This is a genomic window from Streptococcus equinus (assembly GCF_900104225.1).
GTDB classification, from domain to species: domain Bacteria; phylum Bacillota; class Bacilli; order Lactobacillales; family Streptococcaceae; genus Streptococcus; species Streptococcus equinus_D.
On sequence record NZ_FNJK01000004.1, the window covers coordinates 1 to 115343 of the forward strand.

The following is a 115343-nucleotide window of genomic DNA, read 5'->3' on the forward strand; positions in this document are numbered from 1 at the left end:
TGATAAACTTGTTTTGTTTTATCGTAATCAATGCGGGTCTCCCATTCATGAGGATTCCCTGCCTCAAAAATAGAATAGCGCAAAGTTTGATAATTACGTTTCTTGATTTCTTCCAGTATCTCTTGTTTTTCTATTTGTAAATTTGGCATAGCTCAATCATCATAAATAATTTCAAATTCAATTTTTAATAGAAGTGCATAAAAGCTTAAATCATTTTATTGCCTGTGCAACAGCGGCTAGTACGTTACTCAATAATGCTTTTAGAAATTGCTCTTCTTTTGTGTTGCCAGACAGCTCTTTAAAGAAGATGCCTTTGCTAGTTTTTAAATAGGCCCGAATATTTTTTGAAGGATAATACTTAGGTGTTTCTGTTTTTGTCATGACATCGAGCACCTGATGTGAACTTATTAGAAGCGACTGCATAGCATGCATAACATTAGGATTCTTTTCTAAATCAGTTAAAACAGCACCATCTCCAAAATATAAATGAGTGTTTATACCAAAAACTAACGCTAATGTTTGGCTTTCTCTGTTCAAAATAATACTTTCTACAGGAATATCAAAAACAGCAATGTACACTTGCTTGTCATTTTCAAGTGTAAGATTCATATCCTTATTTGTGTAATCCAAAACTTGTTGTCGTAATTTAATATAATTTTCACTTACCATAAAGTTCCTCTATCATGTTTTTGACTCTAAAAACCCCTTGTGGTGTTTTTTTATAATACTTTCCATCTTTTGAAAAATATAGGGTGAAGTTATTTTCTTCCAAGACATTAAATAATAAATTTAATGAATAAGTTATATTTTTTAAATCATCCAAGTTATTATTATGATTATGAATTCTAAAAAGAGAAATTTTTGCTTCCTCTCTATCACTTATGAAAATATTAAATAATCTAATCTCATTTTCGATACTAATAGTATAATTGCAATTATTTTTTGAGTACTTATAGTTAAGTTGAAAGTAACCACGCTGTTTAAAATTATTTTTTTCGTTTTCTAAAACGATAGTTTCTCCAAAAATTCGTGACATTTCTTGCTTTATAAATGCCACTCTAGTTATGTAATAATCATCATCGTATCGCATGCCATAAATTTCCTTCCTGAACAAAATGATATCCATTATCTACTAAATATTTAAGTTCTTTAGCATAGAATGAACGTCCCCAGTCACCCTCTGGATTATGTGATAAATATATCTCTCTTCCAGAACTTGTTTGAATATCTAAAAACTTCTCATTTATTTTCCAAATCTCATCTTCCGAATATTTAGATGATAGTTCTGTCCAATTATCTAATTCAAAATATTGTGAACCTATTTCTCGTGCAATAGTTGAATAGGCAGTTGGACCGCCACCATCAAATTTTCCTAAAACAACAGTTTCAGAGCGTTTTGACCCCTTTATTGCATTAAAGGCTATTTCTTCTGCTTCGTCGTAAGATAATATGTTAGATGTTTTTACTACATCACTAACCTTATCAACTACCTTCACCCCATCTTCCACCTTACCAACGGTTGAGGCGACGTCACCGGCTTCAGCTAGTTTGGCAAGGTTGCCTGCCTCATCAACATACTTGAGTTTGCCAACAGCAGCAGGGCCGACCAGTGTGGCAACGTCAAAGACATAACCACCGATTTCAAAGTTGTTTCCTGTTGCGATATTATGAAAGACATCGCTAGCAGAATCTTCAATGCCTTTATAGACAACCTTCCAAGCATCGATATCGCCATATTTAAGACGGTTGATGAAGACACCTGCGGTAAGTGCAGTCATTCCAGCACTTGTCACATCATCTTTAATCCATTGGGCTGTCTTTTTACCGGCTAAAGCATTGCTTCCCCATTCGATACCTTCAACAGCTAAATGACCAAGTTGAGTAACACCGATTGCTAAGTCCCCAACAGTTTCACAGGCTTTTGAGACGAAACCAAGGCGTAGGGAAATTTGGTCTTTGACATAATTAGCCCCAGGAATATTCAAATCAAAATCTTGAACTTCTTGGTTAGCCCATTTGAATAATTTTGTGGTTTCGTCAGTGGTGTTTTGCAACCATGCTTCAATCGGATGCTGTTTGGCCCATTGTTTTTTGGCTTCTTTTTCAGCTTCCTCTTTAGCCAGTTTTTCTTGTTCTTTGATTTGTTTATCGACTGTATTGATGCCTTTGGCAAAGTCGGCGTCATTGACAAAACTTAAGTACTGGCTGTCACTGTACGGCAAATCAACGACTTGGCTGACTTGGTTCACCTTGCTATCAATAGCTGTTAACATGCTTTCAGAACTGAGTTCACTGCCAGCACTATCAAAGCTAGTGACTTTATCAATGGTGTTGGTCAAGAGCTGACTAGCCGTATCGCTATCCGCATCATAGGTACTTGTAGGACCAGAAAGGGAAATTAAATCACTGATACTAGAATAAATCCCTGAGATATTTGTTTCTTGCTCACCGTGCTGATTTTTGAAATTGTTCAGATTATCTTTGAGTTGATTGAGGTAATCCTCATCCAAAACAGCCGTAGCAGAGCTTTCCCCAATACTAGATTGAAACTCTGAAATCAAGCTGTACAGGTCACTCGCTAGCAATTTTGTCGTATCTTCTAACCCGACGATAATGGCGGCATCGACGTTGTTAAGCTGGTGATAAATAGCTTGTCCAGTCTTTCCGGTCAGAGCTTCAGAAGTGATAATTTTATTGACACTGTTTTTTGCGGTGTCCAGTTGTGATTCTAGCTTTCCAGCTTCCTGCTCTAACTTATCAGCTGCTTTGTTTAACTCATCAAGAGAAACATGAAAGCCCATTTAGTCACCTCCTTTTGAAAAGAAAATATTCAAAAGGAGGATATTTTCTACGATAATTCCTAAATTTAACATAAAAAATCTCCCTAAATTTTTTCATCATTATAGCATAAAAAATCTGAACTTTCAGAAGTTAACATAAAAAGCCCTGAAAATCAGAGCTTTATGTATTTATTTTTTCAAATGATATGAATAAGTTGCAATGATAATATCTTCATACCAACGCAAGCGAGCACGGATACGTAGACTCATTTGGTTGTGAAGCATGTTTTGCCAACTGTGTTTTGGAATGAATTTTGGAATAATAACCGTCATGGTGTGGTTATTTTTCTTAGCTTCATGATTCATTTTTTGAACAAACATCATGGTTGGTTTCACGATATCACGGTAATTTGATTCAATATTGACGAATGTGACATCTGGGAAATAGTGTTTAAATTCTTGTTCAACTTCCAAATCTTTTTCGCGTGTTTCCAAAGTTGACACGTGCATGGCAACAACTGTTTGTCCGATACTTTTAGCATAGTTAATAGCACGGATACTTGCTTGCGTCATATTTCCGACCAAAATCAAAACCGTATTGCCATCATAATGAATGTTCTTCACATCATCCGTTAAACGTAATTGCATGGCAACATTCCTGTAGTGATTTCTAATAGAATAAAAGAGAAACATTAATACAAGAATGATTGGGAAGAATGGCCAAATCTCACCAATTCTAAAAATCAAAAGGATAAGAATAATGAGATAACAAATCACTGCCCCTAAGATATTAGCAATCGAATGTTTTAAATAATTCTTGCCAAATTGTCGTTTCCAGTGAATAACCATTCCTGTTTGCGAAAGAGCAAATGGAATGAAAACACCAATGGTATAAAGCGGAATAAGGCGCTCTGTTGACCCATTAAAGATGCAAAGTAAAGCAATTGCTCCTACCGCTAAGGTAATAATCCCATTTGAGTAGCCAAGACGTGCCCCTTTTTCCATGAAAAGGTGAGGCATGTATTTGTTTTTAGCCATGTTAAATGACAACATTGGAAAGGCAGAAAAACCAGTATTAGCAGCTACAGCCAAGATTAAGGCTGTTGACAATTGGAAAACGTAGAAGAGCGCATTTCCGATTGCTGAGTCACCAAAAATACGTTGTGCAATCTGAGCCAAAATAGTTACATGGGCAGATGGCGTAATCCCTAACCAATAGTTTAGGAAGGTAATACCTGCAAACATAATTCCAAGAATCAATGACATGATAGCCAGTGTACCAGCTGCATTTTTCTCTTTAGGTTTCTTGAAAAATGGTACCGCATTTGAGATAGCTTCAACACCAGTAAGTGATGCCGAACCACTTGTAAAGGCTCTAAGTAGAAGGATTAAAGATACTCCCGGAACGACTTTACCAACGTGCGCTGTTGCAGTGTAAGCTAAATGTCCTGTAAGGATTTGGAAGGCACCGTAAGCAATCAAGAATAAAATACTTACAATGAACAAATATACCGGAATCATTAGTGATTTTGCCGATTCACGCAATCCGCGCAAATTCATAAACATCAAAATCAAAACCAAGACAATTGAAATTTCTAAATTAAATTCCTTAATGGCTGGGAAAGCTGATGTAATGGCATCAGCACCAGATGATACCGAAACAGCAACCGTCAACATATAATCTACCAACAAACTTCCACCAGCAATCAATCCCATACTTGGTGATAGATTTTCAGTAGATACCATGTAGGCACCACCACCTTTAGGATAAGCGTGGATAACTTGTTGATAAGAAATCGTTAGGCTTGCTAACAATACCAAAACTAAAAGTCCGATTGGTAATGACCACCAAATTGCTGCTGCAGAAATGGTTGTTAAAACCAAAATAACTTGTTCTGGACCATAAGCAATTGAGGAAAGGGCATCGCTGGATAGCATAGCCAAGGCTTGTGATTTGGATAATAGATGATCCTCATTAGTCTCGCCAGCTGATTCCAGGGGATTACCAATAAAAACATTTCGTAACTTTTCAAGCATTGAAATTTCTCCCTAAAATTAGATAACGACTCATTATAGTTCTCTCAGTAATATTTCGCAAGCGTTTTGATGATTTGTAACCTAATTTTAACAATCAGTGTTAGCTTTGATAAATCAAGCTTAATCCCTTATAAACAGTTGGAATGGCTAGTATTTTTAAGAAAAATAGAGTAATATAGATACGATATATTTCGGAGGTTAAAATGAAAATAATTGTTGTCGGCGGAGGTAAGGTTGGTACCGCACTTTGTCGCTCACTTGTTGAAGAAAAACACAATGTTGTCTTAATTGAAGAAAAAGAAGCAGTTTTAAAAAACATTACCAAACGCCATGATATCATGGGAATTGTTGGTAATGGAGCTAACTTTAAAATCCTTGAACAAGCAGATGTTGCTAACTGTGATATCTTCATTGCTCTTACTGATAAAGACGAAGTTAATATGATTTCAGCCGTTCTTGCTAAACAAATGGGAGCTAAAGAAACGGTTGTCCGTGTTCGTAACCCAGAATACTCTAACGCTTATTTCAAAGATAAAAATTTCCTAGGCTTTTCTTTGGTTGTCAATCCTGAATTGCTTACAGCGCGTTATATTGCCAATACAGTTGACTTTCCAAACGCCCTTTCTGTAGAACACTTTGTTAACGGTCGTGTCATGTTGATGGAATTTGTAATTTCAGATGGCAGTAAACTTTGTCATATGAGCTTAAGTCAATTCCGTAAAAAGTTCGGTAACTTGGTTATCTGTGCTATTGAGCGTCGTGGAAAATTGATTATTCCTGACGGTGATGCCACACTCCAAACAGCAGACAAGATTTTTGTCACTGGAAATCGTATTGACATGATTCTTTTCCACAATTCTGTTAAAACCAAATCTATCAAAAATATGATGATTATTGGTGCCGGACGAATTGCCTACTACTTACTCAACATCCTTAAGAACACTAAGATGAATCTTAAGGTCATTGAAAACAATCCTGAGCAAGCTCAGATGTTCAGCCAAGAATTTCCAAACGTCCACGTGGTACAAGGCGATGGTACTGCTAAGAGCGTTCTTTTGGAAGAATGTGTGGAAAACTTTGATGCTGTAGCAACACTAACAGGGGTGGATGAAGAAAACATCATCACTTCAATGTTTCTTGAAACACTTGGCGTTCGAAAAAACATCACCAAAGTTAACCGTACAAGCTTGCTTGAAATTATTGACACTAGCCAATTTTCAAGTATTGTCACACCAAAAAGTATTGCCGTGGATTCAATGATGCACTTTATCCGTGGTCGTGTAAATGCTCAAGACTCAAACCTCGATGCCATGCACCACGTTGCCAACGGTCGTATCGAAACCTTGCAATTTGAAATCCGTGAAAATAATAAAATGGCAGGCAAGAGCCTTTCATCACTTAAATTCAAGGAAAACATTCTGATTGCCGCGATCATCCGCAATGGTAAAACCATTTACCCAACAGGTGAGGATGTCTTTGAAGTGGGTGATAAGATTGTCGTTGTTACTTTCTTGAAAAACATCACGCGCATCTATGATTTGTTAGCGAGGTAAGTTATGAATAAAAGTATGGTTCGTTACCTCCTAGCAAAACTCCTCTTAATTGAAGCCTCTTTGATGCTGGTTCCTGTGATTGTGGCTTTTATCTACCATGAAGACATGCGCGTGATTAATAGCCTTGCCATTACGATTGGTATTCTCGTTATCATAGGAATTCTTGGAGTGGCTTTCAAGCCAAAAAATTACCATGTCTACACTAAAGAGGGACTTTTGATTGTTGCTCTGTGTTGGATACTTTGGTCTTTCTTTGGAGCACTACCATTTGTACTTTCAGGACAAATTCCAAGTATCATCGATGCTTTCTTTGAAATGGTTTCTGGCTTTACCACGACCGGTGCAACTATTTTGCCTGATGTAGCTGTATTATCACACTCTCTACTCTTTTGGCGAAGCTTCGCTCACCTTATCGGTGGAATGGGAGTATTGGTGTTTGCACTAGCTATCATGGAAAATAGTAAAAATAGTCACTTAGAAGTCATGCGTGCCGAGGTTCCAGGTCCTGTATTTGGTAAAGTTGTTTCAAAACTAAAAGAAACAGCACAAATCCTTTATATTATCTACCTAAGCATGTTTGCTGTTTTGACGGTTATTTTAATGACAGCTGGTATGCCTGCTTTTGATAGTATCATTACAGCTATGGGCTGTGCTGGTACCGGTGGATTTGGTGTTTACAATGATTCCATTGCACACTATAATAGCTCGCTAATCACTAACATCGTCTCAATTGCGGTACTGCTTTTCGGGATTAACTTCAACCTCTACTACTTCTTACTTCTTCGAAAATTTAAAGCCTTCTTTAAAGATGAAGAGTTAAGAACTTATATTGGTATTGTCGTGATTGCGACAGCCTTAATCTGGTTGAATGTAAGTGGACTTTACCCAAGTGCGGGCAAAGCCCTAGAAAATTCTCTATTTGAAGTAGCCAATGTGATGACAACAACAGGATTTGGCGTAACTGATCTGACGGTTTGGCCATTATTCGCTCAGGTCATTTTGCTCTTTCTCATGTTTATTGGTGGTTCAGCAGGATCAACCGCTGGTGGTATTAAGGTCATGCGTGCACTTATCTTAACCAAAATTGCTAAGAATCAAGTACTTTCTACGCTTTATCCAAATCGTATCATGACTATCCATATCAATGAACAACCACTTGATAAGGAAATTCAACACGGTGTTCTTAAGTATTTAACATTATATGTTTTCTTACTTTTAGGATTAACCTTAATGTTATCACTAGATAATAATAATTTTATGGTTGTAGTCAGCGCAGCTACTTCAACCTTTAACAATATCGGACCAATGCTTGGAACAAGTCAAACCTTTGCAATCTTTAGTCCGTTTTCAAAACTACTCATGTCATTTGCTATGATTGCAGGACGTTTGGAAATCTACCCAATGTTACTACTCTTCATTCCAAAAACATGGTCAAAATATTAAAACTCAAAAAGAGGAGAGCCTTAGCTTTCCTCTTTCTTTTTACGATAATCTTTATTGCGTCGAAGCGTAAAATAATCAGGCACTGGATCATCCCCACCTTCTACAAAGGGATGGCAACGCAAAATCCTTGCCACTCCCATAATGACACCCTTTAGCCCATGCTTTTCAATCGCCACAATCATGTAATTCGAACAGCTTGGTCGATAGCGACATGATGGAGGGGTCATGGGGGAAATCCGTTTTTGATACCATTTAACAAGCGCAATAAGCAATTTTTTTATCATTTTTGTTTGTTAACAGCTAAATTATGTAACTGGCTGATTTCTTTTTTGCTCAAACGACGTGATTCACCTGGGCGAAGACCTGATAGATCCAAAGTCCCAAAGTTCGTACGAGACAATTTATCTACCAAAAGTCCAACTGATTCGAACATTTTCTTAACTTGGTGGTTACGTCCTTCATGGATAGTCAATTCAACCACTGAACGATTTTTTTCAGGATCTACTTTGATGATGTTGTAACGAGCTGGTTTTGTCTTTTTACCATCGATAACAACACCACGTGTCAATGGACGAAGATTTTCTTTTGTCGCAAGTCCTTTAACACGAGCTAAATAGACTTTGTCGATTTCGTTACGTGGGTGAATCATTTCATCTGTGAAATCACCATCATTTGTCAAAATCAAAAGTCCAGTAGTATCCCAGTCCAAACGTCCAACAGGATAAATACGTTCTGTAACATTTGGTAGCAAGTCAACAACCGTTTTACGGCCTTTGTCATCTGATACACTTGAAATCACACCACGAGGTTTATTAAGAAGGTAATAAACTTTTTCTTCGTTATAGATTGGTGTCCCTTCAACTTCAACAACATCACCAGCTTTAACCGTTGTAGCTAGTTCTGTAACAACTTTACCGTTGATGGTTACCAAACCTCTTTTAATCAAATCTTCAGCTTTACGACGGCTGGCAATTCCCGCATGGGCAATGTATTTATTAATTCTCATATTCTTTCCTTTAACTGCTTTTTAGCTATTTTACATCATTTCGTCAGTTTTAGCGAGTTCTGTTTCTTCTTGGGCTAATTCTGGCTCTTCAAAAAGGGTCATTTCTTCATCGACCACTTCGATATTTGACACGTCAATCAGCTCACTTAGGTCATTAATTCCCATAAAATCTAGGAAATAATCTGTTGTCGCATAAATATTTGGTCGACCAATTACTTCTTTTTTACCAGCTTCGCAAATTAAACCTAGAGCCATTAATTTACTGATAGCACTGCTAGAATTAACACCACGAATATCATCAACTTCAATACGTGTTATCGGTTGTTTGTAAGCAATAATGGATAAAACTTCCAAACTGGCACGTGATAAACTTTGATTGACTGGAGCTTTTGCAAAATCACGAAGCAAATCAGCAAAAATCTCTTTAGTCACAATTTTATAACAACCTGCTGTCTCAATCAAACAAAGACTTGATGACTCGTCAGCTCTGTATTTCTGTGCTAATTTTTCCAGTTGTTGTTGGAGCGCCGTTGGTGTTAAATTAACCATACTAGCCAAATGACGTAAGCTCAAGCCTTCTTCACCTGCTACAAAAAGAAGGGCCTCAATCTGAGCTAAATAGTTCATATAACTTCCTTTCTTAAGTTTGTTTACCAAGGGTTATCGTTTTTTCACTCAACTAACACTTCGTAAAACAATATCTCCAAAGTTTTCCTCTTGTTCTACTTCCACCTCATGGACTTTAATCAATTCTAAAGTCGCCAAAAATAAGGTAATCATCTCTGGAATAGATTGACATTCTTTGAAAACCTTGTTCAAAACAAGTTTTTTAGACTGACTGAGACGTTCTGAAATAACCGTCATCATGTCTTCAATACGATAATCATCACGCTCAACAACCGTATGACTATTTTTCAATTCTCTTTGCTTTTCAGCCATAACATGTGAAAATGACAAGAAAAGATCCATAATCGTCTTGTCATGAGCTAAAACCGCATCTTCAAAAATTAATTCTTGTTTTGGTTTTGAGTAAAATTTAGCACGTTCATCGTGCTGGGCTGACATTTCCTCACTAATCGCCTTGAAGCGACGATATTCTTCGATTTGTGTCAACAATTCTTGTTCAGGGTCATCTTCTTCTGGCTCTGCTTCAACAATTTTTGGAAGTAGCTTACGGCTTTTAATCAGCATGAGCTGACTGGCCATAACCATATATTCACCAGCCACTTCTAATTTCATGGCTTGTAAGGTTGAGATATAAGCCAAATACTGCTCGATAACTTCCACGATTGGAACGTCGTAAATATCCATCTGATATTTAGAGACCAAGTGCAAAAGCAAATCCAGAGGCCCTTCAAAATCTTTTAATTTAATATCCATTAGTTATAAAATTTCTCTAAAGTCACTGGACTCTTAAGCCCTAAATTGCGACTAACTTCTAATAAAGATTTTCCTGCTGCTTTTTGATGTAAAACATATTGACGACGCATATCCTGCGCTGATAAGTCTTCCAGACCTAAAGAAGCCAAAAATGCTTTTAATTGATTGAAGAACCATTGTCTTGAATAAGATTTACCTTGATTATCAAAAAGATAAATCTGTTCTTCAGACAAATTGGCAGTCATGTAATCAAGCAATTTTGCAGGAACTTCTAGCACTCTGACCAAGCCAGCTTTTTGCACGCGCAAAACAGCAAAAGTCCTATCCAAATCAGCAACTTTTAAGCCTTGAAGGTCACTAGACGACAGGCCCAGTTCAATCATCAAAAGCGCAATCAACTGACCAGCTTGATAAGAACTTTCTTGATAAAAAGCCGAATAATCCAGCAACTCCTTACTAACCGGTTTCGTGGCCAATTTTTCTTTATTGCTTAATTTATAAAAACGATCTAAGCGCTCAGTATCATACAAAAAATACAAAAACTGATTTACCGCTGAAATCTTACGCTTTTTGGCTGAGGTTTTTAAAGGTGCCAATGAATGCTCATAAAGCGCCAGCTTTTCTTTGCTGACTTTACCATCAACAGCCTCAACAAACTGCTGCAAATCATAAAAATAAGCATTTCTAGAATTCTCTGAGAGAGACTTACTGTCAATAAATTCTTGGATAAAATCAATCATCTTTCGGGGTAATCGTATAATAATCAGTGAAATCGTGTAAGAGACTATTAACAGCCTTTAGAATCGATTTACGTGTAATAATGCCTAGGAAGTGGTTATTTTTATCTAAGACTGGCAAGAAAGGATAGTCCACTAACAAATGCATAATATCCGTTAAGCTTGAAGTATCACTAATGGTTTGTAATTTGGTATTAACCATCTTACCAATATCAGTCTGAGCCAATTCCCAATCGGTCAATTGATTTTTAGCTTGATAAGACATAATGTCAGCAATGCTGATAGTTCCAACGTATTCTTTATCTTTGGTGATAACAGGAACACGTGAATAACCATTATTAGCTAAAAGCAACATAGCGTGGTCTGAATTATGCGTATCAATAAAAATCGCCAAATCTTCTGCCGGAATCAAGTAATGATCCAAATGGCTAAGAAGAAATTCTTCAAATTCTTTTGCTATCATCTGTCAAATTCCTTTGAAAGTGCCGGATAGAGTTTGTGGTCACGTGTGTAAAAATCAACCTTAATCTTGTCTTTAGTGATAATTACTTTGGCATAAAGCTTTTCTTTGACATCACCACGAGGTTGAAGAACACTACCTGGATTGATAAAAACAGTTTTACCATTACGCCAAGCTGCTGCTCGGTGCAAGTGCCCATAAAGGCAGATATCTGCATCTTCTTCTTGAGCAAATAAATCCAATCTATCCCATGTAAAATTAATGTTATAAAGGTGTCCGTGAGTCTGTGCTATGACAATATCGTCAAGATAAGTTGTCAATCTTTCAGGATAACCATTATCGTAATCACAATTACCACGAACCACTTTGATACCATCCCAAATGGGATCTGAACTTGGCAGCTCAGAATCTCCATTATGGAAAATGGCATCAACTTCACCTTGATAACGTTGTTTAATATTGCTAATAATCTCACGATCACCGTGAGAATCACTCATTACAATTATTGTTCTGCTTTCCATACTGGGAATGCCTCCATTAATTTCTTAACAGCCAACCCGCGATGTGAGATTTCATTTTTTTCATCTGCTGTCAATTCAGCAGCGTGACGTCCAGTTTCACCAACTAAGAATAGTGGGTCATAACCAAAGCCGTTGTCGCCTTTTGCTTCCATAGCAATGTAGCCAGGCCAATCTGCTTCAACAACCAAACTTTCTTTATCTGGTGCAGCAACCACAAGTGTTGTGTGGAATTGCGCTGAACGGTCTTTCATATCAAATACCATTGCTAATTCATGAAGCAATTTAGCGTTATTTGATTCGTCTGTAGCATCTGGGCCAGAGAAACGAGCTGACCATACACCAGGAAGACCACCAAGGACATCAACTTTCAAGCCAGAATCATCAGCCAGAACCATTTTTCCAGTTAATTTTGAAATCGTTTCTGCTTTCAAGCGTGCATTTTCTTCAAAGGTCATTCCAGTTTCTTCCACTTCAGGCAATTCTGGGTGGTTATTTAGGTTTTCAACTTTGATGCCTAGTTGATCAAACATTTTACGAAATTCTTTGGTTTTACCTTCATTGCGTGTAGCAATCAAGATGGTATCACCAAAGGCATTTTCAGATGATTTTCCAAAAAAGGCTGACGCAGCAACACCGTCTTCTGGTAGATGCACAAATAACAATTGGTCATCCTCAGTAACCACAACCGCACCCGCACGTTGTTGCACTTCTAAATGACGATTAGTTTCTTCGTTAATCATGCCAACAACAAAGCGAATCAATTGAAAATCAGATGATTTTTTAACAACAGTGACGTTGTAGCCATTAAATTCGTCTTTATGGCAGCCGCCTTCACCGTGTCCGTGACATTTGCCACAGCATTTACTTGCAACAAGTTTTGCGACTTGTTGGCTCAATTCATAAAGATCATCACCACAGACATTTCCAAGACCTGAAATGGCATTGAAGCCACCCCACTCGCCAAGGAACCAATTTTCTTTATCTTTATACTCATAAATTTTATCAGCCATTTATTACCATCTCATTTCTATTTGTTCAACTTTTCCAAATCAACATGTTGCACATCAATGTCAGTTCCTAGCCAGTTCACCGCAATTTCTTTAAAACGCTGACTACTTGCTGTTGTGTAGAAATGGTGATCAACAGCATTTTCCGTGCGACTATGATTAATTTCAAAGTAATTCAATAACACTGACACATCTCGAATACATTCAGCACCACTATCGATTAATTTAACATTAGGTCCCATCACATTTTGAATGATTGGACGAAGTAGTGGGTAATGCGTACATCCAAGAACCAATGTGTCAACTTTACCAACAAGCGGCGCTAAACTTTCGTAAACCACTTTTTTAGCAACACTTGACCCCATTTCATTTGACTCAACGATTGGAACAAACTTGGGACAAGCTAAACCGCTAACTTCCATTTTTGGGGATAATGATTTTATCTTTTCAGGATAAACTTCTGAATTAATGGTCATCGGAGTTCCGATAATCCCAATTTTACCGTTACGTGTCGATTTTATCGCGGCACTAGAACCTGGTAAAATAACACCAAGAACAGGAATATCAAGTTTTTCTTTAACTTCTTTCCAAGCAACTGCTGTCGCTGTATTACAAGCAAAGACAATCATCTTAACATTTTTAGTTAACAAGAAATTAACCAATTCCCAAGTGTATTCTCTAATTTGTTCAGCAGGTCTAGGACCGTAAGGAGCTCTTGCTGAGTCTCCAATATATACAATTTCTTCATGTGGTAGTTGACGCATTAATTCACGCACAACGGTTAAACCACCAACTCCAGAATCTAAAAAACCAATTGGTCTATTATCCATAGAATCTTCTTTCTAATAAGGGAATTAGACTTAGAAAAAACCCAGTTGGTGAGCCAACTGAGTCATTCATTTCTGAGCTCTGTGCTCGAAAACGTTTGTTAAAGACTGACTTGTATGTAAGGTCAAAAACTATCAAACAATAAGTCATCCGCCTTTAGCATTTTTCAAACCAAAGCGTAATTATTTTTTAGCTTTTGCTGCAGCTGCTTTTGATTGTTTGATAATGTTACGGTACGTTTGTTGAATTTTAGCTTCACTAGGTTTTTGACCCATTTGGCTCATCATTTCACGGATCGCATCAGGCGTCAAGCGTGGGTGTTCACCGATTTCCTTTTCAAACTGTTTACGAGCGATAAAAACGCCACCAACAAGGCCACCAAACAAAGCAACCAAAACTAACAAAATCCAAAGAAATGTTGTCATGAATATTTTCTCCTAAGTTTTTTACATAAATTATTATAGCAGAAATAGAAAGAGTTTACAAATTCTTGAAAGCTTTTTCTTAAGCATAAAAACAATAAAATTGGGAGACCATTTCAATTATTTGTATTTCCTTTTTTAAAATTATTCTCAGACAGCCACTTTTTATACAGCTCAACAAATCTCATTTCTTCATCGTCACTGTAGCCGTTAAAAACAACTCGGTCGATATCTTCCTGATTAAAATAAAAAATTTGTTCAGGATTTAATCCCATTGGATAAATCGCTGATGAATAATCAAATAGAACATCTTCTCCATTTTGCTTAATTGTTACACCACGATTTAAAATCATCAATTTCTGACTACCATCTTTTAAATACACAATACTCCCAATTGGTAATATATTTAACATAAAACTCCCCCATTTATTAAATTTCTTCGATTTTTTCAAAATCAAGATGATTTAAATTGTAATTTACTCCGATTGGCAAAATTCGATACGAAAAAGTAAATATAGCAAATGAAAACAAACCACTTAGAATTAGAAGTGTTATTTCATCATAAAAAAGATAAAATCCCAAGCAAAAGAGCGTAAGCATTACAAATATCGGACCTAAGCCATAAACACGTTGATTATCTGTTTTTAGCACCAATTTCATGCATTTCCTGTTTACTAATTTCTTTTTCACTCTTTTGTCCTCATACTTAAAAACACCTAGGTAAATGAAATATCCAATAGTTAATGATAAAATGAACAACAATACTTTTTGAAAGAGATTATCTACAATTCCAGTTGCCTTCAAATTATTTTCTAAAAAGTTATACAATATTTTTAAAAACGGCTGTACCATCAAAACAACCGCCGTTGTTCCCAATTGTGATTTTTTAAGATTAAACAAATTGTCTTTATCATCACTTTCAAATAAAATTGCTTCAACATTCTGTGCTTTATGTCCCCAAAAATACAATTTTGAACTCATACTCACATTATCTAAAATATATTTTTTTCCATTTGCTCTCACAACATGGTAACTTCCTGAAACTTGTGTTATTTTAAACTCCATTAACTAAATTTCCTTCAACAATCGAACTTTGTATTCAGCTCCTTCGTTAAATGATCCAAATGCTAAAAGTAAAACAATAAATATTATAATTCCTGATCCTATCATAAAGAAATAATTTCCATATTTCAATTCAATCCAAACTGAAACGGCAGCTATAAAATAAATCATTAAGTATAAAAACATTAATTTTGTAATTTTCTTGTATCCATCAAGTCTAATCTTTACTTTTTGTTTTTCCATAAAAATCTGTGGGTAATTTTCACTCACTTTGTTAAATTCCCTTTTGCTCCATAAATTAATCAGCAAAATATCTGCAAGGACAATAAATAATAATATTAATAAATTAATACTAAACCCAAAATCTACCTCCAATAGATAGATAATTTTTTTTAAAATTGAACTAAGAAAAATAATTAAAGAGGTAATAAAAGTTATGCTGATAGTTTCGCTCTTATTTTCTTGATTTAGTGTCCTCAAATTCTGATAAGTTTCTTTAGAAATTTCGTAACAATTCTGTGTAAAAATCCAACTCATGGGCAAAAAAATAAAGCAAAGTAAATTAACAGGATATCTATCGAATAAAAAGAACTTATCTTTATAATTAAAAACTAAATAACGAAAGTTTACTTGACTAAACTTTATTCTCACAATGTACTCCTATATTATTTTAAATCAGCAAGAGAACCTTGAAAACAATTTCCAACATTATCAATTGTATTTCCAAATTGATCAACTTTATTTTTTACATTTTTATCATTTTCATAAAGATACTCAAAACCTACACTAGCAATAGTTCCAACCGCAATTCTAGCAGCTGCAACCCCAACGGCTGCCCAACCAACTGGATTTGAAACTAAAAATGTTGTAAGCGCCGCAGTAGTTACCGAACCAGCCCCCCAACCAATCCCCGTTGAAATAGCATTGTGAGAGATAGCTTGTCAAACCGAGCTACCATCATTTTCAATGTCATCGTACATTCCTAAAACAAATCCTGCCCCCATAAAAGCTTTACCTATATAGTTCCCTGTACTCGCAATTTTCTTACCATGGAAAACCATTGAAACTCCAGCACCATTCAAATTCACTAACACAAACGAGTTATTTTTAGCAGAACCTTTGATACCTTCAAACACCGTAACAATTCCACCAATTCTTTGGTATCCCAATCCAAGTTGCTCTACAGAAGTTGAAAAAATATCGTTACTTAAATCATTAACTATGCTATCTCTGTTATTATTAACAAAGTTAGTCAAATCAATTGAATCACTGTAAGATATATTTTTCATCACAACATTTTCCATCATATATCCACTATACTTAGAATCATACAAATTCTTAGCGAGTTCGTTTTTAAGTGGTTTTTCCTAGCTTTGCCATTAACGACTTAACGACTGATTTAACTTCTTTAACTTCTGTCTTGAAGTCTGTTTTCTTGTAAAAATCCTTAACTTTTTTGCTTGTATATGAGCTGCTGCCTAGGTCTGACAAACTACTAATTTGCGTGTTCTGCTCATCTAAAATATCAGTAGCTTCGCTTGTAAAGACAGTGTTATTAAAAATCCCCATGTCCTTGATGGTATTGGTAAAGACTTTTTTAGCACCTTTGAATTCTGAGGCGGCATCGTCTGTTGTCACTTTGGTTAGTGTGACAATGTCTGCGACATCGTCAATTGCCTCGTTAATCGCGTTAGAGCTTGTCTTTAGTTGCTCTAGTGGCGAATCGAATTGATCTACCATCTGCTGCAAAATGTCCGTGTCAATGATAGCACTATCGCTGTTTTCGCTGACAATACTCTTAAAAGTGCTGATAAGATTGTCATAGCCCTGCGAAATAACCTCCAAACTGTTCACATAATTGGTCAACAAAGGCACTTGATAGTTATTGATTTTATTATCAATAGCGTCTTTGACGTCACCTTTTAGAGCATCAGAATTTGCAGCACCCTTTAGCTTTTTCTTAGCACTTGAAAGTTGACTCTTGGTCTTACTAATTGAGCTTTTGAGGCTATCACGCTGCTCTATGACCTCGCTCATCTTAATCTTCATAAATCTCTCCCAAAATTTAACCGATTTATTTCTAATCATTATAACATAATTTGAAACAGTTTTCAGAAATTCATTTCAAACAAAAAAAGCTAACTAAAGGCCATCTGTAGTCCTTAGCTAACTGCTCTTATAACTTATTCAAAATCAAACCCTTTAATGGTTGCAAAATAATCGTCTGGTGTTTCTGCACGACGGATGAGACGGGCGCTGCCATCTTCTTGATAAAGAATCTCAGCTGAACGCAAACGTCCATTATATTGATAGCCCATTGAAAAACCATGCGCACCGGTATCATGAATGACAAGCGTATCTCCAACACGCGCTTCTGGCAATTCGCGTTGTTTAGCAAATTTATCATTGTTCTCACAAAGTGATCCAACAACATCTACCACTTCTAGTTTGCCATCAGGATTAGTCATATTAGTAATGTGATGATAAGCATCATACATGGCTGGGCGCATTAAGTTAACCGCTGATGCATCAACGCCGATATAAGTACGATAAGTTTGTTTACGGTGACGAACTTTTGTCACAAGTAAGCCATGTGGTGCCAACATAAAACGACCTAGTTCAGTGAAGATTTTGACATCACCAAGTCCAGCTGGAACCAATACTTCATCAAAAACGCGATGTACCCCTTCACCAATGACAGCAATATCATTTGGTTTTTGGTCAGGCAAATAATTGACACCGACACCCCCAGACAAGTTGATAAAGTTGATTGTCACACCCGCTTTTTCTTTGACTTCAACAGCTAATTCAAATAACTGACGTGCCAATTCTGGATAATAATCATTTGTAACAGTATTTGACGCAAGGAAAGAATGGATACCAAAGTTTTTGACACCTTCTGCTTTCAAGTCTTTAAAACCTTGAATCAATTGAGTTTTGGTCATGCCAAATTTTGATTCTTCAGGATTATCCATAATATCTGTTCCAAGAGAGAAAACACCGCCTGGATTATAACGGAGTGAAACAGTCTCAGGTAAACCTGCCACCTCTTTTAAGAAAGCGATGTGTTCATAAGCATCTAAATTAATCGTCGCTCCAATTTCCTTAGCGTACTGAAATTCACGCGCTGGTGTATCGTTAGATGAGAACATAATATCAGTAAAGCCAAGTTTGTGGCTCATCAATAATTCAACTTCTGTTGCACAATCCACACCACAATTTTCCTCTTGGAGAATTTTCAAGATTGCTGGAGTTGGTGTTGCCTTAACCGCAAAATACTCCTTGAATCCCTTGTTCCAAGCAAAAGCCTTATTTAAAGCGCGAGCCTTTTCACGAATTCCTTTTTCATCGTAAAGGTGAAAAGGAGTTGGAAATTCATTCGTAATTTTTTCAAGCTCTTTGGCTGAAATAAATGGTGTTTTCATAGCAAGTTCCTCGAATTTTCAAAATATTAGGACTATTATAACACAAAGACTAAAAATCACCAATGGAATTTGACTGAAAGCCTAAAAAAACTAGTGCAACCAAGGTTACACTAGTTAGAAAATTAATCATCACTTCCAAAAAGACGAAGTAGATTCAAGAACAAGTTGATGAAGTCAAGGTAAAGGCTAAGTGCCATTGAAATAGCCCAACCGTCACCAACATTACCTCCGGTACTTTGATAAACACGCTTAATCATCTGATTATCATAAGCAATTAATCCAGAAAAGATTAAAACTGAAATAATACTAATGATGTAGCTCATTCCGTCCAAGCCAATAAACATATTAACAACACTTGCAATGATGATACCAATCAAAGCCGCCATAGCTGCTTTAGCAAAACCAGACAAGTCTTTTTTAATGACAAAACCAAGTACTGACATGACTCCAAAAACTAAAGCTGAAGAAACAAAAGCTTGTAAAACAGTCGTTTGTGTGTAAGCTACAATGACAAAACTCAAGGTAAAACCATTTAAGGCTGAATAAAATAAGAATAATGGCAAAGCCGACGGTGTATTTTTACGGGCTGCATTACTAGCTAAGAAAACCAAAGCTAGTTCTAAAAATATCGCACCATAATAAACAAATGGGTGATTATTGATAATGTTGATCATATTGTCAGTAAAAACATAAAGCATCAAAAACGATACAAAAGCTGACAAACCAATTCCCATACCAACTAGTCCATAGATTTTAGCAAAAAAACGATTGAGACCACTATCAGTCTGCGTATAAATGATATTGTCTTGATTCAAAATAATCTCCTCCCAGATAACAAATTAATTCAATTAACGATGGTTACTTGGTAAAATCTTACGACTATAACGTCTTCTCTTGCCAAAACGATTGCGAAACGGAGTAATGGCTTCTTTAATAGCCCAATACTTATCCACCATCGTCACAATGTAACCTTCTTTGTAACGCGGCGGAGCAATTGTTGCTCCCCACATGTGCTTCAAAATAATATCTTCTTCACGTTTATTTAATGTCGTTAATTTTCTAGCATTACGTACGGCAATCCTCGGATGCACCCAAGCATGACCTTTATTAAATTTGGTATCACGCCAATCATAATAAAAGAAATCATGTAAAAGACCACCGCGTGCCGTTGATTTTTCATCCCAGCCAAGTTTTTTAGCAATCTTATAACTCGTATAAGCAACGTTAATGGAATGTTCCATACGCGTTGAATAATGATGTTGCGTTATATTATCTAATTTCTGAAAGCGAGGATGTTCAATCAAATGACCAACAAGTTCCATAAATTCTTTATCTTTTTTATATGCAACCATGAGAATCACCTTCTTTCAGTCTAATTATAGCATATCAGCTTAAATTAGACTGAAACCATGACTAGAAAATCCAAAACATAAAAATTACTCGATATTAGATTAACTTAAAGAGAATAATCCCAGTTGCTACTGCGACATTTAAACTTTCAGCTTGCCCAGGCATAATGATGTGAGCTAAAATATCTGCTTGGTTTGTCATTTGTTCTGAAATACCATTTCCTTCATTTCCCATGACAAGTGCAAAGTCACCCTTATGCTCCACAGTTTTATAATCAACAGAATCTTTGGATAAAGTTGTAGCAATTAGTGGCACATCAAGATTTTGTAACTTCTGACAAGCCTCATAAACATTCGTACGCCAAACTGGTAAATGGAAATGACTACCTTGCATTGAGCGAAGCGTTTTTTGGTTATAAATATCTGCAGTTTTTTCAGAGATTAATACACCATCTAAGCCAGCTGCATCAGCTGTACGAATCATTGTTCCCACATTTCCAGGATCTTGAACATCTTCTAATACCAAGTATCGACCAGCTTTCAAATCAGCTAGAGGCAAGTTTGGCATCACCACTTCAGCAATAATGCCTTGAGGTGTTTTAGAATCAGTCAATTCTCTCAGAACTTCTGGTGTCACAAGAGTAACATTTGATAAATGTTCCACACGATTCGCAAATTCTTCAAGAACAAAAACATTCAAAAAGGTCGCACCAGCTTTTTCAGCTTCTTCAAAAAGATGCCACCCCTCAATTAAATAGGAATGCTCACGATATTTTTTTTTCAATAATTTTTTAGTCTTTTTAATGAGATTATTTGATTTAGAAGTTATAATAGTCATAAGAAGATTATAGCACATAATAGGAGGAAATTGAGATGAAAAAAGTACGTCTAATTGTCTCAGGCCGTGTTCAAGGAGTGGGCTTCCGCTATTCAACCTATGCACTTGCTCAAAATATCGGTGATATTTATGGTCGTGTTTGGAATAACGATGATGGTACTGTTGAAATCCTCGCGCAATCTGATGATTCCGCTAAAATGGCAAAATTTATCCAAGAAATCAGAAAAGGTCCTTCTCAATGGTCAAAAGTAACCTATGTTGATGTCAAGATGGCAAATTTTGAAGATTATAAGGATTTTCGTATCGCTAACTAATTTTTCTTTGACAAGTCTCTAAAATAAGGCTGGAGACGTATTGAGAAAATACTGAAAAAACAGTAAAATAATAGGGTATTATAATAAAAGGAAAAAAACAATTGAAAAAGAAATTAAATCGCGTCCTTTTTTCAGGACTTAGCTTATCATTATTGTTCTTACTAAGTGGCTGTGTGAGCCGTGATTCAAGTGGTAATCCAACAGGTACTATTTGGCACTTACTTGGAGAACCAATGGCAAAACTTATCCAATACTTTGCCAATAACATTGACCTTGGCTTTGGCTTAGCCATTATCTTAGTAACAATCATTGTTCGTTGTATCATTCTTCCACTTGGACTTTACCAATCATGGAAAGCAAGCTACCAATCAGAAAAGATGGCTTACCTAAAACCAATCTTTGCACCAATCAACGAACGCATGCGTAATGCAAAGACACAAGAAGAAAAATTGGCTGCCCAAACAGAATTGATGGCTGCTCAAAAAGAAAATGGAATTAACATGCTTGGTGGTATGGGATGTCTTCCACTTCTTGTTCAAATGCCATTCTTCTCAGCTATGTACTTCGCAGCTCAATACACACAAGGTGTCGCTGAAAGTACTTTCTTAGGTATTGACCTTGGAAGCCGCAGCATGCCACTTACAGCTGTCATCGCTATCCTTTACTTCTTCCAATCATGGTTATCAATGCAAGCTGTTGCTGAAGAACAACGCGCAGCCATGAAGGGAACAATGTACGTGATGCCTTTAATGATGGTCTTCTTCGGTATGAGTATGCCAGCAAGTGTTCTACTTTACTGGTTGGTCGGTGGTTTCTTCTCTATCATTCAACAATTGATTACAATGTTCATCATCAAACCAAAACTTCGTAAACAAATTGCTGAAGAATTTGAAAAGAATCCTCCAAAAACATACAAATCATCAAAACGTAAAGATGTAACACCAACAGCGACTACTCAACTTAACAAACCTAAGAAAAGTAACCGTAACGCTGGTAAACAACGTCACCGTAAATAATTCATAAACTAAAACACCAGAAAATTATTTCTGGTGTTTTAGTTTCCTTTTAATAACAGAACAAACAAAAAAAGGCTTAACAGCCTCTTTTATAATTAAGCAGTTTTTTCAACGCTGATGATTTCAACATCGTAGTTACCAGCAGGTGATTCAATTGTTACGATATCACCAGTTTTCTTACCAATCAAAGCTTGAGCAATTGGGCTTTCGTTAGAAATACGGCTTGCAAAGATATCAGCACCAGCAGCACCAACAATGTGGTAAACATCTTTGTCAGTTGTTCCAACTTCTTGAACAGTAACTGTTTTACCGATAGCAACTTCATCTTTTGCTACAGCATCACTGTCAATGATTTCAGCGTAACGGATTTTAGTTTCGATGATTTGAATTTGACCTTCAACGAATGCTTGTTCATCTTTTGCTGCATCATACTCAGAGTTTTCTGAAAGGTCACCATATGAACGAGCGATTTTAATACGTTCAACAACTTCAGGACGACGAACTAATTTTAGTTCTTCCAATTCTTGTTCAAGTTGTTCTTTTTCAGCAAGGGTCATTGGATAAGTTTTTTCTGCCATTTTCTATCTCTTTTCTAAAAATTTATTTTTTTGGATAATCTACAAATACAAACATGATGCTAAGCACACCATGTTTGTCATCAATTATTCATGTATTTGACTATTAACATATTTTTCAACATTAGCTTGATGGTCATCAAAGTTTTCTGAGTAATAGACTTTACCTGTCTTAACATCTGCAACAAAATAATAGTAATTTGTTGAAGCAGGGTTAACAGTCGCTTCAATAGCTGACAAGCTAGGAGCATCAACTGGACCAGGCATCAAACCAGTGTTAGTATAAACATTATACGGTGAATCAATCGATGTGTCAATACTTGCATCAGCCGCAAGGCTTGTCTCTTCACCAAGTTTACCCATTGCATACAAGATAGCAATGTTACTTTGAAGAGGCATATTGTTATTCATGCGGTTGTAAAAGACACTCGCAATGTTACGGCGATCATCATCCGTTGAACCTTCTTTTTCAACTAATGAAGCAAGGGTAAGCACATCATTGACAGTCATTCCTTTTGCAGCAATCGTATCGTAGTACTTAGACATATAAGAATCCATTGTTGCAATCATTTCTTCAACAATATCTTCCATACTTGTTTTTTTGTAATAACTATAAGTTGCTGGGAAAAGATAACCTTCTAAACGATAAGTTACTTTATCAGAACTAGGAAGACTTCCTAAAAGTCTTGGATACTTAGCAGACATTTTTGAAATAAAGTTCTCATCTTGAACGACTTTCAAGAAATCATCGGCTGTATATGGCGTAGAAGCATGTTTCTTAGCTGAATTCTTTGTAACAGCTTCAGAAATTTGCTTAATAGTATATCCTTCTGTTACTAAGATTTTACCAAGGGAAGGTTTCTCTGGTTGAGCTGTTCCACCTTGTTTAAGAAGTTTACAAATTTCATCCAAATCCATGCTTGGCTGCAAATTGTAATAACCACTTTGGAAATTGCTATAGTTTTTAAATTTTGTATAGTAATTAAAAACCGTTGCACTCTTAATGACACCAGAATTCTCTAAAATTTGTCCTATGTACTTGTTACCAGAGCCTTCTGGAATATCAACAGTAACGTATTTTGTTGACGAACTATCCAGTGGCTTAATAGAACTATCAACGTAACGATATACAAAGAATCCTGTTGCTAGTAGGGCAATGATAATTGCTGAAATTAACACTAAAGCAATTTTTCCAGCTAGACTATTTGTCTTTTGACGTTTTCTTCTACGTTTTGTTCCCACTTTATTCTCCAAGTCTGTCTCTGTCTCATCTGATTGCTCAGAATCTTGCTCAAAATGAAGGTCATCTTTTGATTCAGACTCACCTGAAGGTTTATCAGAAATATCTGGATTACCATCATAACCCACACCATCTGTCGCTCTCACAAGATAACTTTCTTGCTCATCAGCTTCAGCTGATTGTGCGCCATCAGGATTAAAGGTTTGATCAATATTTTTCAGTACGTCCTTAATTTTTTGATTATCAATTGTTGTCTCAATCTGATTTTCAGCCAAAGCCGATTTAGCTTTTGCTTCAAGGCGTCGTTTTTCTTCTCGAATCTTAGCCTCTTGGCGCTCTCTGCGATCTTCAGCCTCATATTCAGCCATCAATTGGGCAGTTCGACGGGCAAATTCTTCTGCTTCTTTTTCTTTTTGGCGAAGCTCTAAATCATGTTGTTTACGTAAGCGATTGGCTTCTTCAAGTTCTGCTAAAATCTGCTCCTTAAAACTTTTTTCTTTTCGAGTTTTTGGCTTATCGTCGTTAAATTCGGTCAAAGCTTATCCTCCTAATCTTAATCAATCGCCATTATAACCTAAAAGCATTCTAAAATCAACTGACGAGGTGGTTTGTTATCTATTCTTAATAATATATCAGCCTGCTACTGGTGACTCCCAAACCATGTTAAACCAGCTAGAACCACCATGGGTTGACTCTGATTCTCCCTCATCATTGAAGCCATTTCTTTCATAGTAGGGAATAAGATTCTCGTGACAAGTCAAACTAATCCCCATACGTTTTTGAGCAATCGCTAAATCTTTCATTGTCGCAAGCAAAGCCATGCCAATCCCCTGATTTTTAAAATCAGGCGCTACAGACAAGCTTGTGATGGCGATAAAACCTCCGGTAGCCGAATTTGAAACAACCTTATGAAATAAATCATCAGTTAAATAACGTTGAAAAATAACAGGTCCTTCAATATAGCCGCAAACCTTCCCATCAATTTCAGCTACCAAAAAAGTGTCTGGGATAGTCAGGATACGTTCTCTCATGTCTTCTAAACTTGCCGCTTCTTCTGCAGAGAAATTCTCACGCTCAATAGCTATAATATCATGTAAATCCTCAAGGCGTGCATTTCTTATAATCATAGAATCCCCCTCAAAAGAAAAAGAGCTTTCGCTCCTTCTCAAGATAATCGGTTATTATTGTGTATTGTTAGCCAAGCTTGCCAACAATTCTTCAAATGAACGTTCATACATTTGGATATCACCAGCTCCCATGAAGACATAAACAGCATTGCCATGGTCAAGTAATGGTGATACATTTTCAAGGCTGATGACTTTAGCTGATTTATTAATTTTAACAGCCAAGTCTTCAACTTTAACATCACCGTGGTCAACTTCACGAGCTGAACCATAAATTGGTGCCAAGTAAACTGAATCAGCTTGATTCAAAGCATTTGCAAATTCATCCAAAAGTGCAATCGTACGAGTGAATGTGTGTGGTTGGAAAACAGCCACAATTTCTTTACTTGGGTATTTTTGACGTGCAGCATCAAGAGTTGCAATAATTTCAGTTGGATGGTGTGCAAAGTCATCAATGATTGTTGTGTTATTAACTACTTTTTCAGTGAAACGACGTTTAACACCACCGAATGTCTTCATGTGCTCTGCTACCAATTCCATATCAATACCAGCTACGTAAAGGTTAGCAATAACAGCAGTTGCATTCAAGATATTGTGACGACCAAATGCTGGAAGATGGAATGAACCAAGTTCTTCCTCACCATGTTTTACTTTGAAAGCTGAGCCATTTGTTGTACGAACAACGTCATAGGCCATAAAGTCATCTGTATCTTTGAAACCATAATAGTAAATATCTGCGTCAGAAGTAATTTTACGAAGATATGGATCATCACCGAACAAGAACAATGCTTTTTGAACTTGCTTTGCATAATCGTTAAAGGCATCAAAGACATCATCAATACTCTTGAAGTAATCAGGGTGATCAAAGTCGATATTTGTAATGATTGAGTACTCTGGGTGATATGGCATGAAGTGACGTTGATATTCGTCTGATTCAAATACAAAGTAGTTACTGTTAGCAGAACCACGTCCAGTTCCGTCACCAATTAGGTATGATGTGTCAGTGATATTTTTAAGAACATGTGCCATCAAACCTGTTGTTGATGTTTTTCCGTGCGCACCAGCTACACCAAAACTTGTGAATTGGCGCATGAAATCACCAAGAAATTCATGATAACGTTTGAATTTAAAGCCATTTTTCACAGCATAGGCAATTTCGACGTTGTTATCTTCACGGAAAGCATTACCGGCAATTAATTCAACATCTGATGTGATATTGTCTTCAGAAAACGGAAGAATTTCAATTCCTGCTTGTTCTAAACCACGTTGTGTGAAATAGTATTTACTAACGTCACTCCCTTGAACTTTGTGTCCCATTTGGTGCAACATCAAAGCAAGAGCACTCATACCAGATCCTTTAATTCCGATAAAATGATAGGTTTTAGACATTTTTTCTCCTCTATATATCAACTGCATTGCAGTTTATTTTGCATCGTCAAAGCGTGTTAAATTCAACTCTTGAGCTATTTTATGATCTCTTTGACTTTGCAAGGCTTCCTTATTATAAATTTGACTACGTTTTAAGAAGTCATAATTATTTTTCTTAGGTTTTGTTGCTGACGAATTATCTGGCTTTTTATAGGTTACGGGAATCTCTGCCAAGATATAATCGTCTTGATGCAATTTTTCAGTCAAATGACTCAAACTATTAGTAGGTTTTGCTGGTTTCTTAGGCAAAGTTGCCTTAAGTTGCTGTTGTAAAGCAGCTTTAGAAGGCGCTTTAACTTCTTTTGAAAGATAAGCTTGACGTTTTCTTCGAATATCACGTCTTGCTTCTTCACGCGCTAACTCAGCATAAGATTTACCTTGAGATACTGACTCTAATCGACTGGCATCTTTTTCATCTTTGCCAACAAAATCATAGTCTCTAGTAACATCATCATAGTTTTTATCTTGATAAGTTCCGTGAATATTGGTAATCAAATCTTCATTTTCATATAAAGCCATTACTTTAGGTGGATTGCTTACTGGCTCCCCATCTGCAACGAGAGGGAAACGTCTTTGATTTCTAATCACAGTGTCACATCCTTTCTTAACGTGTTATGTTATTAATTATCATCACTCACTAAGAAATACAGGGAACTTATCCTTGATAACCCCTTGTCCTAGTAACTAAATGCCAAGTTAAAAAGCAGGCCTAAGCACCTCGATTTTTAAACTCAGCTCCAACTTTGTAGCATTTTTATTATAAACTAATTCATCCTATTTTTCAAAGTTTTCATAAAAAGAAAGTCAGTCTTTCTCGAGGGCAGACTGACTGTTCATTTAATGTTCTAATCCTAGAATTTCCTTGATTTCTTCTATTGTCATACTTGCTCTTGTTTCATTACCATCAAGAACAGTAGTCACAAGATTTTTCTTACTTTCTTGCATCTCAAGGATTTTTTCTTCAATAGTTCCACGTGTAATTAAACGATAGACTTCGACGTTTTCTTTTTGTCCAATACGGTGAGCTCGGCTGATAGCCTGCATTTCAACCGCAGGGTTCCACCAAAGGTCAATCAAGATAACCGTATCAGCTCCTGTTAAGTTAAGACCGACACCTCCTGCTTTCAAGGAAATCAAGAAAGTATCTTTTGACCCGTTATTAAAGGCACGGGTCATTTCTTGACGTGCATTAGCTGGTGTTGAACCCGTAATTTTATAGGATGTTAAACCAAGTTCTTCAATTTCTTTTTCAGCAATATCAAGCATACCACGAAATTGTGAAAAGATAAGTGCTCGGTGCCCATTTTCCTTGATTTGTGTCAACAAATCACGCAAACTATCTAGTTTACCACTTTCACCATCATATTCCATAAACAAAGCTGGCGTATCACAGATTTGACGTAAACGAGTAATTCCTGACAAAATTTCAATTTTACGGCGGTTAATATCCGCATCAGAAGCACCAGCGATGGTTTCTTGCATTTGTCGAAGTTGAGCGAGATAAATAGCTTTTTGCTTACGATCTAATTCATTCGGATAATTAATTTCAATCAAATCAGGCAACTCTGGTAAAACTTCTTCTTTTCGACGACGCATGATAAATGGCTTAATGAACCGAGCTACTTGTTTAGCATCCATCTTCAAGAAATGTTTTTTATCCGGTAATAAACCTGGCAAAACAATTTGAAAAATTGACCAAATTTCCAGTAATTTATTTTCAATCGGTGTTCCAGAAAGAGCAAAACAATTCTTAACTTCAAACTGGCGCAAATAATGGGCAATCTTAGTTTGAGTATTTTTCATCACTTGCGCTTCATCTAGAATCAAGTAATCAAAATTCAAATGATTGTATTCCGCAAAATCTTGACGGAAAGAAGAATAACTTGTAATCACCACTTGGTGATCTTCAGCAATAATCTCATCACGCACAGCTTTTAAACCATAAGAAACAGCCACATCTATCTCAGGAGCAAAACGTGTAAATTCATCTTTCCAATTATAAATTAAACTTGATGGCGACAAAATCAAAATGTGTGTTTCTTCTTTTAGTTGAGATGCTAGAAAAGCGATGGTTTGAAGTGTTTTACCAAGTCCCATATCATCAGCTAAAATACCACCAAATCCATAGTGGTCAAGCATGGACATCCATCGTACACCCGTCATTTGGTAGTCACGTAACTGAGTTTGTAAAGGTGGTAAAGTGATCTCAAAACTTTCAGGATGGGTTAAATCATGCGCTAACTGCTCAAATTCCTTTGAAAATGAAATGCGATCATTTCCTTGGAATAAATCTGAAATTTGAAATGCTGAAATAGCATCCAGTTGCAAATGCCCATTTTCTAGTTGTTTGGCACGAAGATTTTGTAAAGTAGAGCTGACACGTTGAGTTTCTTCATCAAAAACAACTAACTTACCAGCACCATTAACAAAATATGGCTGATTTTTAAACAAAGCTTCAAGTGCATCATCAATATCATTTTCAAAAACAGTTGAAAAATCAAATGAAATATCTAGCAGACCACCTTTTGTATGAACAGAAACTTGGGGTTCTTCGAACTCACGCATTTCTTCTAATTCATCAGATAAAGTGACCTGACCTAATCGAGCCAATTGAGCCAAAGTCCGTGTGAAGAAATCATACAAATCATCATTAGCCAAGGGTGCGTGATAAGACAAGAAAGACGCTGAAAATCCATTAGCTTCCAAAGTTCTAAAAACTTTTTCTTCATGCTTAAAGTGACTAGCAAAAGGCAAGTCTTCTAATTCACGTTTACTTTTGACACTCACATCGCCATAATCAAAGGTCACATGTAAAGCAACTTCCTTATATTCATTAAGTTCTAAATCAAAAGCAACCTTGAAATCACGAATATCAAAGCTCTTTGGTGCTTCAACTTTTCCTAGTTCTTTAAAATCTAATAAACTAGCTGCTAATTTTGCTTGGTCATCTAAATCAAAGAACAGATGTTTGGCTAAATCAGCTTTAATTGGCAAACTACGAATAGCCGTTAAAATCTTTTGTTGCTTCAGATTCAAACTGAAAATAAACCCATTTGTGAACAAAAAAGCATTATTAAAGAGCGGTTGATATTCTTTTTCACTAATGATTAATTCAATCGATTGACGGTGAACCACCACTTTAAATTGAATTAAGTCTTCTGAACCACTTAGTGGTCTAAAAATCAGCTGCCCATAAGTTTGATGATTGTGTTCAAATGAAAAATCGTACAGGTCATTGAAAAGTTTGATACCTTCTTCAAAAGTCCCACTTGTTAATGATAGATTTCGGCCATGATTTGGCAAAATATAATCAATATCAAGATGATCACCATCTGGCAAGATTCTCCACAAAAATTGGATTAATTCTTGACTAGGCTCGTCAAATTGGATCAATGACAAAGGCTCAAAATAATTTTTTCCAATTTGATAGTACCCTTCATTTTTAACAACGGTCAAAAAAGCTTTTATGTCACGAACGACATAAGAACGCTCGTCTGGCAATCGGTTAATTTTTAGAGTCCACCAATAATCGGATGAATAGGGACTTTGACTACCATGAGCTGCTAGACGATATTTTGTGGTATCGTCATCATTAATAACCAAACCATCCAAAAAAACACTACCAAACGAAGTATTCTTCTTGGTTTCTTGTTGTGTTTCTTGATGTGAGCTCAGTTCATCTGACAACTCTTTTCCTTCTGAATTATTTTTAAGATAATATTCTACGGCTGCTAAATGCTCACAATATTTTTTCTTGGCAAAAAAGTCACAATCACATCTCACTTGTTCATCTTCTAATGAGTATTGAAGATGATGTTCGCCAACCTTTGCCTGAATTAAATCTTCTCGCTTACTGATAATTTCAACCAAACCTTGTTCGTAAAGTTCTATACCTTGATTGCGAATTCGACCTGGAATCATTCTACCCAATCTAAGCCACCACCTTTTTCCTTATCCTTTAATTATATCAAATTCAAGCCTCTTTAGCTTGAAAAAATGACTTTTTGATTTTATTTTTAGTGAAATTTATCAAAATACATCAAAAAAGCACCCATTAGGGTGCTTTAAATTTTATTATTTACGTTTGCGGGCAATCAAATTGATTGGTGTACCTTCGAAACCGAAAGCTGCACGGATTTGATTTTCCAAGAAACGCATATATGAGAAGTGCATAAGCTCTTCTTCGTTAACAAAGATAACAAACGTTGGTGGTTTAACGGAAACTTGTGTGCCGTAGAAGATTTTCAAACGTTTACCTTTATCTGTTGGCGTTGGGTTAATCGCAATCGCATCCATGATAACGTCGTTAAGAACAGCTGATGGGATACGTTTGTTTTGGCTTTCGCTGATTTTCTTAATCATTTCAGGCAATTTGTTCAAACGTTGTTTTGTTGCAGCAGATACGAAGATAATTGGTGCATATGACAAGAATTGGAATTGATCACGAATATCTTCTTCCCATTTTGCTACAGTGTGGTTATTTTTTTCGATGGTATCCCATTTGTTAACAACGATGATAATCCCTTTACCAGCTTCATGTGCAAAACCAGCGATACGTTTATCATACTCACGAATACCTTCTTCAGCGTTAATAACCATAAGAACAATGTCTGAACGATCGATAGCACGCATTGAACGCATCACTGAGTATTTTTCAGTGTTTTCATAAACTTTACCAGATTTACGCATACCAGCGGTGTCAATCATTGTGTATTCTTGACCTTCGCTGTCAGTAAAGTTAGTATCAATGGCATCACGTGTTGTACCAGCAATTGGACTTGCGATAACACGTTCTTCACCAAGAATTGCATTAATCAAGCTTGATTTACCAACGTTTGGACGACCAATCAAACTGAACTTGATAATGTCTGGATTTTCGTCTTCTTCTTCCACTGGAAGGTTTTCAACGATTGCATCCAAAACATCCCCTGTACCAATCCCGTGAACAGATGAAACTGGGTATGGATCACCAAGACCAAGTGAGTAGAAGTCGTAGATATCATTACGCATTTCTGGGTTGTCCACTTTATTAACAACTAGAATAACTGGCTTATTAGTACGATACAAAATTTTTGAAACGTACTCGTCTGCATCAGTTACACCTTCTTTTCCTGATACCACAAAGACGATAACATCTGCTTCTGTCATCGCAATATCAGCTTGGTGTTTGATTTGTTCCATAAATGGTGCATCAACATCATCGATACCACCAGTATCAATCAATGAAAACTTGCGGTTAAGCCATTCACCTGTTGTATAGATACGGTCACGAGTAACACCCTCGACATCTTCAACAATTGAAATACGCTCACCTGCGATACGGTTAAACAAAGTCGATTTGCCGACGTTTGGACGTCCGACAATAGCAACTGTAGGTAAAGCCATAATTCTTAATACCTGTTCGTTAAAACAGCTCAGCGCTACTTTAAGTGACTACTTGCCACACGAAAACATCTTGGATGTCTTCGCCGAAATTCCTTTCACATTCTTTTATCTATTTATCACTTTTAATGATTTATACAATTAACGTCGATTTTCACCTTGGAGATGAATTTCTCGAGCTAAATAACGGATACGTTCCATGACACGCTTGGCTTGCCAAGTTTCATCACCAGAACGTGAGATTGAGAAGTGTTCTTCAAGTCCCTTAAAATCAAGGTTAGAAGTGAAGAACGTTAGCAGATTTTCTTGCATACGATACTGAAGAATCACTTGGAGCACATCATCACGAATCCAAGAACTTTGTTGTTCAGCACCAATATCATCCAGTACCAAAATCTCAGATTGCTTAATTTGGTCAATCTGCTCTTTCACAGTACCAGTATTAATGGCATTCTTAATGTCAACACAGAAAGTTGGAAAATGCAAGAGAGTTGTTGACTTACCATACTTAGCTGACAGGCGATTTGCTAAGTAAGCCATCAAGTAAGATTTCCCGACACCAAAGGTTCCAAAAACATAAAGTCCCTTTTGCGGTTTATCTTCAATATTTTTAATGTAATCATTCAAATAATTATAAATCTCAATACGATTAGGATCACCAAGGTCAATATCATCAGTTGAAATGTGTTTAAGACTTGTTGGCAAACCAATCAATGTCACACGATTTTTGATATCTTGACGTCTTTTAGCCTCTACCAATTCACGAGTCTCTAAATAAATAACATCAGCATAACCTTCGTTCATGCTAAGAGCTGGTTTATAACCTTTTGCTACGTAAGAAGCATCATGATTTTGAAACTTCTCACGTTCTACCATGAACTGATTAAACTTAGGAAGACTACGATTAATCTGCTCTTGGGTCAAGCCATTTGACGTGATAAAATCAGCAATTTCCTTATCCGCTAAAATAGCTTGAGTCAATTCATTAAGATCAGTTCGACTTTGGCGAAGCTGTTTAGCCAAGGTTTGTCCGATTTTTTCCATCACTCACTCCTTAATCTTCTAACATGCTACGTCTAAGCTCTTCAAGTTTCGCTTTTTCTTCAGCTGTCGCAACATGCTTGTATTCTTTAGCTGTCCACTCAGGGACGTTGCTTTTAGTAACTTTCGCTTTCGCCTTGCGTTCTTTGTTTCGTTGTGCAAAACTACGCATTTTAAGAACTGCAGCTTCAGCTGTAGCAATTTTTTGGAAAGCAAAATCATTTGCTACCTTCATAATATAAGGTTTGTTGATATTTGCTGACTGTGTTTTGTTTAAAGTGTAAAGAACCATAACGTTAATCACTTCGTCTAAGAAGTTCATATTAGCCAGTTCTTCTAGCACTTTACGCTCACTTTCAGTAACCACTGCACGACGAGGAGCTTTGATTTTTTCGAGAAATTCTTTAGCGCTTGCTTGCTTAGCTTCTCGAATAATCACTTGTTCCTTGGCATCAAATTGGTCTTTACTTTGCGCATTACCAGCTTTCTTTTGTTCAAGTTGAACTGTCATTCGTTGAGGAGAAATTTTCCCATTAATGGCTGTACTTTTTGCTAAACGATAAGTATCAAACCAATTCATCGTGTATTTATCAGCTAAACTGTAAATCAAAACAACATCAGCCTTTTCATCCTTAAATTGTAAGCCGTCACGTAACATCAAGCGTTCAAAGCTATCCAAATCAAAATGATTTTTTGAAACTGTCTTAGGAACAGAAGGATTTTCATCCACTGAAAAAATATCAGAGAATTTTTTTGAAACATCACGCGCATTATCAGGTAATGCCACATCCAATTCTGCTACAGCTACTTCGCCAATTCTTTGTTCCAATAAACGGCGATAAATGGGATTAGCCAAAAAAGTTTCGCGATTCAAAGCAGGCTGTAACTTCAAGACATAGGCGTCACGTGTTTGGTATAAAACCAATAAATCCACCGCTGTTAAAATCGCCAAAGCTTCCTCAACTTCCTGCATGCTAAGTTGTAAATGGTTGAGTATTTCACTAAACTTGTGACGTTTTACACCATCATCAAAGAAAGCCAAAAGATAATCATACAACAAAACCGCATGATTTCCAATGACTGGATGATAGAGCTGAGTTAGGCTATCTGAATCCAACAAAACCTTATTGTTTTTAACATATGAAAATTCATCAATCGGTCTCATCTAGCTTACTTCTTTTCTTCTTACTACGTACGCGATTCGTAATTTGCTGAAGAAGTTCCTCGATCTCATCAACATCTTTAAATGATTTGTAAACTGAGGCAAAGCGAACATAAGTAATTTCATCAAGTTCAGCTAACTCATCCATCACAAGATTACCAATCACCGTACTTGGAACTTCACTTTCGTATTCACTACGAATTTTTTGTTCAATACGTGACACAACTTGTTCAATATCATCACTTGATACTGGACGTTTTTGTGCACTTTGGAAAATACCATTCAAGATTTTTTCTCGAGAAAATTGTTCACGCGTTCCATCTTTTTTAATGACTAACAAGGGTAGTTCTTCAACGCGTTCAAAGGTTGTAAAACGCGCATGACAATTTTCACATTCTCGACGTCGTCTAATCGTATTACCATCCTCAGCTTGACGGCTATCAATGACGCTCGATTTATTATAATTACATTTTGGACAACGCATACAAACACCCCATTCTACCAATTATTCTAATACTTAATTTTAACATAAATTCAACCATTATGAAAGTAATACCAGACTTCGCTGGCTCAGTTACCGTTTTCCCTTTTCTAACAAAATATAATGACATACTTTTTTAGAAAAACGAACAGACCGAGAAGAGAGCTCAGTCTGTCTTTTAATCATATTCTGCCTCAACTCTAGGAATAACCAAGGTAAACTCAGTTCCCTCGTCAACAACACTGCTGACACTAACTTTGAGGTCATAAGCATCTACGATTTGCTTAAGAATGGCCAAACCAATCCCAAGCCCACCTTGTGTCGAAACACGATTTCGTGACTTATCTGTGCGATAAAAACGTTCAAAGATATGATTTAAGTCATCTTGCGAAATACCTTCACCCTCATCTCGAACTTTAACAATCGCATTATCACCCAAAACATCCAAAGTCACATGGATATTTTTGTTACCTGAAGAATATTTAACGCCATTATCAATTAAAATTAAAATAGCCTGTTCAAAATGATGTTTGTAAATTTCAGCATAAATACAATCATCAATTGTCGATGTCAATGAGAATCGAAAATCTGGATATAAAATACGGAAATTGCCTAAAACAACATCGATAGCTTGTCTCAAATCAGTAATTTCTCCCTTGTGAAGGTCAAAGCTCCCCTGAACACGGACCATATCCAGCATATCATTTACCATAATAGACATTCGATCAGCTTCATGGTAAGCAGCATCAAGACTTTCACTCAATATTTCGGGGTCATCTTTTCCCCAGCGTTGTAGCAATCCTAAATGCCCTTTAATAACAGCAATCGGAGTTCTCAATTCGTGACTAACATCACTAACAAAACGCGTTTGACGTTTGGCATAGCCTTCGATTTGCTCCAACATATTGTCAAAAGTCAATGATAATCTCTCAATATCATCACCAGATTTAATGTCTGATCTCAAAGCTAAATCACTTGGATTTTCAGAAAGCTCATCTAGAAAATCTTGAAAATCTCGTAATGGTTTTAAGGAACGGTGAGAAATTACCACTAAAACCTTAAAAATCAAACAAGCTTCAATCAGTTCACAAACCAACAGAATGGCTACCAAAGCTTGGCGTGCCATATAGTAGGAAGTAAAACTTTGATAAACAGTTACGTAACCAATTACCTCACGACTATCTTTGGAATAAACTTTTTCACTCTGATAAAAACCACTAAAAGCTGGTGAACGGTAGCTCCCCGTTTCACCAACTTTTTTAATTTTTATGTTCGATAGCACTTTATTGGTTGTCAAAACTAATTGTTTATTTTTATTGTAAATAGAAACATCTTGATTCTCAAAAACCAAATCATCAACGCCACCTTGCTTGTCAAAAACATAGGTTTTATTACCATCTTCAACAAGTGAACCAGTAGCATTGAATTGTTCCAACAAGTCTAATAAATTGTCTTCTGTTAAAGAAGATTCTTTAGACAAAAACTCCCTAACAACTTCTGTGGCTTGTTCAGTATTGTAGCGGTCTTGTGCAAGAAATACTCGAGTCACCCCGATATAAACAAGCAAATTAAAGACCGACAAAACCAGCAGAATCCACTGAAATGATGTTACGGAAATTTTTTTAGATAATGACTTTTTAAAGCACTTTATCATTATTTTTCTCGAATAATATAACCCATTCCACGAACAGTTTGGATATATGATTCTTTACCAGGAATATCGATTTTTCCACGAAGGTAGCGAATGTAAACATCCACGACATTTGTTTCAATGTCAGTATCATAACGCCAAACACTTGCCAAAAGTTCTTCACGTGTCATTACGCGATTAACATTTGAAAGAAGCACGCTTAACAAGTCATATTCACGTTTTGTTAATGAAATTTCATCATCACCACGCACTGCAGAACGATTTTGTGGATTTAAACGAAGTCCAAGTAGACCTTCTTTTGCTTGACCTTCTTTGTCTTGCTTAGAATTAGCATCTTGACGACGGAATACGGCACGAACACGAGCCAATAATTCTTCAATTGCAAATGGTTTTACAATGTAATCATCTGCTCCACGGTCAAGACCAGCAACAATATCCATAATTGAATCACGAGCTGTCATCATGATGATTGAAGTGTCTTTTTCTAGACGAAGACGACGTGTGATTTCGAATCCGTCCATATCAGGCAACATCAAGTCCAATAGAATCAAATCGAAATCATCATCTAAAGCTGTTTGGAGCCCCAAACGTCCATTTGTCTCAACAACTACTGAATACCCCTCATGTTGTAATTCTAAAGACACAAAGCGCGCAAGATTTTTTTCATCCTCAATAATTAAAATCTTTTTACTCATTGTCACCAACCTTTTATTTAATGTAAAGATTATAAAATCTAATAATTTGCCTAGTACACAGCTATCGTTACCGTTTTAATTTTCGTTCATTTATGAGAAAAATTCCATCCATCATTCCATCCCTTTTTAATATTTCTCTCAAAAATAACCTACTCAGCCAAGTATACTATATTGCTCTAAAAGTATATCAAAGTGTAAACGATAATTCAAGAAAATTTTATCTTTTTAATGAAAATTATATTAATCTTCAAACAAGCCATTTAAAGCAGAAAATGGATTATTTTCCTTTTTCTTTTCATTTTGTAATGCTTCATATTGATCTTCTGTCATAACTGACCAATTTTGACCTGATGGCATGTCATCTGATTGACGTTCAGCATCACTTAAAACTTGCATTGGAATTGTCAAAAGAATATTATCGATTGCACTTTCTTCCAAATCAATAAAATCATCTTCTAGTACTAAAGCAAGATTTTCTTTCACTAAATCTTCTTTAGTGTGAAGATCAGCAGACTCAACAAAGACTTCTGAAACTGCTTCAACCTGATGAACGTCAACAGGTTGCATTGAACGACTAGATGGTAAAGTAATAGTATAATCCAATTGATAGTTTAATAAATACAATCCATCATCATATGAAACAATTCCGTTTACTGAAACGTCCTTGACATCTAAAATTTCACTTGAGCGTTGCATTAATTTTTCTTTAATATTCAAAGATTCATTAAAAGCAATTCCCTCAGCATTTTTCTTTATTTCTGAAATAGCTATCATCAACATTCTACCCCTTTTAAATTTCCATACCATTATACCAGCTTTTTTGCCTCTTGTCTTTATGATATTGATGTCAAATTCATAACATTAAGTTTCGTTTTTTGTTAAAAGCAAAAAACTGAGGAAATAACCTCAGTTTCTTTTAATAATTATAAGATAAAATTGTTTACATATGACGGAGACGATCAATACGATCTGCAATAGAAGGGTGAGTATTAAATAACGAACTTAGGCGTTCACCTTTTTTAAGTGGATCATTAATATACAATGCTGCACTTGCTTGGTCTACTGGATGATGCATAGGAGAAGAATTTTCAAGTTTTTGAAGGGCCTTAATCATGCCTTCTGGGTTACGTGTCAACTCAACAGAGCTAGCATCAGCAAGAAATTCACGTTGACGTGAAATGGCTAATTGAACTAAAGTCGCTGCAAGAGGAGCTAAAATCAGTGAAACCAATGACAAAATCAATATAATGATTCCCATTGCTCCTTCGTCACGATCATTAGAACGACGACGGTTGCCACCACCAAACCACATCATACGACTACCAATACTTGCAATCATGGTTACAGCACTAGCAAGAGCTACTGCAATTGTTGAAATTCGAATGTCATAATTGCGAATATGACTAACTTCGTGTCCAATTACTCCTTCAAGTTCTTCACGATTCATTAAAGCTAACAAACCAGTAGTTGCTGCTACAGCAGCATTTTCTGGACTTGAGCCTGTTGCAAAAGCATTCAGCGAATCATCTTCAACAATAAAAACACGTGGCATTGGAATTTGAGCAACCATGGCCATGTCTTCAACGATATGATAAAGTTGTGGCGCTTCTTCTTCACTTACCTCACGCGCATTATTCATGGACATCACGACATTAGTTGATTGAAAAATCATACTCACTGCATAAATGCCACCAATAATCAAAGCAATGACAACACCAAAACTTAAGCTATCCAACCAAAGATAGCCAACAGCTGCACCGATGGCAGCCAAAATCAAGAAGAAAACAAATAGCAAAACAACCGTTTTACGTTTGTTGCTGGCAATTTGATCATATAACATAATGTTCCTTATAACTAAAAGAGCCCCTTTAAGCCAAATCAACTACCTAAAGAGACTCCTTACTATTCCTTTCTTTTAAGATAATTGTCTTAAAAAATTGTTTCAAAATCCAATTGATTAAAAATCAAATGATACTTTTGGTGTTTCTTTTTCATCTTCAGGTGTTTCCAAAAATTGACTTGGTTTAAAGCCGAAAAGACCTGCAATAATATTTGTTGGGAATGTTTCCAATTTTACATTATAATTAGCTGTTGTTGTGTTAAATAATTGACGTGAATAAGAAATTTTGTTTTCTGTATTTGTCAATTCGTCTTGCAATTTAACAAAACTGTTATTGGCTTTTAGTTCAGGGTAATTTTCAGCTACCGCAATCAAACCTGATAATTGTTTTGTAAGAGCATTTGATGCGTGCATAGCTTCTGCAGGAGTTTGTGCTTGGGCTACTTGGCTACGTAATTCTGTAATTTTAGCAAATGTTTTTTCTTCGTAAGCAGCATATCCTTTAACCGTTTCAATCAAATTTGGAATCAGGTCGTTACGACGTTTTAGTTGAACATCGATTTGACTCCATGATTCTTTGGTTTGCATACGGCTTTTAACGAGTCCATTGTAGGCAGCAACTCCCCAGAGTACTAGGACAACAACGATTGCAATAATAATAAAAATCATAAATTCCTCCTCGGATGTCTTTTACATCCATTCTAAATGAATCTAGCTTTTCAAACACCTAGTCTCTAGGTAAAAAGCTTCCTAAATAAACCATTCAAACTCTTTCTAGCCTTATTATATCAATTTTTATGTCATTCTAAAAGGAAATACCTATAGAACCTAAAATTATCTTACGACTTAACTGTTAGTCAAAACAAGTCCTAGATATCACTCCTAAATTTTTTATGGTAAAATAAGATAATATAGATTGAAATGGAAAGGACACTTAAAGAAATTAATTACTTTCTTTAAATTCAAAATATGACACCTGAAGAATTTTATAACAGACTTCATCAGCAAGGATTTGACTTGACTGATACTCAAAAAAATCAATTTGAACGTTACTTTGAACTCTTGGTTGAATGGAATCAAAAAATCAATTTGACAGCTATCACAGATAAAGAAGGCGTCTACCTCAAACATTTTTACGATTCTATCGCACCAGTTTTACAAGGTAAAATCACTAATCAAGCCATTCGTCTTTTAGACATTGGAGCTGGTGCTGGTTTTCCAAGTATTCCTATTAAAATCTTGTGTCCAGCTATTGATGTTACCATTATCGATTCACTAAACAAACGCATCAATTTTCTTAATCTCTTAGCAGAAGATCTAGGTCTAGATGGCGTTCATTTCTACCATGGCCGTGCTGAAGATTATGGACAAGATAAAGCCTTCCGCGCTAGCTATGACATCGTTACAGCACGTGCAGTAGCTCGTCTTCAAGTTTTGACTGAATTAACCATTCCTTTCTTAAAAGTTGGTGGTCAGTTGATTGCACTTAAAGCTTCTGCTGCTGAAGAAGAATTAGCTGATGCTAAAAATGCCATGTCAGTTCTCTTTTCAAAACTTGTTGAAAACTATCATTACGAATTACCAAATGGTGATAGTCGTCAAATCACTATTCTTGAAAAGAAAAAAGAAACTCCAAATAAATACCCACGAAAAGCAGGTATGCCAAATAAAAAACCTCTTTGATGGGATAATATTGAAATTAAGTGGCTCTATCATAATGGCCACTTAATTGCTATTCTTTATGGAAAGGGATATTCAATTGACTAGATTTTTAAAACGGCTATCTGGCACCCAACGGTTAAGCTTTAGCTTCTTGATTGTTATCTTAATAGGTAGTATCTTACTATCACTTCCTATTACACATTACCAAAATGCTCCAGCAACGACTTATCTTGACCACTTGTTCACAGTGGTTTCTATGGTCTGCGTGACAGGCTTATCTGTCTTTCCTGTTGCCGATGTCTACAATGGACTTGGTCAAGTCATCGCTGTCATCTTGATGCAAATTGGGGGGCTTGGCTTAGTCACTTTAATTGCAATTAGTACTTTTTTACTAAGAAGACGTATCGAATTATCAGATCAAAATCTCTTACAATCTGCTCTAAACTATGACAATAGTGGTCATCTTAAACGTTATTTATTCAACGTTTATAAAATCACCTTTATCATTGAATCACTGATTGCTGTCTTATTTCTTATTGACTTTATTCCGCGTTTTGGACTTGGTCACGGGATTTTCAACGCCATCTTTTTAGCAGTTTCTGCCTTTTGTAATGCTGGATTTGATAATCTTGGCGGAGATAGTTTAAAACCGTTCGTTTTAAATCCACTCCTTAACCTTCTCTTTATGACCTTAATTGTATCAGGGGGAATCGGGTTTACAGTTTGGGTTGATATCAAACGAGCTATTAAACAATTCTTTACTGATAGACCTCGTCGTCTGAAGACTTTTACTCGTCAATTAAGTAATCAAACGCGTCTAGTGCTAATAACAACAGCTGTCATTCTCTTACTTGGAACTGTGATAACGTGGCTCTTTGAAGCTAATAATCCTAAAACAATTGGTCACTACAATCTTTTCCAACAATTTATGGTTTGTTTGTTCCAATCTGTCACAATGAGAACAGCTGGCTTTGCAACGATTTCTTATCTCGATACCCACTCGTCTACTAATATCCTCTATATGATTCAGATGATTATCGGTGGTGCACCTGGTGGTACAGCCGGCGGGGTAAAGGTGACAACTGTTGCCATGACTTTCTTACTCTTTAAGTCAGAGTTAGCTGGTCAAACAGAAGTAACTTTCCGTCACCGCATTATTCCAAATCGGGTAATCAAACAAACCTTAACAGTTTTAATTTTCTTCTTTTCTGTCTTAATTGTTGGCTACATTCTTTTACTTGAATTTGAACCTAACCACACACCAATAGCTTTACTATTCGAGTCAGTATCTGCTATTGCGACGGTTGGAGTCTCTATGGATTTGACTCCACAGTTATCGACAGGTGGAAGACTCATCATCATGGCGCTGATGTTTATTGGACGTGTCGGTCCACTTACCGTTCTCCTTAGTCTTCTTCAAAAGAAAGAAAAAGATATTCAATACGCACATACAAATATTACAGTTGGTTAGAGAGAGAGGAAAATTTATGAGAAAAAAAATTATTGGTGTTCTTGGACTTGGAATTTTTGGACGAAATGTCGCTAAAGAACTTAGCAAATTCGAGCAAGACGTTATCGCCATTGATATCAAACCTAATCTTGTTCAAAATGTTTCTGACGTTGTTAAAAAAGCAGCTGTCGGAGATATTACTGATATTGACTTTTTGAAAGCACTTGGTATTGGTCAATGTGATACTGTCGTGGTAGCAACTGGTAACAACTTAGAATCATCTGTTTTAGCTGTTATGCATTGTAAAAAACTTGGTGTTAAAACGATTATCGCTAAAGCTAAAACCAAAACCTATGAAGAAGTTCTTTACGGTATTGGAGCAAGTAAAGTGATTATGCCAGAACGTGATTCTGGTAAACGTGTTGCAGCCAATATGCTTCGCCATCATATTGAAAATATTGTCCACTTAGAAGAAAAATTGGCTATGGTGGAATTCTCCGTTCCAAATTCTTGGGTCGGCAAAAACTTAATTCAATTAGATGTTCGCAACAAATACGAAATTAATATTATTGGTATTCGTAAAGATACTTCGTCATCTATCGATACTCATATTGACCCAACTCGTCCCTTTGAAGCTGACACAGAAGTCATTGCGATTGCAAGTGATGACACCTTTGAAAAATTCGATTATCTTGGTTATTTGAAATAAACAAAAATGTACTGCTCTTTGAAGCAGTACATTTTTTATTATAGCCACGGATTGTAAAAACGGCCATGATTCCATTTGAAAAGCAATAATGTGATAAAAACAATTAAAACAGCTAGAACTATTGTCAAAATATCAACTGAAGTAAAGTTCTTATAAGTGTACCAAGTACGCTTTTTATTTTTACCAAAGCGACGTAATTCCATTGCTGTTGAAACCGTATCGATACGCTCAAGAGAGCTAAAGATTAAAGGGATAACGATTTGTAGATTTCCTTTTATACGCTTCATCAGTTTCTCTTTTGAAGATAGCTCAAGCCCACGCGCTTCTTGAGACATTCGAATCATGTAAAATTCCTCTTGAACATCTGGAATATAGCGGAGCGTTAAACTAACCGCATAAGCTACCTTGTATGGAACCCCAATTTGATTAAGACTTGAAGCAAATTGGCTTGGGTGGGTTGTCATCAAAAAGAGCACTGCCAAAGGCACCGTACAAAAGTATTTTAGCGCTAAATTAAACAAATAAAACAATTCCTGACTAGTAAGATAAAAGCGCCCATATCCCTGCCATAACATCGTTTTAGCGCCATAGATAGACTCACCATAACTTGGCTCAAATAAATAAACCATCAAAACATTTAAAAGAGCAAAGAAGCCGATGAATTTAATCACAAATGAAACTTGTTGCCAACGAATATTAGCCATTTTAAACAAAGCCAACGAAGAAAGCCCGACAAGTGCAATCAAGCGTGTATCATAAGTTGTCATGCAAGCTACTGATACCAAGATGAAGAAGATTAATTTACTAGCTCCAGACAATTGATATAAGAAGCCTCGGCCACTTTGATAACCAATAAAATGATTAGACATGCCATCCTCCTTGCTGTTTAATGTAATAGTTTGTCAAATCAATCGGATTTATCCCTAATTTTTCAGCTAAATCAAAGAGACTTGTCTTTTTAAGATTAGCTTGCTCTAAAATCTCTACTTGATTAAAGAGGGAAACTGGTGAACAATCCGCAATGATTTTGCCATCACTCACAACAATACTACGATCTGAGTATTCTAACATCAATTGCATATCATGTGTAATCATAATGATAGTGTGGCCAGCCTTATTCAATTGATTTAGGAAAGTCATGATTTCAGTATAATGACGCTTATCCTGACCAGCTGTTGGCTCATCCAGTAAAATAATTTCTGGATTCATGACCAAAACAGAAGCAATCGTAACACGTTTCTTTTGACCGAAAGATAAAGCTGAAATTGGCCATTTTCTAAATTCATATAAGCCACAAACTTTTAAAGTATCCAAAACCCGTTTTTCAATTTCTGACTCATCTAGGCCTCGCAACCTTAATCCAAGTGCCACTTCATCAAAAATCATGGTTTGACTAATCATTTGGTTTGGATTTTGAAGCACATAACCAATTTTTTCAGCACGTTCTTTAATAGAATCCTGCATAATAGATTGCCCCTGATAGTAGATATCACCATCAGGTTTAACAAACTGACATAGAGCTTTAGCTAAGGTTGATTTACCAGCACCATTTTTCCCAACAATAGCGATTCGCTCTCCCTTATGAATAGCAAAGCTAATGTCTTTTAAAATAGGTCGATTGTCTTGGTAGGCAAATTGCAGTTGCTTCACTTCTAAAATCGGATCATTTGCCAACACTTCACCAGATTGGCTTAACCCTGTGACAGTAATGTCCGACAAATCCAGTTGACTTAAATCTGATAAGTGCTCTGCCTTCGTCACATCTACATTTAAATTTTTCAAAGCCGTCACATAAAGTGGTTCACGAATTCCGTTTTCGACCAATAAGTTACTCTTTAACAAGTCATCAGGATGCCCATCAAATAAAATCTGACCATCATTTACCAAAATCACTTTATCAACATGACGATAAAGCACATCCTCAAGTCGATGTTCAATAATAATGGTTGTCGTTTTTCCTTCTTGGTGAATACGATCGATGAGCTCAATCGTTTCTTGCCCAGATTTCGGATCTAAATTAGCCAGCGGCTCATCAAAAAGCAAGATTGGACTTTCATCAATCAAAACTCCAGCTAGACTCACGCGCTGCTTCTGACCGCCTGATAAATCTTGAGGACGACTATCTAGAAAAGCTGTTAAATCAAGTTTCTCAGCCCAATAATTAACTTTATCAGTCATTTGAGGCAAAGGGAGGCAATCATTTTCAAGTGCAAAAGCTAAATCTTCTGCCACCGTCAAACCAATAAACTGACCATCTGGATCTTGCAATACAGTAGAAACAAGATGTGACTTATCATAAATCGACAAGTCAAAGGCATCCTTGCCATCGATTAAAAGCTGACCGCTTTTTTCTCCGTGATTAATATTTGGAATAATCCCATTTAAACATTGTCCAATAGTTGATTTTCCTGACCCTGATGGTCCAACAATCAGGACTTTTTGCCCTCTCTCAATGGAGAGATTGAGGGATTTTAATGTTGGCTCTGCTTGAGCATCATATTTAAAAGTGAAATCCTTAAAGTGAATAAGGGGTTCCATGATTCTTCTCCTAAGAAATGATTAAGAGTAGGATAACCTTGTCATCCTACCCCGTTATAATACTAGAATGCTATCATTATAGCTAAGACAAGACTTTCTAGTCCTGCTTTTCAAAAGAGACTTAGTCTTTTGTTAGGCTACCTGATTGTGTACGTGTTTTTGAATAAACAGCTAAAAGCAATGAACCACCAATAGCAATGGTCAAACTATTAATAACTGCTGATAAAATACCTTGCGTAAAGACTTTACTTGCAGGTTCACTATAAATCAAAATATCACCATACGGTGCAATAATTCCCCAGCCAATCACATTAGCTAAAATTTGCACACCATTAAACCATGCAAAATCTTTTTTAGTCAGTTTACCTTTTTCAATGTTGATTTTTTTAGCCACAAGACCAATCGCCAAACCAATCAATCCACTCACAATAACCCATGTCCACCATGGTGAACCATATTGAAGAGCATCTTTCAAAGCATGTCCAATAAAGCCAGAAAAGAATCCAACCGTTGGACCGTAAATAACTGCAAACAAAGCAATAACAGCATATTGCAATTGAATATTAGTATTTGGAATAGGGGTTGGAATATTAATCAATGTCCCGATAATGATAAACAGTGCAGCTCCAATCCCAGTAGCCACAACAGTCTTGATTGAATTATTTTTCATGACTCATTCTCCTTTATAATAAACTTATCTATTTTTCTAAGTAAAATGCTTTAGAAACCTTACTTTAATGCCGTTTTATTTTACCACAAATAAAGGACATTTTAAAGATGCTTATTTTTTGAGCTAGCCATAAGAGAACTTTATACAAAAAAAGCTGAGCTTTCGCCCAGCTAGTCATTAATTAACTTTTTTCTTTTTGCCCCAAACAGATTTTTCAGCAACTGCTGTAAAGAGAACATCTGTTGAAGAGTTCAAGGCTGTTTCACATGAGTCTTGAACGACACCGACGATAAATCCGACACCAACTACTTGCATTGCAAGGTCGTTGGAAATACCAAACAAGCTACATGCGACTGGTACTAGAAGAAGTGAGCCTCCAGTAACACCAGATGCACCGCAAGCTGATACTGCAGACAAGACACTTAGTAAGAAAGCTGTTGGAAAATCAACATGAATACCAAGCGTATTAACAGCAGCGAGCGTCAAGACGTTGATTGTAATCGCAGCACCACCCATATTAATAGTAGCCCCGAGTGGGATAGACACTTTATAAGTATCTTTGTTCAAGCCTAGATCTTCACAAAGTTTCATATTAACTGGAATATTAGCAGCTGAACTACGTGTGAAGAAGGCTGTCAATCCAGAATCTTTCAAGCAACGGAAAACCAATGGGTATGGATTTTTGCGCATAAAGATAAAGGCAATAAATGGATTAACGACCAAAGCTACAAAGAACATTGTCCCGACAAGAGCCAAAATCAAGAAACCATAATTGGCTAAAATTTTAACCCCGTTATCTGAAATTGTCTTAAAAACAAGTCCTAAAATACCAAATGGTGCCAAATTAATAATCCAACGAACCACTTGTGAAGTGACTTCTGCCATTGTTTGCAAAAGCTCTTTAGTTGTTCCATTAGAATTTCTAAAAGCTAGTCCAAAAATAACAGCCCAAGTCAATACACCGATATAGTTAGCTGAGCCCAAAGCATTAATTGGGTTATCAACCATTTTTAACAATAGACTGTGGAAAACTTGCCCAACTCCTTCAGGAGATGACAATTTTGGTTGCGTGGCAGTATCCAAGGTGAGAGTAATTGGGAAAATGTAATTCACCACAACAGCAACAAGAGCAGCTGCTAAGGTCCCAACAAGGTAAAGCCCAATAATCGTTGACATATTGGTCTTTTGTCCCTTTTCATTTTGTGACAATGCACTAGCAACCAAAACAAAGACAAGTAATGGCGCTACCGCTTTAAGTCCACCAACGAACAAATCTCCTAGGATACCAATTGCAGAAACTTTAGGAAGAGTCATTCCCAAAATAAATCCAATAATAACTCCTATGATGATTCGTTTGATGAGACTAGTTCTATTCCAAACACTAATAAATCGTTTCATGGTAGCTCCTCAAAAAAATATTAACGGTTTTAATCATAATATAAAACAGGCTCTTCGTCAAACTAATTATGGTATATTTTATGCCATGACAGCGCTTTAAATGCAGTTTTTTTCAATTTTTTGAAAATTTTGTGATTATTTCTAACACAGTTTCTCCTTGATGTGACAAGGAATGTCAGATTTTTAGCAAAAAAACAGCGGTTTTCTTCTATTGACGTTAGAAATGGAGTTCGATATAATAAGCTGCGCATCATTTTGCTTAATGAGAGAGTTTAACTAAGCAAAATGCTATATCGTTTTTTATTAGGAGGACATTAATGAAACCTGTCAAAAATATCTATATTATCATCGGTTTCATGTTATTTGCTTTATTCTTTGGGGCAGGTAATCTGATTTATCCCGCCTTTTTAGGGATATATTCTGGAAGCAACCTAGCATTAGCCATTCTTGGTTTCTGTTTAACTGGTGTCACACTTCCTCTTTTAGGGGTTGTCGCTGTAGCCTATTCAGGTGCAAGCGATATTGAAGACTTTGCACGTCCAGTTTCACGCCATTATGCTTTGCTATTTTCAATCGCGCTTTACTTATCTATCGGGCCATTCTTCGCTATTCCAAGAACAGGGGCAACATCTTTTTCAATTGGTATTGAACCAATCTTTGGAGACAATCTGATTGCAAAAGCAGTTTACGGTTTGGTTTTCTTTGGGATTTCTTACTTTTTAGCGATTAAACCAAATAAAATCGCAGACCGTATCGGGAAATACCTAACACCTGCTCTTTTGATTATCATTGCAATTTTGGTCGTTGCATCATTTGTTAAACCTGCTGGTGAAATCGGAGTGGCTCATAACGCTGCTAATGACATCAGCAATGCCTTTAAAGATGTTCCGTTCGTTGCAGGGCTTATTCAAGGTTATGGAACAATGGATGCACTTGCTTCACTTGCCTTTGCCATTATCGTTATTGATGCTAGTAAATCACACGGTGCAAAAGGAAAAGCTGAAGTTGCTAGCCTGACATTCAAATCAGGACTAATTGCTACTGTACTACTTGCACTTATTTATATCTTTGTTGCACGTATCGGTGCTTCATCACAAAGTCTTTTTGATTTTGCTAACGGACACTTCATGTTCAAAGGGGAAGCCATTGATGGTGGTAATATCCTCGGACAAGCTGCTCACTACTATCTTGGAAGCATCGGACAAATCATTCTTGCTGCTGCTATCTTCCTAGCTTGTCTAACGACAGCAACAGGTTTGATTACTGCTTGTGCAGAGTACTTCCATAAATTACAACCAAAAGTTTCTCACGTCACTTGGGCAACTCTTTTCACTTTAATTGCCTTATTCTTCTACTTTGGTGGCCTTACTGAATTGATTAAATGGTCACTTCCAGTACTATATTTGCTATATCCATTAACAGTTGTCATTATCTTCTTAGCTTTGCTATCAAAATTCTTCAAGAAAGATCGTATTGTTTACCAAATCACAATTGGTTTTGCTGCTATTCCAGCACTTTACGACGCTCTTTCTACACTTGCAAAAATGACTGGTCTCTTCAGTCTACCAGCAAGTCTTGTGAATTTCTTCAATGGATTTGTTCCACTCGGACAATTCTCACTTGAATGGATTAGCTTTGCAATCGTTGGATTCATTATTGGATTCATCTTACATAAGACAAAAAAAGCATAAATGACATGCAAAAGCCCCCTCATTAATGAGGGGGCTTTTTTGATTTATTTTTCAAGTAAACTGATGCGCTCTTGAATATGTTTAGCATTTTCAATCTCATCAACAAATCCAAGAGCATAATCCGCATAGCTAATAGCACTTTCACCCTTGTCGTTGAATGTCAATTCTTCACCAGCAAGAATGTATTCTCCTGTACGTTTTCCATCTGCTTGGAAGTAAATGGCTAGACTAATAAAAGTCCATTTAACATCATTTCTTTCACGAATCTCAGCTAAAGACTGGCGCTGAGCACTAGCAAGAGGCCTAAAGGCATCAGGAAATTCAGGTGTATCAACGAGTTGTACGGTGTGTTCAGGATTGACATAAAGACTTCCTGCTCCACCAACAATCATCAAACGTGTGTCAGTACCTGAAAGCAAATCTGCCAAGTGTTTTTGCGAATCGCTGTGAAGATGAAGTTGGTCTTCTTTCCAATATCCAACAGCATCAACCACAACATCAAAACCAGATAAATCTTCTTTCGTTAGATCAAATAAATCTTTTTCAATAACCTTTTGTGTCTTTGATTTATTAGGACTACGAACAATTGCGGTAACATCATGTCCACGATTAAGTGCTTCTTCAACAATTAAACGTCCTGCTTTACCATTTGCGGCAACAACTGCAATTTTCATAAGATTTCCTCCAAAAAAATAATTCGCATTTGTTGTAACTGATATTGTTACAATCACCACTTAAAGTATAAATAGTTTTAGTTGTAATGTCAACGATTACAACAAAGTCACCTCCTATTTTCACTACCAAGAGAATTATGCTATAATGACTCTAATTAAAGTAAGACAAGGAGAAAAGATGCCTTATTCTACCCGACTGGCCACATCTGTTCATATCTTGCTAGCCATTCATCATTTTGAAGATGAGGCAAAAGTTACCTCTACTTTTCTAGCTAAAAGCATCCAGACAAATCCCGTCATCGTACGTAACTTACTAGGGAAATTACAAAAATCAGGTCTTGTAAGAGTTGAAGCTGGTGTTGGCGGAGCACATTTGACCAAAGATCCTAAAGAGCTCACTTTCTGGGATATTTTCCAAGCTGTCGAAGATAAAGATAAACCTATTTTTAAAGCTAACAATGATAGTAATTCTGCTTGCCCTGTCGGGCGCCTCGTTAATTCAGTCTTACAACCTCGTATTGAAGATATTCAAGCACATTTTCAAACATCCTTGAAAGAGATTAACTTAGCTAGTCTCATTGAAGATATGGATCAAAAATTAAGCCAACTTGACTTAAACAATGCCAAAGATAGTCAACTAAAATAGAGACTCACACTTGTGAGCCTCTATTTTTTAGTTATCTATTTATGACTAAGTTTTTTCGTAAGGAAATCACCAACGAATTGGATGATGAAGACTAATACCAAGATACATAGTGTCGCAATAATAGTCACATCTGTTGCTGAACGGTTATAACCATAGTAAATAGCAATATAACCAAGTCCACCAGCACCGATTGCACCAGCCATTGCTGTCTCACCAATCAATGAAATCAAAGTTACTGTTGATACACGAATCAATTCTGGCAAACCTTCACTAAGGTAAATCTTAATAATATCCCAAAGTGTTGCACCAGATGCTTGAGCTGCTTCGATGACACCTTTGTCCATTTCAGAAAAGACCACTTGAACTTGACGGGCATAAAAAGCAAAAGTTGCTGCAGATAGTGGAATCAAGGCTGCTGTTTTACCAAGGTTTGTACCAACAAGAGTGTATGTGAACCCTTTTAAAATCGCAAGTAAGATGATAAAAGGAATCGCACGAACAATTGACGTAAAAATATCCAAGACTTTAAAGCCAAAACGATTACTTAGCACACCGCTTGGTCCTGTTAATACCAAGAATAGCCCCATAACAAGCCCTAAAAGACCCCCAATTACAAACGACCATCCTGTCATATAAATAGTTGCTGAAAAGGCATCAGACCAAGAATTTGTCCCTTCCCAGCCGATACGGTATACATCAGGCATATTTGTAGCAATCCATTCAATCATTTAGGCACCTCGTTTCAATACTGTTAATTCAATTCCCGCAGCAAGAATAGCTTCTTGTGCACCTGCAAGAGCATCAGCATCACCAGACAAGACAACAATCATCTCACCAACTGGTGTATCATCAAGAATTTCAATATTTCCGTAAAGAATATTGGCAGTTACTTCAAATTCTTTGTAGATTTGGTTAAGAATTGGTTCATCAGTAGATGTTCCAGCATATTTCAATTGAACAAGTAAATCATCTTTTGGAAGATTTTTCACAATAGCTTGTTTTTCAATTTTAACCAAGGCATCCTCAATACCAGTTGCTGTTTTGATGAACTCTTGCGTCAATGGTTCTTTAGGATTTGAGAAAATATCAAGAACTGATCCTTCTTCAATCAAGTGACCATTTTGCATAACGGCCACACGGTGACAGATATCTTTGACGATTTGCATTTCGTGAGTAATCATAACTACTGTCAAACCAAGTTTTTGGTTCAATTCTTGCAAAAGTGCCAAAATTTGTTTTGTTGTTTTTGGGTCAAGTGCCGATGTAGATTCATCAGAAATCAAAATTTCTGGGTCATTCGCTAACGCACGCGCAATTGCCACACGTTGTTTTTGACCACCTGATAATTGTGACGGATAGTTTTCAGCACGATCTGCCAAGCCAACCAAATTAAGCAAATCAGCAACTTTCTTGTCTTTTTCTTCTTTGCTTAATTTTGAGTGGCGAAGGGCAAAGGCAACATTTTGGCGTGCTGTTCTTTGTGCCATCAAATTAAAGTGTTGGAAAATCATCCCAATTTTTTGACGTTTTTGACGAAGGACAGCTCCTTTTAATTGAACTTTACCATCGGCAAAAGTAACATCATCACCAATTGTGATTTTCCCAGCTGTTGGGGCTTGCAAAAGGTTAATCGTACGTACTAATGTTGATTTTCCTGCCCCAGAATAACCAACAATCCCATAAATATCACCTTTGTTAATAGCAATCGAAACATCTTTAACTGCTTCTACAGTACGTCTCTTCTGACGAAAAGTAATATCGATATGCTCCAAATTAATAATCGGTTTTGTCATAACTCTTACTCAACTCCTCAGTCATTTCAATCTAATCTTTTATCCATAACTAGTACCCTTTTTAACTCTTAAGAGTTAAAAAGACTTATTTTTCTAAACTTTCCAACTTAATATTCTACCATATTCTAGTAAATTTAAAAGCATTTTCAAAATAGAATTTGGCGTGTTTAAAAACACGCCAAATCACTTAATTTTTCAATAATCTCTTATTCTTCTGAAGAAACTTTAGCACCTTTCCAAGCTGGAATATCAACATTATTTGAAGCTTCTTGAATTACTTTACCAACTTCATCAGTTTGGTAAACTGAAATCAATTTCTTAATAGCTTTAGCTTTGCTTGATTTTTTCCAATCTTTTTGTGCAGCAATGACGTTAACCCATTGGTCTGAGTTTTTATCAACAGCTTCTTTGTAAAGTGTTGTTTTATAATCTACTTTTGCTGCTTGCGCATATGAGTTATTAACAATAGCTGCATCAACTGATGACAATGTTGAAGCAGTTTGCGCAGCATCAACTTCTTTGATATCTAAATCTTTTGGATTTGATGAAATGTTTTTGATAGTTGCCAATTCTTTGCCATCAACATCCAATTTAATCAAACCAGCTGATTGAAGAAGGTAAAGGGCACGACTTTCATTTGAAGCATCGTTAGGAACTGAGATGGTAGCTTTTTCAGGAATGTCTTTGACATCAGTGTATTTTGCTTTTCCGTTATCTGTCCCTGAGAAGATGCGAATTGGACTAAGAAGTGTGTCAGCTGCTTCAACCAAAGTTCCTTTATTTTCTGAATTCCAGTTGTTCAAGAAATATTTGTGTTGGAAGGCATTGACATCAACTTCACCATTTTGAAGCGCTTCGTTTGGTTGGTTGTAGTCAGTGAACTCAACCAATTCAATTTCTACACCTTTGTCTTTAGCCAATTCTTTGACTTTATCCCAAAGTGGTTCAGTTGCATCATCCAAAGTCATGATACCAACTTTAAGTTTTGAATCATCTGAAGCAGATTTTGAAGAACCTCCACAAGCAGCTAACAAAACAGTTGATGCAAGAGCAACACTAGCTAATCCAAGTAATTTTTTAAATTTCATATCTATTTCCTCTTTCCATTTAACTCGTGATATCATTCTAACTTAATAAGTTATAGTTTTCAAATTGTTAAAAACAAGGTTTAGTTATAGTTTTAAACTATAACTAAATTATTTTTCCGATGGAACTTTTAAGTCTTTAGCTGTTGGTGTATAATCTCCACCAAGATATTTTTGTGCTAATTCTGACAAAGTGCCATCTTTTTGCAAGGCTTTTAAGCGCTTGTTAACGAATGTTTGCAAATCTTTTTGATCTTGTCCCAAAATGAAATAAATAAATGGTTGTTCATCTGATTTCAACTCGATTGTTTTCAAATTGTCCAATTTTTGATTTTTAATAATAGTATTTACTGTTGGGGCATCAAAAATCTTGAAATCAAATTTACCGTTATTCAAGTTTGTCAAAACTTGAGTGATATTTTCATTAGTGTAGTTAAGTTCAACAGGCTTGCTATCATTTTCTGTGTTAAATTTTTCGAGCTGCGCTGCTGTTGTTGTCCCTTGAACAACTTGCGTTGAATGTCCTGCAATATCATCGTAAGATGTAATATCAGAGTCTTTTGGCACCACTAGAACCGATGGGGTTGAACCAATAGGATAAGAATATAAGTATTTGGCTGAACGTTCTTTGGTATAACTGATGTTGTTGCCGCCAAGCTGATATTTTCCAGAATCAAGGCCTGTGAAAATAGATGACCATTCCGTTTTCTTAAAATTCACTTTATAGTGATCAGAATCTTTGAAAACAGCCTTTGCCACCTCGATATCATAACCAGTCAATTTACCAGATTCTTCATATGAAAATGGAGCCGTTGTCCCTACTGTCGCAAAGGTCACTGCTTCTTTACCAGAAGAGGCTTTGGAAGAGGTATCCGATGAACAAGCTGCTAAAAAAGCAGTTGACGCTAGTGCTAGTCCTGTTATTCCTAGCATTTTTTTAACTAATGTCATATCGTTTCCTACCTTCTCTTTTAGAGTTGCTTACATCTTAACATCAGACTGCCATCTTAACAAATACTTAAATTCTATCACCGCGATAAAGAAATCTTATCACCCTAGGCTTTTGGTGCCTTTGTAAAATAATCTAATAAATAAAGGGCGTTCTCCACAAAATACTGAACAGCTGTTGGAAGAGCCTCATCTTTGACCGTAAATGTATCATGATGAAGGTCTGCTGCATTATCATCACCATTACTTCCAATCAAAGCAAAAACCCCTGGAATTTTCTCCTGATAAGCCGCAAAATCTTCTCCTATGGTGAGCGGTTCTACTTCTACGACTTTTGCAAATTGTTTAGAATGCTCAAAAATAAGAGGCGTCAAAACCTCGTCATTAAAGGTCACTGTTGGGGTTCTTCCCCACTCAATCTCGACAGACGCATTAAACTGATCAGCTGTATTTTTGACAATCTTAGTAAAAGCATCTCGCAAATGCTGACGAATTTCTGGCGAGAACGACCGCATTGTCCCTTCAAAATAACCTGATTCAGGCATAACATTCCAAGCACTTCCCACATCAATATGCGTTACCGACAAAACCGCTGACTCAAAAGGAGAGACTGTACGGCTGATAATAGCTTGCACATTATTAACAATTGTTGTGATAGCAAGAACCGCATCTGTCCCAAAATCAGGGCGAGCCGCATGCCCACTCACTCCACTGATAGTCACTTTAAATTTATCAACAGCTGCCATGATTGCTTTTGAGCGAAGTCCTATTTCGCCAGATTTAAGATGTGGGTAATTATGATAGCCAATAATAGCTGAAACATCCTTAAGACCGCCATTTTCAATCACTTGATAAGCCCCTACTGAAACTTCCTCAGCTGGCTGAAAAATCAATCGAATCGTTCCGTTTAACTGCCCTTCTTGAGCCTTTAAAAGCTCAGCAGCACCAAGAAGACTTGTCTGGTGGAAATCATGCCCACAAGCGTGCATAGCACCATTCTTGCTAGCATATTCAAAGGTATTTTGCTCCTTGATTGGCAGAGCATCAATATCTGCACGCAAAGCAACAACGGGCTTTCCATGCCCAATTTCGGCAATAAAACCCGTTGGTAAATCTGTTTCAAGAATACGAATCCCCAAATTTGAAATGTATTCTTTCAAAAATGCTGTCGTCTCAAATTCATTCTCCGAAACCTCAGGATGCGCATGAATATGATGACGAATCTCTGCTAATTTTGTGTAAAAATCTTTTGTCATTTATTTGCCTCTACTGCCGACTTTTCTGGTAAATAACTACCACCTAGATATTTCTGGCTCAATTTTTCTAAAGTGCCATTATCATAAAGTTTTTTAACCGCCTTGTTAAATTCTCCTTGTAACTTCTCACTGTCACTTGAGAAAATAATATAATTATTTGGATTATCATCTGTCTTTAAATCAATAACCCTCAAATCTAGTTGTTTTTGTTTGATAATTGTATCGACAGAGATTTTATCAAAAATGAGATAATCAAATTCTCCACTATCCAAGTCTAATAATCGTTTCGTTACATCTTCTCCTGAATATTCAATTATCGATGGAGAATCACTATGCTTTTTATTCCAATCATCAACAAATTTTGCGGTTGATGTACCGGTATCATCTTGGGTAGTTTTCCCACCAATATCGTCCAAAGATGTAATCTTAGAATCTTTCTTAGTGACTAGAACCAAGGGATTTTTAGCAATTGGCACAGAATATAAATACTTGCTGGCACGTTCTTTGGTATAAGAAAGATTATTAGCAGCACCCTGATAAATCTCGCTATCTAAGCCAACAAAGATAGAATCCCAGGCAGTCTTTTTAAAACTAATTTCATAATCATCAATGTATTTACTAGCTGATTTGATCACTTGAATATCATAGCCAGTCAATTGACCTTTTGCATTTTGATACGAAAAAGGCTTGATATCACCAGCTGTTGCAACGACTGCTTTTTGATCAGCCGCTTCAACATTAACCGTCAAACCAGCACTTAGTAAAACAGTTAATCCTAATAAAACTTTTTTCATTTTCACTCCTCAAACGCTGTTAACACTACAATTGCTGTACTAAGTAACTAAAAATTCTACGGCTTTCTGCTTTTTCTAAAAGCAATTCTGGATGCCATTGGAAACCCAAAATCGGAGCACCATCTTTGCTTTCATAAGCTTCAATTGTACCATCACGGGGGTCACGCGCTGTCGCAACCAAACTTGGTGCCAATTCTTTCACACTTTGCTGGTGAAATGAATTAACCCAGGCACCTGTTGAAACCAATTGACTCACACGACTATTTGGAACAATTTCCACTTCTTGTGACGTTCCAGAAAAGTCTTTTTGCCAGTGGTGTTCAACTTTTTGATTCAGTGTTCCACCCAAAGCCACGTTCAATAATTGCATGCCGCGGCAAACCGCAAAAATAGGTTTATTTTGCTTGAGTGCTTCTTTTATCAAAGCTAGTTCAAATTCATCACGCTCTAAACTATAATCATCACTATCAATGGTTTGTTTTTCGCCATAAAATTTTGGTGTCACATTTTGACCACCTGATAGGATTAATTTATCAATCATATCAATATAAGATTTAGCCAAATCTGGGCTACCGACTGGAATAATAATCGGAAGTCCACCAGCTTCTTTGACGCCATCAGAAAGATGTCGTGAAACAACATCATATTCTAAGCCTGATCGAGCTGGTAGTTCTTGAATATTTCCCGAAATGCCAACAATAACTTTCTCCATACAAGCACCCCACTTTCTATCAATTATAAGAAGCCACTTTCTAAGTTAGAAATATTGTAAACCAAATACCCAAAGATTACCAATAGTTATTTTTTATCAGGGAGATAGGCTTTGGCTATAACCCAAAAAAGACACCCAGCCTTTCGACTGAATGTCCTCTTTTTTATACTATCAGATTAGAAATCAGATACGTTGTGGTAAACTTTTTGAACGTCTTCGTCATCTTCAAGAGCGTCAACAAGTTTTTCAAATGTTTCAAGGTCTTCGCCTTCAAGTGTTACTTCTGATTGAGGAATCATTTCAAGTTCAGTAACTTTGAATTCTTCAATACCGTTAGCACGCAAAGCTTCGATACCTTTGTGAAGATCAGTTGGAGCTGTGTAAACAGTTACAACACCGTCTTCTGCTTCAACATCTTCAACATCAACGTCAGCTTCTAACAATTGTTCAAAAATGCTATCTGCGTCATCGCCATCAAAGACAATAACACCTTTTTTATCGAACATGTAAGATACAGAACCAGATGCTCCCATGTTACCACCGTTTTTACCAAATGCAGTACGCAAGTTAGCAGCAGTACGGTTAACGTTACTTGTCAAAGTATCAACGATGATCATTGAACCGTTTGGTCCAAATCCTTCGTAACGTCCTTCAACGAAAGTTTCATCTGTATTACCTTTTGCTTTATCGATCGCACGGTCGATAACGTGTTTTGGTACTTGCGCTTGTTTTGCACGTTCAAGTACAAATTTCAAAGCTGAGTTTGATTCTGGATCTGGTTCACCTTTTTTAGCAGCAACATAGATTTCAACACCAAATTTAGCATAAACTTTAGAGTTAGCACCATCTTTGGCAGTTTTTTTGGCAACAATATTGGCCCACTTACGTCCCATGGGTAGTCTCCTTTGTAAAGATTATTATTTATTTTAGCATGATTAAGTGATTTGACCAGTAAAACAGCCAAATCATTGAACTACTGAATTAGCAAAGCTAAATTCGTAATCCTTTTTATTATAGCACTTTGACAGGGCTGTGTAAAATGTTCCTAAAAATTAAAAGCGAAAACTGAGCTCAACAAAAGCCCAGTTTTAAGTCTATTTATGTAAGCGCTTATTTTGCGATTCTAATCAGCTGATTTTCTCAAAGCTTGGTTTTAAAATTATCTATTTTTGACATATTCTGCAATGGCAGAACTGACAAAACTAGCTGTCCCTTGACCTGCTGCTTTATCGATAAAAGCTGTGAAACGATTATCCTCAATATACATTTGCCCCAGACCTGATAAAATCTCCATATCACATGGGTAAAAATGCTCACTAATATAGCTTTGTAAAGTTTCAACTTGTTTTTGAACCTTGCTATCAGAAAGAGAATGCTCTTTTAGCTTTGCAAAGTCTCTCATTATCGCTGCCATTTCTTCCGTAATGACCGAAAAATCAGTCTGTGGATTTTTTTCAAATGCTTGATAAGCTTCCGTCGTTCCCCAACGTTCTTTAGCTTCTTTTTGGAAAGCTTCCAAATCCGACTTGTCATAAGCTGTGAATGTCATCATGTTTTCTCCATTTTCCTGTAAGGACTTAGCATGAGAAATAACCTTTTCCAAATGCTCTTTTTTCAACTCGAGCCATTTTATCTGCTCAGATAAAGCTTCTTCTTTGTCATAGCTTGGGTCCGACAGGATTTCCTTTATTTTTTTAAGAGGAAATTCTAGCTCACGAAACAAAAGGATTTCTTGCAAGCGTTCAAAGGCTTGCTTATCATAAAAGCGGTAGCCATTTTCTCCGATAAAGGATGGTTTTAAAAGACCAATCTGGTCATAATAGTGCAAGGTACGCACGCTAATGCCTGATATCTGACTCATCTCTTTTACTGTTTTCATGTACTAGCTCCTCTCGATGATAAGTATAGGCTATAACGTTACGTTAGGGTCAAGAGAAAAAATGAAGTTTTTTATTTGTAAACGTTTACTTATCAATTCTCACTGGAACTTTTCCCCAAGTTTGTTCTTGAATCTGTGAATTTCCAAGTTGATAGACTTGGTCAGCTTGTTGCGTCACCGCATCCCACGGTTTTGCACCGATTCGAGCGACGATATCCACAGACTTTTTCACCGTTTTAAGGTGTTTTTGCCCTTTTTCGGTAAATCCAAGCACATGTACCGCTTCTGGCAATGGCTTTTCCACAGCTCCGACCAAGATGTAAGCCAAAATGCGTCGGATTCGGGCCTTCGTGTAACGTTTCGTGGCGACTTTATCCACTAATTCTTCCACAGTCGCTACGCTCCTAATAGCAGAGCGGATACGGCTGGCTAACTCTTCATTAACCTGGAAGATCCTTGTCAAATCAGGGTTTGTCACGATTTGATACTTAAGCAATTGGAAGTAATTCTCCCAAGTCACTTGAGGGGCGCTTAGGAAAAGGTCAGCTTGCGGCATGAATTTGTCCACAAAATCTTTGTCTTGTCTGTGGATACGCAAATTTGTCGCGGAGGCAAAAGCCACATCAGTATCAAGCGAGTGATAACCAGCTCCCTGACGCATGATTGGGCTAAGCTTGATTGATTTTCCAGCGCAAGCTTTGGCATAAGAAAGCCCCAAAATATGATTTGGCGTGTTACCTGTGAAGTTGACACCAGCAAATGTCTCCCACATTTTCTGCGTTTTCTGTGGATAAGACAAATTATCTGGCAAATTTTGCAAGTAATCCACCATTTTCTGTTGATTATCCGCATAAATCTGTGAAAAGTGTTGATAATCCAGATTTTCTTCCGTCCCAAATGCCAAGTTATCCACACCAAGGCGCTCTAAGATGTCCACCGCACCCTGCGCAAAGTAGTCCGCTGACTGAACAGCCACCAAAAATGGCAATTCAACTACCAAATCAGCACCGCATTTCAGAGCCATTTCCGCGCGCGTCCATTTGTCCACAACCGCAGGCTCACCACGCTGCACAAAATTCCCAGACATGGCAACAACCTTTACCCCTTCAGCCTGTGACAACAAATAACGATGCCCGTTATGAAAAGGATTAAACTCAGCAACGATACCAGTGATAGTCATGTTGTGCTCCTATATATTTTAGAGATAGAATATCGCGCATCTAGATTTTGTAATGTATAGTATATTTCCTCCACATCATGTGCATATTGCTCAGAATGATTATACTCATAAGCAATCTCATAAATCCAATCTCCTAATTCAGAATGATTATTGTACAGTTCTTGTATATTCTGAGTAAGTAAAAAAACACTATGATAATCATTTAATGAATCATTTTGCGCGATATTTCGAGTAGATGAATTTACTATCCTTTCAAAAATCCTTATAACTTTTGGTCTCTCAAAATCCTCTACTAATAAAATTGATGAAACTAAATAAAGTAATGAGTCATCTAATTTTAATAATATATCAAATTTCGATAAATAACTATCAAATTTTCGTAAAATAAATTCATTACGCTTCAATGTATAGTTATCATTTTCATAGGTTACTTGTATAGCTGACACAATAAACATTCCCAATATTAAATACAATTGAAAAGTGGTATTGCTAGCATTAGGTAAAATATCCCCAATGTTACCTGTAAAAGCTATCACTGATAAATAGTAATTTAACATCAAAGAACTTATTGCTATAGCAAAAATAAAAATTCCATTCACCAGTTTTCGTCTACCCAACAGAATAACAAGTAAATACTCACCTAACCAAAAGAATAGTGAAATCAGCCAAAGCTTATTAAAGCCAATCATCAAATTTTCCAAATTATCATTCAAAAACCATATCACAAGGTAAGTAAAACATGAAAAAACAGGCGATATAAAAATCCAAAAAACAACGCTATTAGTACTTATAGTATTATTACTGTGAGAAAAAAAGCGAGTGTTAAAACCTTGATACTCTCTTAAATTTACTGATAAGATATTTTTTAACACCCAAAATTCTAGAACTACTGTAATAAAAATTAACAATAATTGGAGCATAAAAATACTTCCTACATACTTTATTTCTCCCCTACTTCTGACAGACAAAGAACCAGCGTTCTGATTTTTTGCGTGGCTTTTTGTCTTCGAAGTCGGCGTAGAGTTTAAATGATTTGAAGCCTGCTTGTTCCAAGAGGATGTCGTAAGTCAAGACTTCGTACGTGCGTTCTTCGTGGACTTCGTCGTAACGTGTGAAGCGTCCGTCTTCGTCCTGCAAGAAGAAAGTCAATTCGTGGACAACTGAGTGCGGCGCTTCATCCGCGTAAGTATCCCAGACCATGGCAAATTCTTCAGCATTTTCGTGGTAAGAGTAGCCAGGAAAGACAGTATCAGTCTTATAAGTTGAGTGCACGTCAAAGATGAAGACACCGCCGTCATTTAAGCTGTCGTAGACTTGCTTAAAGACGTCACCAACTTCAACTTCATCAGCCATATAACAGATAGAGTCAGAGTAGCATGTCACCAAATCGTATTTGCCAGCTTGCGACAAATCAAGCATGTTACCTTGTTTGAATTCAATGTCCTCACCAGCAGCTTTTGCACGTTTTCTTGCGATTTCAAGCATATCCTCGCTCAAATCAAGCCCTGTCACGTCAAAGCCAGCTTTAGAAAAGCGTACTGACTGAATCCCAGTTCCACAGGCTAACTCCAAGAGTTTTTTCTTATCTTTTGGAAAATGACGGAGCGAAAAGTCTGTCCATTTGTCATAAAGGCTGTCATCCATGATTGCATCATAAACCGCTGCGAATTTTTCGTAGTTTTTGTTCATTGTTTTGTCCTATCAAACTTCTATCATTCTTAGAATGAAATAATCTGAGACAAGTGCCCCAGATCATAAGAATAATGCTGCAAAATTAAGCAAGGTATTCTGACACGTCAACCATTGGTGCTTCATGCCACAATTTTTCGATGTTGTAGTGTTCACGTTCGTCTTCTGAGAAGATGTGAACAACAACGTCGTTAAGGTCAAGAAGTACCCAACCTGTACGACTATCACCTTCAGCATGACTGGCATCACCACCAGCTTCTTTAACTTTTTCACGGATATTTTCAGCAATAGCATCCAATTGACGAGTGTTCATAGCGCTAACGACCACAAAATAGTCAGTCACACTAGTCAATCCGTAAAGGTCCAAAACGACCATATCTTCTGCACGTTTCTCATCAGCTGCTTTCACAACAACAGCTAAAAGTTCTTCTTTAGTCAATATAAATCCTCTTTCAATATTTCTTCTATCGTCTTTACCTTGGCAAATCGATTATGCCAAATAGCTTCGTAATGTTTTTGTAGTTGCTTTGCTGTCAGGAAATCACTATCAAAAGTAGTCGTTCCATTCTTTGGAATAGTCACCTGATATCCTAGCTCAAACGCCACCTTAACAGTCGTATCAATGCAATAATTCGTTGCCATGCCAATGATAATCAGCCGCTCAATAGCTTGGCTATCCAGATAAGTCTGTAAATGAGTTTCTTTAAAAGCACTATTATAATGCTTATCAAAAATTTTCTCGTCAACTTCTGGAGCAATAGCTTCGTAAATTTCCCAGCCATGACTTCCTGTTAGTAGTTCATCGTCATTGTGGCGGACGTAAATCACCTCAATGTTTTTCTCACGACAAGTGGTGATTGCTTTTTGCCAGACAGACAAGCAGTTATCAACTGCATACGGTTTAGCCTCTATCAAGGCTGTTTGAATATCAATCACTAACAGAGCTGTTTTCATTTGTCATCTTCCATAAAACCAACATACGCATTATAAGTTTCAATGGTTTGTGGGAAGATTGGAAAGGCTTGGTGTGCAAGGTGCTCAACGGTATGAACCGTTTCATAAGCCACTGCCTTATCAAGCGATTCTTTAGCAATCACACGCGCTTTTTCCACCAAAGGAAAGCGACGCCCTGGCTCGATGTAATCAGCTACATAGATAATTTTATCAAGCAGTGACATGTCACCTGAACCAACGGTATGTGTTTCAATACTACGCAAGATTTCCTTATCAGTGACACCCAAATCTTCTTGAATCTTATAAATGCCGACCATGCCATGCCAGACATTATTTCCCCATTTTTTGAGTTCTGGATCAAGCTGATGCTTATCAATCAAATCCAAAAATTCTTGATCAGAAAGTTCTTTGGCGTAATCATGAATCAAGCCAGCAAGTCCAGCTTTTTCAGTATCACAACCATAACGCTCAGCTAATTCAATAGCTGTTTTTTCTACACCAAGAACATGTTTGAAACGCTTCTCGCTCATAACAGCTGATACTTTGTCTAAAAGCTCAGCACGTTCAATTCCCGCAGTGTATGTCTCATAGGTCACGATAAAGACCTTCTTTCTCAATGTAGTCGATAACAGCAGGTGGCGTCAAGAAGTTTGGACGACAACCAATTTCAAAATGATGACGAACTAAACTTGATGAAATATCCATCATTGGCACATCTACCCAGATAACAGGATATGATGTTCCAGCCTTATATTTAGGACGTTGAACACCAACAAACTGCACCATTTTAATCAATTCATCAATTTTGTACCATTTTGGAAGGTAATCAACCATATCAGCACCAATAATGAAATAGTAATCCACGTCCGGATTTTTTTCAATCAAAAGCTTCATGGTATCGTAAGTGTAACTGACACCTTTACGTTCTAGCTCAATAGTTTCAATGTCCAAGCCTTCAACACCCTCAATAGCTAATTCAAGCATTTTCAAGCGGTGTTTTTCATCAATCGTTTCTTTTTTATCAAGATGCGGTGGCTCATATTCGGGCATAAGAAGAACTTTGTCCAAACTTAATTGTTGGCGGACTTGGTCAGCAACCACGAGATGAGCATTGTGGACAGGGTTAAAATTTCCGCCCAAAATACCAATTTGCTTACGATTTTTATCTTTTTCTTTTTTCTCCAGTTCCACTTTGGTAAATGGAGTAACTAATTCTAATGCCATACGACTACCTCCGAGATAGGCATTACGCCCAACTCTTTTAACTACATTGTCTATATTAGAAACAGACTATTTATTAAGTTCTTTTACTTTTGGTGAGATTTTACGGTTTTGTTTTTTAGATGATTCTTTGTAAAGAATAATGATACGACCGATTTTTAGTACTGTATCACAACCAATCTCATCTTCTAAGATTTCAGCAACTTCATGAATATCTTCATCAGTATTTTGAAGAAGTGTTACTTTAATCAATTCGCGTGCATCTAGTGCATTACGAATACTTGTTTTAATTTGGTCGTTAAGACCATTTTTACCAATTTGAACAATTGGTTTCATTGAATGTGCTTGTGATTTCAAAAAAGCACGTTGTTTTGATGTTAACATATCTATAACTCTAAGGGCATTCAAAATCAGATGTCGCTTAAGCGCCCTCTGCTTGCCCACGCTCAAACCAAGCAAGCTTGATTTGAACTTCCTTTCTTTTTATTTTCCTTAAATCAACGCTTTACGAAGAAGAACAGCTACACCTTCTGGTGCCCAAGCTGCAATCTTCACTGGATTAGCTTGTGAGGCTTTAATACGAATCCAACCAAGACCAGAATAAACCACATCCATTTTATCTTTGATGGTAAATTCATGACGGACTAATTTTGGAAACTCAGCCAATTCTTTATCACTTGGTGGTGTCAAAAGGCTTCCGACATGTTTATCATAGAAAGCATCAGCACCAGCTAATTTAGTACGGTGTAATTTCAAATTATTATCAAAATAAGCTGTGAAACCTTGTTTGTCACCAGCCACAAAATCAAAGCGACCCAAACCAGCTAAGAACAAAGTTTGTTCAGGATTGAGTTGGTAAGTTTTTGGTTTGATTTCTTTCTTAGGACTAATGTATTTTAAGTTTTTATCGCCAAGGTAATGCGCCATTTGGTGACGGTGAATGATACCTGGTGTATCAAAAATATGGCTACCGTCATCCAATGGGATTTCAATCTTATCAAGCGTTGTACCTGGGAATCGAGAAGTTGTAATAATATCTTTTTCACCAGTAATTTCTTTGATGATAGCATTGATAAGTGTTGATTTACCAACGTTTGTCACACCTACCACATAAACATCACGTCCACGACGTAATTTTTCAATCTTATCAATCAAGTCCTTGATAGCTTGGTGATTTTGTGCACTTGTCAAGATAACGTCAACTGGTCGAAGTCCTTCTTCGTGAGCACGCTCAGTCAACCATTGTGTCACTTTACCTGTTTTTACAGATTTTGGCAAAATATCTTTTTTATTTCCGACAAGTAGAACATCATTGCCAGAGACAAAGCGTGACAATCCTGGGATAACTGATCCATTAAAATCAAAGATATCCACAACGTTAACCACAAGTGCATCACTATCTCCAACTTCATGAAGAAGTTTTAAGAACTCATCATCTGTGATATGCACATCAGTGATTTCGTTATAATGACGTAATCTGAAACATCTTTGGCAATACAATTCACCCGTTTCAAGACCCTTTTCAAGGGCTGCTTTTGGTGTGTACCCTGCTTTTTCCTTATCTTCTGTTTGAATTTTGGCTCCACAGCCAATACATAATAATTCTTCCATTAAATTCCTTTTTGATATTGAATTTTTCCGTATTTTTCTTCAAGTTTAGCCCAAACACGACGTTCACGCCAACGATTAATTTTGGTATTCCAAGCATCAGATTTAACCAAAGGTTTTACCAAGACTGATTGAATCTCTGCACGGTGCGCCGCGCGAATATCTGTCATTAGCTGGTCACCAACCATGATCACTTCATCTCGGTCAAATCCATAACGCTTGATGGCTCTATTAATACCACGTGTGAAAGGTTTCATGGCACGGCTAACAAAATCCACACCAAAGCGTGATACCGCACGATCAACACGTGAATGACTATTATTTGATACAACAACAACTGAAATATCAGCCATGGTCATTTCATCCAACCACGCGCGTACTTCAGGTGTTCCATCTGGGTTATTCCATGCAATTAGTGTATTATCTAAGTCAACTAAAACGGCATGAATACCATGTCGCAACAAATCATCTGCTTTTAAATCATAAACTGCCTCAACCACGAAGGTCGGCCTATAATCGTCTATACTCAAATTACTCTCCAAAAAAATATATTTTACTATTTATTTTAACATATTTAGACCAATATGGCGAATTGAAAAAGCTCTGGCTATGAAAATAGCAGAGCCTTTTTAATTAATCATAAACAAATTCAAGAGTGCAATCTGGGTATGCTGACTTAAACAAAGTGTTGTAATAATTTTCAGCAGACTCTTTGATCATTTCTTTGTATTGTTTTAGATATTCTTTTTGTTCGTCACTTGATAATCCTTTAACAACAGCTTCTCCAGTATCCACATTTTTTGTAGATGCACTTAAAAGCTCACCGTTCTGACTATAAAGTTCATATGGGTTATCAGAATCTAATTCTACTCCTATAACTTCAAACTCAGGTATATGAACTGTGAAACTATTTTCTCCGTTTTCTTGAATCGAAACTGCTTGTTTAATTCCTAGTTTAGCTGAATAATTTAAAATGATAATCGCTTTTTTCTCAGAATATGGAATTTTCCATCCAAATACTTTTTGAACATTTGAAATAGTATCTATTTTTTGAATTCCTACATTCAAAAAAACAACCTGATTTACTTTTTCGATATATTTTACCATCGAATACGACTCAGTAGTCTGTTTTGACTCAGAATTACCATTAGAAACACCTAAAAAATATGCCCCAATAAAAACAAAAATAGCAATTGCTATCATCCATACATAAACGGTGAATTTAAAACCAAATATCTTTTTCAAAATCTTCATCTTATTCTCCTATTTCTTCAAATACCAAATAAGCAACGCCACAACAAGTATTGCTAAATAAGGATTTAGGAATAATAATACTATAGCGACAATAACAGCCAAAGAAGTTACTAACTTTTTCATATCCCACCTACTTTTATTATTGTAATATAAAATGTAATTTTATCTTAAAATAGTATATATTCAAGTCTTTTGCTTGTCAATCGCTTCTGTACATTTTTTGAAAATCCATCAAAAAAAGAGTGACAAAGCACTCTAAAAAATTAATTTTCTTTACCATCAACAACTCTAAATAGGATAATCAATTCAATAACAGCTAAGACAAGTAAAATGATAAAGGCATTTCGTGACCCTTTAGCAGTTGCTGCAGAGAAACTAATGGCAGTATTTGTTTGACTCAAAGCGACAATCAAGGAAGCAATAGTTGTTCCGACGGCGCCTGCAAATTGTTGCAAAGTATTAAAAAATGCATTGGCATCTGCTCGTTCTTCAAGAGTGACTTGCTTTTGACCATTAGTCATAATATTACCAAAAGCAATTCCAGTCCCTGCCATTGAGATAATATAGAAAATCATCAGCCAAGTATTTGACAAATGACGGCCAAATACACTAAAAAGACAAAGAGCAAGAACAAGCATACTTACTCCAAAGATAATCGGTTTTTTCGCTCCTAAGCGGTCCAAGATATTGCCACTAAATGGCGCAAAACAAGCCCCTAAAATTGCACCTGGAAAGACAAGAAGACCCGCAACTGTTGAAGTCGAATGATTAACCAATTGAACATAATTTGGAATAAGAAATGACATCCCTAGGTTAATAATTTGGAAAAGGAAAAATGCCACGACATGTCCAGTAAATTTATGATTTTTTAAAATTAACAAATCAACAATCGGTTGATCCAATGTCATTGAGCGTCTTACTAAGACAAGAAGACCTAAAATACCAAGACATAATCCTCCTAAAACAGGTAAACTAAGGAAACTGTATTCAGCCAAGTTATTAATACCAAGAATAAGACCAACAAATAAAGCTAAAATAGCCATCACACTAATAACATCTAGTTTTTCACGCGCCACTTTGCTCTTTTGTTCAATTGATGTAACACCTAGGGCCAAAGAAATTAGTAGGAGCGGAATCAACAACATAAAGATGTAACGCCATCCAAAATGCGATGAAACTAAGCCACCAAATGTTGGACCAACAGCAGGAGCAACGGCTGTAATCAGCGTTCCAACCCCCATCATCATTCCAATCTTACTCATTGGAACTTGGTCTAAAATAATATTAAACATCAAAGGAAGAGCAATTCCGACACCAATCCCTTGAACAACTCGACCAACTAATAACAGAGCAAAACTTGGTGCGACAGCATCAATTAAAACACCTAAAATAAAGAGCAAATTTGCCACGATAAAAACAGATTTTGTTTTAAATGAACGCTTAAAGTAAGCTGATAAAGGCACAACCGAAGCAACAACTAAAAGATAAATTGTTGTCATCCACTGTACCGTAGAAGTATTAATCCCGAATTCATTCATCAAGGTTGGAAAAGTAATATTCATCGCAGTCTCAACAACCACACCGCAAAATGATAACATTCCCGCACCGATAACCGCTCTAATTACTCTGGCTGAAATTTTTTCTTCTGACATATTTCCTCCTATTTTTCTTTCATGTAATAGCGTAATATTTTCTCAAAAACAGCAATTTCTTCTTCAGAAAATAGGCTATCAAGCGCAGCTTCTTTACTAGCAAAATATGACTGACAAGCATCAACCAAAGCCTCAGCTTTTTCAGTTAAATGAACTGATTTTTGCCTTGCATCTTTCTCAGAAACCTGACGATAAATCAAGCCCTTTTTCTCCATTCTTTGCAGCAAAACAGTCGTTGTGGAACGTTGAATATTAAACTCTTTTTCAATATCTCGTTGATAATACTCTTCTTTCCAATCATGACTCAAAAAATCAATAATTGACATTTGCATTCCTGTCAAATCATAAGGCTTAGCAAATTGATCAAACTCACGACTTAACTGATTACTGGCTATTTTAACCATACGTCCTATATTTCTGTCCATCACATGTCTCCTTGGATAATACGTTAGTTAACTAACGGTTAGCTAGCTAGCGTTATGTATTATAGAAACATTTGGCAGTAATGTCAAGGAATTTAACAAAAAAACAGCTAGAAAAACTAGCTGTTCACACTTTTTAATGTAATTGTTTCTTCACTACAACCAAATCTCGTAAAGAAATTAATAGAACCGCACCGATGATAAAAATCATTCCTAGAAAATCCATCGGATAAAAGACTTCGTGCATAATAGTCAAAGAAAAGAAAACTGAAGAAATTGGTTCAACACAGGCAAGCAAACTTCCCTTAACCGCACCAACAATAGCTGTTCCCTTTAAAAATAAGCTATAGGCAAAAACCGTTCCAACAATGATGATTCCAAACAAACCAATCCAATTGCCAACATTTAGCACAAGAGTATATTGCCATGGATGTACCAAAATCGGAAAAACAATTCCACCCATAATCATGCCAAGACCAATCACTGTGAAGCTACCATACTCACGAATTAATTTCGCCGGCAAAATAATATAAAACGAATAAGTTACCGCTGAAAATAGTCCCCAAGCAAAACCTACTGGCGTGATAGCTAAACCATCTAGACGTCCGTGTGTTGCGATAATATATGTCCCCAAAACAGCTAGAATAATCGCCAGAACTTCACTTCCTCGTGGTAGTTGCTTTTTCCTAATCGAAACATACCCCAAAACAAGAATCGGTGCCATATACTGTATAACCGTTGCTGTCCCTGCATTTGTGCTTTCAATCGCTCTTAGATAAGCATACTGATTCAACACAAGCCCAATCAGTGAAAAAATGGCAATACCACCAAGCGCTTTTAGTGACGTCACAGCCTTTAAAAACGTCTCACGCTGATTGAGTGCTGCAATAGTCGTCATTATCACACCAGCGACAATTAAACGTACACAAGACAATAAGTCGACATTAATTCCATGGGCCATCAAATATTGCCCTGAAACCCCAGAAATCCCCCAGAATATCCCTGCAATAAGAACCATAATAGTTCCCTTAAACATCTTATTCATCTTAACTCCATCTACCTTACCAAATAAAATTCAGCTCCAAGTATAACACATTTACTGGTCAGAAAACACACTCTTTATGACACTTTTTGTAAAGTAATCTTTCTAAAAATTCTATTATTTTTGGAGATTATAAAAGCAAATAAAATAGATTAAAAATAAGTCTAATACTTCTCCGACTAGCCCACTCAATCCACACTGTTTGGAATAAAAAAATCACCCCTTAGGGTGATTTTCACTAATATTAGTCTTCTTTTAGTTTTGCCAATTCTTGTGCCAACAATTTAAGAGCAACTTGTGGGTTAGCTTTACCTTTTGTGGCTTTCATCAAGAATCCAGTGAAGGCTTTATCAGCATTACGTTTACCAGACTTGAAGTCAGCAACGGCAGCTTCATTATCTTCAAAGACTTGGTGGATAATTGGAATAAGCACAGCAGGGTCAGAAATTTGAACCAAACCAGCTTTTTCAACGTATTCACGCGCAGAACCACCGTTTTTAGCCAAGTGAACAAAGACTTTCTTGGCAATTTTTGATGAAATTGTACCATCAGCGATGATTGCAAGCATTTCAACAAGGTTTTCTGGTGTCAACAAAATTTCTGAAAGTGTTTTGTTTTCGCTGTTCAAGAATTGAGCCACTTCACCTTGCAACCAGTTAGAAACGTGTTTTGCATCACCACCAAGTGCTACAGCACTTTCAAAGAAATCAGAAGTTTCTTTTGTTGCTGTCAATTGAGCAGCATCGTAAGCTGTCAAACCAAATTCATTGATGTATTTAGCACGACGTTCTTTTGGAAACTCTGGAAGAGTTTGACGCATTTCTTCAATCCATTCGTCAGACACTTCATAAAGTGGTAGGTCTGGTTCTGGGAAATAACGGTAATCTGATGAACCTTCTTTGACACGCATCAAGATTGTTTCACCAGTTGATTCGTCATAACGACGAGTTTCTTGTTGAATTTGACCACCTGAACGAAGAACTTGTGCTTGACGTTTTTGTTCATAGATAAGCCCTTTACGCACGTTGTTAAATGAGTTCAAGTTTTTCAACTCAGCTTTTGTACCAAATTCTTCTTGACCATAAGGGCGAAGAGAAATATTGGCATCCACACGCATAGAACCTTCTTCCATCTTAACATCAGAAATACCAGTGTATTGGATAACTTCTTTAAGAGCAGTTAGGTAAGCGTAAGCTTCTTCTGGTGAACGCATATCAGCTTCAGATACGATTTCAATAAGCGGCACACCTTGACGGTTAAGGTCAACATATGAATAACCATCAGTACCGTGAGTGTTTTTACCAGCATCTTCTTCCAAGTGAGCACGTTCGATACGAATTTTCTTAGTTGAACCATCTTCAAGTTCAATTTCAATCCAACCATTGTATCCAATTGGTTCATCAAATTGTGAAATTTGATAAGCTTTTGGATTATCTGGGTAGAAATAGTTTTTACGGTCAAAGTGCATGTTTTGGTGAATGTCCATGTTAAGGGCTAAAGCCGCTTTGATACCAGCGTCAATAACACCTTTGTTTATCACTGGAAGAACACCTGGGAATGACCAGTCGATAACATTTGTATTGGTATTTTGTTCGTTACCAAAGTGTGCTGATGTCGGTGAAAAAATCTTTGAATTTGTGTTTAACTCAACGTGGACTTCAAGCCCGATGACTGTTTCAAAGTTCATTATTTGTCACCTCCAAAAATAACGGGTTGTTGTTTATGATAATCAGTTGTTGCTTCAAAGGCTGCAGCAGCTTGATAGATTGTTTCTTCACTGTATTTAGGACCAATCAATTGCATACCAACTGGTAGACCTTGAGCAAATCCTGCAGGAATTGAGATACCTGGAAGACCAGCCAAGTTAACAGGAATTGTCAAAATATCAGCCAAGTACATTGCAACTGGATCATGGTTAAGTGAATCCAAATCAAATGCAACGCTTGGTGCTGTTGGACCTAAGATGAGGTCGTAGCCAGCAAAGATTTTTTCGAAATCACGGATAATCAATGTACGAACTTGACCAGCTTTTTTGAAGTAAGCATCGTAGTAACCTGATGACAAGCTAAATGTACCAAGCATGATACGACGTTTCACTTCATCACCAAATCCTTCGCTACGAGTGTTCACGTAAATATCTTCAAGGTTGCTGTAGTTTTCAGTACGGTAACCATAGCGGATACCATCGAAACGTTGCAAGTTTGAAGATGCTTCTGATGAGGCAATGATATAGTAAACAGCTACACCATATTTACTGTGTGGAAGACTAACTTCTTCAACAGTTGCACCAAGTTTTTCAAAGTGTTTAGCAGCATTAAGAATTGTTTCTTTAACTTCTGGGTCAATACCTTCACCAAGATATTCTTTTGGAAGAGCAATCTTCATGCCTTTAATATCTTGACCGATTTTACCAGTAAAGTCAGGAACTTTGCGGTCAGATGATGTTGCATCTTTAGCATCGTGGCCAGCAATCACATTCAATAATTGCGCATTTTCTTTAACTGTTTGAGCAAATGGACCGATTTGGTCAAGTGAGCTACCAAATGCAATCAAACCAAAACGTGACACACGACCATAAGTTGGTTTCAAACCAACGACACCGTTGAAGGCTGCTGGTTGGCGGATAGAACCACCAGTATCAGAACCAAGTGACAAACGAACTTGACCTGAGGCAACAGCAGTTGCAGAACCACCAGATGATCCACCAGGGACTTTAGTTTGATCCCAAGCATTTTTTGTTTTCTTGAAGTATGATGTTTCAGTTGAACCACCCATGGCAAATTCATCCATGTTTGTTTTACCGATAACCACCATATCTTTACCGTAAAGTTTTTCAACAGCAGTCGCATCAAAAATTGGTTCATAGTTGTAAAGCATTTTAGATGCGGCTGTAGTCAAAATACCACGAGTTGAAATATTATCTTTAACAGCCAAAGGAATACCTGACATCACATTATCAGCATCAATTCCTTTTTCATCAATAGCTGCTGCTTGAGCTAGCGCAGCTTCTTCAGAAACAGTGATGAATGAATCTACGGCTGCTTCGCGTTCTTTAATATCTTCAAGGGTTGCTTTTGTTAATTCAACCGCTGAAATTTCTTTATTGACAAGAAGGTCATGCAACTCATCAATTGATTTTGTATTAAATGACATTAAGCATCTCCTCCGTCTTCTAGGATAGCAGGAACTTTAATATAGTAATTTTCAGATTGAGGCACGTTTTTAAAGAGCTCATCACGATCATCACCAGCTACTGCAACGTCTTCACGCATAACAGTCTTACGATCTGCCATTGTAGTTGTTACAGGGACTCCCTCTGTATCAACTTCATTCAAGAGTTCTACCATATCGACAATCTTAGACAAAGTTGTCGCAAATTCTGTTGTTTCTTCTTCAGAAAATGACAATTTTGACAGATTTGCTACATGACGAACTTCTTCTTCAGAAATTTTCATCTCTATCTCTCCTTGATTAAATTAAATCGTAAACCAAATTTACAACATAGTCCTTAAAATTATACCATATTTTACTTTTCTTTAACATGTAAAAGAAAGGGAGAAAGCTCTTTCCAGAGAATTTTTCACACTTTTCTTCTAAAGCAAAAAAAGAAGTGGTCATCCACTTCTTTCAACTTAAATAATCTTTGCACCTAAAACATTTTTGAAATGATTTAAAGCAAACTGATGATTTTCTTGTGTTAAGCTCGCTACTGCCGCAGCAGGAATCTCAATATCATACCCAAGATTATAGGCATCAATAGCTGTGTGTAATACACAAATATCCGTTAGAACACCTGTCAAAACTACTGTTGTGATACGACGTTCACGGAGTCGAATATCTAAATCAGTCCCTGAAAAAGCTGAATAATGACGTTTATCCATCCAAAAGACACGTTGATCTGACTGGATTGTTTCATACAAGTCGGCTAGTTTACCATACAAATCACGTCCACTTGTCCCCTTGATATTATGTGGCGGGAACAATTTTGCTTCTGGATGAAAATCATCACCTTCATCATGAGCATCAATGGCAAAGAAGATATAGTCTCCAGCTTCATACGCTTCTTTAGTTACTCGGACAATATCATCTTCAATAGCTTGCGCTGGTTTTCCAGCAGTCAATTTACCATCGTCAGCTACAAAATCGTAGGTATAATCAATTGAAATAAGAGCTTTTGTCATTAATTATATTCCTTTAATTTATCAAAGATACCTTCATTGATGACTTTAAGGTAAGTACCCTTCATCCCCAATGAACGGCTTTCGATAATTCCTGCTGATTCCAATTTACGTAGGGCATTAACGATAACTGAACGTGTAATACCAATACGATCAGCAATAACTGACGCAGTCAAACGACCTTCTGTACCATCAAGTTCACCCAAGATAGCTGAGACAGCTTTCATTTCTGAGTAAGAAAGAGTGTTGATGGCCATGTTAACAGCTGTTTGTTTACGAATAGTTTCTTCAAGATTTTCAGTTTGAAGGTTAAGTAATTGGATACCAACTACTGTAGAGGCAATTTCAACAAGAATCAAATCATCTTCTGAGAACTCTTCATCATTACGCCAAATGATAAGAGAACCAAGACGCATACCACCACCATAAATTGGAGCGATAGTTGTCAATCCATCAGGATAAATATCTTTTGATTCAACTGGGAAGATTGTCAAATCATTATCAACAGATAAGTTTGCCTCAGTGTCGTAAACACGACTAGCCGCTTTAACATAACTTTCTGGGAATTGCTTAGCTTCAAAGAATTCCTCAACGCGGTCAGTATTTGTCTTATACTTCATTGCATAACCAAGAAGGGTACCTCCCCCGTTGATGATGCAAGAATTACAATCAATAATGTCAGCAAGTTGAGCGGCCATTGTGTTATATGGCAATTCAGTATCTAGACTGTCAACAGAGCGTTGCAAAATTGATGTAATTTTACGTGTTTTTTCTAATAAATTCGGCATTTTCTACTTCCTTTGCGTTATTTGCGTTACAATTATATCAAAGGAACCCTTATTTTGCAAACAATTATCAGAAAATTTCTGTATCTTCTGATAACTTTGTAAGCGGATACTTTTTAACCTGAATTTAATTAAAAAAAATCATTAGAACGTTCGTTTTTAAAGCCTTATCAGGTCTAAAAACAAGAGCATTCTAATGACTAGTTCTTAACGTTTATATTGACTCAAGACACGCGTCAATTTTTCTTGGACTTCTGCCAATTCTTCAACACGTGGCAAATAGACAATTCGGAAGTGGTCTGGTTCATTCCAGTTAAAGCCTTTACCTGGAACCAGCATCACTTTTTCTTGTTTCAATAACTCTAAACAGAATTGTTCATCGTCATCGATTTGATACATATCACGATCAATTTTAGGGAAAATATAAAGTCCCGCTTCTGGTTTCACTGCTGACAAACCAGGAACTTCATTAACTGCCTTATAAATGAAGTTACGTTGTTCATAGATACGACCACCAGGAATCAAAAGTTCATCAACTGATTGGTAGCCACCTAGAGAAGTTTGAACAACATTTTGTCCCAAGACGTTGGCACAAAGTCGCATATTAGCTAGCATATTAAGTCCTTCAATGTATCCTTTAACATTGTGTTTAGGACCTGATAGAACCATCCAACCAACACGGAAACCACAAATTCGGTGAGATTTTGATAAACCATTCATTGACACGCAGAAAACGTCTGGTGCTAAGCTAGCAATCGCTGTATGCTTCTTCCCATCCATTACCAAACGATCATAGATTTCATCGGCAAAAATAATCAAGTCATTTTGACGAGCGATTTCTACAATCTCTTTCAACAAATCATCTGGATACAAAGCGCCTGTCGGGTTGTTTGGGTTAATGATAACAATCGCTTTGGTATTTGATGTAATTTTTGACTTGATGTCATCAATATCAGGATACCAATTAGCTTGTTCATCACAGAGATAATGTACCGCATTCCCTCCTGCTAGGCTAACACAAGCTGTCCACAATGGGTAATCCGGCATAGGAACCAAAACTTCATCACCATCATCAAGAAGGGCTTGCAATGACATTGAAATCAGCTCAGAAACACCATTTCCTAGGTAAATGTCATCAATATCCACATGTGGAAATCCTTTTAGTTGACAGTATTGCATAATAGCTTTACGAGCAGAAAAAATCCCTTTACTGTCAGAATACCCCTCACTGTTTCGGGCATGGGCAATCAAATCACGAATAACTTCGTCTGGTGCTTGAAAACCAAAAGCTGCTGGGTTCCCAGTATTGAGGCGAAGAATTTTTTCACCATTAGCAATCATGCGGTTTGCTTCATCAAGAATTGGGCCACGAATATCGTATGCAACATGTTCTAGCTTTGAAGATTTATCAAATATTTTCATAGATTTTACCTCGTTTCAAATATTATAAACTTTCCTTTATAATTTTTCAATCCAAGAAAGGTCCGTTAAACGTAAAAAATAATCAAGATAGCTATCATCAGAGGATAGTTCTTTTTCAATTTTCCGAACGGTAGCTGTGTAGTCTGTGATAATCCCATCAGTACTAGTTTCTAGGTACCTTTCAATATCATCTCTAGAATTAACTGTCCAAACATAGATTTTCTTACCATTTTGATGCGCCTTGCGGGCTAAGAGTTCGTTATAAGAAAAGTCCTCAATTGCATAAAAATCCACTTTTTGACTGGTAAAATCACCAAATTGAAATGAAATCGTATAACCAGACTGAATAGTAGGATCAAGCTGTTTGACCTTTTCAATTGTCTTCAAATCAGCAGACATAACCAGATAAGATGAATCAATCTTCAGCTCTTTCATTTTATCTACAAAAAGTTGTTCATAATTATCAGGCTCATTTCCAGCTGGTTTTAGTTCAACTAACAACTTAACTCCTAACTGTTTAGCCTTAGCGACGTACTCTTCAAATGAAACTATTTTTGATTGGTGTCCAGATTGTTTTGTTTTTAAACCAAGGACATCTTTAGCCTGAGATTTAGAAATACTAATATTTTTTCCAGTCAGACGTTTAAGATTATCATCGTGGCTAACAATAAAATGACCATCCTTTGATAAAATAATATCCATTTCTGAATAAGTTGCTCCTGCATTAGCAGCCGCTTCTAAAGACTCTAAAGAATTTTCAACACCTTGAGAAACCATACCTCTGTGAGCGATAATCGATAAATTTTTCGACGGTTCTCCAGAAGCTTTCAAAGCGTTGTATGTAAAATTAATACCACCAACAACTATCAAAAGTCCAGTCAAAGCTAACAAGCGATGTTGCTTTTTCCTTTCCTTAATAAACTGATTTTGCCTCTTTTCATGCCCCAAACCTTCTAATAAATAGAAAAGCGAAAGCAATTTAAACGCCAGCCGTCCTGCAAAAAGCACACCCCAGACAAATGATAAAAATAAACTTTCAACCCAAAAAGTCTTATCACTACCATCAACAAGAGCAGCTAAAGTAATTCCAAATCCACTTAACAGCCCAACAATTGCTATAACCGCTAGAGCCATGATACCAATTTCAAAGACTCTAAAAATTTTCTTTCCTTTGGTCAACTGCCAAGATGTCTTCATATGATGAGCAAAACGTTGTTCATTTTGAGAGACCGCTAAAGGAAGAGCATAAATAAAACGTAGATTGAGATAAGCAAAGATGACATACAAACCATAATAAATTACTTTGCCATTTGTAGATTTCACCAACTCTCCTGAAATAAAATTAGGAATATAGAGATTTTCTAGCAAAGATGATGATACCAAAAATTCAACAAATGGAATGGTCAAAATCAAATATAATAGGAAAGCCAAAAAATGCCAGCCAGAAATCAATTGAAAGAAATTGTGGCTTCTTTCTTTGAAATAAGAGAATCCCACTCCAAGCTTAGATTCCTTGCACTCAATAATTTCTACTAATAAAGAAAACTCTAGGTAAACTAAAAAGGCTAGCAGTAAAAGATATAAAAAAAGTACAAGCAAAGTCAAAGGATTGGTTAAAAAACTCAATAAATTATCTGTAGTAATTCCTGGGATATTTGAATTAACCAAAATAACTCTTAAAAGTAAAGACAACATATAAGCTCCAACTGTCGTCATCAACAACTGGAGAATACTTGCCCTTAAGATATAAGTATACTTGTGTCTGTTTAAGTCCTTTAAAACATTTTTGATATCTTTAATCATACTTTTCCTCACTTTTACCATTATAGCAAAAATATTCAGAAAAATTCCTTAAACGCTTTCATTTTTTACCCAAATAGAGTATAATAATTTTAGGGATATTTCTCATGATAATTGTAAGCGGTTAACGTTTGATTATCTTATCCCGACTAGCTTATTAAAATTATTGATATGGGCAGGAAGTTTGGAATGCGGAATGCTGTTATCTTATTAACAGCTGACGGATAACTAACCTTAGTTCTCGATAAACCAAGATTTCTTACCAGTCCTACATTTTCGCTTACTTTTACGCTCTTGCTAGCATAATTAAGGAGGCAGCTTATGTCACATCATTATGAAAAAATCCTAATTGCTATTGATGGTTCTTACGAATCAGAATTGGCTTTTGAAAAAGGGGTAAATGTTGCACTACGCAACAACGCAGAGTTACTACTTACACACGTCATTGATACACGCGCTTTGCAAAGCGTAGCTACTTTCGATACTTACGTCTATGAAAAACTCGAACAAGAAGCTAAAGAAGTATTGGATGACTACGAAAAACAAGCTCGCGATAAAGGATTGACTAAAATCAAACAAATCATTGAATTTGGTAATCCAAAAACACTCCTAGCTCGTGATATTCCTGATAAAGAAAAAGCTGATTTGATTATGGTTGGGGCTACTGGTCTTAACACATTTGAACGACTTCTCATCGGTTCTTCATCAGAATATATTATGCGCCATGCAAAAGTCGATTTGCTAGTTGTTCGTGATAGCGAAAAGACATTCTAAGTCTTGAGTAATATCAATTCTCTTTAATAATAATAATTTTTAATCAACTATTCTATAATTACAAAAAAAGCCAAGTTAGCCTAATGACTAGCTTGGTTTCTTTTTTTACGATTTAATGATTTTTGAATTTGTCGGTCCAGCTCACGTTTAATTGCTGGTTCTGGTGCAAATTTTTCTTCCCAATCATCTGGTTTTAAAATCTTATGTGTAACTGGATCAAAGTGTGCTTGACCATCAGGGAAGATTTTCCCCATATTTGATTCATGGACAATATCAAAGAATGGTTTTGGGTCAACCCCCATTAAAACAAATGAACCATAAGTCAAATACAACAAATCCGTCAAAGCATCCACCTGACCAACAAGCGGTGTCTCTGGATGTTCTTTGCTTTTAATTTTACGAACAGCTTTATCCACAGCTTCATGCAAATTGGCTACAGATTGTTGGAAAGCTTGTGGATTACCTTTACTTGTCGCATACAAGAATTCGACAATCTCTTCAACTTTGAAATCAGAGCGATGGTCAGCTTCCTCAACCCCATATAGTCTAGGAGTCTCACAAGTTTCACCGTCCATTTGATGGTGGAAATCTTTAACTTTGTTAAAGTTATCATCTTGACTATCAAATCGTTCACCAACTTCAACGTGAATCAATCCACAATGAGCCAAAGCCTTTGAAATACCATCATTATTATTAGTATCTGTTGTATAAGTAGCAACGGCTTTAACAGATTCTTTGGCATTTCCCATAGCAACACCAGTGCCAACACCAGATAACATTTCAATATCATTATCAGAATCACCAAAAGCCATGACTTCATGTAGACTAAAGCCAAAGATATCACCAACGCGTTCAATCCCCTTAACTTTAGATTGTCCTTTTGAAATGATATCAGCTGAATAAGGGCTACTACGCGTCACTTTGATATAAGGAAAAGCATTTTGAATATCAGCCGTTTCCCCTTCAGTTGCCACAAATACCACTTGATAAATAGGCTGACGCATAATCGCCAATAGCCCATTTAAATTTTGTGGCTTAAAACGACGAATAAAATGTTTAAAACTTCGTTCTACTGCTTTTGCCCAACGTTTTGGAACAAGCGTGCTAACAACTTGACCAAAGCGGCTAGTTCCCATATTAATAATTCGGGAACCCACCAAACCAGAAGCAGTTCCTAGAGAAATTTCACGGCGATGATCATTGGCATAACGAATCAAACGATAAATGGTCGACACAGCCATTTGATTATGATAAAGCACCTGATCTCGTGTAAAAATGTACTGACCATTATAGGAAATAGCAAAATCTAAACCTAAATTTTCCAAATAGGGTTGTACAAAACCAGGACCACGTCCCGTCGCTACTCCCACAAAAATCCCCTGCTTTTTCAAGCTCTTAATTGCCTTTTGTGTTGATTGCTGTACATTTTTTCGATCATTTAAAAGTGTCCCATCAATATCAAAAAATACTGCTTTTATTGCCAAACCGTTTCTCGCCCTCCCTCTTTATGTTAAAATAGATTATATCACAATTTTAAAAGGAAGTTTTATTGTCATGAAAAAAATCCTCGTCTTGCATACGGGTGGAACTATTTCAATGCAAGCTGATGAAGCTGGTCATGTCCGCCCAGAAAATGATAATCCGATGAACCATGTCGGTGTCAATCTTGAGAACATTCAAGTGACAGCACTTGATTTTTTTAATGTTCCAAGTCCCCATATTACACCAAGACACATGTTAAAGCTTTATCAAAAAATAAAAGAAGAAGCTGAAAACTATGATGGTGTTGTCATCACTCATGGTACTGATACCCTTGAAGAAACAGCCTATTTTCTCGATACAATGGAAGTTCCTAACATTCCAATCGTCCTTACTGGTGCCATGCGCTCATCAAATGAGTTAGGTAGTGATGGTGTTTATAACTATCTTAGCGCCCTTCGCGTTGCTAGCCATGAAAAAGCCATCGGCAAAGGTGTCTTGGTCGTTATGAATGATGAAATTCATGCTGCAAAATACGTCACAAAAACACACACTACTAACGTGTCAACCTTCAGAACACCCATTCATGGGCCACTTGGCATCATCATGAAACACGATATCCTCTTTTTCCGTACCGCAGAACCACGTGTTCGCTTTGATTTGCAAGATATCTCAGGCACAGTTCCTATCATCAAAGCTTACGCAGGTATGGGAGGCGATGGTATCATTAGTTTCCTTAATCCAAGTAACGTTCAAGGCGTTGTTATCGAAGCACTTGGTGCTGGAAATATGCCTCCACGCGCTGCTAATGAAATCTATGACCTTATCAAACAAGGTGTTCCCGTTGTCCTCGTCTCACGTTGCTTCAACGGAATCGCTGAACCAGTCTATGCTTATGACGGTGGAGGCGTCCAACTAGCTAACGCTGGCGTTATGTTCGTCAAAGAACTCAATGCCCAAAAAGCACGTTTAAAACTCCTTATTGCCTTAAATGCAGGGCTAAAAGGACAAGAATTAAAAGAATATATTGAAGGTTAGATTCCGTTTCATACAAAAAGCTGAAGTTCAAATGAACCTCAGCTTTTTATTCTTCATCAGGAATGTATTCTAAAATATCACCAGGTTGACAGCCTAACTCACGACAAATCGCATCTAAAGTCGTTAAACGAACTGCCTTAGCTTTACCTGTTTTTAGGATAGAAAGGTTGGCATTTGTAATACCAACTCGTTCAGCCAATTCTCCTGATTTCATTTTACGTTTTGCTAATTCAACATCAAGATTAATTTGAATCATATGACTACCTCTAAATTGTAAATTCATTTTCTTCAGCAATGATATTAGCTTCTTTTAAAATCATTGAAAATACCCAAACGACAAATGCAGCTACCAGATAAGCCCAGTTAACAAAGGTCAAAACTCCTGAACCAGAACACAAACTTTGGAACCAACTATCTAAAAAGGCAAGAGCAATAAAATTGTACTCAACATAACGAGCTAGTTTTACATTTTCTGGTGTAAAAATATTATTATCGATAATATTTTTGAAAAATAATTTCACAAAAACAAGGAGCGCAATCCAAAGGCATGAATTAACAGCGAACAAACTAAGAAATGATGGCGAATGCAAAAGCTTTTCTGGAATATTAACATCAAATGAAAAACCATTTCCAGCTTGATTCATCAAGTTCAAATGAGGTTGTGTCAACGAAAGAGAAATAGCAACTACTGTAGATAAAACGATTAAGACGATTGCAATATTAATCACAACATTGGCAACTTTCAACGCTTTATAGTTTGTTTTCTTCATGATTGTCTCCTTAAAATTATTTTCCCGTTAAGCTAAGCGACGAGTGCGAAGCCATTTACTAATCACAACAGCAAGGACCAAAAAGCCGCAAACTGAAAAGTCAACTGTCATATTACTTGTATTAGAAGCATTTGTCAAGATGTTTTGGAAAACTGATACCACAAATGTGTAAAGAGTTGCTTTTTTCAAAAAGCTATAAGTAGGGTCTGAAAGAATATCAGCAACTGTCAAATCAGAAAGGAAAGCTTTTAATTTAGTAAGTCCGTAAATAATGGCACCATTTACCAGACAAGTCAAAAATGTAATGCCCCAAGTATGTTGGCTCTTACTAATTGCCCACTCAATCATACCGTATTGACCTAAAGCCATTTTATCGTAACCGTAAAAATGTGAAGCAAAGTCAGCAAGAATGATTAAAACAAGACTTACAATAGTGATGTTGATAGCAATTTTAGCAATAGTTTTAACAGCAGTTTCGATAGTTTTTGTATTCATAATAAATCTCCTCTTAAAGTTAATTGATAATTGGTAAAATGACGATGATTTTTGGGTTAGGCCACGTGACGTCCACGTAGGTATTTAACAAGTAGAAAAGCAAGGCAGAAATAAGCGCAAATTGAAAAATCAAAAACAAGTTGAGCTTGGTGCATTGATGTTGATAAAAAGTTTTGAAGAAATGATACAAAGAATGTGTAGAGACTAGCTTGTTTTAAGAAGCGGTATGTTTTGTCAGTTAGTACTTCTTTTACAGTGAAGCTTGCAATGAAGTGTTTGAGTTTTGTCAATCCGTAAATCATGGCACTGTTTGTCAAGATTGTCAGTGCTGTTACTAACCATGTATTCGTTTCTTTTCCAATTGTCCAATCAATCACTCCGTAATGACCAACATTGACTGTATCATAGCCATAAATATGTGAAATTAAATCTGCCAAAATGGTTAAGACTAAAACAACATTAGTAAGATTAATAGCAACTTTAGCGACTGTTTTGACGATGTTTTCGATAGTTTTTGTGTTCATGATAAATCTCCTAAAAAATGGGTTCCTATTGGATTTGTGGTTGAGCTCAATTGTTAAATCCGTTTTGCAATATTAAATTATTCTTTTTCGAAAATCTTTTATCGTTTTTCGATATATTTAGTATACCACAAGTTTTTCGTTTTGCAACACTTTTTTATCGAAAATCGATATTTTTTTATTTTTTCGCGAAATTTTCACTGTTTTTACCAGAATTTAAACATAAAAAAGCCCAGTCATTTCGACTGAGCCAGATTTTTACTATGGTCTTACGTCTTTATCATGGGTGTTATTTATTACTGCCATAGAAAACTATCAAAAAGAGTACTCTTATCAGCCTACTTGCCGTAAGCTGGTTTCTCGTCAATTTTTTTAGCAAATGTCATCTTATAAGTTACGTTTATTATCATAAGCTTACCTCATCTTTCATTTGGTAAAGCCATTATAAAAAGGAAAGCTTAAGCTTTCCTTGTAGAAATCTTTCATAAACCTTAATCAAAGTTACCCTTGTCTTTGAGATTTTGAGTGATGATTTGCCATTGTGGTTCTTGGCGCCAATTTGGATTTGAAACGATCTGGCTGGCAACTCGTCTAGCTTCTTCGAGAATATTATAATCTTCCACAATATCCGCCACTTGAAATTCTGGAATCCCTGACTGACGTGTTCCAAAGATTTCACCAGACCCACGCATCTTGAGATCGGCTTCTGCCAATACAAAACCATCTGTTGTCTCTGTCATGATTTTCATGCGTTCTTTCCCAGTTTGCGTCTTAGGATTAGCTACTAAAATAGCGTAAGATTGTTTTTCACCACGTCCAACACGACCGCGAAGCTGATGCAATTGACTAAGTCCAAAGCGATCAGCGTCCATGATAATCATAATAGTAGCGTTTGGCACATTGACACCAACTTCGATAACTGTTGTTGAAACCAAAACCTGGCTTTTTTGAGCTTTAAAATCTTGCATGATGGCTTCTTTTTCATCATTTTTCATGCGTCCGTGCATTAAAGCTACCTGAGCTGTTCCTGCAAAATACTCAGACAAATCTTCATGCAAAGCAATGGCATTCTTCAAATCAAGTGATTCAGACTCTTCAATTAAAGGTGAAATGACATAAGCTTGCGCACCTTTTTGCAATTCTATTTTGACCCAATTAAGCACCACATCTAATTGCTCGTGCTTCACCCAGCGAGTAATGATAGGCTTTCTTCCTGCAGGTAACTCATCAATAATAGAAACATCCATTTCACCAAAAGCGGTAATGGCAAGTGTTCGTGGAATAGGTGTAGCCGTCATCATAAGAACATCTGGATTTTCCCCTTTTTCACGGAAAATACGACGTTGATTAACCCCAAAACGGTGCTGCTCATCAGTAATGACAAGACCTAAGCGGTGATAAGTCACTGCATCTTGAATAAGAGCATGAGTTCCCACAATCATGTCTACCGAACCATCAGCAATCGCTGATAACGCTGCTTTTTTTGCCGCTGCTTTCATTCCTGAGGTTAAAATAGCAATCGACAAATCTGGGAAAAGTTGCGTCAAGCTGTCAAAGTGCTGCTCAGCCAAGATTTCTGTTGGCACCATCAAGGCTGACTGATAACCTGCCGTATAAGCTGCATACATAGCAAGACTTGCAACAACTGTCTTACCAGAACCAACGTCCCCTTGCAAAAGACGGTTCATATGTCCACCAGAGCGCATATCAGACAAAATATCACTAAGGCTGTGCTTTTGCCCACCCGTCAGTTCAAAAGGCAATCCAGCTATCTTCTCAGCAAGTTTCTCTTCATCATAAGCAATCAATAAACCGTTTGATTCTGATTTATTGTCAGCTTTTAAGGCTTGTAAATTCATTTGAAAATAGAAAAGTTCTTCAAACTTAATACGGCGAAGAGCTTGTTTATATTCAGCTAAATCTTTTGGAAAATGCATAGCGGTTGTTGCCTGAGCACGTCCTAACAGACGATATTTAGCGATTAGGACTTGAGGTAAATTCTCTGGCAACCAATTTTGAGCACCTAGTTCAAAAGCAGCTTTGATGGCTTTGATAAGAGCATTTTGTGAAATGCCCTGCGCTACACGGTAAACAGGCTGCATATCATCTTCAACCTGAGCTAAAATTTTCATTCCTGTCACAGCAGATTTGATGGCATCCCATTTTCCAAAGATTGCCACATCACTACCTAGCTCGACTTTATCCGCTAAATAGGGTTGATTGAAAAATGACACCGCAATAACAGCTTCGCCTTGTTTGATTTTAAAAGAAAGGCGATTTCGCTTATAGCCATAATACTGGACATTTGCTGGTGTTACCACTGTTCCGACAATAACAGCTTTTTCCCCGTCAACCAAGTCTAAAACGCTTTTGCTCTTAAAATCTTCATAACGAAAAGGATAATAAAGCAGCAAATCCTCAATCGTATAAATGTCTAATTTATGGAATTTTTCTGCCGACTTAGGACCTAAGCCTTTTAATTCCTCAATTGATGATTGTAAATTCATAAGACCTCACTTTGCTACTATTATAACAAAAAATAGATTCTAAATCGTCGTAAGAAAATCACGATAATCTAGAATCCTTTTTATCTTATTTTGAATAGAAACGTGGGATACGGTCACTTAGAAGACAAAGCACTTCATAATTGATAGTACCACGTTTTTGAGCCAAATCAGTAGCTGAAATAACCTTGTCACCTTCTTGACCAATCAAAGTTACTTTAGTACCGATTGGGAATTTTTCTGGCAAACGAATCGTGATTTGGTCCATTGACACGCGCCCAACAATTTCACAAAACTGACCATTAACAAGAACTGAGAAGCCTTGCAAATCACGTGTCCAACCATCAGCATAACCGATTGGCACTGTCGCAATGTATTCTTCTTTTTGTGCTGTATAAGTTGCACCATAACCAACTGTTGCACCAGCAGGAATTGTTTTCACGTGAACTAGTGCTGATTCCAAACCAAGAGCTGGTTTAATAGGATAAGGCAATTCAATATCTGTTCCACTTGGATTCAAACCATACATAACAATACCAAGACGAACAATATTAAAGATGGTTTCACTGTGCCAAATACTTGTTGCTGAGTTACTAGCATGAACAAGAGCTGGTTTATCACTCAAGTTATTCACCAAATTCGTAAAGAATTCCAATTGCTCATTAAATTTAGTATCGTCAGCTTCATCAGCTGTCGCAAAGTGAGTAAAGATTCCTTCAACATTAGCACCGGCTTTTTTCAAGTTAGCAATCAAGCTTTCAGCTTCTTCAAGACTACGTACACCGATACGTCCCATACCTGAATCAACTTTCAAATGAACATTTACCCCTTTAAGACTAATGTCCTGCTCAATTGCCAAATCAAGCCATTCTTGGCTAGCTACAGTCAAGGTAATATTGTAATCACGCGCCAAAGCAACCTCATTAGGCATGATGACACCCAAAATTAAGATTGTTTCTTCAATACCCGCTTCACGAAGTTCAAGGGCTTCATCAACATTTGACACACAAAATCCATCAACTAAATGATGTACAGCTTGCGCTACCTTTTTAGCACCATGTCCATAGGCATTAGCTTTAACAACCGCAAAAGCTTTTTTCCCTTCTGGAATATTAGCTTTAACCGCCTCGATATTTTGACAAATAGCACCCAAATCAATTAAGGCTCTTGTTGGTCGGTGTAAACTTGAAATCATTTTTTCTCCTCCAAAGCTAGTAAAAAATTTATCAATTCATCCTACTTTTCATTTTTCAAAAAGCTTGTTACTCAGCATCTTCTAAGATAACACTGGCTTGCACAAGATTTCCTGTATGAGAAAGCGAAATAAAACATTTTCCAGGAAATGGAGACTGAGTTACCTCAGGAGCTCCTAGGTGATTATTCAAAATCTCAATATCTTGAAACCCTAGTGTCCCAATTCCAGTTCCCATTGCCTTAGCGAAAGCTTCTTTTGCAGCCCAACGCCCTGCCAAAAATTCCATTTGCCTTTTCTCAGCCTTAAAACCTGAAAAAACTTGAAATTCTTTTTCTGTCAGCACGCGCTTTGCAAATCTATTATTCTTCTCATACGCTCGCTTGATTGCATCTATTTCTTGCAAGTCAATGCCATGACCAATAATCATACGTCTCCTTTGTGAAAAACGATTTTAAACCAAGTCAAAACTCTTATCAGCTTAATCGCTTAATGATTTCCAAAACTAAGGAGCTGAGAAAAATCCCCAGCCCCATAGGTTATTCAATTAATTAGAATAGCAATTCCTCATAAGAATCATGACTTAAGGTTGCATGGATTTCACGAATCAATTTTTCAGTTTTATCCCATCCTAGACATGGGTCTGTGATCGATTTTCCAAATACCTCTGGTGTATCTTGGCGACCATCTTCCAAGTAAGATTCAATCATGAATCCACGTACATACTTGTTAATTTTATCACTCCAGTCGCGATTAATCAATGTTTGACGTACAATACGGATTTGTTCAAGATATTGTTTACCAGAATTGTCATGGTTCGTATCGATAACGATAAATGGATTTTCAAGTCCCATTTTTTCGTAATGAGCAATTGCTTTCAACAAGTCGTCATAATAGTAGTTTGGCACATTTTCACCATGCTCAGTTAGTGCACCACGAAGAATGGCATGCGCCAATGGATTACCATCAGTTTCAACTTCTGCATTATGGTAGATGAAGTTTTGTTTATTTTGTGCAGCATAAATACCGTTAAACATCACGTTCAAATTACCAGATGTTGGATTTTTCATTCCTGCAGGGGCATCAATTCCAGAGGCAACAAAGCGGTGCTCTTGGTCTTCAACCGAACGAGCTCCAATAGCATGATATGACACCAAATCATCTACCAAGGTAAGGTTATCAGGATACAACATCTCATCTGCAGTCGTCAAACCAGTTTCTGTGATGACACGATAATGCAAATGACGAACAGCAGCAACACCATTAATCAAATCTGGAAGTTTTGACGTATCAGGCTGATGCATCAATCCTTTATAACCATCACCATTTGTACGCGGTTTTGCTGTATAAACACGCATGACAATGAAAATCTTATCTTTTACTTCTTCTTGAATTTTCGCCAAACGATGAGCGTATTCAAGTACAGCATCTTCATTATCAGATGAACATGGACCGATGACCAAAAGAATACGATCATCTTCACCTTTGATGATTTTTGCTAGCTCAGCATCACGTGCTTTCTTCTTAGCAAGAAAATCACCTTCTAATTTTGATAGTTCTTTGACTTGTGCAATATCAATTGTTGCACTCTTTTGATGTATTCCCATAAATTATTTACCTAGTGTATCGTAAATTTCGTGAACAAGTTTTGCTGTATTGTCCCATCCAAGACATGGATCTGTGATTGATTTACCAAATACCTCAGGTTTGTCTTGACGACCATCTTCTAGGTAAGATTCAATCATAAATCCACGAACATATTTATTGATTTTTTCATTCCAATCACGGTTAATCAATGTTTGACGGACAATACGAACTTGTTCTAAATATTGTTTTCCTGAATTGTCATGGTTAGTATCGATAACGATAAATGGATTTTCAAGTCCCATTTTTTCGTATTGTTCGATAGTATCGATGACATTATCATAGTAATAGTTTGGCACATTCTTACCATATTCGTTAAGTGCACCACGAAGGATAGCATGTGCAAATGGATTACCAGATGTTTCAACTTCTTCACCGTTAAACAAGAATGATTGTTTGTTTTGTGCGGCATAAATACCGTTAAACATAACATTCAAGTTCCCTGAAGTAGGATTTTTCATTCCTGTTGGAACACTGATACCTGAAGCAACAAAGCGGTGTTGTTGGTCTTCAACTGAACGAGCACCAACAGCGATATAAGATACCAAGTCATCTACCAATGGAAGATTTTCTGGGTAAAGCATTTCGTCTGCCGTTGTCAATCCTGTTTCTGAAATCACACGATAATGAAGGTGACGAACGGCTTTAATACCATTAATCAAGCTTGGTGCTTCTGACGTATCAGGTTGGTGCATCAAACCTTTATAACCATCACCATTCGTACGTGGTTTTGCTGTATAGACACGCATCACCATAAAGACTCGATCTTTAACTTCTTCTTGAAGTTTTGCCAAACGATGAGCGTATTCAAGCACAGCATCTTCATTATCAGATGAGCAAGGACCGATAACCAAAAGAACTCGATCATCTTCACCTTTAATAATAGCTTGCAGTTCGCGATCACGAGCTTCTTTTTTAGCTAGAGCGTCACCAGTTAATTTTGATTCTTCTTTGAGAGCATCGAAATTAATCTTTTTACTTGTTGCTTTAAATGACATATATTTTCCCTCTCCTGAATTTAGTTAAGATTTTATATATTATACCATTTTCAAGAGGTTTTTCAATAAATTGTCAGAATTTTCTGTTGTCTTTTTTAAAAATGTTTGCGACCATGGCAATTTTTGAATTTTTTACCTGATCCACATGGGCACAAATCGTTACGTTTAACATTAGAATAATCAATATCAGATTGTGCTTGGACATTTTGGGCAGAGATATTCTTTTCAGCCATTGTTGTTGCACGTTCTGCTGAGCGTTCACGTTCTTGTTGGTGAATTTGTGCTTTCATCATTGTGCGTGTTACGTCAAATTCGATGGCTCCAATCATTGCTTGGAACATACGGAAACCTTCTGATTGATATTCAACAACTGGGTTATTTTGAGCATAACCACGCAAACCAACTGATTGACGTAATTGATCAAGAGCATCAATATGATCTGTCCACTTATTATCAACAACCATCAAGATTAAGACTTTTTGGAATTCTTTCACAGCATCTTCGTTTTGAAGTTTAGCGATTTGAGCATCGTAAACTTTCAAAGCACGGTTGTAAAGATCTTCTTTGATTTCTTCAAAGTCTAATTCTTCAAGATCAGCTAATTTAATTGAATCTTCAGGAACTAAGTTTGATTTAGCAAAGTTGAGGATTGCTTTAATGCCTTCTTCACGGTCAGCACGACTGTGAGCATCAACAGCGCGATTAATCGTACGTTTAATCATAGCTTTGATTTCAGGTGCCAAATCACGGTCAGCTGTAATAACGTCGTGACGTTCAGCATAAATGATTTCACGTTGTTCACGCATAACATCATCATATTGAAGGACTTGTTTACGAGTATCGTAGTTGTTACCTTCAACACGTTTTTGTGCTGATTCCACTTGACGAGTCAACATCTTAGATTTGATGACAGCTTCTTCTTCATCAAGATTCATACGATCAAGGAATGCCTTGATACGATCTGAACCAAAACGACGCATCAAATCATCTTCAAGTGAAAGGTAAAATTGTGATTCACCTGGGTCACCTTGACGACCTGCACGACCACGAAGCTGATTATCAATACGACGGCTTTCATGACGTTCAGTACCAATGACACAAAGTCCACCAAGTTCACGAACTCCTTCACCAAGTTTGATATCTGTACCACGACCAGCCATGTTAGTTGCAATTGTAACAGCACCACGTTGACCAGCATTCATGATAATTTGTGCTTCTTTGAAGTGGTTTTTAGCATTCAAAACTTCGTGTGGAATACCAGCTTCAACCAATTTCTTAGAAATAAGGTCTGAAGTTTCAACAGCTACAGTACCGACCAAAACTGGTTGACCTTTCGCATGACGACGTTTAACATCTTCGACCACTGCTCTAAATTTAGAAGCTAGTGTTGGGTATAACAAATCTGGATGGTCAATACGTGCGACCGGTCTATTCGTTGGAATTGGAATAATGCGCATATTGTAAACTTCGCGGAATTCCTCTTCTTCAGTTTTAGCTGTACCAGTCATACCTGCCAATTTTTTATACATACGGAACATGTTTTGGTAAGTAATTGAGGCACTTGTCTTAGATTCTTCCTGAATGCGCACGCCTTCTTTAGCTTCAATAGCTTGGTGTAAACCGTCAGAGAAGCGACGACCTTCCATTGTACGTCCTGTAAATTGATCGACAATTAGGATTTCGCCATTTTCACTAACCACATAGTCAATATCCAAAATCATGATGTAGTTGGCACGAAGAGCATTGTCAATGTAGTGTGTTAAGGCAACATTTTCCAAATCGTAAAGGTTTTCCAAATGGAAGTATTCTTCTGCTTTATCGATACCACTGTCAGTCAAGCCAATTGTTTTAGTTGGTACATCAATGACATAATCAACACTTTCAAGAGTCTTAACAAATCTATCAGCGCGAATATAAAGTTGGCTTGTTTCAGAAGTCACTTGTCCAGAAACAATCAAAGGTGTTCTAGCTTCATCAATCAAAACTGAGTCAACTTCATCGACCAAAGCAAAGTTCAATGGGCGTTGTACCATATCTTCTTGACGAACAACCATGTTATCACGAAGGTAGTCAAAACCAATTTCTGAGTTAGTTGAATATGTGATGTCACAGTTATAAGCTTCACGTTTTTCATAAGCTGATTTAGCAGACAAGTTGATACCGACAGAAAGTCCTAACCAGCTATATACTTCACCCATCTCAGTAGCGTCACGTGTTGCAAGGTATTCATTAACAGTGATAACGTGGACACCTTCACCAGCAAGGGCATTAAGGTATACTGGCATTGTCGCAGTCAATGTTTTACCTTCACCAGTACGCATTTCAGGCACGTCACCATTGTGCATTACAATACCACCCATGATTTGAACACGGTATGGGTAAAGTCCAAGAACACGTTTTGCAGCTTCACGAACAACCGCAAAAGCTTCTGGCAATAACTGATCTAGAGTTTCACCATTTTGATATCGTTGTTGAAATTCTGGTGTCTTTGCTTTTAATTCTTCGTCAGACAAAGCAGCCATCGCATCAGCGTATGACTCAACTTTCTTTGCAATTTTTTCTAATTTTCTTAATTCGCCTTTATCGTTTTCGATAACAGTTCGTAGAATATTTGCCATCCCAATTCCTTTCGATAAACTTATCATCACATTTTATCATAAAAAGCGCTCTATTACAAGAATCCGCTACCATTGTAGCTCTGTTTGACAAGCGCTAGAAATGCCTTGATATTTAGTTTTTTATTAATATCATTCTTAGTATTTTCTGAGTATTTCACCTGCTACGATTATACTCTTTTTTCACCTTAACAACAAGAAAGCACTGCAATTCATAAGGAATCGTCAGCGTAAAAAAAGATTGAAGAATTATCCAATTGGACTTTTCCTCAATCTCGCTAACATTTTTAATCAAGTAATTAACGTTCTGAAACTTTCTTAGCCAAAGCAAAGTTACCAAGAGTTGCAGAACCATTTTCAGCAACACCAGGAGTTACGATATATTCTGTAACATCTGGAACTGGTACATAATCGTTCATCAAAGCTTTAAATTTATCACGAACACGCTTTAGCATGTGTTCTTGAGCCATAACCCCACCGCCAAAGACAATCACTTCTGGACGGTAAAGTAGTGTAGCTTGAACAGCAGCTTGTGCAATGTAATAAGCTTGAACATCCCAAACGTCAGAATTAAGCTCAATCAATTCACCACGAATACCTGTACGAGCTTCAAGTGATGGACCAGCTGCCATACCTTCCAAGCATCCTTTATGGAATGGGCAAACACCGTTAAAGCCTTTAGCTACATCTTGTGGGTGTGGAGCTACATAAACGTGACCTGCTTCTGTGTGACCAAGTCCACCAATGAACTCACCATTTTGAATAGCACCGGCACCAATACCAGTACCAATTGTGTAGTAAACAAGACTTTTAACACCTTTGCGGACGATTGTTTCACCATAAGCTGAGCTGTTAACATCAGTTGTAAAGTAGAACGGTACTTTAAAGTGTTTTGAAATCAATCCAACTAAATCAACATTAGCCCAATGTGGTTTTGGAGTTGTTGTGATGTAACCATATGTTTTTGAATTTTCATCAACATCAATTGGTCCAAAAGAACCGATAGCAATACCTGCCAAATCTTCTTCAAAACGTTTGAAGAAAGCTACTGTTTTATCAATTGTTTCATAAGGTGTTGTTGTCGGAAATTGAACTTTTTCAACAACTTGAAAATTCTCATCACCAACAGCACAAACAAATTTTGTTCCACCTGCTTCGACACTACCGTATAATTTAGTCATTTTATCTCCCTTTAAATTGCTAGTTTTATACAGAATATTATACAAAATTTCAAAAGATATATCAAGTGTAAAAGTCCTTAAATCACTTGCTATATCAATGTTTTTCCCTATATAAAAAGAGGTTCTTTCGAACCCCTTAAAATATACATATATACTTATTTAAGTTCTAGTAATGCAGCACCTTCTGCAAGATCACCTTGAGCAACTGGAGTTACTTCAGCATAATCAGCAGTATTTGTCACAATAATCATTGTTGTATCATCAAGACCTGCTTCTGCAATAGCTGCACGATCAAATGTTCCAAGAACATCACCTTTTTTAACTTTTTGGTTAGCAGCAACTTTTTGTGTAAAACCTTTACCTGCCATTGATACAGTATCGATACCAATGTGGATAAGGATTTCAGCACCATTATCAGATTTCAAACCATAAGCATGACCTGTTTCAAAAGCAAGTTGAACAGTACCATCAACTGGTGAGTAAACTGTATCACCGTTTGGTTTGATTGCAATACCTTTACCCATAGCTCCTGATGAGAAGACTGGGTCATTAACTGCAGAAAGTTCAACAGCTTGACCTGAAAGTGGGCTAACAACTGTTTCTTCAGAAACACCTGCTTGAGACAAAGCTGTTACTTCTTCAGCAACTTCTTTTGCTTCTTTAGCAGCAACAACATCTTTTTTGTCATCTTCATAACCAAACATGTAAGTCAATACAAAGGCAAGAGCTGTAGTAGCAAGAACCATGATGATGTATTTAACAACTTGTCCATTCAAGTAAAGAAGAGTACCTGGAATGATTGTGATACCAAAACCTGTACCTGCAAGGTTGAAGATTGAAGCTAACCAACCACCAGCAGCACCAGCAACAAGACCAAGAATGAATGGTTTACCAAAACGAAGGTTTACACCAAAGATAGCTGGTTCAGTAATACCAAGTCCAGCAGAAAGAGCAGCTGGGAAAGCAAGGGCTTTAAGTTTAGCATCTTTTGTTTTAACACCAACCGCAAGAGTTGCACCTGCTTGGGCAGTCATTGCAGCTGTGATGATTGCGTTAAATGGATCTTTACCATCTGCAGCAATTAATTGTGATTCAAGCAAGTTGAAGATGTGGTGAACACCTGTAACCACGATAACTTGGTGAATACCACCAAGAACAAGACCTGAAAGACCAAATGGCAAGCTTAGCAAGAATTTAGTTCCTGCAAGAACATAGTTTTCAACTGTGTGGAATACCGGACCAATAACAAAGAGTGCCAAGACTGACATTACCAAGAATGTCAAGAATGGAACCAACAAAAGGTCAAGAACATCTGGGATTTTTTTGTGCAACCATTTTTCAAGTTTCGCACCAAGCAAACCTACGAAGAATGCTGGAAGAACTGAGTTTTGGTAACCAACAACTGGAATAAATCCAAAGAATGTAAGTGGGCTAGCAGCTTTTGAAGCAACATCCCAAGCATTTGGAAGTGAGTTATTAACCATCATAAGACCTAAAACAAGACCTACAATTGGGCTACCGCCAAATACGTTAAACGCTGACCAGCAAATCAAAGCTGGGAAGAAAGCAAAGGCTGTATCTGTCAATACAACTGTATATGTGTAGAAGTTTGTAGATGAGAATGCTTCTGAAGTTGTTCCGAATAATCCAAGGATTGTATCATTGTTAATAGCTCCGCGGATACCCATGAAAAGACCAGTTGCTACGATAGCAGGAAGCAATGGAACAAACACGTCACCGAATGAACGGACCGCACGTTGGAACCAATTTCCTTGTTTAGCTGCTTCAGCTTTCTGTTCATCTTTTGAAGCTGTAGGTAAACCAAGAGCAACAACTTCATCATACATTTTGTTTACCAAACCAGTACCAAAGATGATTTGATATTGCCCTGAGTTGAAGAAAGCTCCTTGAACTTTGTCTAGATTTTCAATTTTGTCTTTGTCGATTTTTTCTTCATCAACAACCATTACGCGTAAACGTGTGGCACAGTGAGCGACACTACGAACGTTTTCGCGGCCACCTAAAGCGGCAACAATCTCTTTTGCAATCTGTGCGTTATCCATTTGCAAAAACTCCTTTATATAATTTCTTTTTTTGTGAACTTATTTGTAAGCGTTTCACTTAACTACATTTACATTCTAACATAATCCAATAATATGTCAAGCGTTTATCATATTTTTTTCTTTTTGCCTTAAAATAATTGATTTTTAGGGCGAAAACGTTTACTATATTAATAGTAGATAGATTAACTAAAGGAGAAAATTATGAACTTACCTCAAGAAGTACGATACCGTGCTTACGCTGATTGGAGCAAAGAAGAGGTCGATAAAATCACTGAAAACGTGAAGCAATCACCTTGGCATGTCAGCTACCACATCGAGCCTAAAACTGGATTATTAAACGACCCTAACGGTTTTTCATACTTTAATGGGAAATATACATTATTCTATCAAAGCTGGCCTTTTGGAGCCGCTCATGGCCTAAAACAATGGGTTCACACTGAGTCTGAAGACTTGGTCCATTTCCACGAAACTAATGTTGAACTTCGCCCAGATACTAAAAATGATAGCCACGGTGCCTATTCTGGTTCTGCTTATGAAATTGACGATAAACTTTTCCTATTCTATACAGGAAACGTCCGCGATAAGAACTGGGTACGTGACCCACTTCAAATTGGTGCTTGGATGGACAAAGATCATCACATTACTAAAATGGAAAATGTCCTTATTCACCAACCTGAAGATGCCACTGAGCACTTCCGCGACCCTCAAATCTTTAATTATAAAGGTCAATTCTACGCAATCGTCGGTGCTCAAAGCCCTAAAAAATCAGGATTTATCAAACTTTACAAAGCTGTTGATAACAATGTTGAAAACTGGGAAGAAATCGGAAATCTTGACTTCGGTGGTACTGGCTCAGAATACATGATTGAGTGTCCAAACCTTGTCTTTGTTGACGATAAACCAGTTCTACTTTACTGCCCACAAGGTCTTGATAAATCTGAACTTGACTATCGCAACATTTACCCAAATACTTACAAAGTATGTCAAGCGTTTGACACAGATGATGCAAAACTTATTGGAGCTTCAGAAATCCAAAACCTTGATTATGGTTTTGAAGCTTATGCTACTCAAGGATTCAACGCACCTGACGGACGTACTTTAGCAGTAAGCTGGATTGGACTCCCAGATGTTGATTACCCAACTGATAAATACGATTACCAAGGCGCTCTTAGTCTTGTAAAAGAACTTTCTATCAAAGATGGAAAACTTTACCAATATCCAGTTGAAGCTATTACTTCACTACGTGCTAAGTCTGAAGCATTTGCAAACAAAGCAGAAACTAATAATACTTATGAATTGGAATTAAGTTTCCCTGCAGATCAAAAATCTGAAATCCTTCTCTTTGCCGACAGTAAAGGCAACGGCCTCAGCTTGACGGTCGATACTAAAGACGGTAAAATTATTCTTGACCGCAGTAAAGCAGGTGTTCAATATGCTACAGAATTTGGCACAAGCCGTGAATGCTCAATTGATACTAAAGAAACAAGTGCTAATATTTTTGTAGACAATTCAATCGTTGAAATCTTTATCAATAAAGGAGAAAAAGTATTTACTAGCCGTGTCTTCCCTGAAACTGGCCAAAATGGCATTGCAATTAAATCTGGAGACGTTACTGGTACATACTTTGATTTGAAGTACTAATATGGTAGCAAAATTAACTGACGTCGCTGAACTTGCTGGTGTAAGCCCGACAACCGTTTCACGCGTTATCAACAATAAAGGTTATTTGTCTGAAAAGACAAAACAAAAAGTCCAGGAAGCCATGAGAACTTTAGGCTATAAACCTAATAATCTCGCCCGTGGACTTCAGGGAAAATCTGCCCAACTTATTGGACTCATCTTTCCTAATATTAGCAATATCTTTTATTCTGAACTGATTGAATATCTTGAAATAGAATTATTCAAACATGGGTATAAAACGATTATCTGCAACAGTCAAAATGACCCTGCCAAGGAACGTGAATATATTGAAATGCTTGAAGCTAACCAAGTAGACGGCATTATTTCATCAAGTCACAACCTTGGTATCGATGATTACGAACGCGTCAGTGCCCCCATTATTGCCTTTGATAGAAATCTGGCGCCAAATGTTCCTATCATTGCTTCAGATAACTTTGAAGGTGGAAAACTAGCTGCTCGTACCCTTCAGAAAAATGGTTGTGAAAACATCATTATGATTACCGGACACGATAACACCGATTCTCCAACCGAATTACGTGCTCTTGGTTTCTCATTCCAAATTCCACACGGTGAAGTTTTCAAAGTCCCTAACAACTTATCCACAATTCGCCGCGAGATGGAAATCAAATCAATTATCGCAAGAAGCAGACCAGATGGCATCTTTGTTTCTGATGATTTAACAGCCATTTTAACGATGAAAATTGCTAAACAATTAGATTTAAAAATCCCGGAAGATCTGAAAATCATTGGTTACGATGGAACATCATTTATCGAAAACTTCTTCCCTCAATTGACAACTATCCGTCAACCAATTGATGAAATCGCAAGTCTGCTTGTCGACATCCTCCTAAAACGCATCAAAGGAGAAAAAACAAGCAAAGATTACATCTTGCCGATTTCTCTACTTCCTGGTGGTAGTATTTAATAACAAAAAGCACAGATGCATAAGGTCTGTGCTTTTTGTTGTATTCTTGCCTTTTTAATCAGAAAAAGAGAGAGATGCTACTGCATCTCTCTTTATGTATTATTCAGTAACAAACTGACTCAATAATCCATTGACGAATTTTGCTGATGTTTCGTCTGAATATTTTTTAGCAATTTCAATGATTTCATTGACCGCAACACGTCCAGGTGTTTCTTCGAAGTATTTAACTTCAAAAAGACCTAAACGAAGCAAAGCTTTATCAGTCAGTGTTAAACGTTCTAGTGACCAGCCTGATTTTAGGTGTGCTTCGATTTGTTGATCAATTTCTGATTGCAAATCACATGCACCTTTGACAAGGTTTAAAAGAAATACCGGAACTTGAACTTCTTCGTCTTCTTCAAACTTTTTGTCATAAGTGTAGGCAAACTCAGCAGCTGCCAAATAATCTCCACCAAATTCGAGGCTAAACAGTGCCTGAAAGGCACGTTCACGAAGGTCACGTCTTGAATTTGTAAAGTTATTAGTCATCCAAGAAATCCTCGTCAAACAATGCTTTCAAATCAGGTTTTGGTGTTTTTTCAGGAACAATTCCTTCAACGTGAATATTTACAGATGAAATAGTCACTTCAGCCATTTCGTAAACCGCAGCTTTAACTGCTTGTTGGATGGCCATTGAAACAGTAGGAACATTGACACCGTATTGAAGATATACGTAGATATCAGCATTAACTGTGCCATCTTCTTCTGTTTGAAGGTAAACACCTTTACCTAAAACTGTTTTGCTGAAACTATCTGTTACGGCTTTATTTCGAAGTGAGTGAACGCCATCAACTTTTGTTGCAGCAATACCTGTGATAACTTCTAGTACTCGTGGTGAAATAACAATATCACCGATATTTTCAGTTGTCATAAGCATTTCCTTTCTAATTAAGTTTAAGGATTAAAAAGTAAAGAGAGCGGTGCCCTCTCTACCCGCTCTACTGGCAAGCTTAGGCACGTGATACGTAAGTACCTTCTTGCGTATTGATTACCAATTTTTGACCGATTTCGATGAAGTCTGGTACGTTAACAACAAGACCTGTTTCAAGAGTTGCAGGTTTACCAGAACCAGTAACTGTAGCACCTTTAATTGATGGTTGAGTGTCAGTAACTGTCAATTCAACTGTTGTAGGAACAGTAACACCGATAACTTCAGTACCGTAGAATTGGATTTTAACTTCTGAGTTTTCAAGAATGTAAAGCAATTCTTGTTCTACGTTTACAACTGGAATTTCGTATTGTTCGTAGCTTTCAGTATCCATGAAGTATGCTGTATCATCCATTTTGTAAAGGTATTGTGCAGCACGTGTTTCGATGATTGCTTGTTCGAATTTTTCTTCTGGACGGTAAGTTGTATCGAATGTTGAACCAGTACGTACGTCACGAAGTTTCATACGCATAACTGTGTTACCTTTACCTGGTTTGTGGTGGCTTGCTTCGAGAACTTTGATGAGTTTTCCATCAGATGTTACGAAAGTCATACCTGCTCTAAGCTTACTTGCTTCAATCATTTATTAATTACCTCTTATAAATTATTTATCACTTCATTTTACCATAAAATACGTTATGGCTCAAATCTTTTTAGTCTCTTGAAAAAAGAATCCGAACTATGTCAAAAAATTTTAATTTTGATATAATGAACGGTGAGAATTTATTAAAAGGAGATTTATTGATATGAAGGTGAGACTTGAAAATCAAAATGGAGAAATTAAAGAAGTAAAAGCTGGTTTCAGCTGGACAACTCTCTTTTTCTCTTTCTTTGTGCCACTTTTCCGCAAAGATTGGAAATGGTTCGGTATTATGTTAGCAACTAAGTTAGTAGTAACTATTCTTGCACTAGGTGCTGGTTTTTCAGCTCTCTCATTTGCTGCCAACATTGCATTTGCATTAATGTACAACAGTTATTTCATCAAAAAATTACTCAGCGATGGATGGCAACCAATGACGGAAGTTGACGAAAAAATTTTAAAAGATAAATTGAATTAATACTAAAAGCACTCTGTCGAGTGCTTTTTTAATGCTTAATCATCAAAATCATCCATACCAAGTCTAACTTCTGGAACATCGTGTTGAACGCATTCAACGCCTTTTTGTTTCATCAATTCAAGTGCGAATGGATGCATGCGGTAAGCTGTTTTGTAAGTGATTTTCTTGATACCAGCTTGAAGTAGAGCTTTGGTACAGTTAATACACGGAAAATGTGTGACGTAAATTTCTGTGCCTTTGGTTGAGATACCTTCCTTGGCACATTGGATAAGGGCATTCATTTCAGCGTGAACGGTACGGATACAATGACCGTCTTCCATCTTGTGACCAGCTTCACTACAATTATCTGTTTCTGATACGCCACCATTGTAACCAGTCGCAATGATACGATTATCTTTCACCAAAACAGCTCCAACAAAGGCGCGGTCACAGGTTGATCGTTTTGAAATCAACTCCGCATTTGCCATAAAATAATCTTCCCAAGAAAGTCTTTCAGTCATTGTATTCCTCCTTTTCTAAACGCTTAACAATTATAAAATAATCAATTCTTTTGGCGCCAAAGTAAGTACTTCGCAACCATTTTCTGTCACAACTAAATCATCTTCGATACGAACACCGTATTTGTTATCAAGATAAATTCCCGGTTCATCAGTGATGGTCATGCCAACTTCAACCAATTCATCAGAATTACCAAAGAAGGGAATTTCATGAATATCAAGCCCGATGCCGTGTCCAATACCATGTGTAAAGTGCTCACCATAACCAGCTTTTTCAATGACATCACGCGCCAACTTATCATAATCACGACGTGTCATCCCAGCTTTAACAGAGTCAATCACCGCTTGATTAGCACGTAAAACCACGTCATAAATCTCGCGCTCTTCGTCAGTCGTCTCACCGATATGGATTGTACGCGTCATATCGCTAACGTAGTGGTTGTAGTAGCAACCAAAATCAAGCGTCAAGGTTTCGCCAGATTGAATTACCTTCTCACTGGCTACGCCGTGAGGCATAGCAGAGCGGTAGCCTGATGCCGCAATGGTTTCAAAAGACACACCAGAAGCACCATATTCACGCATACGAAAATCAAGGAAATTCGCCACTTGTAGCTCAGTAGTCTGACCTGGCTTGATAAAATCAAGCATGTCTGTAAAGGCACGATCAGAAATGGAACAAGCCTTACGAATGGTCTCAATTTCAGAAGCATCTTTAATCATGCGCAATTCTTCCATGAAATTCGTCATAGGCACCAAATCATAAGCTGCAAAAAATCCCTGCAAAGCTTGATAATAAGCAAAGGATACTCGACTGTCAAAACCAATTTTCTTCATGTTATCTGCTTGAATGACCTTGGCAATCTCAGAAAGAGCATCTCGGCTTTCAATGATATCAAAACCTTGAACAGATTGCTTAGCAATCAAGGTGTAACGAGCATCCGTCACAAACAAACGACGCGTTTTTGAAATAAAAACAGTCGCTGACGTCCCCCAGAATCCTGTTAAATAATAAATATTATTTTGACCAGTCACCAAAAACGCATCAACATCTGATTGTTTTAACTTAGCATCAAATCTTTCAAGTCTTGCTAGCATGAACCTCTCCCTCTCTCGTTTTTTAAAATAATTATACCAGAAAATCCTTGAAACAATCGCCTTTTTCACGTTTTTTCACAAAATACTTAGCTGGTAAATCAATTTTATCGTAAAAAAAGAACCATCAGGTTCTTTTAAGTTATTGAATTTGCTTTCTTGATAAATAAAACACTTAGAATAACAAGGCTTAAGCCGTAAATAAAATAAAGCGATTGGTAGCTTTGGAGACCCAGAATTTGACTGATTAGTAAAACAGCTATGCTTACAATATTAACCACAGTCGTCATACTGACCACCCATTTTTCAGTATTACTGCTTTGTAAAAGCATTTTTGAACTTTCATAAAGTGGCGTTGCAATCATGACAAGCATAGTGAAGGCAGTCATCGGGATAATATTAGTATTGATTTGACTTGATAAGAAACTAGCAAAGATATTGGCACAAAGTGTCACAAGCACCGCAAAAATTATACTTACCAGATAGCTATTACAGTAAATCACACGCATAAGTAACTTAGTCCCCTGCTTTTGACTAGCCTGCGGCAAAAAGACAGAAACTGCTCCTGCATACATAAAAGCTGGCAAACGAACTATTGAAAACAACTGACTAATCACCGCATAGATAGAGAGGATTTTCAAGCCTTGTCGTCCCATCAAAGCATCAAATACCATGATAAAAAGGACGCTTTCTAAAATTTCTTGAATAGTCAAAGGAATCCCAAAAAGAATTAACTCTTTTTTACAAGTTGATTGAGATTTCAAAGCTTCAAAAATCACACCAGAAACCAAGCTAAAATAAGCTAAAACCACTAAAAGCAATGACGTTATAGCAGAAATCGCTGCGCCCTTCACTCCAAAAATTGGAACCAAATAGTAATTCATCACCACATCAAGCAGCGAGCTAACAAGCCCAATCCAAAAAATCGGCTTGGTTTTCTTTTCAACTTTTAAAACATTTGTCAACAAAAATGTTAACAAGGTCAGAAGAATATACGGTGACATGATCACCAGATAAACCGCTGATAAGTCGAGCAAATCACCTGTGAAACCATAGAATAGTTGGAGAAAAACCTTTCCAAAAACTAGGCACAAGACCATAAATAAAAGACCAATTAGCATATCCAAAAGTAATGATGATTTCAACAAATCTTTAAATCGGCTCTTGTCATTTTCCGCAAAAGCACGCGCCCCTTTGATATTAAAGGATAGACTAAAGGCGCCTAAAATCCCACCAAAGGCAAACAAGAAATTTTGAATCACCGATATTCCAGAAAGTGCCACACTTGAGTCATTAACCGCAAAATGCAGCGACAGTTGATTAATCAAAAGCTGCGCAATATTAGTCGCAATCAACGGAAAAACATAACGATTAACCTCTTTTGAATAAGCCATAACTCCTCCAATAAATCTCGATAGCAAACCGCATACTGTCCCTATATTTAGCACCATTATAGCACAAAGTGAACTAATATTATGGTGCTCTAAGATTATCCTATTCTACCCAACATCAACTTTATTACAAAAAACACCCCGAAAGTGCTAACTTCAGGGTAGAAATGAAACTTAAATATATATTCTTAATTAAGAATAAATTCTCTATAGGGTTGTGATTTTTCTAACAATTCTTCGTGTGTAGATTTTATTACCTCTCCCGTCTCATTATTGACAAAAATAACTTTATCTACATAATGAACTATATCTAGATGATGACTAACAATAAGCATTGTCTTATCACTGTATTTTTCACTTTGAAGAATATTTGTATAAATTTTATTTTTACTTACTTCATCCAAGTTACTAAAAGCCTCATCCCATATAATCAATGACTTTCCTTTTAGTAACGATCGCGCAATCAATATTTTTTGTACTTGACCACCTGATAAATTTTTACCTTGTTTTAGTAATTTTGAATGTAATTTATTAGGAAGTTTATCAATTACTGACTCTGCCGAAGTATCCTTTAAAACCTGTTTTAAATAGTCATAATTCTCCCCGTCATATTCTAAATTATCTAAAATACTTCCCTTTTTTAAAGGCATATTTTGCAAAACGACACCTAATTTGTTAGTTAAATTACTATCACCGTAATAAAGTTCTCCAGAATATCTTAACATTCCCGCAAGTAATAAAATAAGTGTTGATTTTCCGCTTCCAGACTTTCCAACAATTGCTACCTTTTCACCACGCTTAATTGTCAAATTAATTGGTTGATAAAGGTTATTAAAATCATACGAAAAATTAAGTTGCTTTGCCTCAATCAAATATTCTGAATTATTCTTTTCACTTACTTTTATCTTAGGAACAGATTTAAGTAAATCTCCTTGTTTTTCAGCATATACCTTAAGTCGCGACATTTCAAATAAACTATTTTTAATTTGTTCAATTGACGCAATAAGAATTGAAATACTAGTTTGATACAAAACAAGATCTGCAAAAGAAATATTGAAAAAATGATTGTAATATATTGCAAATATAACCACCATAGATAGGCTTACAAAATTGAAAATAGTTCCAACTAATTGAACTTTATTATCAACTTTCAAAACCTTTGAATATTGTCTTGTTAAATTTGAATTATACCTTTCTAAGTGACTTTGCACTACCTTTTCTTGTCTCGTCAATTTAATATAATCAACTATATCTAAATCTCCTTGAAGTTCTGAATTAAAATCAATAAGAGATTGAACATAAGATTGATTAACTTCAATTTGTTTTTTACACAAGACTGCTGAAAAGAATCCATACATTAATATCATAAAAAATAGTATTAATGTTAAATATTTAGAAACTGTCATTAAATATGTAAAGATAATAACCCCTGAAAAGATACTGATTATTGAAGGTATTAACTTTTGTGAGATGCTATCTCTTAATGTGGTTTTAAAATTTATTTTTTCTGAAATACTTCCATTCGTATGATTCCGATAATATAACAATGGTTTATTTAATAATTTTTCAAATAAATAATTTGAATAGTGATTATCAAACTCTTTATTATATTTCAACAAAGTCATATTTTTTATTAAATATCCTAAAATTTGAAAACAGATAATGACAACTAATAAAAAAATACTAAACGCAAACCTCCACTTATAGCTCATTATATTTCGTATTATTATTGAGAATAATAATACACTAGACTGTACTAAAATAAGAGAAACGAGAAATGTTACGATTATCTTAGCATTTATCGTCTTTTTCAAGTACTTTAAAAAAAGGTCATTAACTCTTCTCTTTTCAAAGTTTTCTGTAGGAAGTACTAAAATAACTACATTTGAAAAATGTTGCCTTACTTCTTGAAATGTATATGAAATCCTACCTAACGCTGGATCTACTATTTTCTTAAATATAATCAAAAAGCTTTATCAATGATGTATTTATCTTCTACGCTCATCATTTTATACTTCTAAGTTAAAGATAAGATAAAGAAATGACTAATTATTCAGTAAAAAATTATTTCTTATCCTTATTTTTACATAACTCACTGCAAGATAACCAATAAAAAAGAAGAGAAAATCCGATATTTACTAATAAAAATAAAATTAATTCAAAACAACTAAAATCATTTGAAGATAAATTATTCATTTCCTTACTTCGTAAAGCAAGCATTGGTTGAGCGTACGGATAAAACTTATTAATCCCATCACTATAGAACATCAAAGCAAAGGTACCAAATCCACCTATAGCAGCAAGAGTAACGGATTTACTTAGGTTTCTAGTTTTAGCAGAAAAATATGTCTGAATACATATTATTGAGACCGAACCAATTACAGATAAAATAACCCATTTTAATCGCAACAAAACATCTGACATTAATAAAATCTGATCTTTTTGAGCAACCACAATATATAAAATCACAAATAATAATTGAATTGGTAAAATAATTCTTACAATACTAATAATTTTAGCGATTGTTAATTTAGAAAGTGAAACTTGGTTTGAACGCAACATATCTAGTGTATTATTTTCAAATTCAGGTCTCCATAACAAACCAACATAAATTGCTAATAACGGAGGATAAAGCAGGCTGCTATTATACAATGTCAATTGCCCCCACAAAACTCTAGATTCTGTTCTAATCGTTAAATCTGAATGATAATAATAATAAGTAAATAAAGCAATAAAACTTGTCAATATCCAAAATAATATCCCTATAGCTAGTAATTGAACCTTTTTAGTCTTTTTCCATTCAGCTAAAATATACCCCTTCATCTCATAGCTCCTCCGTTTTTATTAATAATATTCATCGATATACGATAAACAATAAATGCAAAAATTGTATATAAAAGGAATCTAAGCATTAAATCTGGTGTCCTAACATATTCATAAACATTATCATTACCAACATAAAATTGATATGGAGAAAGATAAGCAGAACCTAACCACGGAAAGATAAAACTCCAGATTTTCGTAGCCACTTGCATTAAAATAAGACCAAAGAACGCTCCTAAGAAACCAAGTCCTAGCACTAAACCTTGTTTTTCAGTTACTAACACTAACGTCAAATACAAACAAATCAGACAAAAATCTGTCAAAACTAATCCCAAAAATTTCACACATAACAGTGATAACGAGGGAGTTAAACCAACACAAATTGCAAATATAGAAATAAGAAAAATTTCCAAAAGGGATAATATTGCGAAAAATACTATACTTAACAATAATTTATTTTTAAAAATAGATAAATAAGTTTGACCATTAGATTGCTGTAATTTAAACGTTCTTCCAACCTGTTCTCCATGTACAATACGCAAAACAAATACTGTTACGGCTATAGGAGCCACAATTACGTCAACTGTTTGATTATTAAAAAGAGTACTAATCTGATGTAATTCTGGATTTACCGCTTGAGAATATTTGGCACTTATTTCCCAAAAAGCACCAGCTGCAGTAATCAATAAACCAAAAATGAAAGACTTGGTACGTCTTACCTTTAGCAATTCTAATTTCAATATTTGAATCATAACACTTCTCCTTTACCCTTTGTCATAGACAAGAAAATATCTTCCAGAGACTCTTTCTCTCTTGAGACATGGTTAATGGAGTAGCCTGAATCAACCAATAATTTTACAAGTTTACCAATCATTAAATCTGTAATATCTTTTATTTTTAATTTATTACCTACAAGAGATATTACCTCTACCTCTGATTGTTTTAAAACTTCAATAATCTTACTATCTTTGCTGAAATCTCCACAGATTTCAATCCATCTATTTGATTTTATTTCTTCTATTTTCCCCTCATAGACTAGCTTTCCACTATTGATAATTCCAACACGGTCAGCAATTTGTTCAATTTCGGATAAAATATGACTTGAAATAAAAATAGTTAAACCTGTTTTCTTTGCAAGATTTATAATTAACTCACGAATCTCATGTATTCCAGCAGGATCTAAACCATTCGTCGGTTCATCAAGAAGTAAAATTTTGGGATGTTTTACCAATGCAAACGCCAGTGCGAGACGCTGTTTCATCCCCAACGAAAAGTCTTTAACCAATTTTCTTTTATTTTTCTCGTCTAAAAGTCCAACTAGTTTTAGCGTTGATTGAATATTTTTTTCATCGAAATTCAACATTTTTTGAAGAACAGATAAGTTTTCATAAGCTGTTAAATTAGGATAGTAAGAAGGTTCTTCAATCATCGATCCTATATTGGTTAAGTATTCTTTATCATCAATAATACTTTTACCTTCAATTTTTATTTCTCCAGCTGTAGGTGTAAGCAAAGATAAAATCATCTTCATAGTAGTACTTTTTCCAGCACCATTTGGTCCTAAAAAGCCATATATTTCTCCTTCATAAACAGTCAATTTTTCTAAATTAACTGTCGTTATATCACCATAAGTTTTCTTTAAATTTGTCAATTGAATCACTGGTTTCATTATTTTTCTCCTAATTATTTTTTAGTAAATATAAAAAATAGATAGTAATTAATTCTGTTTTCTATAATTAATACACGATGTGAAATTCACTCGCTCTACTTAGTATAAAAAAAGATGTTAAAGTTAACATAAAGAAACTCTCATCTTTCTAAAAACTTGATAAGCACATATTCGTTGTGCTATACTCATATAAAATTAGACATAAAATTTGATAGTTTTTTATTATTACGTGAATTGTTAGCGAGGTGATTAATTTGACTTTTGAAGATCAAATTCTGAATAAAAGGATTTTAGTTGTTGACGATGATTCTACTTTAAATGAATCAATTAAAGAGATACTAATTTCATATCACTTTAAAAATATTTCTAGTGCATTCAGTATACAAGAAGCATATAACAAACTAAAAATACAAACTGTCGACCTCATTTTACTAGATGTCATGTTACCAGATGGTGATGGTTTTTCATTCGCAACTAATATAAGAAAAACTTCTGACATTCCTATCTTATTTTTAACTGCAAAAAGCAATCTTGAAGATGAAATACGTGGTTTAAAATCTGGTGGAGACGATTATATAACAAAACCATTTCTTCCTGAAAGCTTAATTTATAGAATTATGGCTCTTTTAAGACGAACCTACAAAGAAAATCCAAGTTGTTTCTATCTAGATAACTGCAAAATAGATTTATCTCAAGCAATTCTCATAAAAGATAATGATGAACACTTCAGTTTTACACGAATAGAATTACAAATACTCCAAAAATTATTTGACAATAAAAATTATATTGTTTCGATTGAATCTTTATGCGAAGCTGTTTGGGGATATGATTACTTTGAACGCGAAAAATCATTAATGGTTCATATTCGAAATATCCGAGAAAAAATTGAAAATAACCCTTCAAAACCTACTCATTTAATTACTATTAAAGGACTTGGATATAAGTTAATAATTTGAGGTTAAGGCAGTGCAAAGTTTAAAAAAAATTTATCATCTCATTCGTCGATTTATTGTTTCTTTCTTGCTACTACTTTTTATTGATTTTATTTTTATTATTGTTGTAACCTCAGTTCAATTTAAACACCAGAGTAGTGAAAGCCTCACCAGCCAAGTTGCAAGTGAGATAACTTTCTCTTCAGAAAGACAAACATTAACTCAAAAAGGAAAAGAGATAGTTAAAAACAATCATTTATGGCTTATTATAATCGACTCGAATACTGGCAATGTTACATTTCAATATAAAAAACCACATAGTATTCCCACCTCATACAACCTTGCTGACGGAATAAAATTTAGCAGATACTATCTTAAAAATTATCCTGTATTCACTAATATCACGGAAAATAATATTGCTGTTATTGGTTTTCCAAAAAATTCTGTCATAAGAATCCCTTCAAATTATTTCGAAAGAGATGATTTTCGTGTTTACCTTATACTAGGTATAGGCCTATTAACATTTAATTTCTTATACTTTATTATTCTTTATACTATCAGTACTAACTTCATCAAATCGAGATTAAGTCCTCTTATTACTGCAATTGAAAATCTTCCTAATGGGTTAGAAAAAAAAGTCCCTAACCAAGATGAATTAGAAAAAATAACTCAGGCTATTAATTCCGCTGATAAAAAACTGAAAGAAACTGAATCTTTCAAAGAAGAATGGATTTCTGGCATTGCTCACGACATAAAAACCCCACTTTCAGTTATTATTTCTAACACAGATTTAGCAAAAAAAGACGCTGATTACTCTAAACTCAACAAAAGATTGAATTCTATCATGGTAGAGGCATACTATATTCAAAATGTATTGAATGATCTAAATATTTACGAACGATTAGTTAACGGAAATTTTGAATTAAAAACTACCGCTACATATATTGTTCCGTTTTTCAGAAAAATAATTATTCAAATCCTTAACCAAAAATTAGGAGAAAACTTTGATTTTCAATTTGAGGCGGACTCTTCTCTTAATAATAAAACTTTCATGATAGAAGAAAATTTAATGTCAAGAGTTGTTCATAATATCATTTACAATACAATTTTACACAATCCCAATGGATGTAAAATCGAGATAAACCTTTACAAAGATGGTAACAATGTCAAAATCAGCTTTAAAGATAACGGCGTTGGAATTTCTAATGAAAGACTAAAAGACTTAAAGCACTTTAAAGCTGAAACTACCTTTAACATCAGTGGAGCATATAGACACGGAATTGGTTTAAAAATTTCAAAACAAATAGTCGAATTACATGATGGCTATATAAACTTCGAAAGTGAAGAGAATAGATTCTTTAAAGCTGACATAACCCTACCAATATGTAAAAATGCATCTCTTGATTAATTTTTATAATACAAAATCCTAAGATAAAAAAATTTTATGGCTAAAAATAGAGATTCACATTTTATGTGATTCTCTATTTTTAGTTTATCTTTGTTTTTCCGTAGCTCTTTGAAAATTATTGACTGCTTTGAGCAGTTAACAAAAATGGAAGAATACCTTTCGTACTCTTCCAAATTACCTTGATGAAATCTAAAGCTATTTTTGGGGGTTATTTTTTCTTTTTATCCGATAAATAAATTGCAAGACTTGCAACAAAAACAGTAAAAATTCCTAAATATAATGCCATAATTTCCATCTCCTCGCTTACGATTTGTCCACTTATAATTCCATAATTTTCAAAAAGCTTACTAATTGTGATTTTTACTTCAATTTATCTTTCAAATATTGTCCTGTGAAGGATTCTTTGACTTTGGCGACTTCTTCTGGTGTGCCTGTAGCGATGATTTGTCCACCGCCGACACCACCTTCTGGTCCAAGGTCGATAATGTGGTCAGCCGTCTTAATCACATCAAGGTTGTGTTCAATGACAAGCACAGTATTACCGTCATCCACAAAACGTTGAAGGACTTTAAGCAGACGAGCAATATCATCTGTATGAAGACCTGTCGTTGGTTCATCAAGGATATAAAGGCTCTTACCAGTTGAGCGTTTGTGAAGTTCACTAGCCAATTTCATACGCTGTGCTTCACCACCAGAAAGGGTTGTTGCTGGTTGTCCAAGTGTGACATAACCAAGTCCAACGTCTTTGATAGTTTGCAATTTGCGTGCGATTTTAGGGATTGGTGCAAAGAATTCAACCGCATCATTAACTGTCATATCGAGAATTTCAGCGATATTTTTATCTTTGTAATGAACTTCAAGCGTTTCACTGTTATAACGTGTGCCATGACAAACTTCACAAGGTACATACACATCTGGCAAGAAGTGCATTTCAATCTTGATAATTCCATCACCAGAGCAAGCCTCACAACGTCCACCTTTGACGTTAAATGAGAAGCGCCCTTTCTTGTAACCACGAATTTTAGCTTCATTGGTCTTGGCAAATAATTCACGGATATCATCAAAAACACCTGTATAAGTAGCAGGATTTGAACGCGGTGTACGACCGATTGGGCTTTGGTCAATGTCAATCAAGCGTTCAATGTTTTCCACACCTTCAAGTGCTTTGTGTTTACCTGGCTTATCAGAATTACGATTTAATTTTTGAGCAACAGCTTTTTTCAAAATACTGTTAACCAAGGTTGATTTACCTGAACCAGATACTCCAGTCACCGCGATGAATTTTCCAAGTGGGAAAGTCACGTCAATATTTTGCAAGTTGTTTTCGCAAGCACCAAGAACACGTAGGAAACGTCCATTACCTTTACGACGTTCTAGTGGCACAGGAATTTCTTTTGCACCTGACAAATATTGCCCTGTGATTGATTTCTTGTTCTTAGCAACTTCTTCTGGCGTTCCTGAAGCGACGATTTGCCCACCAAATTCACCCGCACCTGGTCCGACATCAATCAACCAATCAGCTTGACGCATAGTGTCTTCGTCGTGTTCAACGACAATTAAGGTATTTCCGAGATCACGCATTTTCTTCAAACTATCAATCAAACGGTCATTGTCGCGTTGATGAAGCCCAATTGACGGTTCATCAAGGATATAAAGTACGCCCGACAAGTTTGAACCAATTTGTGTTGCCAAACGAATACGTTGACTTTCACCACCTGACAAAGTCCCCGCAGAACGTGATAAGGTCAAGTAATTCAAGCCAACATTGTTAAGGAAAGTCAAACGGTCTTTGATTTCCTTAACAATCGGTGTAGCGATAGTTTTTTCATTCTCAGAAAGCTCCAAATGATTCAAGAGTTCCAAATGGTCAGCAACTGACAAATCAGACACCTGACCAATATTCAAACCATTTTCACCACCAACACGAACGCAGAGTGCTTGATTATTCAAACGATAACCATGACAAGTTGGACATGGCAATTCGTTCATGTAACCGCGCATGACGTTACGAGTGAAGTCGCTGTTTGTCTCGTGGTAACGACGATTGATATTGTTGACAACACCTTCAAATGGTAGGTCAATGTTGCGCTCACCACCGAAATCATTGACATAGTGGAAATGGAATTCACGCTCACCTGAACCGTAAAGCACAAGATTTTGCTCTTCTTCTGTCAAATCATCAAAAGGCGTATCCATATCAACACCAAAAGCCTCCATAGCTTGCTCAAGCATAGCTGGATAATAATTTGATGAAATAGGATTCCACGGTGCTAAAGCTCCCTCACGAAGCGTTTTACTGCGGTCAGGAATCACCAAATCCAAGTCGACTTCCAGTTTATTTCCCAAACCATCACAAGTTGGACATGAGCCAAACGGCGCATTAAACGAGAACAAGCGTGGTTCCAATTCAGGAACGGTAAATCCACAAACCGGACATGAATAATGTTCTGAGAAAAGCAATTCATTTCCATCCATCGTGTCGATGATAACATAGCCATCAGCCAAACGAAGCGCAGCTTCTACAGAATCAAAAAGACGTGAACGAATGCCCTCTTTATTAATCAAACGGTCCACAACAATCTCGATGTTGTGCATTTTACTCTTAGACAACTCAGGAACTTCTGAAATATCAAAAATGTCACCATCCACGCGTACACGTACATAACCATCTTTTTGAATGCGATCAAAAATCGTCTTGTGTTGACCTTTTTTGCGACGCACAACAGGCGCTAATATTTGCATTCTTGTGCGCTCAGGCAATTCCAATACCTTATCAACAATCTGTTCAACAGATGATGCCGTGATTGGACCATGCCCGTTGATACAGTATGGTGTTCCCACACGCGCATACAAAAGACGCAGATAATCATTGATTTCTGTCGTTGTCCCTACTGTTGAACGGGGGTTTTTACTCGTCGTTTTTTGGTCAATGGAAATGGCAGGGCTGAGACCTTCAATCGAATCAACATCTGGTTTTTCCATATTTCCAAGAAACATACGTGCATACGCTGAAAGACTTTCCACATAGCGACGTTGCCCTTCAGCATAAATCGTATCAAATGCCAAACTAGATTTTCCTGATCCTGACAAACCAGTCACAACCACCAATTTGTCACGCGGAATTTCAACATTGACATTCTTTAAATTATGGGCCCTAGCCCCTCGAATAATTAATTTATCTTGCATAATTTATCAAATGAACCTAAGAAGCTTTCTGATATGCTCTTAAATTCTATTCCTTTCTTAACGAATACAATGTTCTTAACTTCATTATAACAAATTTTCTACTTTTCTCTGTCCCCAAAAACTGCTAATTGTAGTATAATAGACTAGTATGTAGAATTTTATTCACCGAATCATTGGTGGTTTCAATTTTACAAATAAAAAAATTGAACAAGAGCTTGACATGGCACTATCGCTGGTGGGCCTAACTTACTACAGTTTAAAAGTTCTTGTATCTCATCGTAAAAGGAGGGGTTGTTTTTATGGAACAAATGTTTCTATCAACAGCGTTAGAGTTTAAAGAAATCAATACATTCGAGCCAGGAGCTTGGATTAATTTGGTCAACCCCTCCCAGGAAGAATCTGTTCAACTATCCGAACAATTTAATATTGATATTACAGACCTTCGTGCGCCACTCGACCTTGAAGAAACATCACGTATCTCTGTTGAAGATGATTATACATTGATTATCGTGGACGTTCCAACCTACGAAGAACGTAATAATAAAAGCTATTATGTAACCATTCCGCTCGGTATCATTGTCACTGACAATGCTGTTATCACAACGTGTTTACAAGAACTAACATTATTTGATAACTTTTTCAATCGTCGTGTCAAAAACTTCTACACATTTATGAAGACACGCTTTGTTTTCCAATTGCTTTATCGCAATGCTGAGTTATTCCTAACAGCCCTTCGTTCTATCGACCGTCAAAGCGACCGAATCGAAGCTGAATTGGAAAATGCTACACGTAATGAGCAATTAATCGACATGATGGAGTTGGAAAAATCTATCGTCTACTTGAAAGCCTCATTGAAATTCAACGAGCGTATCGTTAAAAAACTTTCGAGTAGTACCAGCTCTTTGAAAAAATATATCGAAGATGAAGATTTACTTGAAGATACACTGATTGAAACGCAACAGGCCATCGAAATGGCTGGCATTTATGAAAATGTCTTGAATGCCATGACTGAAACAACTGCTTCAATCATCAACAACAACCAGAATACCATCATGAAAACACTAGCTTTAATGACAATGGCACTTGATATCCCAACAGTTATCTTTTCAGCCTATGGGATGAACTTCCAAAACAACTGGTTGCCACTAAACGGTCTACCACATGCCTTTTGGTACATTGTCTTTATCGCAGCCGCCATGAGCTTATCAGTAGTATTCTACTTTTTCAGAAAGAAATGGTTTTAACCTGCCAATTTCTGTTGCGACTAAAGTCGCTAACAGAAATACGGAAGAATCTATCAGGATTCTTCCTAGGCATCTTACTAATTCGAGATTTGATTATTATCGAATCAAATCTCTCATGTCGTAACATTTCGTAACATTTTTCAATATTGAAAGTACAATAACTAGTAAATCTCACAGGACTTTCCTAACTCTTTTACTAGTTCGAAAAGTGATTAGTATCGAATCACTTTTCTCTCGTCGTAACTTTTCAATCACTATTACGGCTAAACTTATTAATTTGCATAGTATTTACTTTCTAAAGGCACTTACTAGTTAGAAAAAGCAAGTGATTTTGTTTTCTCTAACTAATAACTGGCTTTATCTTATAAGACCTTACATATAGGAGAATATATTATGGATTTATCTAACCTTACTAAAAAAAATCAGGAATTCGTTCATATTGCTACTAATCAATTGATTGAAGATGGCAAATCAGATGAAGAAATCAAAGCAATTTTGGAAGAAGTTTTGCCTACAATCATCGAAAATCAAAAAAAAGGATTGACTGCTCGTGCCCTTCTTGGTGCACCAACAGTTTGGGCTGCTTCTTTCACTGAAAAAGCTTCTGATACCAAAGCAAAACAAGAAAAGAAAAATGATAACCCATGGTTAATGTGGTTAGATACTTCACTTCTATTCGTCGGTGTTGTTGCCCTTCTTAACGCTCTTATGGGATTCTTCAATTCAGCAACAACAAGCTCTGGACTCTTCTCATTGCTTGCCCTTGGTTTTGGTGGTGGTGCTGCTATGTACGCAACTTACCACTTCATCTACCGCCACGCTGGTAAACCTAAGAGCGAACGTCCAGGACTTGGTAAAACTATCTTGGTACTTGGTTTAGCTATGCTCGGATGGATTCTCCTATACACAGCTACTGCCTTCCTACCAGCAGTTCTTAACCCACAATTGCCACCTATCGTAATGCTTATCATCGGTCTTGCATCACTTGTCGGACGTTACTTCCTTCAAAAGAAATTTAATATCCTTAATGCAATGACACCACAACAATAAATGTAACAAAAACCTCACTAAACACTATGTTTAGTGAGGTTTTTGTCATTTAGAACGTAAACTCAAAACAATATCATCTGGCCAATTTGACACAACTTTGATATTATCAAGATCATTCACTTTTAATTTCTTAGCTGAAAAATAAGTTTTATGATGGTATCGAATATTAAAATCATCTTGACTTTCTTCTTGGACATCTTCTAATTGATTATCATTTAAATAAAAATTAGTCTTCTGT

At 36.4% G+C, this 115343-nt stretch carries 116 protein-coding genes and 2 pseudogenes (1 of these 118 running past the window's edge); 18 read left to right on the plus strand and 100 right to left on the minus strand.

The features are described from left to right. The 5 genes from BLP98_RS09655 to BLP98_RS06315 all read right to left on the minus strand — a co-directional run. Positions 1–149: Imm59 family immunity protein (locus BLP98_RS09655; protein ID WP_419177413.1), on the minus strand; the 149-nt coding region annotated here is incomplete at its 3' end. 61 nt (positions 150–210) lie between these two features. Continuing rightward, positions 211–669 carry a hypothetical protein gene (locus BLP98_RS06300; RefSeq protein ID WP_074482448.1) on the minus strand — a complete coding sequence of 153 codons (459 nt, stop codon included), beginning with the start codon at positions 667–669 and terminating at the stop codon, positions 211–213. Further along, positions 659–1090 (minus strand): hypothetical protein, encoded by a 432-nt coding sequence (locus tag BLP98_RS06305; RefSeq protein ID WP_074482449.1) that lies wholly within the window; start codon positions 1088–1090, stop codon positions 659–661. The genes BLP98_RS06300 and BLP98_RS06305 overlap by 11 nt, the downstream gene beginning before the upstream one ends. Then, positions 1077–2801 carry a T7SS effector LXG polymorphic toxin gene (locus BLP98_RS06310; protein WP_074482450.1) on the minus strand — a complete coding sequence of 575 codons (1725 nt, stop codon included), beginning with the start codon at positions 2799–2801 and terminating at the stop codon, positions 1077–1079. Before BLP98_RS06310 ends, BLP98_RS06305 begins: the two co-directional genes overlap by 14 nt. A gap of 168 nt (positions 2802–2969) precedes the next feature. After that, positions 2970–4817: an APC family permease gene (locus BLP98_RS06315; protein WP_074482451.1), complete on the minus strand. Its 1848-nt coding sequence runs from the start codon at positions 4815–4817 to the stop codon at positions 2970–2972. A 203-nt stretch (positions 4818–5020) separates the two neighbouring features. On the opposite strand from BLP98_RS06315, the gene trkA reads away from it, so the two are divergent. Both trkA and BLP98_RS06325 read left to right on the plus strand, forming a co-directional pair. Further along, entirely contained in the window at positions 5021–6370 is a 1350-nt protein-coding gene (trkA, locus tag BLP98_RS06320; RefSeq protein WP_074482452.1) for a Trk system potassium transporter TrkA, read from the plus strand. Between the two features lie 3 nt (positions 6371–6373). Beyond that, entirely contained in the window at positions 6374–7813 is a 1440-nt protein-coding gene (locus BLP98_RS06325) for a TrkH family potassium uptake protein (RefSeq protein ID WP_074482453.1), read from the plus strand. A 20-nt stretch (positions 7814–7833) separates the two neighbouring features. Here BLP98_RS06325 and yidD read toward each other — a convergent pair whose 3' ends face one another. The 19 genes from yidD to BLP98_RS06415 form a co-directional block, all read right to left on the minus strand. After that, entirely contained in the window at positions 7834–8097 is a 264-nt protein-coding gene (gene yidD / locus BLP98_RS06330) for a membrane protein insertion efficiency factor YidD (RefSeq protein WP_074482454.1), read from the minus strand. Continuing rightward, on the minus strand, positions 8094–8819 hold the full coding sequence (locus BLP98_RS06335; protein ID WP_003066095.1) for a pseudouridine synthase: 726 nt from the start codon (positions 8817–8819) through the stop codon (positions 8094–8096). The genes yidD and BLP98_RS06335 overlap by 4 nt, the downstream gene beginning before the upstream one ends. Before the next feature lie 30 nt (positions 8820–8849). Beyond that, on the minus strand, positions 8850–9446 hold the full coding sequence (gene scpB / locus BLP98_RS06340; protein ID WP_074482455.1) for an SMC-Scp complex subunit ScpB: 597 nt from the start codon (positions 9444–9446) through the stop codon (positions 8850–8852). Positions 9447–9494: 48 nt separating this feature from the next. Continuing rightward, positions 9495–10199: a segregation/condensation protein A gene (locus BLP98_RS06345; RefSeq protein WP_039696395.1), complete on the minus strand. Its 705-nt coding sequence runs from the start codon at positions 10197–10199 to the stop codon at positions 9495–9497. Then, positions 10199–10939: a site-specific tyrosine recombinase XerD gene (gene xerD / locus BLP98_RS06350; RefSeq protein WP_074482456.1), complete on the minus strand. Its 741-nt coding sequence runs from the start codon at positions 10937–10939 to the stop codon at positions 10199–10201. The genes BLP98_RS06345 and xerD overlap by 1 nt, the downstream gene beginning before the upstream one ends. Further along, positions 10932–11399, minus strand: coding sequence for a cyclic-di-AMP-binding protein CbpB (gene cbpB, locus BLP98_RS06355; protein WP_006532895.1), 468 nt, complete (start codon positions 11397–11399; stop codon positions 10932–10934). Before cbpB ends, xerD begins: the two co-directional genes overlap by 8 nt. Beyond that, on the minus strand, positions 11396–11917 hold the full coding sequence (locus tag BLP98_RS06360; RefSeq protein ID WP_074482457.1) for a metallophosphoesterase: 522 nt from the start codon (positions 11915–11917) through the stop codon (positions 11396–11398). Before BLP98_RS06360 ends, cbpB begins: the two co-directional genes overlap by 4 nt. Continuing rightward, positions 11899–12927: a nucleoside-triphosphate diphosphatase gene (locus BLP98_RS06365; RefSeq protein WP_006532897.1), complete on the minus strand. Its 1029-nt coding sequence runs from the start codon at positions 12925–12927 to the stop codon at positions 11899–11901. The genes BLP98_RS06360 and BLP98_RS06365 overlap by 19 nt, the downstream gene beginning before the upstream one ends. A 17-nt stretch (positions 12928–12944) precedes the next feature. After that, a complete protein-coding gene (gene racE, locus BLP98_RS06370; protein WP_014335198.1) occupies positions 12945–13754 on the minus strand; it encodes a glutamate racemase in 810 nt (269 codons plus the stop codon). A gap of 180 nt (positions 13755–13934) precedes the next feature. Beyond that, entirely contained in the window at positions 13935–14177 is a 243-nt protein-coding gene (locus tag BLP98_RS06375; protein ID WP_006532899.1) for a YneF family protein, read from the minus strand. Positions 14178–14290: 113 nt separating this feature from the next. Further along, positions 14291–14587, minus strand: coding sequence for a DUF4176 domain-containing protein (locus BLP98_RS06380; RefSeq protein ID WP_074482458.1), 297 nt, complete (start codon positions 14585–14587; stop codon positions 14291–14293). A gap of 16 nt (positions 14588–14603) precedes the next feature. Further along, entirely contained in the window at positions 14604–15239 is a 636-nt protein-coding gene (locus tag BLP98_RS06385; protein ID WP_074482459.1) for a DUF443 domain-containing protein, read from the minus strand. Between the two features lie 3 nt (positions 15240–15242). Beyond that, positions 15243–15887, minus strand: coding sequence for a DUF443 family protein (locus BLP98_RS06390; protein ID WP_074482460.1), 645 nt, complete (start codon positions 15885–15887; stop codon positions 15243–15245). Between the two features lie 290 nt (positions 15888–16177). Next, positions 16178–16543 carry a hypothetical protein gene (locus tag BLP98_RS09480; protein WP_200795916.1) on the minus strand — a complete coding sequence of 122 codons (366 nt, stop codon included), beginning with the start codon at positions 16541–16543 and terminating at the stop codon, positions 16178–16180. Positions 16544–16589: 46 nt separating this feature from the next. Next, on the minus strand, positions 16590–17285 hold the full coding sequence (locus BLP98_RS06395) for a T7SS effector LXG polymorphic toxin (RefSeq protein ID WP_234792808.1): 696 nt from the start codon (positions 17283–17285) through the stop codon (positions 16590–16592). 134 nt (positions 17286–17419) lie between these two features. Beyond that, the gene (locus BLP98_RS06400) at positions 17420–18661 is read right to left on the minus strand and encodes a diaminopimelate decarboxylase (protein WP_074482461.1); all 1242 of its coding nucleotides are present in this window, start codon (positions 18659–18661) and stop codon (positions 17420–17422) included. Positions 18662–18783: 122 nt separating this feature from the next. Further along, positions 18784–19476 carry a Bax inhibitor-1/YccA family protein gene (locus BLP98_RS06405; RefSeq protein WP_074482462.1) on the minus strand — a complete coding sequence of 231 codons (693 nt, stop codon included), beginning with the start codon at positions 19474–19476 and terminating at the stop codon, positions 18784–18786. Between the two features lie 33 nt (positions 19477–19509). Continuing rightward, positions 19510–20013, minus strand: a complete 504-nt coding sequence (locus tag BLP98_RS06410) for an HD domain-containing protein (RefSeq protein WP_074482463.1) — start codon at positions 20011–20013, stop codon at positions 19510–19512. A gap of 94 nt (positions 20014–20107) precedes the next feature. Continuing rightward, positions 20108–20848: a TrmH family RNA methyltransferase gene (locus BLP98_RS06415; protein ID WP_074482464.1), complete on the minus strand. Its 741-nt coding sequence runs from the start codon at positions 20846–20848 to the stop codon at positions 20108–20110. A 35-nt stretch (positions 20849–20883) separates the two neighbouring features. Here BLP98_RS06415 and BLP98_RS06420 point away from each other — a divergent pair, with 35 nt between their 5' ends. Both BLP98_RS06420 and yidC read left to right on the plus strand, forming a co-directional pair. Then, positions 20884–21162, plus strand: a complete 279-nt coding sequence (locus tag BLP98_RS06420; protein ID WP_074482465.1) for an acylphosphatase — start codon at positions 20884–20886, stop codon at positions 21160–21162. Between the two features lie 101 nt (positions 21163–21263). After that, positions 21264–22178: a membrane protein insertase YidC gene (gene yidC / locus BLP98_RS06425; RefSeq protein ID WP_074482466.1), complete on the plus strand. Its 915-nt coding sequence runs from the start codon at positions 21264–21266 to the stop codon at positions 22176–22178. Between the two features lie 95 nt (positions 22179–22273). Here yidC and greA read toward each other — a convergent pair whose 3' ends face one another. From greA to BLP98_RS06500, 16 genes and pseudogenes are all read right to left on the minus strand, one after another. Further along, the gene (gene greA, locus BLP98_RS06430) at positions 22274–22756 is read right to left on the minus strand and encodes a transcription elongation factor GreA (RefSeq protein ID WP_074482467.1); all 483 of its coding nucleotides are present in this window, start codon (positions 22754–22756) and stop codon (positions 22274–22276) included. An 84-nt stretch (positions 22757–22840) separates the two neighbouring features. Next, a pseudogene (gene mltG / locus BLP98_RS06435) lies at positions 22841–23980 on the minus strand (endolytic transglycosylase MltG); the annotation flags it as partial. A 359-nt stretch (positions 23981–24339) separates the two neighbouring features. After that, positions 24340–24529, minus strand: a pseudogene (locus BLP98_RS09660) (aminodeoxychorismate lyase); the annotation flags it as partial. Between the two features lie 96 nt (positions 24530–24625). Next, entirely contained in the window at positions 24626–25120 is a 495-nt protein-coding gene (locus tag BLP98_RS06440) for a GNAT family N-acetyltransferase (protein WP_074482469.1), read from the minus strand. Positions 25121–25174: 54 nt separating this feature from the next. Beyond that, the gene (murC, locus tag BLP98_RS06445; protein WP_074482470.1) at positions 25175–26506 is read right to left on the minus strand and encodes a UDP-N-acetylmuramate--L-alanine ligase; all 1332 of its coding nucleotides are present in this window, start codon (positions 26504–26506) and stop codon (positions 25175–25177) included. 33 nt (positions 26507–26539) lie between these two features. Beyond that, positions 26540–27133, minus strand: a complete 594-nt coding sequence (locus tag BLP98_RS06450; protein WP_074482471.1) for a divisome accessory protein ZapJ — start codon at positions 27131–27133, stop codon at positions 26540–26542. 249 nt (positions 27134–27382) lie between these two features. Beyond that, positions 27383–30475 carry a pilus expression-regulating Snf2 family helicase gene (locus tag BLP98_RS06455; RefSeq protein ID WP_074482472.1) on the minus strand — a complete coding sequence of 1031 codons (3093 nt, stop codon included), beginning with the start codon at positions 30473–30475 and terminating at the stop codon, positions 27383–27385. A gap of 144 nt (positions 30476–30619) precedes the next feature. Beyond that, a complete protein-coding gene (gene der / locus BLP98_RS06460) occupies positions 30620–31930 on the minus strand; it encodes a ribosome biogenesis GTPase Der (RefSeq protein ID WP_039696382.1) in 1311 nt (436 codons plus the stop codon). 138 nt (positions 31931–32068) lie between these two features. Further along, the gene (gene dnaI / locus BLP98_RS06465) at positions 32069–32971 is read right to left on the minus strand and encodes a primosomal protein DnaI (RefSeq protein ID WP_074482473.1); all 903 of its coding nucleotides are present in this window, start codon (positions 32969–32971) and stop codon (positions 32069–32071) included. Between the two features lie 10 nt (positions 32972–32981). Next, on the minus strand, positions 32982–34133 hold the full coding sequence (locus BLP98_RS06470) for a DnaD domain protein (RefSeq protein WP_074482474.1): 1152 nt from the start codon (positions 34131–34133) through the stop codon (positions 32982–32984). Continuing rightward, a complete protein-coding gene (gene nrdR / locus BLP98_RS06475) occupies positions 34120–34614 on the minus strand; it encodes a transcriptional regulator NrdR (RefSeq protein ID WP_074482475.1) in 495 nt (164 codons plus the stop codon). The genes BLP98_RS06470 and nrdR overlap by 14 nt, the downstream gene beginning before the upstream one ends. A 175-nt stretch (positions 34615–34789) precedes the next feature. Next, positions 34790–36160, minus strand: a complete 1371-nt coding sequence (locus BLP98_RS06480) for a HAMP domain-containing sensor histidine kinase (RefSeq protein ID WP_234792809.1) — start codon at positions 36158–36160, stop codon at positions 34790–34792. Between the two features lie 104 nt (positions 36161–36264). Continuing rightward, positions 36265–36957 carry a response regulator transcription factor gene (locus tag BLP98_RS06485; RefSeq protein ID WP_006532917.1) on the minus strand — a complete coding sequence of 231 codons (693 nt, stop codon included), beginning with the start codon at positions 36955–36957 and terminating at the stop codon, positions 36265–36267. A gap of 240 nt (positions 36958–37197) precedes the next feature. Further along, a complete protein-coding gene (locus BLP98_RS06490) occupies positions 37198–37731 on the minus strand; it encodes a YceD family protein (protein ID WP_074482599.1) in 534 nt (177 codons plus the stop codon). 166 nt (positions 37732–37897) lie between these two features. After that, positions 37898–38797: a zinc metalloprotease HtpX gene (htpX, locus tag BLP98_RS06495; protein WP_074482477.1), complete on the minus strand. Its 900-nt coding sequence runs from the start codon at positions 38795–38797 to the stop codon at positions 37898–37900. Positions 38798–38914: 117 nt separating this feature from the next. Then, positions 38915–39466 (minus strand): LemA family protein, encoded by a 552-nt coding sequence (locus BLP98_RS06500; RefSeq protein WP_074482478.1) that lies wholly within the window; start codon positions 39464–39466, stop codon positions 38915–38917. A gap of 300 nt (positions 39467–39766) precedes the next feature. Here BLP98_RS06500 and rsmG point away from each other — a divergent pair, with 300 nt between their 5' ends. From rsmG to ktrA, 3 genes are read left to right on the plus strand one after another with little or no spacing between them, the layout of a single operon-like run. Continuing rightward, positions 39767–40480, plus strand: a complete 714-nt coding sequence (gene rsmG / locus BLP98_RS06505) for a 16S rRNA (guanine(527)-N(7))-methyltransferase RsmG (protein ID WP_074482479.1) — start codon at positions 39767–39769, stop codon at positions 40478–40480. Positions 40481–40538: 58 nt separating this feature from the next. Beyond that, positions 40539–41930: a TrkH family potassium uptake protein gene (locus BLP98_RS06510; RefSeq protein ID WP_074482480.1), complete on the plus strand. Its 1392-nt coding sequence runs from the start codon at positions 40539–40541 to the stop codon at positions 41928–41930. Between the two features lie 16 nt (positions 41931–41946). Continuing rightward, complete coding sequence (gene ktrA / locus BLP98_RS06515) at positions 41947–42618, plus strand: potassium uptake transporter gating subunit KtrA (RefSeq protein WP_074482481.1); 672 nt, start codon at positions 41947–41949, stop codon at positions 42616–42618. 38 nt (positions 42619–42656) lie between these two features. Here ktrA and BLP98_RS06520 read toward each other — a convergent pair whose 3' ends face one another. The 4 genes from BLP98_RS06520 to sstT all read right to left on the minus strand — a co-directional run bounded on the left by BLP98_RS06520 (position 42657) and on the right by sstT (position 47224). After that, the gene (locus BLP98_RS06520; RefSeq protein ID WP_074482482.1) at positions 42657–43487 is read right to left on the minus strand and encodes an energy-coupling factor transporter transmembrane component T family protein; all 831 of its coding nucleotides are present in this window, start codon (positions 43485–43487) and stop codon (positions 42657–42659) included. Further along, positions 43480–45156 carry an ABC transporter ATP-binding protein gene (locus tag BLP98_RS06525; RefSeq protein WP_074482483.1) on the minus strand — a complete coding sequence of 559 codons (1677 nt, stop codon included), beginning with the start codon at positions 45154–45156 and terminating at the stop codon, positions 43480–43482. Before BLP98_RS06525 ends, BLP98_RS06520 begins: the two co-directional genes overlap by 8 nt. 121 nt (positions 45157–45277) lie before the next feature. Beyond that, complete coding sequence (locus BLP98_RS06530) at positions 45278–45826, minus strand: ECF-type riboflavin transporter substrate-binding protein (RefSeq protein WP_074482484.1); 549 nt, start codon at positions 45824–45826, stop codon at positions 45278–45280. A gap of 177 nt (positions 45827–46003) precedes the next feature. Then, positions 46004–47224: a serine/threonine transporter SstT gene (gene sstT / locus BLP98_RS06535; protein WP_074482485.1), complete on the minus strand. Its 1221-nt coding sequence runs from the start codon at positions 47222–47224 to the stop codon at positions 46004–46006. A 317-nt stretch (positions 47225–47541) separates the two neighbouring features. Between sstT and brnQ the strand changes: the two genes are divergently transcribed. After that, positions 47542–48915: a branched-chain amino acid transport system II carrier protein gene (gene brnQ / locus BLP98_RS06540; RefSeq protein WP_074482486.1), complete on the plus strand. Its 1374-nt coding sequence runs from the start codon at positions 47542–47544 to the stop codon at positions 48913–48915. A 44-nt stretch (positions 48916–48959) separates the two neighbouring features. Here brnQ and BLP98_RS06545 read toward each other — a convergent pair whose 3' ends face one another. Then, positions 48960–49589, minus strand: coding sequence for an NAD(P)-dependent oxidoreductase (locus BLP98_RS06545; protein WP_074482487.1), 630 nt, complete (start codon positions 49587–49589; stop codon positions 48960–48962). Positions 49590–49767: 178 nt separating this feature from the next. On the opposite strand from BLP98_RS06545, the gene BLP98_RS06550 reads away from it, so the two are divergent. Beyond that, positions 49768–50235 carry an Rrf2 family transcriptional regulator gene (locus BLP98_RS06550; protein ID WP_074482488.1) on the plus strand — a complete coding sequence of 156 codons (468 nt, stop codon included), beginning with the start codon at positions 49768–49770 and terminating at the stop codon, positions 50233–50235. A gap of 35 nt (positions 50236–50270) precedes the next feature. Here BLP98_RS06550 and BLP98_RS06555 read toward each other — a convergent pair whose 3' ends face one another. The 30 genes from BLP98_RS06555 to BLP98_RS06700 all read right to left on the minus strand — a co-directional run bounded on the left by BLP98_RS06555 (position 50271) and on the right by BLP98_RS06700 (position 77912). Further along, positions 50271–50963, minus strand: a complete 693-nt coding sequence (locus BLP98_RS06555; protein ID WP_074482489.1) for a methionine ABC transporter permease — start codon at positions 50961–50963, stop codon at positions 50271–50273. Further along, positions 50964–52028: a methionine ABC transporter ATP-binding protein gene (locus tag BLP98_RS06560; RefSeq protein ID WP_074482490.1), complete on the minus strand. Its 1065-nt coding sequence runs from the start codon at positions 52026–52028 to the stop codon at positions 50964–50966. Positions 52029–52234: 206 nt separating this feature from the next. Then, positions 52235–53116, minus strand: coding sequence for a MetQ/NlpA family ABC transporter substrate-binding protein (locus BLP98_RS06565; protein ID WP_074482491.1), 882 nt, complete (start codon positions 53114–53116; stop codon positions 52235–52237). A gap of 108 nt (positions 53117–53224) precedes the next feature. Further along, a complete protein-coding gene (locus tag BLP98_RS06570; RefSeq protein ID WP_074482492.1) occupies positions 53225–54064 on the minus strand; it encodes an amino acid ABC transporter substrate-binding protein in 840 nt (279 codons plus the stop codon). Between the two features lie 104 nt (positions 54065–54168). Next, positions 54169–55317 carry an amidohydrolase gene (locus BLP98_RS06575; protein WP_074482493.1) on the minus strand — a complete coding sequence of 383 codons (1149 nt, stop codon included), beginning with the start codon at positions 55315–55317 and terminating at the stop codon, positions 54169–54171. Continuing rightward, on the minus strand, positions 55314–56111 hold the full coding sequence (locus tag BLP98_RS06580; protein ID WP_074482494.1) for a transporter substrate-binding domain-containing protein: 798 nt from the start codon (positions 56109–56111) through the stop codon (positions 55314–55316). Before BLP98_RS06580 ends, BLP98_RS06575 begins: the two co-directional genes overlap by 4 nt. Before the next feature lie 25 nt (positions 56112–56136). Then, positions 56137–56823 carry a gamma-glutamyl-gamma-aminobutyrate hydrolase family protein gene (locus tag BLP98_RS06585; RefSeq protein ID WP_074482495.1) on the minus strand — a complete coding sequence of 229 codons (687 nt, stop codon included), beginning with the start codon at positions 56821–56823 and terminating at the stop codon, positions 56137–56139. 176 nt (positions 56824–56999) lie between these two features. Continuing rightward, the gene (locus BLP98_RS06590) at positions 57000–57716 is read right to left on the minus strand and encodes a YebC/PmpR family DNA-binding transcriptional regulator (RefSeq protein WP_024343611.1); all 717 of its coding nucleotides are present in this window, start codon (positions 57714–57716) and stop codon (positions 57000–57002) included. Positions 57717–57982: 266 nt separating this feature from the next. Further along, complete coding sequence (locus BLP98_RS06595; RefSeq protein WP_074482496.1) at positions 57983–58702, minus strand: MerR family transcriptional regulator; 720 nt, start codon at positions 58700–58702, stop codon at positions 57983–57985. Between the two features lie 85 nt (positions 58703–58787). Beyond that, positions 58788–59882 carry a nucleotidyltransferase gene (locus BLP98_RS06600; protein WP_074482497.1) on the minus strand — a complete coding sequence of 365 codons (1095 nt, stop codon included), beginning with the start codon at positions 59880–59882 and terminating at the stop codon, positions 58788–58790. Beyond that, the gene (locus tag BLP98_RS06605; protein ID WP_074482498.1) at positions 59879–60802 is read right to left on the minus strand and encodes a hypothetical protein; all 924 of its coding nucleotides are present in this window, start codon (positions 60800–60802) and stop codon (positions 59879–59881) included. Before BLP98_RS06605 ends, BLP98_RS06600 begins: the two co-directional genes overlap by 4 nt. 31 nt (positions 60803–60833) lie before the next feature. Continuing rightward, the gene (locus BLP98_RS06610) at positions 60834–61571 is read right to left on the minus strand and encodes a class I SAM-dependent DNA methyltransferase (RefSeq protein ID WP_074482499.1); all 738 of its coding nucleotides are present in this window, start codon (positions 61569–61571) and stop codon (positions 60834–60836) included. Between the two features lie 85 nt (positions 61572–61656). Then, entirely contained in the window at positions 61657–62010 is a 354-nt protein-coding gene (gene rsfS / locus BLP98_RS06615; RefSeq protein ID WP_013852201.1) for a ribosome silencing factor, read from the minus strand. Next, a complete protein-coding gene (locus tag BLP98_RS06620) occupies positions 62007–62525 on the minus strand; it encodes a cysteine hydrolase family protein (RefSeq protein WP_074482500.1) in 519 nt (172 codons plus the stop codon). The genes rsfS and BLP98_RS06620 overlap by 4 nt, the downstream gene beginning before the upstream one ends. Continuing rightward, the gene (gene yqeK, locus BLP98_RS06625) at positions 62522–63121 is read right to left on the minus strand and encodes a bis(5'-nucleosyl)-tetraphosphatase (symmetrical) YqeK (RefSeq protein WP_074482501.1); all 600 of its coding nucleotides are present in this window, start codon (positions 63119–63121) and stop codon (positions 62522–62524) included. The genes BLP98_RS06620 and yqeK overlap by 4 nt, the downstream gene beginning before the upstream one ends. Beyond that, a complete protein-coding gene (locus BLP98_RS06630; protein ID WP_074482502.1) occupies positions 63111–63749 on the minus strand; it encodes a nicotinate-nucleotide adenylyltransferase in 639 nt (212 codons plus the stop codon). Before BLP98_RS06630 ends, yqeK begins: the two co-directional genes overlap by 11 nt. A gap of 66 nt (positions 63750–63815) precedes the next feature. Beyond that, the gene (gene yhbY / locus BLP98_RS06635) at positions 63816–64130 is read right to left on the minus strand and encodes a ribosome assembly RNA-binding protein YhbY (RefSeq protein ID WP_074482503.1); all 315 of its coding nucleotides are present in this window, start codon (positions 64128–64130) and stop codon (positions 63816–63818) included. A 108-nt stretch (positions 64131–64238) separates the two neighbouring features. Then, entirely contained in the window at positions 64239–65357 is a 1119-nt protein-coding gene (gene yqeH / locus BLP98_RS06640) for a ribosome biogenesis GTPase YqeH (RefSeq protein WP_074482504.1), read from the minus strand. Further along, positions 65357–65884: a YqeG family HAD IIIA-type phosphatase gene (locus BLP98_RS06645; RefSeq protein WP_200795915.1), complete on the minus strand. Its 528-nt coding sequence runs from the start codon at positions 65882–65884 to the stop codon at positions 65357–65359. The genes yqeH and BLP98_RS06645 overlap by 1 nt, the downstream gene beginning before the upstream one ends. A gap of 103 nt (positions 65885–65987) precedes the next feature. Further along, the gene (locus tag BLP98_RS06650) at positions 65988–66608 is read right to left on the minus strand and encodes a DUF4230 domain-containing protein (protein ID WP_074482506.1); all 621 of its coding nucleotides are present in this window, start codon (positions 66606–66608) and stop codon (positions 65988–65990) included. Positions 66609–66871: 263 nt separating this feature from the next. Continuing rightward, entirely contained in the window at positions 66872–68260 is a 1389-nt protein-coding gene (locus BLP98_RS06655) for an MFS transporter (protein ID WP_074482507.1), read from the minus strand. 8 nt (positions 68261–68268) lie between these two features. After that, entirely contained in the window at positions 68269–68685 is a 417-nt protein-coding gene (locus tag BLP98_RS06660) for a MarR family winged helix-turn-helix transcriptional regulator (RefSeq protein ID WP_074482508.1), read from the minus strand. A 133-nt stretch (positions 68686–68818) separates the two neighbouring features. Continuing rightward, on the minus strand, positions 68819–69727 hold the full coding sequence (locus BLP98_RS06665) for a DMT family transporter (RefSeq protein ID WP_074482509.1): 909 nt from the start codon (positions 69725–69727) through the stop codon (positions 68819–68821). A gap of 241 nt (positions 69728–69968) precedes the next feature. Then, positions 69969–71411, minus strand: a complete 1443-nt coding sequence (gene gatB, locus BLP98_RS06670) for an Asp-tRNA(Asn)/Glu-tRNA(Gln) amidotransferase subunit GatB (protein WP_074482510.1) — start codon at positions 71409–71411, stop codon at positions 69969–69971. Beyond that, positions 71411–72877, minus strand: coding sequence for an Asp-tRNA(Asn)/Glu-tRNA(Gln) amidotransferase subunit GatA (gene gatA / locus BLP98_RS06675; protein WP_074482511.1), 1467 nt, complete (start codon positions 72875–72877; stop codon positions 71411–71413). Before gatA ends, gatB begins: the two co-directional genes overlap by 1 nt. Next, the gene (gene gatC, locus BLP98_RS06680) at positions 72877–73179 is read right to left on the minus strand and encodes an Asp-tRNA(Asn)/Glu-tRNA(Gln) amidotransferase subunit GatC (RefSeq protein ID WP_006532958.1); all 303 of its coding nucleotides are present in this window, start codon (positions 73177–73179) and stop codon (positions 72877–72879) included. The genes gatA and gatC overlap by 1 nt, the downstream gene beginning before the upstream one ends. 177 nt (positions 73180–73356) lie before the next feature. Next, positions 73357–73905: a cysteine hydrolase family protein gene (locus BLP98_RS06685; RefSeq protein ID WP_004233137.1), complete on the minus strand. Its 549-nt coding sequence runs from the start codon at positions 73903–73905 to the stop codon at positions 73357–73359. Further along, positions 73905–74690 carry a GTP-sensing pleiotropic transcriptional regulator CodY gene (gene codY, locus BLP98_RS06690; RefSeq protein ID WP_074482512.1) on the minus strand — a complete coding sequence of 262 codons (786 nt, stop codon included), beginning with the start codon at positions 74688–74690 and terminating at the stop codon, positions 73905–73907. The genes BLP98_RS06685 and codY overlap by 1 nt, the downstream gene beginning before the upstream one ends. A 204-nt stretch (positions 74691–74894) precedes the next feature. Beyond that, complete coding sequence (locus BLP98_RS06695; protein WP_074482513.1) at positions 74895–76109, minus strand: pyridoxal phosphate-dependent aminotransferase; 1215 nt, start codon at positions 76107–76109, stop codon at positions 74895–74897. A 36-nt stretch (positions 76110–76145) separates the two neighbouring features. Beyond that, positions 76146–77912 carry a glycerophosphoryl diester phosphodiesterase membrane domain-containing protein gene (locus BLP98_RS06700; protein ID WP_074482514.1) on the minus strand — a complete coding sequence of 589 codons (1767 nt, stop codon included), beginning with the start codon at positions 77910–77912 and terminating at the stop codon, positions 76146–76148. Positions 77913–78230: 318 nt separating this feature from the next. Here BLP98_RS06700 and BLP98_RS06705 point away from each other — a divergent pair, with 318 nt between their 5' ends. Further along, positions 78231–78683 (plus strand): universal stress protein, encoded by a 453-nt coding sequence (locus tag BLP98_RS06705; protein ID WP_074482515.1) that lies wholly within the window; start codon positions 78231–78233, stop codon positions 78681–78683. 80 nt (positions 78684–78763) lie between these two features. Here the strand turns inward: BLP98_RS06705 and BLP98_RS06710 are convergent, their stop codons facing one another. Further along, complete coding sequence (locus BLP98_RS06710; RefSeq protein WP_074482516.1) at positions 78764–80167, minus strand: Cof-type HAD-IIB family hydrolase; 1404 nt, start codon at positions 80165–80167, stop codon at positions 78764–78766. Between the two features lie 70 nt (positions 80168–80237). Here BLP98_RS06710 and BLP98_RS06715 point away from each other — a divergent pair, with 70 nt between their 5' ends. Further along, entirely contained in the window at positions 80238–81200 is a 963-nt protein-coding gene (locus BLP98_RS06715) for an asparaginase (RefSeq protein ID WP_074482517.1), read from the plus strand. 46 nt (positions 81201–81246) lie between these two features. Here BLP98_RS06715 and BLP98_RS06720 read toward each other — a convergent pair whose 3' ends face one another. The 12 genes from BLP98_RS06720 to BLP98_RS06775 form a co-directional block, all read right to left on the minus strand. Continuing rightward, the gene (locus BLP98_RS06720) at positions 81247–81456 is read right to left on the minus strand and encodes a helix-turn-helix domain-containing protein (protein ID WP_021143062.1); all 210 of its coding nucleotides are present in this window, start codon (positions 81454–81456) and stop codon (positions 81247–81249) included. Positions 81457–81466: 10 nt separating this feature from the next. Then, entirely contained in the window at positions 81467–81970 is a 504-nt protein-coding gene (locus BLP98_RS06725) for a DUF2975 domain-containing protein (protein ID WP_074482518.1), read from the minus strand. 27 nt (positions 81971–81997) lie between these two features. Further along, positions 81998–82465, minus strand: a complete 468-nt coding sequence (locus BLP98_RS06730) for a hypothetical protein (protein WP_074482519.1) — start codon at positions 82463–82465, stop codon at positions 81998–82000. A 56-nt stretch (positions 82466–82521) separates the two neighbouring features. After that, positions 82522–82989 (minus strand): hypothetical protein, encoded by a 468-nt coding sequence (locus BLP98_RS06735; protein WP_074482520.1) that lies wholly within the window; start codon positions 82987–82989, stop codon positions 82522–82524. A 488-nt stretch (positions 82990–83477) separates the two neighbouring features. Continuing rightward, the gene (gene recG, locus BLP98_RS06740; protein ID WP_074482521.1) at positions 83478–85493 is read right to left on the minus strand and encodes an ATP-dependent DNA helicase RecG; all 2016 of its coding nucleotides are present in this window, start codon (positions 85491–85493) and stop codon (positions 83478–83480) included. A gap of 85 nt (positions 85494–85578) precedes the next feature. Continuing rightward, positions 85579–86685 carry an alanine racemase gene (gene alr, locus BLP98_RS06745; RefSeq protein WP_074482522.1) on the minus strand — a complete coding sequence of 369 codons (1107 nt, stop codon included), beginning with the start codon at positions 86683–86685 and terminating at the stop codon, positions 85579–85581. Positions 86686–86752: 67 nt separating this feature from the next. Next, on the minus strand, positions 86753–87112 hold the full coding sequence (acpS, locus tag BLP98_RS06750) for a holo-ACP synthase (RefSeq protein ID WP_074482523.1): 360 nt from the start codon (positions 87110–87112) through the stop codon (positions 86753–86755). A gap of 121 nt (positions 87113–87233) precedes the next feature. Further along, entirely contained in the window at positions 87234–88289 is a 1056-nt protein-coding gene (locus BLP98_RS06755) for a 3-deoxy-7-phosphoheptulonate synthase (protein ID WP_074482524.1), read from the minus strand. A gap of 3 nt (positions 88290–88292) precedes the next feature. Further along, a complete protein-coding gene (locus BLP98_RS06760; RefSeq protein ID WP_074482525.1) occupies positions 88293–89324 on the minus strand; it encodes a 3-deoxy-7-phosphoheptulonate synthase in 1032 nt (343 codons plus the stop codon). Between the two features lie 95 nt (positions 89325–89419). Next, complete coding sequence (gene secA, locus BLP98_RS06765) at positions 89420–91942, minus strand: preprotein translocase subunit SecA (RefSeq protein WP_074482526.1); 2523 nt, start codon at positions 91940–91942, stop codon at positions 89420–89422. Between the two features lie 296 nt (positions 91943–92238). Beyond that, the gene (gene scrK / locus BLP98_RS06770; protein ID WP_074482527.1) at positions 92239–93120 is read right to left on the minus strand and encodes a fructokinase ScrK; all 882 of its coding nucleotides are present in this window, start codon (positions 93118–93120) and stop codon (positions 92239–92241) included. Between the two features lie 155 nt (positions 93121–93275). After that, on the minus strand, positions 93276–95183 hold the full coding sequence (locus tag BLP98_RS06775; RefSeq protein ID WP_074482528.1) for a sucrose-specific PTS transporter subunit IIBC: 1908 nt from the start codon (positions 95181–95183) through the stop codon (positions 93276–93278). Between the two features lie 201 nt (positions 95184–95384). Here BLP98_RS06775 and BLP98_RS06780 point away from each other — a divergent pair, with 201 nt between their 5' ends. Next, a complete protein-coding gene (locus tag BLP98_RS06780; RefSeq protein WP_074482529.1) occupies positions 95385–96824 on the plus strand; it encodes a sucrose-6-phosphate hydrolase in 1440 nt (479 codons plus the stop codon). A gap of 1 nt (position 96825) precedes the next feature. Then, positions 96826–97788: a LacI family DNA-binding transcriptional regulator gene (locus tag BLP98_RS06785; protein ID WP_074482530.1), complete on the plus strand. Its 963-nt coding sequence runs from the start codon at positions 96826–96828 to the stop codon at positions 97786–97788. A gap of 99 nt (positions 97789–97887) precedes the next feature. Here the strand turns inward: BLP98_RS06785 and nusB are convergent, their stop codons facing one another. From nusB to efp, 3 genes are all read right to left on the minus strand, one after another. Continuing rightward, on the minus strand, positions 97888–98316 hold the full coding sequence (nusB, locus tag BLP98_RS06790) for a transcription antitermination factor NusB (RefSeq protein WP_074482531.1): 429 nt from the start codon (positions 98314–98316) through the stop codon (positions 97888–97890). Continuing rightward, positions 98309–98698: an Asp23/Gls24 family envelope stress response protein gene (locus BLP98_RS06795; RefSeq protein ID WP_074482532.1), complete on the minus strand. Its 390-nt coding sequence runs from the start codon at positions 98696–98698 to the stop codon at positions 98309–98311. Before BLP98_RS06795 ends, nusB begins: the two co-directional genes overlap by 8 nt. A gap of 79 nt (positions 98699–98777) precedes the next feature. Next, positions 98778–99338: an elongation factor P gene (efp, locus tag BLP98_RS06800; protein ID WP_009854887.1), complete on the minus strand. Its 561-nt coding sequence runs from the start codon at positions 99336–99338 to the stop codon at positions 98778–98780. A gap of 163 nt (positions 99339–99501) precedes the next feature. Between efp and BLP98_RS06805 the strand changes: the two genes are divergently transcribed. Beyond that, entirely contained in the window at positions 99502–99813 is a 312-nt protein-coding gene (locus tag BLP98_RS06805) for a hypothetical protein (RefSeq protein ID WP_074482533.1), read from the plus strand. 35 nt (positions 99814–99848) lie between these two features. On the opposite strand, the gene BLP98_RS06810 is transcribed toward BLP98_RS06805, so the two are convergent. The 7 genes from BLP98_RS06810 to BLP98_RS06840 form a co-directional block, all read right to left on the minus strand. Then, positions 99849–100313 carry a deoxycytidylate deaminase gene (locus BLP98_RS06810; RefSeq protein WP_074482534.1) on the minus strand — a complete coding sequence of 155 codons (465 nt, stop codon included), beginning with the start codon at positions 100311–100313 and terminating at the stop codon, positions 99849–99851. Between the two features lie 30 nt (positions 100314–100343). Then, positions 100344–101405 carry a M24 family metallopeptidase gene (locus BLP98_RS06815; RefSeq protein ID WP_074482535.1) on the minus strand — a complete coding sequence of 354 codons (1062 nt, stop codon included), beginning with the start codon at positions 101403–101405 and terminating at the stop codon, positions 100344–100346. Between the two features lie 134 nt (positions 101406–101539). Continuing rightward, positions 101540–102796, minus strand: a complete 1257-nt coding sequence (locus BLP98_RS06820; RefSeq protein WP_074482536.1) for an MATE family efflux transporter — start codon at positions 102794–102796, stop codon at positions 101540–101542. Positions 102797–102981: 185 nt separating this feature from the next. After that, a complete protein-coding gene (locus tag BLP98_RS06825) occupies positions 102982–104760 on the minus strand; it encodes an ATP-binding cassette domain-containing protein (protein WP_074482537.1) in 1779 nt (592 codons plus the stop codon). 97 nt (positions 104761–104857) lie between these two features. Beyond that, complete coding sequence (locus BLP98_RS06830) at positions 104858–105616, minus strand: ABC transporter permease (RefSeq protein ID WP_074482538.1); 759 nt, start codon at positions 105614–105616, stop codon at positions 104858–104860. After that, entirely contained in the window at positions 105613–106368 is a 756-nt protein-coding gene (locus BLP98_RS06835; RefSeq protein WP_074482539.1) for a hypothetical protein, read from the minus strand. The genes BLP98_RS06830 and BLP98_RS06835 overlap by 4 nt, the downstream gene beginning before the upstream one ends. Then, positions 106365–107285: an ABC transporter ATP-binding protein gene (locus tag BLP98_RS06840; RefSeq protein ID WP_074482540.1), complete on the minus strand. Its 921-nt coding sequence runs from the start codon at positions 107283–107285 to the stop codon at positions 106365–106367. Before BLP98_RS06840 ends, BLP98_RS06835 begins: the two co-directional genes overlap by 4 nt. Positions 107286–107539: 254 nt before the next feature. Between BLP98_RS06840 and BLP98_RS06845 the strand changes: the two genes are divergently transcribed. Then, entirely contained in the window at positions 107540–108241 is a 702-nt protein-coding gene (locus BLP98_RS06845) for a response regulator transcription factor (protein WP_074482541.1), read from the plus strand. Between the two features lie 10 nt (positions 108242–108251). Further along, complete coding sequence (locus BLP98_RS06850) at positions 108252–109625, plus strand: sensor histidine kinase (RefSeq protein WP_234792810.1); 1374 nt, start codon at positions 108252–108254, stop codon at positions 109623–109625. 360 nt (positions 109626–109985) lie between these two features. On the opposite strand, the gene uvrA is transcribed toward BLP98_RS06850, so the two are convergent. Next, the gene (gene uvrA, locus BLP98_RS06855) at positions 109986–112811 is read right to left on the minus strand and encodes an excinuclease ABC subunit UvrA (protein ID WP_074482542.1); all 2826 of its coding nucleotides are present in this window, start codon (positions 112809–112811) and stop codon (positions 109986–109988) included. A 299-nt stretch (positions 112812–113110) separates the two neighbouring features. Between uvrA and BLP98_RS06860 the strand changes: the two genes are divergently transcribed. Both BLP98_RS06860 and BLP98_RS06865 read left to right on the plus strand, forming a co-directional pair. Then, complete coding sequence (locus BLP98_RS06860; RefSeq protein WP_074482543.1) at positions 113111–114055, plus strand: magnesium transporter CorA family protein; 945 nt, start codon at positions 113111–113113, stop codon at positions 114053–114055. 393 nt (positions 114056–114448) lie between these two features. Next, positions 114449–115105, plus strand: coding sequence for a DUF1129 domain-containing protein (locus tag BLP98_RS06865; protein WP_074482544.1), 657 nt, complete (start codon positions 114449–114451; stop codon positions 115103–115105). A gap of 45 nt (positions 115106–115150) precedes the next feature. Here BLP98_RS06865 and BLP98_RS06870 read toward each other — a convergent pair whose 3' ends face one another. Next, positions 115151–115343, minus strand: partial view of a hypothetical protein gene (locus BLP98_RS06870; RefSeq protein WP_074482545.1) — the end only. The gene runs 239 nt beyond the window's last position; only the last 193 of its 432 coding nucleotides appear in the window; its start codon lies off the right edge, out of view — the gene reads right to left on this strand; the stop codon is at positions 115151–115153.

Coding starts and splice junctions, on each gene's coding strand:
- BLP98_RS06600 (WP_074482497.1), bottom strand. CDS start 59,882: ATGACTATCACTGGTATCGTTGCTGAGTTTAATCCTTTTCATAACGGG.
- yqeH (WP_074482504.1), bottom strand. CDS start 65,357: ATGGAAGAATTATTATGTATTGGCTGTGGAGCCAAAATTCAAACAGAA.
- BLP98_RS06665 (WP_074482509.1), bottom strand. CDS start 69,727: ATGAATAAGATGTTTAAGGGAACTATTATGGTTCTTATTGCAGGGATA.
- BLP98_RS06550 (WP_074482488.1), top strand. CDS start 49,768: ATGCCTTATTCTACCCGACTGGCCACATCTGTTCATATCTTGCTAGCC.
- BLP98_RS06700 (WP_074482514.1), bottom strand. CDS start 77,912: ATGATTAAAGATATCAAAAATGTTTTAAAGGACTTAAACAGACACAAG.
- BLP98_RS06865 (WP_074482544.1), top strand. CDS start 114,449: ATGGATTTATCTAACCTTACTAAAAAAAATCAGGAATTCGTTCATATT.
- BLP98_RS06345 (WP_039696395.1), bottom strand. CDS start 10,199: ATGGATATTAAATTAAAAGATTTTGAAGGGCCTCTGGATTTGCTTTTG.
- codY (WP_074482512.1), bottom strand. CDS start 74,690: ATGCCGAATTTATTAGAAAAAACACGTAAAATTACATCAATTTTGCAA.
- greA (WP_074482467.1), bottom strand. CDS start 22,756: ATGGCAGAAAAAACTTATCCAATGACCCTTGCTGAAAAAGAACAACTT.
- BLP98_RS06310 (WP_074482450.1), bottom strand. CDS start 2,801: ATGGGCTTTCATGTTTCTCTTGATGAGTTAAACAAAGCAGCTGATAAG.
- BLP98_RS06785 (WP_074482530.1), top strand. CDS start 96,826: ATGGTAGCAAAATTAACTGACGTCGCTGAACTTGCTGGTGTAAGCCCG.
- BLP98_RS09480 (WP_200795916.1), bottom strand. CDS start 16,543: ATGATGGAAAATGTTGTGATGAAAAATATATCTTACAGTGATTCAATT.
- BLP98_RS06335 (WP_003066095.1), bottom strand. CDS start 8,819: ATGAGAATTAATAAATACATTGCCCATGCGGGAATTGCCAGCCGTCGT.
- nusB (WP_074482531.1), bottom strand. CDS start 98,316: ATGACTAATAACTTTACAAATTCAAGACGTGACCTTCGTGAACGTGCC.
- BLP98_RS06730 (WP_074482519.1), bottom strand. CDS start 82,465: ATGAATACAAAAACTATCGAAACTGCTGTTAAAACTATTGCTAAAATT.
- BLP98_RS06490 (WP_074482599.1), bottom strand. CDS start 37,731: ATGATAGCTATTTCAGAAATAAAGAAAAATGCTGAGGGAATTGCTTTT.
- BLP98_RS06715 (WP_074482517.1), top strand. CDS start 80,238: ATGAAAAAAATCCTCGTCTTGCATACGGGTGGAACTATTTCAATGCAA.
- trkA (WP_074482452.1), top strand. CDS start 5,021: ATGAAAATAATTGTTGTCGGCGGAGGTAAGGTTGGTACCGCACTTTGT.
- racE (WP_014335198.1), bottom strand. CDS start 13,754: ATGGATAATAGACCAATTGGTTTTTTAGATTCTGGAGTTGGTGGTTTA.
- yidD (WP_074482454.1), bottom strand. CDS start 8,097: ATGATAAAAAAATTGCTTATTGCGCTTGTTAAATGGTATCAAAAACGG.
- BLP98_RS06735 (WP_074482520.1), bottom strand. CDS start 82,989: ATGAACACAAAAACTATCGAAAACATCGTCAAAACAGTCGCTAAAGTT.
- BLP98_RS06365 (WP_006532897.1), bottom strand. CDS start 12,927: ATGGCTGATAAAATTTATGAGTATAAAGATAAAGAAAATTGGTTCCTT.
- BLP98_RS06410 (WP_074482463.1), bottom strand. CDS start 20,013: ATGGTTGCATATAAAAAAGATAAAGAATTTATGGAACTTGTTGGTCAT.
- BLP98_RS06380 (WP_074482458.1), bottom strand. CDS start 14,587: ATGTTAAATATATTACCAATTGGGAGTATTGTGTATTTAAAAGATGGT.
- uvrA (WP_074482542.1), bottom strand. CDS start 112,811: ATGCAAGATAAATTAATTATTCGAGGGGCTAGGGCCCATAATTTAAAG.
- BLP98_RS06415 (WP_074482464.1), bottom strand. CDS start 20,848: ATGACTATTATAACTTCTAAATCAAATAATCTCATTAAAAAGACTAAA.
- BLP98_RS06725 (WP_074482518.1), bottom strand. CDS start 81,970: ATGAAGAAAACAAACTATAAAGCGTTGAAAGTTGCCAATGTTGTGATT.
- BLP98_RS06375 (WP_006532899.1), bottom strand. CDS start 14,177: ATGACAACATTTCTTTGGATTTTGTTAGTTTTGGTTGCTTTGTTTGGT.
- brnQ (WP_074482486.1), top strand. CDS start 47,542: ATGAAACCTGTCAAAAATATCTATATTATCATCGGTTTCATGTTATTT.
- alr (WP_074482522.1), bottom strand. CDS start 86,685: ATGATTTCAAGTTTACACCGACCAACAAGAGCCTTAATTGATTTGGGT.
- BLP98_RS06660 (WP_074482508.1), bottom strand. CDS start 68,685: ATGGACAGAAATATAGGACGTATGGTTAAAATAGCCAGTAATCAGTTA.
- BLP98_RS06810 (WP_074482534.1), bottom strand. CDS start 100,313: ATGACTGAAAGACTTTCTTGGGAAGATTATTTTATGGCAAATGCGGAG.
- dnaI (WP_074482473.1), bottom strand. CDS start 32,971: ATGGAAAAAATCGGACAAACCTTGGCTAAACAGCTTCGCCAAAGTCGA.
- htpX (WP_074482477.1), bottom strand. CDS start 38,797: ATGTTATATGATCAAATTGCCAGCAACAAACGTAAAACGGTTGTTTTG.
- BLP98_RS06830 (WP_074482538.1), bottom strand. CDS start 105,616: ATGAAGGGGTATATTTTAGCTGAATGGAAAAAGACTAAAAAGGTTCAA.
- BLP98_RS06420 (WP_074482465.1), top strand. CDS start 20,884: ATGAAAAAAGTACGTCTAATTGTCTCAGGCCGTGTTCAAGGAGTGGGC.
- BLP98_RS06525 (WP_074482483.1), bottom strand. CDS start 45,156: ATGGAACCCCTTATTCACTTTAAGGATTTCACTTTTAAATATGATGCT.
- scpB (WP_074482455.1), bottom strand. CDS start 9,446: ATGAACTATTTAGCTCAGATTGAGGCCCTTCTTTTTGTAGCAGGTGAA.
- rsmG (WP_074482479.1), top strand. CDS start 39,767: ATGACACCTGAAGAATTTTATAACAGACTTCATCAGCAAGGATTTGAC.
- BLP98_RS06840 (WP_074482540.1), bottom strand. CDS start 107,285: ATGAAACCAGTGATTCAATTGACAAATTTAAAGAAAACTTATGGTGAT.
- BLP98_RS06545 (WP_074482487.1), bottom strand. CDS start 49,589: ATGAAAATTGCAGTTGTTGCCGCAAATGGTAAAGCAGGACGTTTAATT.
- secA (WP_074482526.1), bottom strand. CDS start 91,942: ATGGCAAATATTCTACGAACTGTTATCGAAAACGATAAAGGCGAATTA.
- gatA (WP_074482511.1), bottom strand. CDS start 72,877: ATGTCATTTAATACAAAATCAATTGATGAGTTGCATGACCTTCTTGTC.
- BLP98_RS06530 (WP_074482484.1), bottom strand. CDS start 45,826: ATGAAAAATAATTCAATCAAGACTGTTGTGGCTACTGGGATTGGAGCT.
- BLP98_RS06385 (WP_074482459.1), bottom strand. CDS start 15,239: ATGGAGTTTAAAATAACACAAGTTTCAGGAAGTTACCATGTTGTGAGA.
- BLP98_RS06755 (WP_074482524.1), bottom strand. CDS start 88,289: ATGGGAATACATCAAAAGAGTGCAACAATTGATATTGCACAAGTCAAA.
- BLP98_RS06400 (WP_074482461.1), bottom strand. CDS start 18,661: ATGAAAACACCATTTATTTCAGCCAAAGAGCTTGAAAAAATTACGAAT.
- BLP98_RS06570 (WP_074482492.1), bottom strand. CDS start 54,064: ATGACATTAGTTAAAAAAATGCTAGGAATAACAGGACTAGCACTAGCG.
- BLP98_RS06685 (WP_004233137.1), bottom strand. CDS start 73,905: ATGACAAAAGCTCTTATTTCAATTGATTATACCTACGATTTTGTAGCT.
- BLP98_RS06630 (WP_074482502.1), bottom strand. CDS start 63,749: ATGGCATTAGAATTAGTTACTCCATTTACCAAAGTGGAACTGGAGAAA.
- BLP98_RS06655 (WP_074482507.1), bottom strand. CDS start 68,260: ATGTCAGAAGAAAAAATTTCAGCCAGAGTAATTAGAGCGGTTATCGGT.
- BLP98_RS06575 (WP_074482493.1), bottom strand. CDS start 55,317: ATGACAAAAGATTTTTACACAAAATTAGCAGAGATTCGTCATCATATT.
- BLP98_RS06590 (WP_024343611.1), bottom strand. CDS start 57,716: ATGGGACGTAAGTGGGCCAATATTGTTGCCAAAAAAACTGCCAAAGAT.
- efp (WP_009854887.1), bottom strand. CDS start 99,338: ATGATTGAAGCAAGTAAGCTTAGAGCAGGTATGACTTTCGTAACATCT.
- recG (WP_074482521.1), bottom strand. CDS start 85,493: ATGAATTTACAATCATCAATTGAGGAATTAAAAGGCTTAGGTCCTAAG.
- BLP98_RS06560 (WP_074482490.1), bottom strand. CDS start 52,028: ATGACAAAACCGATTATTAATTTGGAGCATATCGATATTACTTTTCGT.
- BLP98_RS06835 (WP_074482539.1), bottom strand. CDS start 106,368: ATGATTCAAATATTGAAATTAGAATTGCTAAAGGTAAGACGTACCAAG.
- BLP98_RS06695 (WP_074482513.1), bottom strand. CDS start 76,109: ATGAAAATATTTGATAAATCTTCAAAGCTAGAACATGTTGCATACGAT.
- BLP98_RS06470 (WP_074482474.1), bottom strand. CDS start 34,133: ATGAGACCGATTGATGAATTTTCATATGTTAAAAACAATAAGGTTTTG.
- gatB (WP_074482510.1), bottom strand. CDS start 71,411: ATGAACTTTGAAACAGTCATCGGGCTTGAAGTCCACGTTGAGTTAAAC.
- BLP98_RS06485 (WP_006532917.1), bottom strand. CDS start 36,957: ATGAGTAAAAAGATTTTAATTATTGAGGATGAAAAAAATCTTGCGCGC.
- BLP98_RS06510 (WP_074482480.1), top strand. CDS start 40,539: ATGGAAAGGGATATTCAATTGACTAGATTTTTAAAACGGCTATCTGGC.
- scrK (WP_074482527.1), bottom strand. CDS start 93,120: ATGACTAAATTATACGGTAGTGTCGAAGCAGGTGGAACAAAATTTGTT.
- sstT (WP_074482485.1), bottom strand. CDS start 47,224: ATGAAACGATTTATTAGTGTTTGGAATAGAACTAGTCTCATCAAACGA.
- BLP98_RS06720 (WP_021143062.1), bottom strand. CDS start 81,456: ATGATTCAAATTAATCTTGATGTTGAATTAGCAAAACGTAAAATGAAA.
- BLP98_RS06780 (WP_074482529.1), top strand. CDS start 95,385: ATGAACTTACCTCAAGAAGTACGATACCGTGCTTACGCTGATTGGAGC.
- BLP98_RS06300 (WP_074482448.1), bottom strand. CDS start 669: ATGGTAAGTGAAAATTATATTAAATTACGACAACAAGTTTTGGATTAC.
- der (WP_039696382.1), bottom strand. CDS start 31,930: ATGGCTTTACCTACAGTTGCTATTGTCGGACGTCCAAACGTCGGCAAA.
- BLP98_RS06305 (WP_074482449.1), bottom strand. CDS start 1,090: ATGCGATACGATGATGATTATTACATAACTAGAGTGGCATTTATAAAG.
- gatC (WP_006532958.1), bottom strand. CDS start 73,179: ATGAAAATTTCTGAAGAAGAAGTTCGTCATGTAGCAAATCTGTCAAAA.
- ktrA (WP_074482481.1), top strand. CDS start 41,947: ATGAGAAAAAAAATTATTGGTGTTCTTGGACTTGGAATTTTTGGACGA.
- BLP98_RS06760 (WP_074482525.1), bottom strand. CDS start 89,324: ATGTCATTTAAAGCAACAAGTAAAAAGATTAATTTCGATGCTCTCAAA.
- BLP98_RS06585 (WP_074482495.1), bottom strand. CDS start 56,823: ATGGAGAAAGTTATTGTTGGCATTTCGGGAAATATTCAAGAACTACCA.
- BLP98_RS06605 (WP_074482498.1), bottom strand. CDS start 60,802: ATGCTCCAATTATTGTTAATTTTTATTACAGTAGTTCTAGAATTTTGG.
- BLP98_RS06820 (WP_074482536.1), bottom strand. CDS start 102,796: ATGGCTTATTCAAAAGAGGTTAATCGTTATGTTTTTCCGTTGATTGCG.
- cbpB (WP_006532895.1), bottom strand. CDS start 11,399: ATGATAGCAAAAGAATTTGAAGAATTTCTTCTTAGCCATTTGGATCAT.
- BLP98_RS06705 (WP_074482515.1), top strand. CDS start 78,231: ATGTCACATCATTATGAAAAAATCCTAATTGCTATTGATGGTTCTTAC.
- murC (WP_074482470.1), bottom strand. CDS start 26,506: ATGTCTAAAACCTATCATTTTATCGGAATTAAAGGATCTGGTATGAGT.
- BLP98_RS06795 (WP_074482532.1), bottom strand. CDS start 98,698: ATGACAACTGAAAATATCGGTGATATTGTTATTTCACCACGAGTACTA.
- BLP98_RS06815 (WP_074482535.1), bottom strand. CDS start 101,405: ATGCTAGCAAGACTTGAAAGATTTGATGCTAAGTTAAAACAATCAGAT.
- BLP98_RS06325 (WP_074482453.1), top strand. CDS start 6,374: ATGAATAAAAGTATGGTTCGTTACCTCCTAGCAAAACTCCTCTTAATT.
- BLP98_RS06440 (WP_074482469.1), bottom strand. CDS start 25,120: ATGATTATAAGAAATGCACGCCTTGAGGATTTACATGATATTATAGCT.
- BLP98_RS06360 (WP_074482457.1), bottom strand. CDS start 11,917: ATGGAAAGCAGAACAATAATTGTAATGAGTGATTCTCACGGTGATCGT.
- BLP98_RS06565 (WP_074482491.1), bottom strand. CDS start 53,116: ATGAAATTTAAAAAATTACTTGGATTAGCTAGTGTTGCTCTTGCATCA.
- BLP98_RS06520 (WP_074482482.1), bottom strand. CDS start 43,487: ATGTCTAATCATTTTATTGGTTATCAAAGTGGCCGAGGCTTCTTATAT.
- BLP98_RS06555 (WP_074482489.1), bottom strand. CDS start 50,963: ATGATTGAATGGATTGCTACAAATATGCCTGATGTATACCGTATCGGC.
- BLP98_RS06775 (WP_074482528.1), bottom strand. CDS start 95,183: ATGGATAACGCACAGATTGCAAAAGAGATTGTTGCCGCTTTAGGTGGC.
- BLP98_RS06860 (WP_074482543.1), top strand. CDS start 113,111: ATGGAACAAATGTTTCTATCAACAGCGTTAGAGTTTAAAGAAATCAAT.
- BLP98_RS06315 (WP_074482451.1), bottom strand. CDS start 4,817: ATGCTTGAAAAGTTACGAAATGTTTTTATTGGTAATCCCCTGGAATCA.
- BLP98_RS06580 (WP_074482494.1), bottom strand. CDS start 56,111: ATGAAAAAAGTTTTATTAGGATTAACTGTTTTACTAAGTGCTGGTTTG.
- BLP98_RS06395 (WP_234792808.1), bottom strand. CDS start 17,285: ATGAAGATTAAGATGAGCGAGGTCATAGAGCAGCGTGATAGCCTCAAA.
- nrdR (WP_074482475.1), bottom strand. CDS start 34,614: ATGCGTTGTCCAAAATGTAATTATAATAAATCGAGCGTCATTGATAGC.
- BLP98_RS06805 (WP_074482533.1), top strand. CDS start 99,502: ATGAAGGTGAGACTTGAAAATCAAAATGGAGAAATTAAAGAAGTAAAA.
- acpS (WP_074482523.1), bottom strand. CDS start 87,112: ATGATTATTGGTCATGGCATTGACTTGCAAGAAATAGATGCAATCAAG.
- yhbY (WP_074482503.1), bottom strand. CDS start 64,130: ATGTTAACATCAAAACAACGTGCTTTTTTGAAATCACAAGCACATTCA.
- BLP98_RS06650 (WP_074482506.1), bottom strand. CDS start 66,608: ATGAAGATTTTGAAAAAGATATTTGGTTTTAAATTCACCGTTTATGTA.
- BLP98_RS06595 (WP_074482496.1), bottom strand. CDS start 58,702: ATGAAAACAGTAAAAGAGATGAGTCAGATATCAGGCATTAGCGTGCGT.
- BLP98_RS06500 (WP_074482478.1), bottom strand. CDS start 39,466: ATGATTTTTATTATTATTGCAATCGTTGTTGTCCTAGTACTCTGGGGA.
- BLP98_RS06610 (WP_074482499.1), bottom strand. CDS start 61,571: ATGAACAAAAACTACGAAAAATTCGCAGCGGTTTATGATGCAATCATG.
- BLP98_RS06620 (WP_074482500.1), bottom strand. CDS start 62,525: ATGAAAACAGCTCTGTTAGTGATTGATATTCAAACAGCCTTGATAGAG.
- xerD (WP_074482456.1), bottom strand. CDS start 10,939: ATGATTGATTTTATCCAAGAATTTATTGACAGTAAGTCTCTCTCAGAG.